Below are 112,142 nucleotides of genomic sequence, written 5' to 3' on the forward strand. Positions count from 1 at the left end.
GGAGCGGGGCACCCACGAGGAACTGCTCGACAACGACGGGCTGTACGCGCACCTCTGGGGCGTTCAGGCGGGCGAGATAGACGAACTGCCACAGGAGTTCATCGACCGGGCACAGGAGCGCACCGCGCGGATCGTCGAGGACGCCGAGACCGACGACGACTGATCGGGCGGCGCGGGACCGACGACGGCAGCGGAACCGGCGGCGCGGAGGCCCGACCGCGCCGTCACCGCGGAAGTCGGGTCCAGTCCCCCGGCGGCCCCTCCGGGGACGGGTCAGCGTAGCCGAGCGCGTCGAGGACCGCCTTCCGGACGTCCCGCGGCTCCCGGAACTGCGTCTCCTCGCAGTCTTCGAGCAGGCGGGCGAACCGCTCGGTCGCCGCCGTCGTCTCCAGTTCAGCGCCGCCGTACTGCTCTATCAGTTCCGCGGCCGTCACCGGATACCGATGCTCGCGGAGCGCCCGCTTCAGCGGACCGAACGACACGTTCGGATCCCGGTCCGGCCCCTCCGAACCGCGTTCCGTGTTGTCATTGGTCATACAGCCGCGATCGACGTGGACCGGGATAATACCGGGGGCCGAGCGCGTCGCGATACCCCCGGGAGCGGCCGGCGAACCCTGACCGTCGGCTATACGGCGGCGGGTGCCGACGTGTGAGTATGCGCCTCAGCGAGGTCACTTGGACCGACGCCCGCGACGCCGACGTCGACGTCGCGTTCCTCCCGGTCGGCAGCACGGAACAGCACGGCCCGCACGCGCCGCTCGGCACCGACACGCTGAACGCCGTCGCCGTCGCCGAGGCCGGGGCCGACGCGTACGAGCGGGGCGAGGAGGACACCGGGGCGGCCGCCGACCGCGGCGAGGTCGCGATCGCGCCGCCGATTCCCGTCGGCGTCGCCGAGGAACACCGCGCGTTCGACGGGACGATGTGGGTCTCGCCGGAGACGTTCCGCGCGTACGTCCGGGAGTCGGCCGAGTCGCTGGTCGCGCACGGGGTCGACCGCGTCGTGTTCGTCAACGGACACGGCGGGAACGTGGAGGCGCTCGCGGAGGTCGCCCGCCGGTTCTCGCGGGATCCCGACCACGACGGCTACGGCGTCGCGTTCACGTGGTTCGAGGCTGTCGGCGACCACGCGAGCGACATGGGCCACGCGGGACCGCTGGAGACGGCGCTGCTGCGCGCGACGAACCCGGACCTGGTCCGCGAGGAGCGCGTCGAGGAGGCGGGCACGGGCGCGGCCGACCGGTGGGGCGAGTGGGTCTCGGGCGTGAACCTCGCGCACGACTCCGACGAGTTCACCGACAACGGCGTCGTCGGCGACCCGCGGGACGGCGACGCCGAGCGCGGCGAGGTGCTGCTTGACCGGGCGAGCGACGCGCTCGCGGAGCTGGCGGCGGCGGTCGTCGAGCGAGACGCGGAGTGAAAAGGCCGGGAAGGGCTACTCGTCGTCCTCGCCGGCCGCGTCCTGAAGCGCGCCGCGGATCGCGGGGACCGTGCCCGTGAGCGAGGCCACCTCGTCGGCGGCGCTCTCGATGTCGCCGACGAGCGATTCGAGCTCCTCGATCTCGGCTTCGAGATCCTCGGCGTCGTCGAAGGCGTCGGCGCGCTCGCCGAGGACGTACGCCTTCTTCGCCGAGCGCACGCTGTCTATCGCGTCGCCCGCGTCGAGGGCGGACTTCAGGCCGTTGAGCGCGCCGAGCACGTTGTCCGCGTCCGTCTCCCACACCGCGTCCGGGTCCGGAAGCCCCTCGCGCGCCGCGGTCAGGTGTTCCTCGACCTCCGCGCGCGTCTCCGCGGCCGCCTCGCCGAACAGGTCGTCGTCGTCGAACGTGGACTGGGCCATGTCCGGAGTGTCGTGCCCGCACCTTTTAAAAACGCGCCCGGAAGCGGAAGTGAAACCGGCGGGGAGGGCGGGGTTCGTCGCCGGATCGGCAGGGGCGGGCGTTCAGTTTCGGTCCGCCGACCGACTCGGAGAGGCGGCCGGACCGGGCGGCGGGACTCAGATCCGGACGAGCAGCTCCGCCGCGATCAGCGTCAGGAGGAGACCGAGGAACCCGGCGAGGAGGGCGAGCGTCCGGAGCCGCTCGAACACGGTGTCGGGGTCCGGCGTCGCCGCGAGGAGGGCCGGGCGGTCGCGGGAGCCGGACTCCCCCTCACGGTCGGCGACGTCGGCCGCGGGGCGGGCGTCGCGGGTCCGGGCGGCGTCGGTGTCGAGGTTCGGGTCCGGCACGGTCGACCGTTCGACCGGGAGACACGTTAAACCGACTATGAGGGCACAATACCGGTATTGAGCGCTCCCGAGGTCAGGCCGCGTTCCACGGGGCCTCCTCGAAGTCGACGACGCGTTCGCCGCGGTCAAGCGCGTCGATCCGGGCGATCTGGTCGGCCGTCAGGTCGATCTCGCGGGCGGCCCAGTTGTCCTCCACGTGCCCGAAGTCGGCCGCCTTCGGGATCGGCGCGACGCGCTCTTTCGAGAGCAGCCACGCGAGGCTCACCTGCGCCGGGGTCGCGTCGTGGGCGTCGGCGATCTCCCGAAGAACCTCGACGTCGGCGACGCGGTTGCGCGCGATCGGCGAGTAGGCGACGAGCCAGTGCCCGTCGTCGACGGCGTACTCGCGGAGCCTCTCCTGCTGGAGGAGCGGGTGACACTCCACCTGATGGGCGAACACGTCGTGGTCGAGGCGGTCGATCGCCTCGTCGAGCTGGTCCGGCTCGAAGTTCGAGAGGCCGATCCGGTCTATCACGCCGTCGTCGACGAGGTCGTCGAGCGCGGGCAGCGTCTCCGCGGGGTCGTAGCTGTTGATCGGCCAGTGGACGTACAGCAGGTCGATCGAGTCGACGCCGAGCCGGTCGCGGCTGGCGCGCGCGGTCTCGACCGCGTCGTCGTACGAGAGGTTGTCCGTCGAGAGCTTCGTCGCGACGAACAGGTCCTCGCGGTCGACGCCGCTCCGGTCGATCCCGTCGCCGACCGAGGCCTCGTTGTCGTACCCCTGCGCGGTGTCGACGTGGCGGTAGCCGGTGTCGATCGCGTGAGCGACCCCGTCGGCGCACTCCTCGCCGGCGGCCAGCTTGTACGTCCCGTAACCGAGCCGGTCGAAGGCGTCTGTCATGCCCGACCGTTCCCCCGGCAGCCGGAAAATCCGGGCGTTCCGGCGGTCGACCGCTCGGAGATCCGACCGCGAGGGCGAGCGCACCGCGTCGCGGGCGGCCGGTATTTTTCATTTCCGTGAAGGATATCACGTGTGATTTTCGGCGGCGCGTTTTTATCACACTCCGCCGGTTCCGGAGCGGTACAACATGGACAAGGGACCGGTCGACAGAATTCGGTCCAGCTACGGCACACGGCTCGCGCTGTCGCTGGTCGCGGTCACGGGGGTTTCGGTGGCGTACGGGGCGGTCGTATATCTCAGGGCGACGGAGCTCGGCCCGGCCGGGGCGGAGGTCCGCTCGGGGCTCGTCGGCATGTCGCTTCTGACGGTGATCGGGCTGGCGCTCATCGGCGTCACCGTCGTCTCGAACACGGTGATCGCGCTCCGGCAGCTCACCGGGAAGGCCGAGCGGATGGCCGACGGCGACCTCGCGGTCGAGTTGGAGTCCGGCCGGGCCGACGAGATCGGCCGGCTGTTCGGCGCGTTCGACGAGATGCGCGGCTCGCTGCGCGCGGAGATCGGCGACGCGGAACGGGCGCGCGAGGAGGCCGAGGAAGCGCGGCGGGAGGCCGACGCGCGCGCCAAGACGGTGGAGCGGAAGGCGACCGAGTACGAGACCGCGATGCGCGCGGTCGCCGACGGCGACCTGACGCGGCGGGTCGACCCGGAGAGCGACAACGAGGCGATGGCTCGGGTCGGGACCGCGTTCAACGAGATGGCGGAGGAACTGGAGGGGACCGTCGCCTCGGTCGCGACCGTCGCGGAGGACACCGCCGACGTGGCCGGGCGGGTCGACGACCGCACCGACAGCCTGCGGGCGACGACCGGGACCGTGAGCGAGGCGGTCACGGAGATCGCCGAGGGCGCGCGCACCCAGCGCGACGACCTCCGGGCGGCGACGGACGAGGCCGAGAGCCTCGCCTCCTCCGCCGAGGAGGTGGCCTCGACGGTCACCGACGTCGCGGAGACCGCCGAACACGCGGCCGCGGTCGGCGACGAGGGCCGCGAGGCGGCCGAGGAGGCGCTCGACGAGATGGACGCGGTCGAGGAGACGACCGCGGAGACGACCGCGGAGGTCGAGGCGCTGGCCGAGGAGGTCGAGGAGATCGGCGAGGTGGTCGACACCATCTCGGAGATCGCCGAGCAGACGAACCTGCTGGCGCTGAACGCGTCGATCGAGGCGGCCCGCTCCGGTGCCGACGGGGCCGGCTTCGCGGTCGTCGCCGAGGAGGTGAAGTCGCTCGCGGAGGAGACCCAGAAGTCCGCGAGCGAGATCGAGGCCCGGATCCACGCGGTCCAGGAGCGCGCCGAGACCGGCGCGGCCGCGATGGCTCGCACCGAGGAACGGATCTCCGCCGGGGTCGACACCGTCGAGACGTCGATCGACGCGCTCGAACGGCTCGCGGAGGCCTCCGAGCGGACCGACAGGAGCATGGCCGAGATCACCGACGCGACCGAGACGCAGGCGGACTCCGTCGACGCGGTCGTCGGCCACGTCGAGGACGTCTCCGCGATCAGCGCCCAGACGGCGAGCGCGGCGGGCGACGTGACCGGCGCGGTCAACGAACAGGAGGAGACGCTCGGGGCCGTCGAGACCGCCGCCGGGTCGCTCTCGGAGCGGGCGCGGGCGCTCAGGAGCGCCGTCGACGGGTTCTCGTTCGACGCCGCCGAGGCCGGACTCTCGGGGCCGGGCGACGGCGACGCCGCGGCCGGGGCCGAGACCGTGGTCTCCGACGGCGGCGAGTTCGACTTCGGCGGCGGCGCGCCGAACGGCGACGACGCCGACGGGGGTGCGTCGAGATGATCGCCGACACCGCCCTCTGGGCGTGGATCGGGGCCGCGGCGATGGGCGCGGGAACCGTGCCCCCGCTGTGGCGCTGGCTCGCGGGGTCGGGAGACGGCGACTCCCACGCGCGCCACTACGCCACGCTCGCCGGGGTCACCGGCGTCGCGGCGCTGGCGTACCTAGCGATGGCGCTCGGGTTCGGCGTCGCGTCGACACCCAGCGGGGACATCGAGGCGGCGCGGTACCTCGACTGGCTGGTGACGACGCCGCTTCTCATCCTGTATCTCGGCCTCCTCGCGCGGCCGCCGCGCCGGGTGCTCGGCGGGCTGATCGCGGTCGACGTGGTGATCATCGCGGGCGGCGTCGTCGCAGCCGCGACGACCGGAACCGTCTCGTGGGTCGCGTTCGGCGTCGCCGGCGCGGCCTACGCCGCGCTGGTGTACGGCCTGCTCGTCACGCTCCCGCGGTCGGCGTCGGCGGAGTGCGACCGGGTCCGGGCCGTCTTCGGGACGCTCCGGAACATCACCGTGGTCCTGTGGACGCTGTACCCCGTGGTGTGGCTGCTCGCGCCGACCGGGTTCGGAATCCTGACGCCGGCGACGGAGATGCTCGTGTTCGTCTACCTCGACATCGTCTCCAAGGTCGGGTTCGTCGCGGTCGCCGTCGCGGGCGCGGACGCGCTCGACCGACTCGGGGTCGGCGGGGCGAGCGACCCGACGGCGGCGTTCGAGTCGCCGGACGCGGCCGCTGCGGAGCCGAGCGACGACTGAACGGGAACCGCGGCCCGGTTTTTGAGTTCCCCAACGTTGTTGGTATCCTCAACACCTGATGGTCTCGTAGCCTCTGTCGCTCAATATGCGTTCGACGGACAGGACACAGATACCACGAAATAACCGAACTATGCCGTAACATACGAGCCAGATATGTCAGACAGTACACTTCTATTCCACAAAACTGATTCCGAATCGATCTCTATGCCGTCCATGTCCCGCGAACAGGAGGAGATCATCGCACACCTCCGTTTCATCAGCATAGCCCTCGTCGCTGTGGCGATCTCCGTTCTCACGGCCGGTTTCATTATTAACGGAGACCGGATAGCGCCCGTGTTCTCTGTCGTTAGCGTAATCGCTTGTCTGTACGCGTTTGTGACGCCACTCGTCCGCGGGTGAGAGCCCCATCCCCAGTCGGGGATGGGTAAGAAACCCGGGAGTCAGATCGCACTCGCGATCTGCCGGCCGTTCCGGGCGGGGAAGTATCCGAAAATGGACTTCAAGGGAACCAGTTTCTCCTATTCGGCGTCGGCGACGAGGTCCTCGTACCGCGCGCCGGTCTGTTTCAGCGTCTCCGTCGAGTAGAGCCGCTCGTGCGAGAACGGGAGGTGGTCGGCCGCCAACTCGTCGATCTTCGCGTCGACCGCGTCCGCCTCGCGGCCGTGGATCATCGTGAACAGGTTGTACTCCCACTCCTGATCGGGACGGCGGGGACGGTGGTAACAGAGGGTGACGTACGGGAGGCTCCCGACCGCCTCGCCGCGCGCGTCGAGCTCGTCGTCCGGCACGTCCCAGACCACCATACAGTTGTTCGTGAACCCGGTGACGACGTGGTTGACGATACAGCCGATCCGCTTGATACAGCCGTCCGCGAGCAGTCGCTCGACCGCCGCGAGCACGTCGTCGACGTCGGCGTCGATCGCCGCCGCCACGTCGGCGTAGGGGGTCGCGGACAGCGGGAAGCCGTCCTGAATGGCGAGGAGGAGGTCGGCCTCCAGCGCGCTCAGGTCGCCGCGGGCGTTCTCGGAGATGCGGGTGGCGGAGACGTCCGTCTCCTCCAGCGACTCCCGCGCGAACCGGTCGCCGTTGACCACGGGGAACTCCAGGTCGATGTAGTAGTCCGTGAGCATCGGGAGCGCCAGCACCTCGCAGCCGGTGCGCTCCTCGATCTCCGCGAGGATCGCGTCGCGCGTCTCGCGGGAGCCGGCGGTGACGACGAACCACTGGTTCCACTCGTGGTCGCGGCGGTAGTTGTGGTTCACCTGCCGGTAGCCGTTGATCACTTCGGCGACCTCGTCGAAGCGGTCCTCTGGCGCGCGCACCGCCGCGAGCGTCGAGGAACCGATCACGGGCGGGTTCAGCACCGCGCCGAACCGCCGGAACACGCCGCGCTCCCGGAGGTCGCGGACGCGGTCGAGGACGGCGTCGGCGTCGAGGTCGACCCCCGTCTCGGCCGCGACCTCGCGGGCGACCCGCTCGAACGGGCGCGACTCGACGGGGAAGCCGCTCTGGTACTCGTCGATGAGGGCCGCGTCGACCGCGTCGACGTCGGCCCGCCAGTCGGCGTCCAAACTCATTACGTACCCTTCGGGTCGGGCGTACCTACTGTTTTCGGAGCGGACCGGAGAACGGGGGTCGAGAGGAGGGCCGAGGCGGGAGGTCAGTCGTCCGAAGCGGTCTCGCCCGGCGTCGGCGCGAACGCCCGGGCGCTCTCCTCCAACTGCGCCGCCGAGCAACCGCCGACGGTCGCGGCCTGTTCGAGGGTCAGTGTGCGGGAACGGTACAGCGTGAGCGCCGTCGACACGGATTTGGACGTCATCGGGTACGAGTGCGTACAGTATGGACGTACATATAACTCTGACGCCATTCGAGACCGATTACAGAATACGAAGGCGATAGAGTATCTACAAAACACAAGTATTCTCTCCATAACCACACGTACGTCTTTTTCTGTATTGCGAACGGTTACCACGGACGCGGCGAGAACGGCCCCGAAGCCCGGCGCAGTCGCTCGGGCGCGGTGTGCCGAGGGAGCGAGCGTTACGCGTCGCGCTCGTAGCTCGCGACGGTCACTCGGTCCTCGCCGCCGTGGAAACGATGCCGTAGGGAGAGATCCCGGACCGGGAACCCGAACGCGACCTCGCCCTCGTACTCGACGGCCGCAGGGCCTTTACAGCCGTTTCGGGTCTCCGTGGCCGCGATCTCCACGATGGCAATACCCTCCTCCGGCGACGACGTGAACACGGCCGCGTCGAGCGAGACGCAGTCGACCGGCGCGGCGAACCGCCCTTCGATCCGCGCGGTCTCGTCTCCCACCTCGACGCTCCCGTCGTGTTCGGCGTCGTCGACCCGCTCGGTCGAGCGTACGGAGACCGTCGCCGTCGGGGGATCGTCGCGGAACGCGCCGCCGAGACAGCCCGAGAGTCCGCCCGCGGCGAGCGCGGAGCCGGCGAGGACGGCGCGTCTCGTCGGTCGGTGCCGCCGCTCGGCCGGGAGGGGTCGACTCCCGGCGCTCGGAGTTCGGTCGCTCACGGTCCGTCCGGCGTCGGGAGCGGGTAAGTGTCTTCCGCGACACCCGCGTCCGCCCGCTCCTCCCCTTCCCAGCGTTCGGGAGCCGAGCGGGGGACTTTTCGTCGGCAAGACCGAACGGAGCGTATGGCTCAGGCGACTCAGGAGTTCGGCGACTGGCCCCTCAAACGGCTGATGACCGAGGTCTGCGGCTCCGGCCACAAGTCGGCCGACGACCTCACCCGCGCGCAGGCGACGGAGGCGTTCGAGCGCATCCTCGCGGGCGAGCCGGACCCGACGACGCTCGGGGCGTTCTGGCTCGCGAACCGCTGGAAGCGGAACACGCCGGAGGAGCTCGGCGCGTACGTCGACGTGATGTGCGACCGCGTCGAGTACGCGGAGCCCGACGCCGACCCCGTCGACTGCGGCGCGAACTACGACGGGAAGGGCCGGACCGCGATCCTAGGCGTCGCGGCCGGCGCGGTCGCGGCCGCCGCGGGCACCCCGGTCGTCGTCCACTCGGGCGACCGCGTCCCGACGCAGAAGCAGGACGCGTACAAGCACGTCCTCGACGAGCTCGGCGTCCACACCGAGCTGACGCCCTCGGACTCCGCCGAGATGGTCGACGAGACCGGCTTCGGCTTCTACTATCAGCCCGCGTTCAACCCCGCGATCGACGACCTGTTCGAGCGCCGCGACATGATGGGCGTCCGGTCGTTCGTCAACACGGTCGAGACGCTGGCGAACCCGGCCGGCGCGTCCACGCACCTCGGCTCCTTCTACCACCTCGCGTTCGCGAAGAAGGTGGTCGACACGTTCGTGGAAAGCGAGTTCCACGACCTCGACCGCGTCCTGATGTTCCAGGGGATGGAGGGGTACGACGACGTGCGCCCCGGCTACACGAAGGTCGCCGAGTGGAACGCGGCGGACGACGGTGACGGCGAGGACGCCGGGTCCGAGGGCGCGAGCTTCACCGACTTCGAGATCGAGACCGCGGAGTACGGGATGAACCTCGAAGAGGACGACCTCGCGGTCGACGACGTCGCCGCGGACTCGGCCGCGATCACCGAGGAGGTGCTGGCCGGCGAGCGCGACGGCGCGTTCGCGGACGCCGTCGCCGTCAACGCCGCGCTCCGGATCTACGCTGGCGAGGACGCCGACTCCATCGAGGAGGGACTGGAACTGGCCCGCGAGGCGATCGACGACGGCTCGGCGCGCGACGTGCTGGAAGCGATGCGCGAGTTCTGAGAGCCGTCGGGGACCGGAAATTCCGTTCGTATTCGAAAATCCCGCGCTGACACCTCCAAAGCCCCGGCCGCGCGGCTCGCGGCCTGTCGGCCGCTCGCAGGCACGCGCCACCGCATCAGTTCTTTATGTGTATCCGTCGAGGCGGGGTCGGTGTTTTATAAGTCGCGTTCGGGGGCCGGCGGCATCGCCCGCTTGTGGGCGCTGCGCTCGTGGAGGTCGACCACGCGGTCGACCGCCTCCTCCGGGACGTCTAGCTCGCGCACCGTCGCCGACCGCGAGAGCCCGCCGTCGACGTGGACCGCGAGGATGGCGTCGACGGTGTCGTAGTCGAGTCCCATCTCCTCGGCGTCGGTCTGGCCCTCCCACATGCCCGCGGTGGGCTCCTGCATCACCAGTTCGCGGGGGACCCCGACGTGCGCGGCCAGCTGGCGCACCTGCTGTTTGTAGAGGTTCCCGATCGGGTTACAGTCGACCGCCTGGTCGCCGTACTTCGTGTAGTAGCCCGTCATCGCCTCGGCGCGGTTCCCGGTCCCGAGGACGACCCGGTCCTCCGAGTTCGCGACGAAGTAGTTCAGCACGGCGCGGGTGCGGACGTACACGTTGCCCGCGGCGGTGCGGTCGTCGGCCGCCTCCGGGACGGCGTCGAAGAACGCCTCCGCCATCGGCTGGATCTCGACCACGTCGTACTCGATGCCGAGGTCGCGGGCGACGCGCTCGGCGTCGCTCATCACGTCCGCGTCGTTCACCGCCGAGGGCATCGTGAGCCCGTGGAGGCCGTCCTCGCCGAGCGCCTCGACCGCGAGGTGCGCGGTGAGCGTCGAGTCGATACCTCCCGAGAGGCCGAGGACCGCGCCCTTCGCGCCCGCGTCGTCGACCACGTCGCGGATGAACGAGACGATGCGCTCGCGGGTCGCCTCCAGTTCCGACTCCGAGAGGCGGAGGTCGAGCGGGGGGTCGTCCGACAGCAACACCGACTGCTCCGAGGTCTGACTCATGGGAGTATCAAGGGGCCGAGACGCCTAATTCCTCCCGGTCGACGCGGGGAACTGGACGTTCGTCGGGTTTCGCAGACCGACTGCGACCGACCTGCCTGCGGTGGCGCGTGCCGACGAGCGCCCTGATAAGGGCGCGAGTCGCACGCGCGAGGGAGTCGCGAGCGGTTGGGCGACCGGAGGGAGCCCAGAGCGAGCGACAGGGCGAGAGCGGAGCTCTCGCTTGAAACCGGACGTAGTCCGGTGACGAGGCTGGGGAGGCGTGAGGTGCGGTCGCGGTGCGGGGCGGGACTCGAAGGGACGACCGCGGGGCAGTTTCGTGACGGTCAGTAGCCCACAAACGTTGGCGAAGGCGCGACCGAATTCTCCTCACGGCGTTCGTTCCTCGGCCTCGAAATCGAATTGACCGTGCGACCCCGTGGACTGCCCGTCGCTAGCTCGGACGGTAGAACCGCATGAAACCGACGTTAGCTAAAAACCGACCACCGGGTTCGATAGACGACGACGTAAGCGGTTAGATACGCGGCGGCCCAGACCGCCGCTTGTGGAGCGGGATTACTGCCGGAAACGGACACTCCCGACGCGAGGAAGGGGACCATACCGACGAGCCCCCATCCGATTACGGACGCGATAAGGACGAACAGGTACTCCCCCAGCCGTCCGAGTGACCAATCACCCGCGACGACGGGGTACGAGCCGCCGAACGCCAGCACGCCGACGATCAGATTCACCGTCGAGGTCGAAACCGGAAACCCGAGAACCGCGTTGCCGAGCGAGACCATCGGGTACCAGACGATGGTGAACCCGAGAACGGAGAGGAGGAAATCGAGGGTCGCCGATAGCCACGAGTCGACTCCTCGTTCGACGGTCGACATGGCTGCTCTTTCCCCGTGATCGCACGAGAGATTTGTGGTCGGATTGAGCGATCTCGATCCGGGCGCGGGAACGCTTCTCTGAAATCCGCAAACGGAAACGGATAGCCGAACGGGGAGGAACTTGCCAATGCCCCACGCCGTCGTCCGCCTACAACAGTCCCTCGCGCTCGGCGAGCAGCAGTCCCTCCAGCGTCGCGTCGTTCGTCGGCGGCTCGCGGGCGATCTCCAGCGCCTCCTCGACCGGGACCGACCGCGGCGAGAGGAACTCGTTGCTGTCGTGGTCGACGTCGACCGGAGTCAGCCCCTCGGCGAACACGTAGCCGCGCGTGTGACGCAACACGCCCGTCGAACACCACACCTCCTGAAGCAGCGAGGTCGAGTCCGGCTCGAACCCGGTCTCCTCGGCGAGTTCGCGCGCGCCCGCTTCGGTGTACGACTCGCCCGATTCGACGATCCCCGCCGGGAGCTCCAGTTGCGTGTTCCGCACCGTCGGGCGGTACTGCTCGACGAACAGCACCCGGTCGTCGGCGACCGCGACGATCACCGTCGCGGGCGACAGCTCCGCCCAGTAGTACCGCTTCTCGGTCCCGTCGGGCTGCTCGACGCGGTCGTAGCCGCCGACGAACCAGCCCTCGTCGTACTCGACGACGACCTCCTTCACCGGCCACTCCGGCTCGCCCGGCAGCGAGTGGTTCCGCCCGTCCGAGAACGCGGGGAGGTCGCGGAGGTCCGTGGCGGCCGACGGGGTGGAGCGGTTGTTTCCGTCCGTCACGGGCGGACCACCTCCGCGTGGTACACCTGTCCGTCGCGACTCACCCGCACGCCGTTCTCGGTCGCGGCGGTGGGGTTCTGTTTTGTCACGGCGTCGATCTCGTCGAACGGCGTGTGGGTGAACCACTCCTTCATCCCGTAGGGACCGGTCTGGTAGCCCTCGGACCGCCCGTCGGCGCTCTCTATCGCGCCGACCAGGTACGGATACCGGCGGTCGGAGACGTTGTTCACGTCGGCCACGGTGCCGTTCGTCTCGATCGGCTCGACGGTGAGGTAGTAGGGGTCGCCGCTCCCGAGGTAGCTCGGCAGCGCGCCGAGCGCGAGCAGCGCGACGACGACCAGGGCGATGGCGATGAGGAGATTCCGGGTGACCCGGCGCATGGTCGTCGTAGGGGCCGGCGGGGAATACCGGTTTCGACCGGGGGCGACGCCGTCCGCCGGGGCGAGTCAGGGCGGGGGCCGACGGCGACCGCCGACGCGCTTTAGCCCGCCGCGTCCCTTGCCCTCGCATGGAGTACCGGTTCGAGCTGGCGCTGTGCGCCGCGCTCGAATCCCCCGACCGGGTCGTCGCCCGGCAGCTCGGTGCGGGCGTCGAGACGCCCGGGACCCGCATCGTCGACGTCTGTCTCCTCCGAGCCGGCCCGAACTTCGACGACCGCGCCGCGATCGCCGCCGAGCGGATCCCGGACCCCGCCATAGAGGCCGCGGTGGGGCCGGGCGAGGCGGTTCCCGTCGCGGAGGCGTTCGACCTCCCGCCGGACCGGGCCGCGGCGGTCGTCGACCGCGCGGTGGAGGTCGGCTACCTCGAACGCGAGCGCCGGGACGGGCGACCGGCGGTGCGCGCGACCGCGCGGTATCCGGACGACTGGGTCGACGAGATGGTCGCCGTCGAGAACAAGCCGGACCTCGGGCGGCCGGGCGATCTGGAGGCGCAACTGCGGTACGACGCCGCGCTCGGGCTCTTCGACCGCGTCGTCCTCGCGACCGCCTCCTACGTCACCCGCGCGCACCTCAACCGGATCCCGGAGGCGGTCGGGGTCTGGCGGTTCGACCCCGAGACGGGCGAGCGCGAGGTCGTCCGCGAGGCGAGGCCGCTCGACCCGGACGCGCCGGGGGTCGAGATACGCGACGAGCGCCCCTCGCGCACGGACGTCGCGCTCGTCGACCCGGCGGCGAAGGCCCGCAAGCGTCGCCGGATCGCCGAGCGCGCGTACGGGAAGGGGTGGCGACCCGACCCGCCGGCGTGCGCACACGGGGAGGCGACCGCGGACGGCCGGCCGCGCTGCGCGGAGTTCGGCCGCGTGGTCGACCCCGGCCGCGAGTGCGGGAGCGGCTGTCCCGCCTTCGAGCCGGCGGACCCGCCGGACGCGGCGCGGGAGCGCCTCCGGGACGAGCGGACCGCGTGGGTCGCCGCCCCCGACGGCGACGGCCCGCGCCGGCAGTCGGGGCTCTCACGGTTTCTGTGAGAACGCTTATACGGTGAGGACGGGTGGTTTCACGTATGGACGAGATCGAAGACGTCTTCGTGGCGCGACTGATGTCGACGGACCTCCACACGGTGACGCCGGACACCTTGGTCGAGGACGCGGCCGCCGTGCTGCTCGAGAACGATATCAGCTCCGTCCTCGTCGTCGACGAGGACGACGGGTCGCTCGCGGGGATCCTCACCTCGACGGACTTCGTCGACATCGTCGCGAAGAGCCAGCCGAAGGCCGAGACGACGGTCGATCGGTACATGACGGCGGACCCGATCACGGCGAGCGCGCAGGACGACGTGTCGGCGGTCGCCGCGACGATGCTCGAACACGGCTTCCACCACGTGCCGGTCGTCGACGGCGACGCGCCCATCGGCATCATCACCACCTCCGACTTCGCCGCGTACGTCTCCTCGCCCGAGTCGGCCTCGGCGTAGCGCGCTCGGTTTCGCTCCGTCGGCGACCGCCCGCTGACCGCCCGCGTCCGCGACCGCGCGCCGAGTCCCCCGCGACCCGCGACGACCCCTCCGCGCGGACCGTCCGCGACCGCGACAAGTGACGCCACTTTCTGTGGTCGTATTACCCCGGAACGCGTACGGGTGCCCGTGTCCGATCACCTACATCTCAACCTCTTCACCATGACCTCGGTCGAGCACGTCTCGCCCGGGTCGTGGCGGTATCCCGGCGACCGGTCGGCGGACTACGCCGACCGCGAGTACTGGACGGAGGTCGCGCGCACCGCCGAGCGGGGCGGCTTCGACGCCGTGTTCTTCGCGGACGTGCGCGGCATCTACGACGTGTACGGCGACGACCGCGGGACGGCCGTCGAGAAGGCGGTCCAGACGCCCGCGAACGACCCGCAGCTCGTCGTGCCCGCGATGGCGGAGGTCACCGACGACCTCGGCTTCGCGGTGACGCGCTCGACGACGTACAACCACCCCTACCAGCTCGCGCGGGAGTTCTCGACGCTCGATCACCTCACCGACGGGCGGATCGCGATCAACGTGGTCACCTCTTATCTGGAGTCGGCCGCCGAGAACCTCGGGCTCGACGAGCGGATGGACAAGGAGACCCGGTACGATCGCGCCGACGAGTTCCTCGACGTCTGCTACAAGCTGTGGGAGGACTCGTGGGAGGACGACGCGGTCGAGGTCGACCGGGAGACCGGGCGGTACACCGATCCGGAGAAGGTCCACGCGATCGACCACGAGGGCGACCACTTCTCCGTGCCCGGCCCGCACGGCTCCGAGCCGTCGCCCCAGCGCACCCCGGTCGTCTATCAGGCCGGCTCGTCGGACTACGGTCGCGACTTCGCCGCGCGCAACGCCGAGGCGGTCTTCGCCAGTCAGCCGACCGAGGAGGGCGTCGTCGAGTACATGGACGACGTGAAGTCGCGGGCGGCCGACGCCGGCCGCGACCCGGAGAGCCTGAAGTTCTTCATCGGCGTCGTGCCGGTCGTCGGCGAGACGGAGGCGCTCGCGGAGGCGAAGTACGAGGAGTACAAGCGCCACGTCGACGTCGAGGCGACGCTCGCGCTGCTCTCCGGGTTCCTCGACATGGACCTCTCGGAGCTCGACCCCGACCAGAAGGTCGAACACATCGAGACGGACGCGATCCAGGGGACGATGAACGCGTTCACGAAGGCCCAGCCCGACCGCGAGTGGACGGTCCGGGAGGTCGCGGAGTTCTGCGGGCTCGGCACGACCTCGCCGAAGGTCGTCGGCACGCCCGAACAGGTGGCCGACGAGCTCCAGCGCTGGCACGAGGCGGTCGGCGTCCACGGGTTCAACCTCAAGGAGGTCGTCCGCCCCGACTCGCTCGTCGACTTCGTCGACCTCGTCGTCCCGGAACTCCGCGAGCGCGGTCTCGTTCCCCCGGCGGACGCGGAGCCCGAGGGCGAGACGCTCCGCGAACGGCTCCTCGGCGAGGGGCAGTCGCGGCTCCGGGCGGACCACCCCGCTCGGCAGTAGCCGAGCGCGACGCGGACGCCCGCCGGAGGCGCGAGCGGGCCGGCGTTCGGCACCCTGTTAGCGAACTGTTGTGAACGGCTCGCCGTCAGGTAATACGACGGTGCTGCCGGCCCCGGCACGCTTAAGTGGTTACCGACGCTTGTTTCAGGTGACGCTTCGCTTGGAGGGCCGAAGCGTCAGCGGGGACCTACAGAACGGCACGCCCGTGCCACCTTTTCCCGGCACGGGCGTGCCGTTCGTTCCTTTACACCCCGAGCGACGCGCTCGCGCAGTTCCGATGCGAGACGTTCCGAGAGGAGTGACGTGAGACGCCCGGAGAGAGCGACGGCCGCGCGTCACGGGGGTCGACGGGGAGACGTCAGGCCCGACCGGACGTCGGGCGTGCCGCCGTTACAGTTCGCGACGACGCTGTCGCCCGGGGAGCGCGAGTCGTTCGTCGCGTTCGTCACCGACCGGTACGTCGAGGAGATGGAGACGTCCCGGGGGCACGTCGCCGTGACGCTCCCGGAACGCGAGCCGTCGGCGGCGACTGGACGGCCGGAGAGTGAGTCCGATAGGGGCGAGAGGCGACGTTCAGAGCCGTTCGCCCTGGTACGAACCGTCGTAGGTCTCCTCGTGGTCGGCCTCGGCGAGGACGAGTTGGGCGACCCGCGCGCCGCGCTCCAGTTCGACGTCGTGGTGGACTTCGAGCAGTCCCTCTCCCTTGCCGGTGTAGCCGGCGTCCCAGACGGCGGTGTCGAGCATACAGGAGTTCCGCATGAGCGACGACCGCGGGTAGATGAAGCCGACGTACCCCGGCGGGATAGAGATGGTTTCGGCGTACTGGAGGACGTAGCCGCCGGGGGAAAGGGAGACGTACTCGACGTCCTCGCCCGTGGTGTCGGCCCGGACCGGCCGACGGTCGCCGACGGTCTTGCCGTCGCGGCTGATGCGACCGGGCTCGCGCTGTTCGAGGACGGTCTCGACGGTGAGGTCGACGCCGTTCGGCTGGATCTGTTCGTCGGTGAGCGGGTCGACGTGGTCGGCAACGAACGCGCCGCTAGCGTACATGGCGTGGGTACTCGTCGTCGTCGCGTAACGGTCTGTCGATACGGGGCGTTGCGCGAATATCGTACTCCCTCCCAAATTAAACTCAAGTTTGGTTGAGACTAATTCCTACAGATACATTTAGAAAAATTTAATTCCAAGAGGGGTGTGTTTGCGGGTGGTATGCCAAATAATACCAATCTGACGCGTCGCGGCTTCATCGGAGCGACCGCAGCGAGCACGGTAGCGATGGTGGGGGCGGCCTCGGCCGCGCCCGGGAACGGCGGCGGCCCGGATCGGCGCGAGTACATCGTCGGGGTCTCCGCGACCGAGGACGACCCGAAGGGGTACGTCAAGCAGCACCTGAAGGGCAACGAGGAGGTCCTGTCTAGCAACGAGACGCTGAACACGACCGTGGTCGGGCTTCCGGAAAACGCCGCGGAGCCCGCCCACGAGAACTTTCGGGAGCGCCAGAAGCGCGCTGACGCGGTGAAGTACGTCGAGGAGAACGTCCGACTCACCGCACAGCTCGCGCCGAACGACCCCCAGTACGGCGACCAGTACGCGGACCAGCAGGTGAACGCGCCGGACGCCTGGGAGGAGACGTTCGGCGACGCGAACGTCACCATCGGCGTCGTCGACCAGGGCGTGAAATACGATCACCCGGACCTCGACGGCAACATGGACGACGCCGTCTCCAACTACGGTCGGGACTTCGTGGACGACGACGGCGACCCCTACCCCGACGCCCTCAGTGACGAATACCACGGCACGCACGTCTCGGGCATCGCCGCCGCCGAGACCGACAACGGCGAGGGCGTCACCGGCATCGGGAACTCCAGCGTGCTCTCCGGGCGCGCGCTCTCCGAGCGGGGCTCGGGATCCACGAGCGATATCGCCGACGCCGTGACGTGGGCGGCCGACCAGGGCGCTGACGTGATCAACCTCTCGCTGGGCGGCGGGGGGTACACCGACACGATGAAGAACGCCGTCTCGTACGCCACCGACAAGGGGGCGCTCGTCGTCGCCGCGGCGGGTAACGACGGCCGGAACTCCGTGTCGTACCCCGCGGCGTACAGCGAGTGTCTCGGAGTGAGCGCGCTCGACCCCGACGAGACGTTGGCGTCGTACTCGAACTACGGCAACGAGATCGAACTCGCGGCACCCGGGACGAACGTCCTCTCGACGTGGACCGACGACGGGTACGAGAAGATCTCGGGGACGTCGATGGCGACGCCCGTCGTCGCCGGGGTCGCGGGGCTGACGCTCGCCCAGTACGACCTCACGAACGCGGAACTCCGCGATCACCTGAAGGCCACGGCCGTCGACGTCGGCCTCTCCACCGAGAAGCAGGGGTCCGGCCGCGTCGACGCCGGCGTCGCCGTCACCACCGACCCGGAGTCCGGCGGCGGGGGCGGCGGAGGCGGCGGAGGCAGCGGCGGGTCCACGTCGACGTCGGTGACCGGCTCGCTGTCCGACTATTCGGACGGGGATTGCTTGAGGTACGCCTTCGAGTACGGCGACCCGAGCAAGGTCGTCCTCGACCTCGACGGCCCGTCGGACGCCGATTTCGACCTCTACGCGAACACGGGCGTCGACGCGTGTCCGACGACTTCGGACTACGACTACCGGTCGTGGACGACCGACTCCCAGGAGACCATCAGCATCGACGGCCCCGACGTCTCGACGGACCTACACGCGCTCGTGGACTCCTACAGCGGGAGCGGCGAGTACACGCTCACGATCACGGAATACGAGTGACAGCGCGCCGCGAGCGGCAGCGCTGACGCACCGACCGTCCGGATTCCCCGTTCTGCCGTCCCTCCCCGTCGCCGGCCGGGACGGCTCGACCCACCGAACGCCCGCCGTTGTGTGTTGTGATGGCACGCATCAAATAAGGTCTGAGGGCGCGTATTAGGCGAATCTACCGGTCCAGAAACACGCGGATTTATAATCGTAGAAAGTCCACCTGCGGATACTATGGAACAGACTATTACGGAGAAGATCCTCGATGACCATCTCGTCGAGGGCGAGTTGACGCCCGGCGAGGAGATCGGCATCGAGATCGACCAGGTGCTGACGCAGGACACGACGGGGACGATGGTGTGGCTCCAGTTCGAGGCGCTGGAGATGGACGAGGTCCAGACGGAGCTGGCCGCGCAGTACTGCGACCACCAGACGTACCAGTTCGACTTCAAGAACACCGACGACCACCGGTTCCTCCGCTCGGCGGCGGGCACGTACGGCGCGTACTTCTCCCGCCCCGGCAACGGGATCTGCCACCAGGTCCACAAGGAGAACTTCGCAGCGCCCGGCAAGACGCTGCTCGGCTCCGACTCGCACACGCCGACGCCCGGCGGGCTCGGCCAGCTCGCGATCGGCGCGGGCGGCCTCGACATCGCCGTCGCGATGGGCGGCGGCCCCTACTACGTCGAGATGCCTGAGGTCGTCAACGTCCACCTCGAAGGCGAGCTCCCCGAGTGGGCGACCGCCAAGGACATCGCGCTTCACCTCCTCGGCGAGCTGACCGTCAAGGGCGGCGTGGGCAAGATCTTCGAGTACACCGGACCGGGAGCCGAGAAGCTCTCGATCCCCGAGCGCACCACGATCACGAACCTCGGCACCGAGCTGGGCGCGACCTCCTCGATCTTCGCGACCGACGAGAAGACGAAAGACTGGCTCGCGCGCCAGGACCGCGAGGAGGAGTACGTCGACCTCCAGCCCGACGACGACGCGGAGTACGCCGAGACGGTCGAGGTCGACTTAAGCGAGCTCGAACCGCTCGTGGCCGCGCCCTCGATGCCCGACAACGTCGCCCCCGTCAGCGAGTACGAGGGAACTGACGTCGAGCAGGTCATCGTCGGCTCCTGTACCAACGGTGCCTACGAGGACATCCTCCCCAGCGCGAAGATGCTGGAGGACCGCGAGGTCGCCAAGCAGACCGAGATGATCGTCGCGCCCGGCTCGAAGCAGGCGTCCGAGATGCTGGCCCGCGAGGGCTGGACCGCGGAGATGATGGCGGCCGGCGTCAACTTCTCCGAGGCGACCTGCGGCGCGTGTATCGGCATCGGTCACGTGCCCGCCTCCGACTCCGTCTCGCTGCGCACCTTCAACCGCAACTTCGAGGGTCGCTCCGGCATCGAGGACGACTCCGTCTTCCTCTGCTCGCCCGAGGTCGCCACCGCGGCGGCCATCACCGGCGAGATCGTCGACCCCCGCGACCTCGCGGACGAGCTCGGCGACCTCGAGGCCCCCGGCCTGGAGATGGGGACGAAGTACGGGCCCGGCATGGGGCAGGACGACTCCGACATCATCTCGCCCGACGAGGCGATCGACGACGGGCTCGTCAAGGGCCCGAACATCGGGGACGTGCCGCTGAAAGACGGGATCGACGTGGACGGCGGTGAGGCCCTCCTCAAGATGGAGGACAACATCACCACCGACCACATCATCCCGGCGACGGCGGACATCCTGAAGTTCCGCTCGAACATCGAGAAGCTCTCCGAGTTCACGCTCTCGCGCGTCGACGACACGTTCGCCGAGCGCGCGCTCGCCGCCGACGGCGGCGTCCTCGTGGCCGGCGAGAACTACGGGCAGGGCTCCTCGCGGGAACACGCCGCCCTCTGTCCGATGTACCTCGGCATCGAGGCGGTGTTCGCGCAGAGCTTCGCCCGCATCCACAAGGCGAACCTGTTCAACTTCGGGATCGTCCCGCTGGCGATCGACGAGGAGACGTACGAGCGGATCGACCAGGGCGACGACCTCGCGATCGTCGACGACGTGCCCGCGGGCGTCCGCTCCGGGCAGGAGGAGTTCACCGTGAGCGTCAACGGCGAGTGGGAGTTCACCGCCGACCTCGACGCCTCCGAGCGCGAGCGCGACATCCTCGCGGCCGGCGGCAAGCTCTCGTGGGTCAAACAGCAGCACGCGGACGACGGCTCCGGCGCGGCACCGGCCGACGACTGAGCACGGCCGACGCCGACCGCCCGAGCCGAAAACAGATTTTCCCGTTTTTTCAGTCGTCGCCAGCGGTGACGCCGGGGTCGCCGCTCTCGCCGACCCACGCGCCCCGCGAGGCGACCGCGACGGACCCGTCGGTGGTCGGTGTAGCGAATCGGAAAGAAACGGCCCGTCGGTCGGTCCGACGTCAGCGGGCCGCGGCGGCGACGCGTTCGCGCTCCTCCTTCTGCGAGATGGAGTAGGAGCCCTCGACGTCGTAGTCGGCGGCGGCGATCAGCTCGTTCGCGAGCGCCTCGGCGGCCGAGGTCGTCGACTTGTACGTCGCGCTGGCAACGCCGTCGGAGATGAAAAGCAGCGCCTGATCGACGCGGCGCTGGGGCGCGACGTCGACCGCCTTCGGGACGGAGATGCCGCCGTACTTCAGGCGGACGGTCTCCTCGCGGGGCGCTGCGTTCTCGACGGCCGTCACGAGGATCTGGACCGGGTTCTCCTCGGTCCGATCGTGGACGATGTCGAAGGCGTCGCGGACGATCCGGGTCGCCTGCTGCTTCTTGCCCGTGTTCTCGTCGGTCTGCATCAGGCGGTTGATCAGCCGCTCGACCAGCGAGATTTCGGACTTCTTGAACTGCTTGGACGCGTGGCGGCCCATCGTGTGAGCGATGGGCGTCACCGTCATGTACCGCTTCGTGGACGGATCCTCGTAGGCGATCTCGGTGACGTCCCAGACGCCGAACAGCTTGGCGTTCTCGTTTGCGGCCTCGCTGGAGGCGGGCGCGTCCGGGTCCGGCTCGTCGGCGGCGACGTCCTCGTCGGACGCCGCCTCGGTCTCCTCACCGCTCATCTGACCGGTTTCTCCGCGTTGCCGCGAACCAGTTCGATCATCGACACGCCGTTGACCTTCTCGACCTTGTAGTTGACGCCGGAGAGGTCGCCCATCGCGCGACCCTTCGCGCCGCCGATCCCGGCGATCGTGACCTCGTCGTGTTCGTCGATGAACGAGATCGCGCCGTCACCGGGACAGAACGCGGTGACCTGCTTCCCGTTTTTGATGAGCTGAACCCGGACGCACTTTCGGATCGCCGAGTTCGGCTGCTTTGCCTCGATGCCGACCTTCTCTAGGACGATGCCGCGCGCCTGCGGGGCACCCTCCAGGGGGTCGGACTTCTTTTTGAGCCCGCGCTCGCGCCGAGCGTACTCGGAGTCGGACCAGCGGCGCTTCTGCCGGTCCTTTTTGAGCTTACGGGCCGCGTACTTGCCGTTCGCCATCGTACGTCTACTTCCGAACGGAGCTACTTAAGCGTCGTCTTTCTCCGCCGCGAAACGCCCTCAGATCGGCCGAGAGGTACCGCTTGCGGAATCTGAGGGCGTTTCGCGGATCGAACGACGGACGCAAAACCACGTTGAGGCGATAAACCGGCGCGAGATGTCGTCGTTCGTGCGGTTTACTCGTGAAAAGTCGATCCCCGAAAGGTCCGCCGCTGTCGCGGGCGGCGGAGGAACGGGACGCCGGTCGGGTCAGCCCAACGACGCGCGTCAGGTCAACTGGACGTCGTCGACGTCGTAGTGCCGCTCGGCGAGCCGACGGGCGGTCTCGATGTTCGCCCCGTCCGCGCCGATGGCGACGCCGCGGTCCGCCTCGGGGACCTCGACGTACGCCACGCGGTCGTTCTGCTCGGAGATGGTGACGGCGTTGACCGCCGCCGGGGCGAGCGTGCTCGCGACGAACGCCTCGGCCGTGTCCGCGTCCTCGACCAGTTCGATCGACTTCGCGAGTCGGCGTTCGGCCTCCGCGACGGTCTCGCCGCCCTGTCCGATCGCGGCCGCCATCTCGCCCGCGGGCACCACGAACACGAGGCGGTCGCCCTCCACGAGGCAGTCGGTCGGCGTGACGCCGGTCAGCTCGTCGAACCGACCGATGTACCGCCGCGCCTCGTCGGAGAGCTCGACGCGCATTAGTCGTCGCCCGCGACGCGCGACCCCATCCGGAGGTCGACGTCGCCGGTCCCCATCGAGATGGGTTTGCCGGCGATGACGTTCTCGATGCCGCCGTCGAGCTCGTCGTACTCGCCGTGGACGGCGGCGTCGAGCAGGTGGTTCACCGTCACCTCGAACGCCGCCCGCGCGAGCACCGAGTCCTTGTTGCCGGAGATGCCGTGCCGGCCGATCGACTCGATCTCGCCGTTGTTCGTCATGATGTCCGCGACGAGCATCAGGTGCCGGACGTTCACGTCGTCGAGCCCCTGCTCTTCGAGCGTGTTCTTCGTCTCGTCGATGATCGTCTCCCGGGCCGCCTCGACGCCGAGGTTCCGGTAGATCTCGTGGATGTTGTTACAGGTCGACCGGGAGGCGTCGACGCCCTCGATCGCGAGGGTGTCGCCGAACGCCGACCCCTCGGTGTAGAGGACGAACTCCTCGTCGCCGTCGATCTCCTCTTTACGGATGACGACGCGTTCGATCTCCTCGATGCCCTTGAACACGATCTCCCGGAGCCGCTCGACGAGCTGGAGCAGTTCGCGGTAGCTCGGCTCGTTGGGGCCGAACTCGATCACGGTGCCCGACTGCCGGGCGTCGACGCCGAGCGCGTCCTCGATCGTCTCGGCGATGATCTCCGCGATCTCGGAGGGGTTCGAGTGGGTGGGCCACCGCTCCAAGAGCGTGTCGTCGTTCAGGTCGATCCGGACCAGCATGTCCGCGACGTTCGTCGACACGTCGCCGAGCGCGAGGATGCGCGTCGCCTCGATCGACCAGACGACCTCGTGGGCCTTCTCGCGGTCGGTCGCGTACTCGTCTTCGAGGTACACCGTCATCATCGGCGTGTCCGGCGTCTTCCGGGCGTCCACGAGCTCGATGAGCCGCGGCAGCCCCTGCGTGACGTCGATCTCGGCGACGCCGGCGTAGTGGAACGTGTTCATCGTCATCTGCGTCCCGGGCTCGCCGATCGACTGCGCCGAGACCGTCCCGACCGGGTCGAGGGGGTCGACCCGGGTCTGCTCGTAGCGGTTCCGGACGCCCTCGACGATGTCGGTCGCCTGCTCGATGGTGACCTCGCCGGTCTCCTCGGCCTTGCGGTCGAGCGCCGCGTACACCTTCTCCTTGAGCCGTCGGGGGAGCTCGGTCGCCTCGACGACCGCCTCCATGTCGTCGGTGACGTGGTCGTACTCAGTCATCCGACTCCACCTCCAGTTCCGCGGCCTTGTTCAGGCCCGGCCCGGCGTGCTCCGAGAGGTTCGTCGGCGGCTCGCGCTCGCCGAGGAACCGCTCCTTCTCCTCGCTGGACTCGAACTCGGCGTCGACGACGCGGTCGACGATGCCGTCGACGTCGATGCCGTCCTCCTCGCCCGAGGAGACCTTCACCGGCGAAGTGCCGTCCTCGCCGAACTCGAACTGGACGATCCGGCCCGAGGTGTCCCGGACCGTGCCGTCGTACTGCGCCTCCAGTTCGGAGAGCGCGTTGATGAGCCGGCGCTGGAGGTAGCCGGACTTGGAGGTCCGGACCGCCGTGTCGACGAGCCCCTCGCGGCCGCCCATCGCGTGGAAGAAGAACTCCTCGGGGGTGAGCCCGCCGCGGTAGGAGTTCTCCACGAAGCCGTGCGCCTCCGAGGAGAGGTCGTTCGGCCGGTAGTGCGAGAGCGTCCGGTCCTCGTAGCCGCGGTTGATCCGCTCGCCGCGGACCGCCTGCTGGCCGACGGAGCCGGCCATCTGCGTCAGGTTCAGCATCGAGCCACGCGCGCCCGAGCGGGCCATCACGACCGCCGGGTTGTCGTCGCCGAAGTGCTGGTCCGCGATCTCACCCGCCGAGTCGCGGGCCTTCCCGAGCGTCTGCATGATCTTCATCTCCAGCGTCTCGTCGACGCCGCGGCCGGGGAGCGATTCCAGCTCGCCGGCCTCGTAGGTCGCGATCAGCTCCTGAACGCGGTCGTAAGCGCTCTCGATGGCGTCGTCGACCTGCTCTTCGGCCTCCGGCGGGATCGACTCGTCGTCGATCCCGATCGAGAACCCGAAGTTCATGATCGCGCGCATCGCCAGCGACGCGATCTCGTTGATGAACACGCGCGAGCGCGTCTCGCCGTACTCCTTCGTGAGCGTGTCGACGACCTCGCCGCCGAACGCGCCGACCGCGTCCTCGTCGATGGTCCCCTCGATCAGCTGGCCGTCCTCGATGACGACGCTGTCGCCCGCCGAGGAGGTGAACGAGAGGTCCAGGTCGTCGGGGAGCAGCTCCGAGAACAGCGTCCGACCGGTCCAGAACTCGCGGCCGTCGTCGTCGACGCCGTCCGCCTCGGGCAGCTCGTCGACGCGGGTCGCGCGCAGCAGGTCCAGCGCCTGCGTCTCCGAGAACTCGGGGTTCGAATTGGTGAGCAGGTACGTGCCGGAGATGTGGTCCTGGATCGCGCCGATGATGTTCCCGCCGAAGCGGGGGCTCAGAATCTGTTCCTGTACGCGCATGAGGACGCGCGCCTCGGCGCGGGCCTCCTCGTTCTGGAGCGCGTGCATGTTCATCTCGTCGCCGTCGAAGTCGGCGTTGTACGGCGGACAGACGACGGTGTTGAGCCGGAACGTCTTGTACGGCATCACCACGACCTCGTGGGCCATGATGGACATCCGGTGCAGCGAGGGCTGCCGGTTGAAGATCACGATGTCGCCGTCCACGAGGTGGCGATTCACCTCCCAGTCCGGCTCGACCTTCTCGGCGAGCTCCTCGCAGTTCTTCTCGGTCACCTTCAGCCGGCGACCGTCGGGGCGGCGCACGTAGTTGGCTCCGGGGTGGGCCTCAGGCCCGTTCCGGACGTACTGGCGCGCCTCGTCGACGTTGCGTTCGGTGACGTTGAGCGTCTGGGTCATCTCCTTGGCGACCCGGTCCGGAACGCCGACCTCGTTCAGCGACAGCGTCGGGTCCGGCGAGATGACGGTCCGGGCGGAGAAGTTGACGCGCTTGCCGGACAGCGACCCGCGGAAGCGACCCTCCTTGCCCTTCAGCCGCTGGCTGAGGGTCTTGAGGGGACGGCCGGAGCGGTGTCGCGCCGGCGGGGTCCCGCTGATCTCGTTGTCGACGAACGTGGTGACGTGGTACTGGAGCAGCTCCCAGAGGTCCTCGATGATCAGCTGCGGGGCACCCGCCTCGCGGTTCTCCATGAACCGCTGGTTGATCCGGATGATGTCGACCAGCTTGTGCGTGAGGTCGTCCTCGGAGCGCTGGCCGTTGTCGAGCGTGATGGAGGGTCGCGTGGTGACCGGCGGCACCGGAAGGACCGTCAGGATCATCCACTCCGGGCGGGAGTGCTCGGAGTCGATGCCGAGGACTTCCAGGTCCTCGTCCGGGATGTCCTCGAACCAGTCGCGGATGTCCGAGGGCATCAGCTTGTTCATGTCCTCCTCCGTGAGGTCCACGTCGAGCGCCTTCTCGATGGCGCGGCGGTCCTCCTTGCGCGGGCGGAACTCGCCGGCCATGATGTCGTTGACCCGGTCGAGGGCGATGTCGGTCTTCTCGGCCAGCTCCTGCGGCGAGGTGCCCGGGTCGTCCTCCTCCTCGTCGGGCTGCATCGCGGCCGCGATGCGCTCGGAGTAGTCGCCCGAGAGCACGTCCTGGACCTCGTAGTAGGTCGTCGGCTTCTCGTGTTTGATGTCCGCCTGCGGCTCGCCGCAGAACGGACAGGTCGACGCCTTCCGGGCCTGCCGGACCGCCGCCTTCAGCACGTCGTGTTCGTCGTCGCCGAGCTCCTTCGCCCGCTCGTAGCGGTCCCGGAACTCGTCGCGCTGCGCGTCGTCCAGAGCCAGTCGGCCGCACTCCCGACACGTCGAGCGGAGCAGCCGGCGGATGAGCTTCGTGAAGCCGACGTGGATGACCGGCGCGGCCAGCTCGATGTGGCCGAAGTGGCCGTTACAGGAGCCGGAGTGGGAGCCGCAGGTGCGGCACTCAAGTCCGGGGTCGATGACGCCCAGTCGCGGGTCCATCAGCCCCATGTCGATCGGATAGCCGTCGTCGTCGTACGTGTCGGCCGTGATCACCTTCGTCGCGGACATGTCCCGGTACGTCTCCGGGTCCATGAGTCCGAAGTCGATCCCGCCGAGCACTTTCGGTGTTTGCATTGACATCTAAATCGCGTCCTCCAGTTCGAGTTTCGGTCGGATTCCCAGGGCGATCATCTCGTCGAGCAGCAGCTTGAACGCGTAGCTGACCTCCAGCTCGTGGATGTCGTCCTCGTCGCCAGTCACCGGGTCGTACACGCGGCGCTGCTCGCGGTCCTCGACGGCGACGAGCCCCGTCTCCGCGGAGACGTGGACCGTCTCGGCGTCCGAGGACTCCAGCAGCCGCTCGTTGAGGACCATCGACGCGCCGTGGCCGATGATCGTGTCGCGCTCCATCTCCCCGACGCGCAGCCCGCCCTCGCGGGCGCGCCCCTCGGTCGGCTGGCGCGTGAGCACCTGGACCGGACCGCGCGAGCGGGCGTGGAGCTTGTTCGACACCATGTGGTACAGCTTGTGGTAGAAGATCGTCCCGACGAAGATCTCGGCATCGATCTTCTCGCCGGTGACGCCGGAGTACATGACCTCCTTGCCGGAGGACTTGAACCCGTGATCCTCCAGTCCGTCACGGAGCTCCTCCTCGTCTTCGCCCTGGAACGGGGTCCCGTCGACCCGCGAGCCGCGCAGGGAGCCGACCTTCCCGCCGAGCATCTCCAGCACGTGGCCGACCGTCATCCGCGACGGCAGCGCGTGCGGGTTCATCACGAGGTCGGGGACGACCCCCTCCTCGGTGAAGGGCATGTCCTCTTGGGGCGCGAGGTGGCCCACGACGCCCTTCTGTCCGTGCCGGGACGCGAACTTGTCGCCCAGTTCGGGGACGCGCTGGTCGCGCACCTTCACTTTCGAGAGCTTGGAGCCGTCCTCGCCCTCCATCAGCGTCACCGTGTCGACGACGCCCGATTCGCCCGAGCGCATCGTCACCGAGGTCTCCCGGCGCTTCTGCGGGGAGAGCCCGCCCATGTCGTCGGGCTCTTCGAGGAAGCGCGGCGGGCTGGTCTTGCCGAGCAGGACCGACGACTCGTCGACCTTCGTCTCGGGGTTGACGAGCCCGTCCTCGTCGAGGTGGGTGTACGCGTCCTCGCCGCGAGCGCCGCGCACGTCCTGGTCGGGGATCTCGAATCGGTCCTCCTGTCCGCCGGGGTACCGGCGCTCCTCGCCCTCGTAGGTCCGGAAGAAGTGCGAGCGGGTGAGCGCGCGGTCGACGGAGCCCTGGTTCATCACCAGCGCGTCCTCGATGTTGAAGCCCTCGTAGGACATCACGGCGACGACGAAGTTCTGCGCCGCCGGCCGCTTGTCGAAGCTGATCTGGTCGGAGGTCTGCGTCTTCACCATCGCCAACTGCGGGTAGTGGAGGAGGTGCTGACGCGTGTCCGGCCGGATCCGGTAGTTCGCCGAGGGGAGTCCGAGCGACTGCTTCATCATCCCCGCGCCCATCGTAATGCGGGGAGAGGCGTTGTGCTCGGGGTACGGGATCATCCCCGCGCCGATGCCGAACACGAGCTGCGGGTCGATCTCGAGGTGCGTGTGGTCCTCGGTCACGTCCTCCTCGTCGACGGCGACGAGGATGTCCTCCTCCTCCTCGGCGTCGATGAACTCGACGTAGCCGCGCTCGACGAGGTCCTCGAACTCGACGTCCCCGCGTTCGAGCGCCTCGATCTCCTCGTCGCCGAGGAGCGGTTCACCGTTCTCGACGACGATGAGCGGGCGTCGCGCCCGCCCCGCGTCGGCGTTGACGATGACCTCTCGGGTCCGGTCTTTCACCGAGACGTTCACCATCTCGCTCACGTCGCCGCGGCGGCGCGCCTCTCGGATCTGTTCGGCGAGCTCGTCCGGGTTCTCGTGGGTGCCCACGAGGCTCCCGTTGACGTACACCTTCGCTTCGCGTTCTGCTTGTGCCATGTTAGTCGTCCGCCGTCTGTCGTTCGACGCCCTCGATGCCGGGGATCCCCTCGACACCCATCGACGCCAGTTCTCGTTTGAGTCCCTGTTCGTCCTCGACGGTCTGGGAGAGCTCCATCGCCTGCGCGAAGTTCTTCACCAGCCCGCAGTTCGGTCCCTCCGGGGTCTCGGAGGGGCAGATGCGACCCCACTGGGTCGCGTGGAGGTCCCGCGCCTCGAAGTGCGGCTGCGACCGCGACAGCGGCGACCGGAGCCGCCGGAGGTGCGAGAGCACGCCCATGTAGTCCGTCCGGTCGACGAGCTGCGAGACGCCCGAGCGTCCGCCGACCCAGTTCCCCGTCGCGATCGGGTGTTCGAGCCGCTCGGTCAGCACGTCCGAGCGGACAACCGTGTTGACGGTGAGCTGCCGGTTCCGCATGTTCGCGCGTTCGAGCTGGTACTTCACGTCGCGCGCCAGCTTGTTGAGTGCGGTGCGGAACAGGTCGCGCATCAGGTCGCCCGAGACCTTCAGGCGCTTGTTCGCGTAGTGGTCCTTGTCGTCGGCCTCGCGGCGGTCCAAGGCGAGCTCGAAGCACGCCTCGGCCATGCGGCAGAGGTAGTACGCCTTGTTGATCCGCACGTCCTCCTCCTCGACGCCCTCCTCGTGGAGGTGCGGGAGGAGGTAGCGGTCGATGACGTAGTTCGCCCGCTTGAGCTGGTAGTTCTTCCCCTGTCCGGAGGCGACGCGCTCGCCGAGGGTCTCGATGGCCTCCTCGGTCGTCTGGACCGAGGCCTCCTCTAAGTTCTCCAGCATGAACTTCACGATCTCGGGGTCGTCCGAGACGCGGTGGACGATCTCCTCGTCCGACTCCAGTCCGAGCGCGCGGACGAGCGTCACGAAGTCGATCGAGCCCGAGACGGACGGGAACGACACTTCGAGCAGCCCCTCGCGGTTGCGCTCACAGAGCACCAGCGCGCGGTAGCCGCGGCGCTGAGAGAACGTCTTCGCGACCTGGATCTCGTCGCCGTACTTCGAGTCGTACTCGGCGAGGATCTTGTTCGGCGCGAGGTCCTCCGAGGTCATCAGCACGCGCTCGGAGCCGTTGACGATGAAGTAGCCGCCGGGGTCGACGGGGTCCTCGCCGATGTCGATGAGCTCCTCGTCGGAGAAGCCCGCCATGTTACACTTGTTCGAGCCGACCATGATCGGCATCCGACCGACCTTGGTCTCGGTCGTGTCGACGACCTGTTCCGGCTCGTCCTCGCCGCCGCGCACGATGGACATCTCCATGAACACGGGCGCGGAGTAGGTGATGTTCCGCAGGCGGGCCTCCTGCGGGTAGAGCAGCTCCTCGGAGCCGTCGGCCTCGCGGACGCGCGGCGTGACCATCCGGACGTCGCCGAGCTCGACGTACACCGGCTCCTGCCCCTCCTTGTCGCCGATGTCCGTCTCGATCGTCTCCTTCTCGTCGACGACCTCCTGCATGCCGCGGTCCAGGAAGTTGTTGAACGAGCGGAAGTGGTGTTCGGCGAGCCGTTCGTCTGAGAAGTATTCGCGTGAAACCACGCGTCGGTCTTGCCTATTCATGAGACGACCAGTCGGTACACGACCGCCTCGTCGGTCGTGCGGGAGTTTCGAACGATTTTCACCACGTCGCCGACCTCGGCCTCGTCGGGGAGCGCGGGATCCGTGCGTTTGATCTTCGGTAAGTCAGTCTTCTTCACGTCGTACTCCGCCAGGACCTCCTCGACGTCCTCGGGGTCGTCGAGAAGCACGTGGTCCGGGACGAGTTCGTGTTGGCTTACGTCTACCATGGGTGCTGGTGGTGGGGAGAAGCTATCACGAGATACTACAGATACATACTCACGCCAGCGGCATAAGACTTACCAAGCGCCGCTGCGCGCCGCTCACGGGTCCGGGGCGTTCGACACTCCCACGCACGTGAGGTTCCCACAAAAGGATATCGGACGAAACCCCTCGTTGTCGCCGTCCGCGATCCGAGAGTTCCTGTCACTGACCCCCACCCTCGTCGGGGATGACAAGCCTTATTTGCCAGACAGGGGTACGAACTGATGCGACAAGCCCGGATGGTGTAGTGGCCCATCATACGACCCTGTCACGGTCGTGACGCGGGTTCAAATCCCGCTCCGGGCGTCCCCCGTTTCGGGGCGCTGTCGCTGTTTGCCCGGATGGTGTAGTGGCCCATCATACGACCCTGTCACGGTCGTGACGCGGGTTCAAATCCCGCTCCGGGCGTTTCTTGTCGACGCCGACGACGAGCGAGGAGCGATAGCGACGAGCGAGTTCCGGCGTCGACGAACCCAGATGAGGGATTTGAACCAGAGAGTGAAGCGAGCGTAGCGAGCGAAACGATTGAGGTTCAAATCCCGCTCCGGGCGTTCGTTCTCGTTCCGACCGACCGGCGAGCGGTGAGCATCGCGAACCGCGAGTCCGGTCGAAACGGAACCACGCCGAAGGGATTTGAATCTGAGGACGAGCGAACGGTGCGAGGCGCGAGCGAAGCGAGCGCCTCGAAAAGCGAGCGGCGAAGCCGCAAGCCGTGAGCGAGCACGTCCGATTCAGGTTCAAATCCCGCTCCGGGCGTTTCTTGTCGACGCCGACGACGAGCGAAGAGCGACGGCGACGAGCGGCGATCTGCCGACTCCGAGCTACAGGTCCAGTTCCGACCGGAGGTCGTCGACGAGCGCCTCCGTCTTCTCGTCCGGTTCCTCGTCGGTGTCGACGGGGGTCCGTCCGTCGTACGTCTCGTGGACCATCGAGACGCCCTCGGCGAGCGTGTCGAGTCCGTATCCGCCTTCGAGGACGTACGCGTCGGCCGCGTCGGCGTCGCTCGCGAGCGTCCGGATCCGGTCGGTCAACAGGGCGTACCCCTCGGAGGAGACGCGCATCCGCGAGATGGGGTCGTGCCGGTGCGCGTCGAAGCCCGCGGAGACGAGCACCAGATCGGGGTCGAACCGGTCGACGGCCGGGGCGACGGCCTCGTCGACCGCGTACAGGTAGTCGGCGTCGCCCGCGCCGGCCGCCAGCGGGAGGTTCGCCGTCGTCCCCTCACCCTCGCCCTCGCCGGTCTCGTCGAGCGCGCCCGTGTCCGGGTAGAGGCCGTCCTCGTGGATCGAGGCGTAGAACACGTCGCCGCGGTCGTAGAAGATGTCCTGCGTGCCGTTCCCGTGGTGGACATCCCAGTCGAAGATCGCGACGCGGTCGGCGAGGTCCTCGTCGAGGACGGTCTGGGCCGCGACCGCGGCGTTGTTGAAGAAACAGAAGCCCATCGCGTCGCCGGTGACCGCGTGATGGCCCGGGGGGCGACCGATCGCGAACGGCGTCTGCCGTCCGCTCGCCCCGTCTATCGCCTCGCGGGCCGCCCACTGCGCGAGCCCGGCGGAGGTGAGCGCGGCGTCCCACGTGCCCTCGCTGGCGACGGTGTCGGGGTCCCAGCTCCCGCCGCCGTCGGCCACGAACGACTCCAGTTCGTCGACGTAGCCGGCGTCGTGAACGGCCGTGACCGCCGCCTTCTCGGCCGGGTCCGCCTCGACGTACTCGACGCCGTGTCGCTTCGTGAGCCCGCGGCGGATCGCGCGGAGTCGGTCCGGATTCTCCGGGTGCCGCTCGCCGGTGTCGTGTTCGAGACACCGCTCGCTGTAGCCGAACCGCATCTACTCGAACAGCGCGAAGTACGTCTCGATGTCCTCGGCCTGTACCGTCCGTCGGTCCGCGTGGCGGGCCAGCGTCGCCGCCGCGCTCGCGACGTTGTTCGCGTAGTCCTCTAGGATGTCGGCCAGCGCGATCCGCGCGTCGACGCCGACGCGATAGCGGTCGTCGATCCGGAGTCGAGCGATCCGATCGATGGGGGCGACCGGCAGCGTGAGGTCCTCGCGGCTGACGACCTGCTCGACGCCGAAGTCCGCCGCCATCAGCGTTTTCCGACCGTCCGCGGTCGCGCGCTCGGCCGCGTCGACGGCCAGTTCCGCGCCGTGCGTCTGGATCCGCCGGGCCAGCTCCTCGGCGGCGTCCGCGCTGACGCGGAGTTCCCCCGCGTTCCGCCGGATTATGCCGTCGACCGGCGCGAACGGCAACTCGACACTCATACACACAGACGCGTCCGTGTGTCGTATAACGCTTTCCGTTAGCCGCATCCCCGCCGGATCCCGGGCCGGCGGCGTCAGAAGACCTCGTCCGCGTCGATGGTGCCGTCGCGCTCGGGACCGCGGACCGTTATCTCCTCGCCGAGCCGGAGGCTCGCGTCGGTGTCGACGGTCTTCGTCTGGGTCCCGTCGTCGAGCACGACGGGGTCTCCCGTCTGGACCACCGTCCCGGTGAACTCGACGTCCGCGGCCGACCGGTCGGTCGTCGCGGCCGCAGCGCCGCCGCTCGCGCCGCTCCCGTCGTCGCCGGACTCGCCGGCGACTGCCTCGGCGGCCGCTTTCTGTCCGTCCTCGGCGAAGGCACCGAGCCCGGTCTCGTCCGCGCCGCGACCGTCACCGCCGGCACCGTCCCCGCCGGCACCGGCCCCCGCCGTCCCGCCTGCGGTGCCGGCGGCCGCCTCGCTCTCGCCGTCGAGGACGGAGACGGTCGAGCGCCAGTTCGCGGACGCCTCCAGGTCGTCCTGCCAGCCGTCCTGAATCTCGACGTCGGTGAAGACGACGCGATCGGCCAGATCGATGTCGCGGTCGGCCTTGTCGCCCCACAGCGCGACGCGGATCTCCCCCGTCTCGTCTTTGATCCGGACGTTGCGGACCTGCCCCTCGCTGCCGTCGTCGCGGTCGAACGTCCGCTTCGGGTCCGTCTCAATGACGCCGCCGGCGATGTCGACCGTCTGGTCGATCTCGAGGTCGGCGATGTCGGTCGTCTCCGGGACGTATTCGACGTCCTCGTCGACGCGCTCGACCGTGCCGCGGTCGCCGACGTGAAGCTCCAAGTCGCCGTCGCGCTCGCGGACGTATCCGTCGCCGACCTCGACGACCTCGCCCGCCTCGAACTCCTCGGCGAGGTCGGCCTTGCCGTCCCACAGCGTGACGCGGACGCGACCCGTCTCGTCGCCGACGGTGAGGTTGGCGACCCGGCCCTCGCTGCCGTCGTCGCGGTCGAACGTCCGGATCGAGTCGGTGTCGAGCACCTGTCCGACAAGGTCGACGTCGGACGCGCCGAGCGTGAGGTCCTCGACCTGGTACGTGTCGAGCACCTGTACGTCGACCTCGGCGTCTTCGTCGGGTTCGACCTTGTCGGCGCTCACCTCGAGGCCGCTGTATCCCTCTTTCGGGCGACCCATCACCCTGAGGACCTGTCCGACTTCCAGTTCCTCCTCCGCAGCCGCGGCCATGTCGTCCCACAGCGCGACCCGGACGGAGCCGGAGGCGTCCGCCACGTCGACGTTACAGACGCGGCCCTCCTCGGCCTCCTCGTCGTCGCGCTCGAACGTCCGGACCTCGCCGATGGCGGTCACCTTCCCGAGGAACTTCACCTCGTTCATCCCCGGTTCGATGTCGGCGATGGTGTCGGCCTCCTCGTCGCGCAGCTCGTGCGCGATGAGCATCGCGGCGGTCTCCTCGTCCGCCAGCCCGCCCATCTGCTCGACTTTGTCCTCGACCGCGGCCTCGAACTCCTCGAACTCGACGTCGGTGTCGAGGTCCTCGTACACCTCCTCTATGGCTCCCATACGCGTACCTCCGTGGTCGGCGAGTTCGCGCATAAGCGTTGCCGTTGGCCGGGGTTCGTGCCGGATCCCGGGCGGCCGGCGGGGCGACCGACGCGGGCGGCGGTCGCGGCTCGAAGGCGTCTCATGGGCGTTCATGGGGGCCCCTCGATACAAAAGGTGTTCATCCAGCGCCGGGGGATGCGTGCGGACCGGAGGCACGCGGCCGCCGGACCGTAACGGTCTTAAGTTCTACCGCGGTACGTAGAGATGAGTCCTGATAGGGTAGTGGACTATCCTCTTGGCTTGCGGAGCCAGGGACCGGAGTTCAAATCTCCGTCAGGACGTTCACTTTGCGGCTGTCTCACTCCGTTCGATAGCCGCTGCGTTCAGTCCTGACGTGCCCTGCGCTCGCTTCGCTCGCGCAGGACTCCGTCAGGACGTTTTCGGACACACCAGACGACGAGCGTAGCGAGGGCTTCCGTGTCGAAAGTGTGGGGAAACTCGGAGCCAGCGCTAGAGGTGTGAGAATCGGTGGCGCGTGCCTGCGAGCGGCCGGCAGGCCGCGAGTCAGCACGCGCGAGGGAGTCGGCGGCGACCATCGGGAGCCGCCGACGAGGCTGGGGAGGTATGAGGTGCGGTCGCCGTGCGGGGCGGGACTCGAAGGGGCAGTCGGGAGGCGGACGCGGGGGACGTAAGCACCGCAGCGAGGGAGCGGAAGCGACCGACCGAGGAGCGCAACGAGCGTGCGTCCGCCTCCCGACTGGGGCTTCGGCGGTCTCAGTCGCGAGGTACAGGGGCGTCGGAGCGTCTCCGGATGGGGTCACTCGGTTTCCGATCTAATCGTGCGGGTGGAACCGGTCCATGGCGCGGCGGACCGCGTCGGTGTCGCCGATAAACGTCACGTGGTCGCCGATTTCGAGGACGCTGTCGGCCGTGGGAACGTGGTTCTCGCCGTCACGGCTCACGACGGCGACGAACGTGCCGTCGGGGATCTGCGCGTTGAGGTCGCGAATGGTCTTGCCCGCGAGCTTCTGGGAGGTCACCTCGACCTCCTGGACGTCGTGGTTGTCGCCGAGTTCGTTCATCCAGTGGGTGAGCGCCGGCCGCTCGATCTCGTCGTCGATCGCCACCGCGGTCGCCGTCGAGGCGTCGATGCCCTTCACGCCCATGCTGTCGAAGGCGTCGACGTTGTCCGGATCGTTCACCCGGGAGTAGACGGATTCGACGTCGAACTTGGTAATAGCGAGCTGACACGTGAGGAGGTTGATGTCGTCGTCGCTCGTCGTGGTGATGAGCCGCTTCGCGTCCTCGACGTTCGCCTCGCGGAGCGTCTCCGTGTCGCTGCCGTCGCCCTCGTAGACGGTGAACCCGTCCGCACGCGCTCGTTCGACGACCTCCGGGTCCGACTCGACGACCACGACGTACTCGCCCCTGTTCTCCAGTCGCGTGGCGAGCGCCTGGCCGACCCGGCCCCCGCCGATGATTATCGTGCGCATTGGTGACACTCCGAGGTACTCGCCGATCTGCCGCGCGAGCCCCGCCTCGATCAGGACCGTCGCGAAGATGACCGCGAACACCGTGCCGACGAGCAGTTCGCCGGCCGCGACGCTGCCCGCCAGCTCCAGTTCGATGGCGAACAGCGTCGCCACGCTCGCCGGGATGATCCCCCGCGGTCCGACGCTCGCGATGAACAGCCGCTCGGGGCGGGTGAACCGCTCGACGCCGAGGGTCGCGACGAACGCGCCCAGCGGTCGCAGAACGAGCATGATGACGGCGACGATCGCGACCACGCCGACGCCGAGCCCGGCGATCGCCTCGACGTCGATCAGGGCGGCCAGCGAGATGAACACGAACGAGAGGACGATCGTGGTCGTGTTCTGCGCGAACGACTCGATCTCCTCTCTGTTGTCCAGCCCGAGGTTCCCAAGGAGGATTCCGCTCGTCGCCGCCGCCGCGATGCCCGCCTCCGCGGCGACGGCCTCTGCGGCCGCGAACGACCCGATCGCGGCCGCCAGCACGAGGAACTGCGACGCCTGAACGTCGCGTTCCGGCACGAGGTCGCTGTCCAGCAGCACGTAGATGACGACGGTGGCGAGCAGCCCGGCGGCGACCCCCACGCCGAACCGCTGGAGGAAGGACAGCACCGTCGCGGGGACGCCGAGGTCGTCGAGCAGCAGCGTCTCGAATATCACGACCGCGACGATCGCGGCGGTCACGTCGTTGACGATCCCCTCCGTCTCTAACGCGGTCGCGACGTGGTCCCGGACCCGGACCACGTTGAGGATCGGGGTGATGACCGTCGGCCCCGTCGCCACGAGCAGCGCGCCGATCAGCAGCGCGACCTCCCACGTGCCGTCGGTGAACGCCCGGACCGCGGCCGCGGTCCCGAGGAACATCACGATCGCGCTGACCGTCACGAGCCGGAGCGACACCGTCGACGCCCGGCGGATCCGGTCGATCCGGAGGGCGAACGCCCCCTCGAAGACGATGATCGCGACGCTGAGCCCGACGATGATCTCCAGCCCGTCGCCGAACGTCTCCAGCGTGACGAGCCCCAGCACCTCCGGCCCCAACACCACGCCGATCGCGAGGTAGAAGATGACGCTCGGCACCCGCAGCCGGTGAGCGAGGAGCTGTACCGCGAGCCCCGACACGAGTATCACCGCGATCACCGGCAGTAGGCTGCTGGACACGTCTGATACTGGTACAGGCTCGGGCTTCGTTAGTGTACTGGTGCGGTCGGCGGGCCGACGCGACGGCCCGCTTGCGAGGCGGATCGACGCGATGCACCGCCCACGACATTGATCCGCACACACGAGAAACCATTAATTCGGTTCCGGTTCTCGGTGAACCCACGCCCGGTCGGTCCCCCACCGCCGGGTCGAACCCATGACCGTCCGCGACCCCATTCCGACGTTCGCCCCCCGCCGGAGCGTCGGGAGACGGGTCCGCGGGACGGTCGCCGCTCGCCTCGGTGCCGTCGCCGCGTGACCCCCGCGCGGGGACGGCCGGCTCGCCCGCCGAGGCGAGCCCCGTCTTCTGCCTCCCCGACGTCGCTCCGCCGCCGTGAATCCCGAGAGACCGTTCTCGGCGGCCGAACCGACCCTCTGCGGCGCGACGATCTCGCGCTGCCGATCCACTACCGACGATGACGACAGACCACGACCCCTCCAGACGCACAGCCCGCTCCCCCGGACGCACGGTCCGCTCCCACCCGTACGCGGGCCCGCACCCGGCCACGCCGCTCCCCAGCCCGGGCGTTGCGGTCGCCTTCGCGGCGCTGCCGGTGTTGACGATCGGGGCGCTCTCGTTCCCGGTCGCGGCCGCGGTCGCGCTCGCGGCGCTGTTCGGCGGCATCGGCGGCGCGGCGCTCCACCGACGGTACCCGGACGCGGTCGGGCGGACGCTCAGACTGCCCGACGACGCGAGCGCCGGAGAGACCTGACAGTCCGCGCGCCCCACCGATCGCCCCGCTGACCCCTCCGCCGGCCCCCGCCGACGCCCGCACCATCCCGCTGACGCCACCTCCACCCCGCTGACGCTCCCTCAACTCCGCTGACGCCTTCGTTCGACTCCACTAACGCCTTCGTTCGACTCTACTAACGCCTTCGTTCGACTCCACTAACGCCTTCGTTCGCTCCGCCGACGCCTCTTTGCCCCTCGTTGACTCCCCCACCGGGCGAACTCGCCATTTATGCGTCGCCGCCACCGACCGAGACCCGTGACCGATCGCGACGCCGGCAGTCACGACGGGCGAGTTCGCGACGACACGAATCCGGCCTCTCGACCGACCGCCCCGCCCGCGCTCACCGCCGGGGCCGCGCTGTTCAACGAGGGGAACGTCTCCGCGGCGCGCGACGTCTGGGAGACGACGGCGGAGTCGGCCGACGAGGAGAGCGGCGAGGACGAGCGACTCCTCCGGGGACTGGCCGCGACCGCGGCGGCGACGCGGCTCGCGGTCGACGGCGACCCGGAAGCGGTCGAGAGCGCGGAGACCGCCGTCGCCGCGCTGGAGGGCGTCTCCGACCCGCACGGGGCGGCGCTGGATCCGGTCCGGAAATGGGCGGAGCGGCTCGCGGCGGACCCGGGAGACGCGGACGCGAGTCGGACGCCGCGGATCCGCGTCGGCGGCGACGCGCCGCGCTTCGACGGGCTGTCGCTCGCCGGCGCTCGGCTCGCGGCTCCGGCGCTGGCGGGGGCGGGCGAACCCGGCGACCCGGAGGCGCTCGCGGCCGGGGCCGACCTCGCGGAGGCGGAGCGGGGGACGGGGCGGACCCGCTTCGCGGAGCTCCTGCTCGCGTACCTCCGGACGCCCGACGCGCGGCCGCAGATCGCCGCGCGGCTGGCGGACCACGTCGAGCGCGAGGAGCGGAAGCGGCGCGACGTCGACGGCCTGTTCTGAGGGGCCGCGTCAGCGGCGGTGTCGCGGTGCGCTCAGGCGTCGTCCGGGTCGGCGGGGAAGTTCGGTTCGGCGGGCGCGTCGTCCGCCGCCACGTCGGGGTCGGCGGCGTACTCCCCGCCGCCGTCCGGGTCGCGGTCCGGCTTGGGCTCGCCCTCGAAGGTGTAGTCGGCGGAGTTGTCGGCCGGGTCGTAGCCGAGGGCCTCGCGGGCGCGTTCGATCGAGTAGTAGCGGCGGTCGTTGTCCGAGATGCCGTACACGACCTCGTAGCCGTAGTCGGCCCGGAGGCAGCGGTCGAACAGGTGCGCGCAGTCGCGGTGCGAGAGCCACATCGCCTGCCCGCGCTCGTACTCGCGCGGCGGGTGGTCCTTGGTGAGGTTCCCGATGCGGACGCAGACGACGCTCATGCCGTACTCGTCGTGGTAGAAGCGCCCGAGCGACTCGCCGGCCGCCTTCGAGACGCCGTAGAGGTTGCCGGGGCGGGGGAGTTCGGTGCCGTCAAGCCGGTAGTCGTCGTCCTCGCGGTAGAGGTCCGGAGTCCGCTCCTCGGTCTCGTAGCCGCCGACGGCGTGGTTCGAGGAGGCGAACGCGAACCGCTCGACGCCGGCCTCGGCGGCGGCGCGCATCACGACCTGCGCCCCGTCGATGTTGTTCCGGAGGACGGAGTCCCACGGGGCGGTCTTCCGGGGGTCGCCCGCGAGGTGGATCACCGCGCCGACGTCGGCGACCGCCTCGCGGACGGCGCGCTCGTCGGTGATGTCGGCGACGTACCGGTCGGCGTCGGTGATGTCGGCGGGCACCTTCGCGGCCGGGAGCGGTTCCCGGTCGAGGAGCCGCCACTCGTAGTCGTCGCCGATGCCCCGGAGGATGGCCTGTCCCACCCGTCCGCCGGCACCCGTCAACAGGACCGGCTCGTCCATTCGACTCTACGTGGGCGAGAGAACGGCATATATGACACGGTTCGGCCGGTGCGCCCGGATCCGACCGGAGAGACGGGGGAGGAGAGAGGAAACGAGACGAGGCGGTCGGACGGGAGAGGAAACGAGACCGTGAGACTGCGGGCTACAGCTTCTGTCGCGAGACCTTGACGCCGGCCGGGGTGACGATGATCTGGTCGTCGCCCTTCTGGACGATGTCGCCGTCGACCTCCTGTACCACCTGTCGGAGCTCGTCGTAGACGCGTTCTATCGTCCGGTCCGACGTGGAGTGGCGGGTGATGTCGGCGATGACGAAGTCCCCGTCGTAGACGGCGTCTTTGATCGGGATGACGTCGCTCTGGTCGGCGATTTCGGCGAAGTGTACCTGTGTGCCCGTCTCCGCGTGCGCGTCGGCGAAGTCGTCCGTGTCGAGCTCGACGTAGTCGTCGACGGAGCGGCTCCCACCCCCGCCGAGGATCTTGCTCATGATGCCCATACACACCACACGACGAGGTCAGACATTAGTTCTTACGTCAGACGCACTCCTCGACGCGCTCGCGCCCGGCAGCGGACTCACTCAAGCCGCTCCTGCCACTCCTGAACCCGCGAGAGCAGCTCCACCGGGGCCGTCTCCGCGACGTCGACGTCGCTCAGCTCCTCGATCACGGCGCGCGTCTCAGGGTCGAGCCGGTCGCGCTCGGCGGCCGCCGCGGCCTCCGCGACCGCGCCGGCACCGCCCGACGACGACTCGGGAGCGGTTCCGTCTCGGTTCGGTCGGGGATCGGACGAGCCGGCGTCCGTCGCCTCGGCGGCGTCGGACGACGGCTCCTCGCCCTCGGAGAACGATCCGGACGAGAGGTCGAAGACGACCTGTTGCGTGTCGCCGGGCGGGCCGTCGCTCGCGCTCGTTCCGTCGCCTCCCCGTGACCCGCCCCGGGCCTCGATCGCCTTCTCCTCGCGGAGCCGGTCGAGGACCTCGTCCGCCCGGGAGACGACGGGGTCGGGGACCCCCGCGAGGTCGGCGACGTGGACGCCGTACGACCGGTTCGTCGGGCCGTCGCGGACCGTCCGGAGGAACGTCACCTCGCCGTCGCGCTCGTCGACGGCGACGTGGACGTTCGCGACGCGCGGGAGGTGGTCGGCGAGCGTCGTCAGCTCGTGGTAGTGCGTGGCGAAGAGCGTCCGCGCGCGCACCTCGTTGTGGAGGTACTCGGTCGCCGCCCACGCGATGGAGATGCCGTCGTAGGTGGCGGTGCCGCGGCCGACCTCGTCTAAGATCACCAGCGAGTCCTCGGTCGCCGAGTGGAGGATGTTCGACAGCTCCTGCATCTCGACCATGAACGTCGACCGCCCCTGCGCGAGCTCGTCGAGCGCGCCGACGCGGGTGTAGATGCCGTCGACGAGCCCGACCTCGGCGGCGCGCGCGGGGACGAACGACCCGGCCTGCGCCAGCAGCTGGATCAGCGCCGCCTGCCGCATGTACGTCGACTTCCCGCTCATGTTCGGCCCGGTGACGATCAGGAACTCGCGGTCCGGGTCGAGCCGGAGGTCGTTCGGCACGAAGTCGGTCGTCCCCTCGACGACCGGGTGGCGACCGGCCTCGACGTCGAGCCGCCGCTCCTCGGTCAGCTCCGGGCGCGTCCAGTCGCGGCGGGCGGCGTGGGTCGCGAGCGAGGCGAGCGCGTCGAGTTCGGCGACCGCCCGCCCGGCGTCCTGAAGCAGTTCGGCGCGCTCGGCGACGCGCTCGCGGAGCGCCTCGAACAGCTCGTACTCCAGCTCGCCGCGGGCCTCCTCCAGCCGGAGGACCTCCCGCTCCTTCTCCGACAGCTCGTCGGTGACGAACCGCTTCGAGTTCTTCAGCGTCTTGATCTCGCGGTATCCCTCGGGCACCTGATCGGCCACCGACTTGCCGACCTGAATGTAGTAGCCGTCCGTCTTGTTGCGGTCGACGGTGACGTGGCTGAGCCCGTGCCGGCGCTTCTCGCGCTCCGCGAGGCCGTCGAGCCACGACTTCACCGACTCGTGGCGCTCGATCAGCTCGTCCAGCTCGTCGTCGTACCCGCGCTTCAACAGCCCGCCGCCGGTCTTCGCCTTCGGCGGGTCCTCGGCGAGCGCCTCGTCGAGTTCCGCGCGGAGGGCGGCCGCGCGCTCGCGGTCGACGCGGTCGAACACCGCCGCGGCGGGCGAGTCGGCGAGCGGGGACCCCTCGATCGCGTCCGCGAGCGCCGGGAGCAGCGCGAGCGTGTCGCGGACCGAGAGCAGTTCTCTCGCGCCGGCGCTCCCGCTCGTCGTCCGCGACGCGAGCCGTTCGAGGTCGTACGCGTCGTCAAGCACCTCGCGGACGCGGTCGCGCGCGAGCGCCGCGGACGACAGCGCCTCCACCGCGTCGAGCCGGTCAGCGAGCGTCCCGCGGTCGCGCCGCGGGCGCGTGAGCCACTCGCGGAGCAGTCGGCCGCCGGCGGCGGTGACGGTGTGGTCGACGGTGTCGAACAGCGTCCCGTCGGCGTCGCCCCGCATCGTCTCGGTGATCTCCAGGTTGCGCTGGGTGGTCGCGTCCACGTCGACCCGGTCGTCCGCGCCGTACGCCGTCAGGCGGGTCATCGAGGCTAACACGCCCGCGCCGGTCTCCTCGACGTACGAGAGGACCGCGCCCGCGGCCCGGACCGCGAGCTCGGAGTCGAGGCCGACGCTGTCGGTCGTCTCGCGGCCGAACTGCTCGCGGACCGCGTGCTCGGCGCGCCCCGGCGCGAACGCCTCCGGGTCGAAGGCGGTCACGCGCCCGGAGAGGTCCTCGCGGACCGCCCCGAGCAGGCCGTCGTCGTTGCGCACGGCGGGGCCGGGCAGCACCTCCGCCGGGTCGAACCGGTAGAGTTCGGCGCGCAGGTCGCCCCCGTCGTCGACGGTCGTGGCGAGGAAGCGCCCGGTGGTCACGTCGGCGAACGCGACTCCGTAGGGGCCGCCGGCGTCCGCGGCGTCGCCGGCACCGCCGGCCGCGCTCCTCGCGCCCTCCTCCCGCACCACCGCGGCGAGGTAGCGCGCGTCGTCGTCGCTCGTCTCCAGGACGGTCCCCGGCGTGACGACGCGGACGATCTCGCGGGCGTGGTCGCCGGAGTCGGTCTCGTACTGGTCGGCGACCGCGACGCGGTAGCCCCGCTCGACCAAGGCGTTCACGTACGGCGTCAGCTCCGAGAGCGGCACGCCCGCCATCGGGTACGACGAGCCGTGCGAGGACTTCTGCGAGATCGAGAGGTCCAGTTCGTCGGCGACCAGCTCGGCGTCGTCCGCGAAGAACTCGTAGAAGTCGCCGCACTGCATCGCGAGGACGTCCGCGTCCGTCTCCGCCTTGAGATCGAGGAACTCCCCGACGATCCCCGTTGGCATATGTCCGTACTCCCGCCGTGCGCGGCTAAAACCCTGCGGGTCCGGGACCGAGCGGCGGCGAGGACTCGATGACAGGAGCGAAAAGTGTGGGACGCCGGTCGTCGGGTCGCGTTACTGCTCGCGAAGCCACGCCCTCGCCTCTTCGACGCTCGGAAACACGCGGAACTCGTAGTCCGGATGCGCCGAACTCATCGACTCCTCGACCTCTTCCATGTCCATGCTGGCGATCGCGGAGTCAGCGAACACGCCCGCGCCGCGGCGAACACCGATGTCGACCAGGTCGGAGACCCACGTCTCGGCGAGCCACCGCTTGTCCTCGTCCTCGTGTGCGGTCACGGCCTCGGTGTTGACTAGGTACTTCTCGACGCCCCGCTGTTCCATCACCGATTCCCACTGCCGGGCGCTCTCGCGGAACTTCTCGCCCGCGGCGTACTCGTCCCACGAGAACACGGGGACGTCGAGCTCCTCGTCCCATTCAATGGTGTACACGTCCGCGTCCTCAAGCACAGTCGTTGCGTGCGCCATGTCCACAGGTGTGTCAGACTGGTGTATAAGCGCACGGCCCCACGTATCACGAGAGATAATCTCGTCTGACAGAACCGAACATGTTCTCAAGATAAGCGCCATTTCCCGCGTTCTTTTACTGTTAACTCGATTTTTTGATCCGACACCCACATCCTGATTATTAGAAGTGGTATTTTCGTCGCCAGTTTAATTTTTCAGTTGTGTGAGTTCTTCATATGGCAACTCGCTCGGAGGGGTCCGAAGGAGACGCGTCCGTCGGATCGGACATCGCGGCGGGGATCGACGACACCGTCGAACAGCTTCTGCGGATCTCGAAGATCGTCTCGAAGGGATCGAACGAGGTGACCGAGCTGACGGAGGAGCAGTCGGCGTCGATGCGGCGGATCTCCGAGGAGGTGTCGAACCTGTCGGCGACGGTCGAGGAGATCGCCGCGAGCGCCGAGGAGGTCGAGACGGTGAGCGAGCACGCGCAGGAGCTGACCGAGGAGGGCTGTGCGGTCGCCGAGAACGCGATCGACGCGATGGAGACGGTCGAGTCGGCCAACGGCGAGGTGTCAGAGACCGTCTCGCGGCTCGAAGACCGGATCGGCCGGATCGACGAGATCGTGGACGTGATCGACGACATCGCCGACCAGACGAACATGCTGGCGCTGAACGCCTCCATCGAGGCGGCCCGGGCGGGCGAGGCCGGCGACGGCTTCGCGGTCGTCGCCGAAGAGGTAAAGAACCTCGCGGAGGAGTCACAGCGGAACGCCGAGGACATCGAGGAACTGGTCGACGAGATCAAGGCGGACACCCACGAGACGAGCGACCGGATCGAGAAGGCGAGCGACGAGGTCCGCACGGGCCTCGACCGCGTCGACGAGACGGTCGACGTGCTCCACGACATCGACGACGCCGTCACCGAGGCCACCGAGGGCGTCGGGGAGGTGGCCGACGCGACCGACCAGCAGGCCGCCTCGACCGAGGAGGTGTCGTCGATGATCGACTCGGCGGCCGACACCGCCGACGACGTCGCGGCCGAGGCGGAGCGCATCATGGCGGCCAACCAGGAGCAGGCCGAGAAGATCGGCGAGCTGGGCGAGCTCGTCGAGTGAGCGGCGGACCGGAGGTCGGGCGGACGGCGGCCCGCGCCGCGTTCACCCCAGCCGATTCCGCTTCGTCGACGCCCGGTGAGCGAGCCCGGACGCGCCGAACGCGAGCGCGAAGAGCGTCGCGTACGCGTACCCGGACACCGCGGCGAACGGGACGGTCCCGGCCCACGCCGCCGCCGCCAGCAGCCCGCAGGTGATCGCGAGTCCGACGTAGTACTCGCTCCAGAGGATCTCGTTGTCCGAGACCACTTCGAGATACACCTCCAGCTTCCGGCTCTCCGCGGTGAGCGAGACGGTTCCCCGGTCGGACTCGTACTCGATGAACCCGCTCGCGGCCAGCTTCGGGAGGTGCGACTGGTGAAGGGCGGTGTAGACGCGCTTCCGCTGTTTGTACGTCACCTCGTTGATCCCGCGGTCGTTCTCCCACGCCGCCAACTGCTCGGCGATATCCCTGACGCGGGCGCCGTCACCGTTCCGTTTCAGGTACGTGATCACGTTCCGTCGTCGCCGATTACTCAACGCGGTGAATATCTCGTCGCGGGACGGCCCCTCCTCGTCGTTCGGTACCTGCGTCGGCGGCTTGAGTTGCGTCATAGGGGGGCTCATTTGCGGAATTGCTGCGTGGATTGTCACCGAGGGACATATCAGTTTCTATAATATTTAAAGAGACGCGTCCGGCGGGAGGGGTCGGAATTCGGGCTCATCGCGAGATGCGAGCCTCCACCGAGCGGTGTCCGCGTCGTTTGCCGGACGGTAGGGGCCGCATACATACGATCGTTCGGCGCGGACGTCCGACGATGACTACGTCAGACGACACGAGGAGATCGGACCGACCGTCGGAGCGATCCGGGCGTCGGCCGCTTGACCGTCTCCGCCGGCCAGAGTACACCGGCGCGAACCGCTGTCTCCCCTGTACGGCGGCCAACGTCGGCGTCTCCGCCGGGGCGTCGCTCGTCGCCGGCGTGCTGCTCGGTCCCGGCGTCGGCGGGGGAGTCTTCCTCGCCTCGCTCGCGGCGGTCTGGCTCCGCGGCTACCTCGTCCCCGGAACGCCCGAGCTCACGAAGCGCTACCTCCCGGAGCGCGTCCTCGCGCTGTTCGGCAAGGCCCCCGACGGAGCGGGGCGAGGCGCGCGTCCGGTGGGCGACGTCGAACCGGAGGCGTACCTCCTCGACGCCGGGGTCCTCGCCGAGACGCCCGGGGGCGACGACTTCGGGTTCGCGCCCGGCTTCGCCGCGGCGTGGCGGGCGGCGGTGGAGGCCGACGAGCCGAGCCGCGGCGCGGACCGGACCGACGCCGACGACCTCGCGGCGCTCGCGGCGCTCACCGGGCTCGACCGCGACGCCCTGTCGATCGACTGGCGCGGCGGCGCGGCGTCCGCGTCCGCCGACGGCGAGCGGATCGGGTACTGGGAGTCGCGCCCGGCGCTCCGGGCGGACGTCGCGGCCGACCGCGTGCTGACGGCGACCCGGGACGACTGGCCGTCGCTGCCGCTCGCGGACCGGAGCGGGATCCTCGGTGCCCTCCGGCTGTTCGTCGAGGAGTGTCCCGCCTGTGACGGCAGCGTGGCGCTCGAAGAGCGGGTCGTCGAGTCCTGCTGTTCCAGCTACGACGTGGTCGCCGGGCGCTGTGCGGGCTGCGACGCGCGGCTGTTCGAACTGCGGCTGCCGGCGTCGCTCGCGTCCGCGAGCGAGTAGCGACGGAGGACGGACGGAGGGCAGAGCGAACGGGAGCGCGGCGAGGGCTGTTTTTCGAGCCGGGTCACCGGAGTCGCAGCTGGCGCAACACCGAGAGGCGGTTGACCCACAACTGGGCGCTGCTGGCTGCGGCGAAGACGCCGAGCGCGAGGCTGGTCCAGAGGACGGGGTCGACGGCCGAGACGATCGGGACATCGAGGAGCGCGGCGAGGACGACCAGCAGCGACGCGAGGCCGAGCGCGCGGTACAGCTCCGACCACGTCGCGCCGCCGGGCGCGAGTATCTCCGTGTACAGCCCCACGTCGCGCGCCCCTTTCGAGAGCTCGATGGTCTGTGATTCGCGGTCGTACGCGATCACCCCCGCGTCCGCCAGCTTCGGCAGGTGCGTCTGGACCAGGGACGTGTACACGCTCTCGCGGCAGCGCGTCGGCGGGGGACTCTCTCCGGTCTCGCGGCCGGCGACGAGCGTCGAGAGCTCGTTGACCGTGACCGTCCCGCCGGTCGACCGGAGCCCGTCGAGCGCGTGGCGACGGCGTTCGTTCGCGAGGATCGCGTACACCTGTTCGGCCGGAAGGACGTTTGTACGGAATTTCATAGACGGATCTGCTGGGCCGCGGCGCTCCGCGATACCCGAGTGCTGCTCCACAGTGCGCCGGTCGAAGGTATATGTATGAGTCCGCTACCCGCCGGATCGGCCGATCCGATCCCGACGGTACGCGGTTCGTGTCGGATTTTCGAGTGGAAGTACGGGGTTCATTCCGGATCCGCGGTTGTCGGTACGGGGGCCGTGCGGTCCGGACCCGTCTCGGTAGGGACGCCGGACCACGCGTCAAACCGGACGTTCAATCAGTTGTTTGAGACGTTCTACGCGATAGAATCGGACGTTCGACGGTGACGTGGCTCCGCGTAACTACGTGGGTATCCCGCAGAGGGGGGAGTAACCGATTCGGCCGACCGACGACGGCGGAGCGAATCGGAGACAGAACCATGAACCCCGACACCAACGACAAGATCGGACTCTCGCGGCGCAAGATGCTGGCCGGCCTCGGCGCGATCGGCGTGGCCTCCGCGGGCGCTGGACTCGGTACCACAGCGTACTTCAACGACACGGAGACGTTTGCGGGCAACAGCCTACAGGCGGGCACGCTCGACATGACCGTCTCCGCTGACATCGTCGCGGCGGACGAGTACTGGACGAGCCAGGGCGCGGTCATGATGTCCCAGACGGCGGACAGCTCGGGAGTCGTCGCGGGAATCGACGTCGACGACGTGAAGCCCGGCGACTGGGCGATCATCTGTTTCGACGTCGAGGTCGGCGACAACCCCGGCTACGTGCAGGTGCGCACGGAGAACTTCGACGAGACCGGCGGCGCGAACCCGGAGCCCGAACAGGAGGTCGAAGGCGACGACGACAACGACGCCGACCTCGGCGAGTTCCTCCTGACGACGGTGTGGCAGGAGTACGACGAGAGCGGCGACAAGGCCGGACTCTCCACGCTCGATCCCGTGTTCAACAACGCGTCGGACGACCTCGACATCGATTACGCGCCCTCGAACGTCGACGGCGTCGTCGACGCCGACACGCACTACACGAACGCCCGCGAGGCGGACGGGATCCTCAGCGGCGGCTACCTCATCCGGGACGACAACGGCGACCTGCTCCCGATCAACGACGCGGTGAACGAGGGAGTCTACTCGTTCTGTCTCCTGCTCGAGATCCCGTTCGAGGTGGGCAACGTCATCCAGGGCGACGGTATCTCGTTCGACCTCGTCTTCGAGACCGAACAGGTCCGTCACAACGACGACCCGTTCAACAACTCGGCCCCGGTCAACTCCACGGGGAACTGATCCCGGCCGGGGCGGCGCGAACAGTCCGCACCGTCCCGCGGTAGTCAAGTGACCTCCGCGGCAGGTGACGAACTTCACACGACATACCCACTCATGACAGACAGATCCGACACATTCGACCTCTCGCGGCGCAAGCTGCTGGCCGGCCTCGGCGCGGTCGGCGTGGCCTCCGCGGGAGCCGGACTCGGCACCACGGCGTACTTCAACGACACGGAGACGTTCGCGGGCAACACCCTCACCGCCGGGGAACTCGACCTATTGGTCGATTGGCAACAGACGTACGACTTCGGCGACGGGAAGGCGTTCGTCAACGCGCACCCGGACCACGACGGCGACGGCGAACAGTCGATCGCGGCGGACAACCCCGACGGCCAGCTCCGGTACAGCGACTTCCCCGACGAGGAGGACGAGGACAGCAACGGCGCGAACATACCGGTGCTGGACTGCGAGAACATCCCGCCGCTCTCCGAGGCGGATTTCAGGGAGGACCCCGTCACGGGGGAGCCGATGGACACGCTCGTCCAGTTCTCCGACGTGAAGCCCGGCGACACTGGCGAGATAACCTTCTCGTTACACCTGTGTGACAACCCCGGCTACGTCTGGATACAGGCCGGCAACGTCAGCGAGTCGGGCGGCAGCCTCACCGACCCCGAAGCCGTCGTCGACCCCGGAAACGAGGGGAATCTCGCGGAGTTCATCGACGCGAAGCTCTGGTACGACGAGGACTGCGACAACGTGTACGACGGCGCGGAGCCGGTGGACATCATGCTCACGCTCGACTTCTCGGGTTCGATGCTGTACGAGCAGTACGGCGGCGTCGTCAGCAACGACGGGGTCACGATCGAGACCGGCACCTCGTACTCCGAGACGACGAAGATCGACCTCGTCGAGCTCGGCACGCGGCAGTTCGTCGACTACCTCCAGACGCAGGGCTCCGACGTCCAGGTCGGCGTGGCGTACTTCGACGGCGAGGGCAGCGACGACAACCAACCCCGGACGGGGATCCTCCAAGGGCTGACGACCGACCTCAACGTCGTCGACGCGGCGCTGACGGATCTCCGACAGAAGCTCGCGGACGTCGTGACCGGTACCAGCCCCTCGACGCCGGGCGACGGCGACGGCGACCCAGACCCGTTCGCGAACGCGAACGGCATCGCGACGGGGACCTACATCGGCGAGGGAGTCGACGACGCACAGAGCGAGATCGACTCGAACGGCCGCATCGGCGTCGAGTACCGGAACATCGTCCTCTCGGACGGTGAGTCGTTCAACGGGGGCGGCGGCACCTCGTTCTCCTCGCCGCAGGACGCCGCAGCCAGCGCCCGCGCTGCCCCCGGCGGTGTGGTCGCTCCCTCGCCGCCGTCGCCCGAGACCAGCGTCTACACCATCTCCGTCGGGAGCGCGAACGACGGCGTGCTTCAGGCGATGGCCGGGCCGGCCGGCGGTTCCGGCGGCGACCCGGCGTTGTTCAACGACGTCGACGACCCGCTCGCAATTCCCTCGGTGTTCGGTAACCTCGCGGCCCAGACGGCACAGGAGAAGGTCATCATGGAGGACAGCCTCGGCAATGTCCTCGACGCGCTCGCAGACGGGAACGGCGTGCCGCTCGACGGTAACCGCGCGACGCCGTACGACGAGCTCGACGACCCCGCGGACGACCTCGAGCGGGAACCGTTCGCGGGCGACGGGGTGATGCACTGCGTCGCGCTCGAGTGGGAGCTCCCGTTCGAGGTGGGGAACGTGGTTCAGGGCGACACGCTCGCCTTCGACCTCGGCTTCTACACCGAGCAGGCGCGCCACAACGACGGATCCGGGCCGTCTCAGGCGGCCTGAGTGGCGCTTCGAATCCGCTCCGGTGCCGACGGGCGACCCTCACCGGGCAGCCGGACGATCGGGCGACTGCGGTCGGGTACGACCGCCGTACCGTTGGGTACGGTCACCGGACCGACCGGGTAGGTCCCACATACATACCACCGCGGTGAGAGTAGAGGAGGCGAGAGGGGAGCGGAGATCGACGACACGGCCGTCCGGAGCCGCAATGACAAACAATGACACAGAAGGAACCGAAACTCACGCGGCGGGAAGCACTCGCGGGCGTCGGAGCCGTGGGCTTCGTGACCCTCGGGGCCGCGGCCGGGCGGCCGACGGCCAGCTGGGACGACTATCCGGAGTACACGTACGCGCAGTCCGACAGGCCGTGGAACCTGCTCGTCGGCTGGCGGCGTACGGAGAACGGCGCGGCCGTCGGGTCGAGCCCGACCGACGCCGAGACCGACGTCGAGGCGGCGGGGGTACGGCTCGTCGACACGGACAACGCGCTGCCGGGCGACGAGGGGGCCGCGAGCGTCGGGCTCCGACTCGACGATCCGGCTGACACCGCGGCGAACGGCGTGCGGGTGTGGCTCCGGGTCGCCCCCGAGTTCGACGACGACGCCGCGAGCCGCGCGCTCGCCGAGCGCGTCCGACTGGGGGTCCGGTACGACACCGGCCTCCTCGGGATCGGAGCGTGCGCGGGGGCCGAGGGCGACTTCGCCGGCTACGGCGAGCTGATCGCCGCCGGGACGCTCGCGGAGCTGAGCGGCGGCCCGCTGGCGACGGGGGTCGAACTCGACCCGAGCCTGCTCGGTAACGCCTGTCTCACGACCGACGAGCGCCGCTGCCTGACTTTCGCGTGGGAGTTCGACGCCGAGGGCGGCAACGCCGGACAGGGCGGTTCCGTCGGCTTCGACGTCGAGTTCGCCGCCGACGACTGTACCGCAGAGGGGAACCCGTTCGACATGAGCGCGGCGAGCGACGCCGCCGGAGGGAGCGCGTGACCCCTGGGGACGACGCGGGAGGACGCCCGAGCGGACTGAGTCGCCGCCGCCTCCTCGCCGGGATCGGCGGCGTCGGCGTCGTCGGGGCGGCGAGCGGCCTCGGCACGGGCGCGTACCTCTCGAACCGGGAGACGTTCCCGAGCAACGCCTTCGGCGCTGGCGAGGTCGGGCTGACGGTGGACGGCGAGCCCACGAGCGGGAGCGTCCCCGTCGGGCCGTTCCCGGTCGACCGCACGACGTTCGACGAGCGACCCCGGCCCGAGACGTTCGAGGTGGGCGCGTCCGCGAACCCCGTGCGGGTGTGGCTCGCGACTCGCTGTCCCAGCGGGGACCCGCTCGGGGACGCCCTCGAGGTCGAGGTCGTCGTCGACGGCGAGTCGGTGACGGGCGGCTACCGTCCCCTCGCCGCGGTCGAGCGCGACCTCGCGACCGGGATCCGGATCGACGACGGCTGCCTCGACCCCGACGGGGGTCCGATCGTCGTCGAAGTGGCCCCGTACCTGCCGGCTGGCTCGCCCGACGTGGGCGGGGAGGCGACAGACCTGACGTTCCGGCTGTACGCCGAGCAGTGTCGCCACGTCTCGGAAGAGCAGGCGAACGCGCCGGGGTCGAACCCCTTTGCGGAAGTCGTTTGCGAGGAGTTCGGCGAAGAGTGCCCGGAGTGCCTCGAACTCGGCAAGGCGGACGACATCGAGGCGGCGCTCGCGGTGGGCGACGCGCTCCGGCTTGCGGGCGCGGGATCGTACGAAATCGAGATCACCGAGGTCGAGACGAAGGACGACGGCGAGGCCGTCGGCGTCGCATTCGTCCTCCGCGGCCCCGACGCGACCGCCGGACCGGCCATGTGTGCGGTCGAGATCAAGGGCGGGCAGGGGACAGAACGCCACGAGCTCGACCCGCCAGTCACGGAGACTGGCGAGGTCCTGTTCGCACCGCAGAACCCGGACAAGGGCCAGCGATACGGGATCAGCTATATCGTCTTTTTCGTCTGTGCCGGCGAAGACCGGCTGAGTGACGAGCGTTCCGGGGACGCCAGCGATCATGAAAGCGTCGACGGGGACAGGGCTGAGGAAAACGGCGGCGAAAAGCCCGAAAACGGCGGCGAAAAGCCCGAAAACGGCGGCGAAAAGCCCGAAAACGGCAGTACGGAGGGGAACTGATGACAAACCCACTCACAGCACCACGGACGAAACGCGCGGCGAACGTACTCGGGATCGTCCTGCTGATCGCGCTCATCGCGCCGTTCGCGGTGTTCGCGGCCCCCGAGATCGTCGGTGCCGACGAGAGCTTCGTCGTGCTTACGGCGAGCATGACGCCCGCCATCGCGCCGGGCGACGTCGTGATCGTCGCCGATCGCGATCCGACGGCGATCGCGGAGGGCGACGTGATCACGTTCGTGCGGGGCACCAGCGACGTGCCGGTGACCCACCGCGTGATCGACGTGGTCGACGAAGGGGGCGTCCTCACGTTCGAGACGATGGGCGACGCCAACGAAGGGCCGGACCCGGGGCTCGTCCCGGCCGGGAACCTCGTCGGCGTCGTGGCGCTGACGATCCCGTACATCGGGTACGTGATCCAGTTCGCTGGCACGGACGCGGGGTTCGTCGCGGTCGTCCTGCTCCCCTTCGGACTGCTCGCGGCCACCGAGGTCTGGTCGATCGTCCGCGGTCGCGACGAGCCCGAGGAACGCCCCACGACGACGGCCGGCTCGGCCGGCGGCGAGGCCGGCACAGCAGCGGGAGTCGCAGCGGTCGATGCGGATCCGGTTCCCGTCGGCACCGCCGCGAGCGGCTCCGGTGGCGTCCCGGTCGACGCGGTCGGCGGGGCGGCGGCGGTGCTCGCCGTGGTCGCGCCGTACACGGCGTACGTCGCGTTCGAGCTGCGGAGCGCCGTCGCGATCGCGGCCGCGACCGCGGCCGCGACGCTCTTGTTCGGCGCGCTCGCGACGTGGGTGCCGGCGAGCGGCGTGCTCGACCGGGGCGACCCGACGGCGGCTCCGGCGGACGAATCAGCGGACTCGCCCGCCGCCCACGGCGGGGGCGCGGCGGGCGGCGCAGAGGCCAAGCAGACAGACACCGAGGCGGACGACGCCGGCGCGGAGGCCGAGGAGACCAATGAGGCAGACGGGGAGGCCGTCGCCGCGGACGCGGAGCGCGCGGCCCCGAAGGACTCGGCATCGGCGTCGACGCCGCCCGTGCGTCCCGATGCCGCCGGGGAGGTGGACTGATGGCCGCGAACCGCGGGTTCGTCGCGCTCGTCGCGCTTGCCGTGTTGGTGTGGAGCGTCGCGTTCGCCGGCGGAGCCACGGTCGCGCTCCTCACGGCGAGCGCCAACGTGACGACGACGTTCGAGACGCCGGGGGAACTACGCGAAATCAACGAGTCGAGCGGGAGCGGGTTCGCCGTGGCGACCGTCCCCGTCGAGAACGGGACGGCCACCGAGGGAGAAAACGTGACGCCGCCAGCGGCGAACGGCACGGAGACGGACGGGAACGCCCCGGTTCCACCAGATCCGGCAGATGAGAACTCCTCGGTGCCACCGACGGACGGGAACGCTTCAGTCCCGACCGAGCCGACGGACGAGAACACCTCGGTGCCGACCGAGCCAGCAGACGAGAACACCTCGGTGCCGACCGGGCCGACGGACGAGAACACCTCGGTGCCGACCGGGCCGATGGACGGGAACGCTTCGGTGCCGACTGAGCCAGCAGACGAGAACACCTCGGTGCCGACTGAGCCAGCAGACGAGAACACCTCGGTACCGACTGAGCCAGCAGACGAGAACACCTCGGTACCGACTGAGCCGACGGAGAGTAACTCTTCGACTGCGGCGGAGCCGACGGACGAGAACGCCTCGGTGCCGACCGAGCCGACGAGATATCAGTCGAGATCACCGGGTGACGAGACGGAGACAGACGAGTCGGCTCTGGCGGGGAACGCGACCGACGACAGCTCGGCTCCGCCCGACGCGAACGACGTCGACGCGGTCGCGGTTCGTCACCCACCGGATCCGTCGGAGTCCGGCCGCGAAGCGTGAACATGACCTCGCCGAGCCGGGCGCGGGAGCGTCTCGAGAGGGGCGGCGTACGGTCCGACGCGCACTGCGACGCGCCCGGAGCGAAGCTCACAGCGTTGTTGCTGCTCGTCGCGTTGCTCCTTCTCGCGCTCCTCGCCAGTCTCGTTCGGACGCTCGGGTGAGCTCGCCGACCGGGGGGCCAAACCGCGGTTCTCAGCCCGTGGCCGCGCTCGCCGGAGTTATCACCGACACCGCCGAACCCCCACGCGACCGATGGTCGCGCTCGACGCCTACCTCTTCGTCTTCGTCGCCGGCCTGATCACGGCGCTGGCGACCGGTATCGGCGCGCTGCCGTTCTTCTTCTTCGAGACGATCAGCGACCGCGGGAACGTGGCGCTGTGGGGCTTCGCCTCGGGGATCATGATCTCCGCGTCGCTGTTCGGGCTGGTTCAGGAGGGGCTCGCGGAGGGGACGCCGGTCGAGATCGCGGTCGGGATGCTCGCGGGCGTCGTCCTCGTCGTCCTCGCGCACGACGTGTTGACCGACGCCGAGATCGACCCGCGGGAGTACGCGGAGGCGGACTTCAAGAAGCTGATCCTGATCCTCGGCGTGCTGACGGTCCACAGCTTTCCGGAAGGGATCGCGGTCGGCGTCTCCTTCGCGGACCTCGGGCTGGAGGGCGGGACGGTGCTGTTCGGCTTCACCGTCCCGCTCTTGGCGGTGTTCATGACGCTCGCCATCTCGATCCACAACGTGCCCGAGGGGACCGCCATCTCGATCCCGCTGCGCGCGATGGGCGTCTCGAAGTGGAAGATGGTGTGGTGGGCCGTCTTCTCCAGCCTGCCGCAGCCGATCGGCGCGGTCGTCGCGTTCGCGTTCGTGCGGTACGCCCGGGCGTTCCTCCCGTACGGCTTCGGCTTCGCGGCCGGAGCGATGATCTACCTCGTCCTCTCGGAGTTCGTCCCCGAGGCGCTCGAAACCGGGGCCGACCTCCCGCGCGGCGGCAAGCCCGTCCTCGTCGGCGGGATCGCGCTCGGCGTCGCGCTCATGATCCCGCTCGCGTACATCTGACCGAATCGTGTGGTGGCGCGTGCCTGCGAGCGGCCGACGGGCCGCGAGCCGCGAGGGACCGAAGGTCCCTCTGGAAGCCGGCGCGAAGCGCCGGCGACAGCACGCGCGAGGGAGTCAGTCGCCGGAGCGAAGCGACGGCGACCGACGAGGCTGGGGAGGCGTGAGGTGCGGTCGCGGTGCGGTGGGCGGGACTCGAAGGGACGGTCGCGAGGCGGTGTGCGTGTCGGTCAACGACTCGTAAACGGCTGCGTATCGACGAGCGCTCACTCCCCGCCCAGCATCGTCGGGTTCACCGCGCCCGGCCCCCCGCCGACATCGTAGCCGCGCCGGACCGCCTCGCTCATCTCCCCGACCGCCTTCTCGACCGCGCCCCGGAGCGGTTCCCCCCGGGCCAGCCGCGCCGCGACCGCGCTCGACAGCGCACAGCCGGAGCCGTGGGTCGCGTCGGTGTCGATCCGCGGCGATTCGAAGCGATCGACCTCGATGGCTCCCTCCTTGCCGCCCGCACGGACGAGCGTGTCGACGACGGTCTCGCCCGTCGCGCCGTCGTCGTCCGCGAGGTGGCCGCCCTTCACCAGCGCCGCGTCCGCACCGAGCGCGACCAGCTCCCGGCCGGCGCGCTCCGCGTCGGCCGGCGTCTCGACCGGCTCGTCGGTCAGGACTTCGGCCTCGTCGGCGTTCGGCGTCACGAGCGTCGCGGCCGCGATCAGGTCCTCGTAGGCCTCCTCGGCGGCGGGGGAGAGCAGTCGGTCGCCGGTCGCCGCGACCATCACGGGGTCGACGACGAGCGGGACGCGGGCGTCCGCGACCGCACCGGTCACCGTCTCGACGATCTCGGCGGTCGCCAACATTCCGGTCTTGATCGCGGCGACGTCGAAGTCGTCGGCGACCGCCGCGTACTGGCTCGCGACGTGGTCGGCGGGGACCGGGTGGACGTCCTCGACGCCGCGCGTGTTCTGTGCGGTCGTCGCGGTCACCACCGCGGTGCCGAAGACGCCGTGCGCGGTCATCGCGGACAGGTCCGCCTGAATTCCCGCGCCGCCGCCGCTGTCGCTGCCGGCGACCGTCAGCGCGACCGGCGGGCGGACCGGGTCGTACTCGGGCATGGGCGAGTGAACAATGCGGTTGTATTAATTGGTGATGATTCGGCGAGGGACCGACCGGGGCGGGTCTCGCCGGCCGCCCGGCCGCGCGCGCCCGGGGCCTGCCGTCGCCGAACGACCTTTTCGGCTCCGCGGCGTACAACGGGCATGGCGACCGACTCCGACGCGGCATCCGGCACCGACGAGCCCGACGCGATCACCATCTACTCCGACTACGTCTGTCCCTTCTGTTACCTCGGGCGACAGTCGCTCGCTCGGTATCAGGAGACGCGAGAGGAGCCGCTGGAGATCGACTGGCACCCGTTCGACCTCCGGGCGGGCAAGCGCGGCCCGGACGGGGAGATCGACCACGACGCCGACGACGGCAAAGACGAGGCGTACTACGAGCAGGCGCGAGAGAACGTCCGCCGCCTACAAGAGGAGTACGACGCCGAGATGACCGAGGAGCTCCGCACCGACGTCGACTCGCTGCCCGCGCAGATCGTCTCGGTCCGCGTGCGCGAGACCGCGCCCGACGCGTGGCTCGCGTTCGACGAGGCCGTCTTCGACGCGCTCTGGATCGACGGGCGCGACATCGGCGACCGCGACGTGCTCGCCGACATCGCGGGCGACGTCGACGGGCTCGACGCCGGCGTCGTCGACGAGGCGCTCGGGGACGACGACCTCCGCGAGCGCGTGACGGACCTGTTCGACGCCGCTCGGCGGCAGGGGGTCACCGGCGTCCCGACGTTCGCGTACGACGGCCACGCCGCCCGCGGCGCGGTCCCGCCGGAGCAGCTCGAACGCCTCGTCGAAGGGGTCTGAGGCCGAAGCGGACGGGGGCGACGGCGACGGCCGCCGGGCGTCCGGTCAGTCGTCTGCGCCGGTTCCGGAGCCGGGACGTTCGCCCGCGTCGTCGCCGGGGGAGAGGCCCTCGCCGCGGGGCTCCACGAACCGGTGCGCGAGGTAGACGGAGCCGAACGCGAGCGCGAAGCCGGCGATCACGTCGGTGAGCCAGTGGATCCCGAGGTACATCGTCGCGACGACGACCGACAGCGAGAGCGTGACCCCAACGGGCGTCCACCGCGGGTACTCCTCGCGGGTCAGGACCGCGAACGTCCCCACGGTGACCGCCAGCGAGGTGTGAAGCGACGGGAACACGTTCGAGTTCACGTTCACCTCGCTCGTCAGCGCCATCACGTCGGGCTGGTTGGCGAACAAAAGCGGCGTCACCATCTCCGGCATCACGTTCCGCGGGCCGTGGGCGAATATCAGCGTGTACAGCGCCAGCCCGATCCCGTAGTTGAGCGCGTACGCGACGAGGACCCGCCTGAACGTCACCGTCCGCGGGAGCGCGAGGTACGCCACCACCGGGAACGCGAGCAGGAACGCGTAGCCGTACACGTACACCCACGAGAAGTACGCGGTCAGCGCGGGGCCGGCGAAGGTCGCCTGAACCCACGCGACGAACCCGCCCTCCAGCGCGTAGATGAGCGCCGTCGCCTGAAGGCCGAACAGCCTGGAGACGTCCAGCAGCCACGACCGCCCGAGCGCGCTGGCGAGCAACACGGCACAGAGGACCGCGACCGCGCGGCGCGCGTCCCACAGTCGGGCGCGGACCCCGGTCCGCGCCGCGCGGAGCCGAGCGGGGCCGACGACCGCGAGGCTCGCGACCGTCAGCATCGCCGCGACCCACGCGACGACCGACGTGAGAACCGACAGGAACGGCGTCATTGCCCCCGCGAGAGCAGTCGTCCCTCGTCGTCGAAGCGGTATCCGATGTCGCGGAGCGCCGCCTTGGCGGCCTCGACGTCCAGCGACCCCTCGTCGTCGAAGAACGGGTGGACCGGGTCGGTGTCGCCGTCCCACGCCACCGAGTCCGGGACCGCGTTCGGCGACGCCGCGAGCGGGGACGCCGCCGCCCGCGCGTACCCGTCGAAGGCGTCGTCGACGAGCGCGGACTTGTCTATCAGGCGCGCGACGACCGACCGGAACCGGGGGTTCGACAGCGGGCTCCGCCGCACGTTGTAGCCGACGTGGTAGAACGCCGCCGACCGACCGCTCACGAGGCGGGCGTCTGCCGAGCGGCCGATCAGGGGGACCGACGCGGGTCCGAGGTTGGAGACGGTCGCGTCCGCGAGCCCGTCGGAGACCGACTCCACGGCCGAGATGTCCGACGGCAGCACCTCGATGCGGAGCCGGTCGAAGGCGGGTTTGCCGCGGTAGCGGGACGGGACTCCCGCCCGCGGGTCCGTCGTCTCCTCCGAGTCCGCCGGGCGGACGAGGAAGTGATCGGGGTTGCGTTCGAAGACGACCGACTCCCCGGACTCCGCCTCGACGAAGCGCAGCGGCCCGCTGCCGACTGGGTCGGGGTTGTTCGAGACGACCGCCTCCGTCGTCTCGAAGTCGAGTTCGAAGCCGGCTATCGTCGCCGCGCCGGTCCGCTCCGACCAGACGTGCTTCGGGAGGATCGGCACCTGAAGCGCCCGGGCCGCGACCGTCTCGTTGACGTCGGGCACGGTGAGCCGGACCGTCGACTCGTCGAGGACGCGCTCGTCGTCGACGAGCGAGCTCCGCCCGCGGAACCGCGGGGTCGGGACGGACGTCTCGACGCTCCCCAGCGACGTGTCGCGGAGGAACCGATAGGTGAACGCGACGTCGGTCGCCGTCACCGGCTCGCCGTCGTGCCACCGCGCGTCGCGGAGCGACACCTCGAGGACGTCGTCGTCGACGCGCTCCCAGTCGGCCGCCAGCCACGGGACGACGGCGTCGCCGTCCGCGCGGACGAGCGGGTCGTACAACAGCCCGGTGAACGTGCCGTACTTCCGGTACTCCGCCGCGATCGGGTTCCAGTTCTCGGTGATTCGGTCGTCGGTCGTCACGAGCCGGAGGGTGCCGTCGTCCCCACCGGCCGCGTCCTCGGTCGACGCGTTGCCGTCCGTCGAGCCGCCAGTGCCGGAGTCGTTGGTCTCGGAGCCGTCGCTCCCGGAGCCGCCGTCGTCTGAACCGTCGGCGACGGCGTCGAGTTCGAGGAGGCCGGTGACCGAGAGCGGCCGACTGTCCTCCGTCCACCCCTCGAACCGGTGCTCCCGGACGGCGGTGAGCGCGTCGGGGAACGCGACGACGGAGAAGGGCTGGAGCTCGCACAGCGTCTCCTGTAGCGACCCGACGACGTCGGTCCGGTCGTCTCCGGAGACGCGGCGCTGTCGCTCCAAGGCGTCGTCGACCGCGATCTCCGTGAGCCCGTACGGGTTCTGCCAGCCGGACTCCGCGACGAACTTCGAGTGGGTCAGCCCGTACAGCGCGTCCGCGTCGAACGGCTCCGTCTCGACGAACTGCCCGACGTAGAGGTCGAAGTTCTGGTTGATGAGCACCTTCCGCCAGAGGTCCGTCTGGCCGACGGTGTTGAGTCTGACGTCGACGCCGACCGCGGTCAGGTGCTCTTCGAGCTGTCTCGCGATTCGGATCCCGTTGGGGTCGGCGTCGGCCGGCGTGGTGTTGATCTCGAGGGTCAACTGCGAGGGGGGATCGCGTCCCGCGATGTTCTCCGTGCGACCGAGACAGCCGGCGCTGGCGGCCGCGAGGCCGAGTCCGGCGAGCGCCGCGCGTCGACTGATCGGTCGGGTCATCCGTTCGTTTCCGCTTATTTTCAGGCGTCCGGTATATCTCTTCTGTGCTGGCTCCGCGATCCGAGCGGGCGTCGACGCGGGCGAGCGGGTCAGATGACGTCCGCCAGCGGGAGCGCCAGCCCGACGGCCCACGCCGCCACCCCCGCGACGGCGACGGGTCGGTCTGCGGCCGCCCGGCCGATGGCGACGACGCCGAGCGCGACGAGGAGCGCCACGCGGTGGACGATGAGGTCGGGCGGGACGGCCACCCCGAGCGCGGCGAAGTCGGCGAGGAAGCCGCCGCCGAGACCGACGACGACTGCCAGCGCGGCGGCCTCCGGGTCGGTGCCCGGGGCGCGCCAGACGACCAGCGCGGGCAGCCCGACCGCGAGGACGAGGTACAGCGGCGCGGCGATGGCCTTCGGCGACGCGCCCGGCAGCGCCGCCTCCAGCGTCACGCCAGCGACGCGGACGCCGACGAGGACCGCGCCGAGCGCCAGCCCCAGCGTCGCCGCCGTCGCGTGCCGGCCGACGTCGGTCCGGAGCCGCCGACCGAGGTCGACGGCCGTCTCGCGGGTCCGCCGTCCGAGCAGCGCCCCGGCGAGCGCCGCCGCGGCCGCCAGTTCGATCACGGAGAGCCAGCCGTCGCTGCGCCCGCCGTCGATGCCGCGGTACTCGCGGCGGACGTCGGTCGCGCGGTCCGACTCGACGAACTCGGACTCGAGCCGGAGCGCGGGCGCGTCGATGTCGGGGACGGTGTGGCGGAGCCGGAACCAGTCGTAGTACTCCTCGTGGGCCTGTATCGCGGTGTAGCTGCCGTCGGGGGACTCGTAGGCGCGGAGGTGGTCGCGGACGCCGAGGTACGCCCCGTCGTGGAGTTCGAACGTCTCGGTGAGCCACGCGCCGCCGTCCGGTCCCTCGACGTACGAGTAGCGGAGCGAGCTGCGGGCGTCCCGCCAGTCGCGGGCGACGAACTCCTCGACGTCTTCCGATTCCGTCCGCGTCGCCGCCTCGCCGGGCTCCGTCTCCTCCCAGTCCGCGTCCGAGCGCCCCTCGATGGCCGCCCGGGTCGTCGCCGCGTCCGCGTGGAACACCACGTTGATCGCGAGCGTTCTCCCCTCGACGCTCCGGCTCCGGCTCGTGTACGGCCAGAGGAGGTACTCGCCGTCGACGGCGATGAGCCGGTCGTCCGCGACGTCGTCGACGGTCGGTTCCTCGCTCGCCCCGGCGAAGGCCCCGAAGACCCCGGAGAGGGCGAGAGCGACCGCGACGACGGCGAGGAGGCCGACGACGACGTGGACCCGTTTCATGCGGGCCACGAGAGCCGCGGGACACAAACCAGTTCGGGTGGCCTCGGCGCGCTACGACGGGGGCGTCCGGGACGGTCGACACCGGGACGGGCGGCTCCGGGACGGGTCGGGAGTCACCACGTCTCGACGACGCCGTCGCGGACGTCCTCGGCGCAGCCCTCGCAGTCGGGGTGCCCGGACTCGAAACAGGCGGGCCGCCCCTCGGCGTCGACCGGGACGGTCCGGCGCTCCGCGTGGCGGCGGCAGACGATGCGGGCGCGCCCGGACTCGTCGGTCGGGAGGTCGAAGCGCGCCGCGCCGGCCGCGTCGCCCTCGGGGTCGTCGCGCCCCTCGGCGTAGGCGCGTTTGGCCTCCTCGAACTGCTTGCCCGCCTTCCGGAGCTGCTGGCGGATGACGCGTTCGAGCCGGTCGTCCATGCCCCGCCGTTTCGGCGCGGCGGATATAGGTCCGTTGGCGGGAGCCCCCGGCGAGGGACAAAACGCGCGGCGTGCGAGGGCTCACTCGGTCTCGCGCTCCCGCGACGCGGCCCCCGGAGCCGACGCGTCGTCGCGGCGGGAGTCCGTTTCCGCCTCGTTACGGTCGACGTGAGCCCGCGCCTCGTCGACGGACTCCGTTTCGAGGAGGCGTTCGAGCCGCCGTTCGAACTCGGGTTCGGAGAGGTCGCCGCGGGCGTAGCGGTCCCGGAGCGTCTCGAGCGCCTCGGCGGTCTCACCGTCCGGACCGTCCGGATCCGGCGTGGCCGAGCGGGACCGACCGGTCCCCTGCTCGGCCGATCGAGACCGGACCGTTCGGCCGTAGTCGACGGGGGAGTCGACCCGGCCGATCAGCGACAGGTACACCGGCCAGAGCAGCAGCAGAGCCAGCGTGGCCGCGCCGACCCCGACCGCCGCCCCCAGCGGGACGACGAGCAGTGACAGGGGAACCGGATTGAGAAAGAGGACCGTCGACAGGAACGCCGAGACGCCGGCGACCGACCCGGCCGCGAGCGCGAGCGCGATCCGTCCGACCGTTCCGTCCGGGGTGTACGTCTCGACGAGCCGACGGAGCCGACGGGCGAGACCGTCGTCGGTGGAGGGCATGTCGTCACCGAACGGACGGTCGTAACAAAATACTTTCACAATGCGCACCGCGTCGCTCCGCGCCCTCGCGTCCCATCGTTCTGCGGCGTCGCGTCCGGTCGGATCGCCCCGCCGGGAAAGCTTGATGCGAGTCCCCGCCGATCCCCCGCGTATGTCCGACGACTGCATCTTCTGTTCGATCGTCGCCGGCGACATCCCGGCGCGGACCGTGTACGAGACCGACGCCGTGCTGGCGTTCTTAGACGCCAACCCCCTCGCTCGCGGGCACACGCTGGTGATACCGAAGTCGCACGCGCGACACGTCGGCGACCTCGACGCCGCCCTCGCGAGCGACCTGTTCGACGCGGTCGCGTCGCTCACGCCGAAGATTCAAGACGCGGTCGACGCCGACGGCGCGAACGTCGGCGTCAACGACGGCGAGGCGGCGGGACAGGAGGTCCCGCACGTCCACGTACACGTTGTCCCGCGGTTCGAGGGCGACGGGGGCGCGCCGATCCACGCGGTGGCGGGCGAGCGGCCCGACCTCTCTGACGACGAACTCGACGCGGTCGCCGAGGACGTCGCGGCCGCGGTCGACGGGTAGCGCGGGGGATCGGCGGTCGGTATCCGGCGAGGTCGTCGCCCCGCTTCGCGATTTTTAAGGACCGGCTCCGGCGACGCCGGAACATGCAGGCGACGACGCTCGCGTTGGTCGGGGCGACCGGCGGCGCGGGGACGACGCGGACCGCGGTCGAGCTGGCAGCGATGGGCGCTCGCGACGGCGACGACGTCGCGGTCGTCGACGCCGCGTTCACGACCCAGGGCCTCTCCGAGTACGTGGCCGGCCGGATCGATCCGGACCTCACAGCACTCCTCACCGACGACCCGGACGCGCCGCTGTCGGCGGCCGCGTACCCGGTCGCCGGGACGGGCGACGGCTCTCGGCGGGACGGTCGCGAAGAGGGCAACGCGCCGACCCTCCCGGGACGCGTCGACGCGGTGCCGGCGCGGGCACCGTTCGAGCGCGTCGCGCGGGCGAAGACCGCCGAGGCCGCACGGAAGCTGGAACAGCGGATCGACGAGGCGGCGACGACGTACGACGCGGTGGTCGTCGACGCCGCGCCCGCGGGGTCGAACGAGGCGGTCGCGGCCGCGACGAGCGCCGACCGCGCGGCGGCGGTCAGGCCGGCGACGGCGCACGGCGGCGACGCGACGCAGCGGCTCCGCGGTCGGATCGCCGACGTCGGCGGGAGCCTCGACGCGACGCTCGCGGTCGAGCGGCCCGGCGCGGGCGGGGCCGACGGCGACGGAGGCACCGGCGACGAAGAGCGGACCGGTTCGGGCGTCGTCCGCGTGCCGGCGACCGACCCCGAGGTGAGGGCTGCGCCGACCGCGGCGGCAGGAGACGACGCGTACGCGCGTGCGATCGCGACCGCTTACGAGACCGCGTTCGACGCGTCGCTCGACGTTGAGTTCCCGGAGAAGGGACTGATAGACCGGATCAGGTCCTGAGAACTGGAGTGAGACGGAAAGGAGGTGTCAGCGGAGCCCGTCGGTGGAGCCGAGCGCGTCGCCGAGGGGCCCGCCGTCGCCGAGTCCGTCCCCGAGCGGTGCCGAGCCGGCGACCTGCGCGTCGACCGCCTCCGCGACGGCGTCGACGGGGTCGTGCGTCTCGACGTACGTCGCCAGCGCGAAGTCCGCCTCGTCGCCGCCGGTGAGTTCGACGGCCTCGCTGCGCGCGGTCCGGCCCGCGAGCCAGTCGCGGACGACGTCGCGCCCGGTCGGGGAGAGGGGGCAGACGCCCGCGACGCCGCACCGGTGGAGGGCCTTCGCGGCCGTCATCGGGGAGACCCCCGCCTCGCGGGCCGCGTCGCCGACGCTCCGGCCGGCGGTGTAGGCGTCGACGAGCGTGGCGGTCGCCTCGGGCGTACACGGGAGCGACTCGGCGTGGTCCGACAGGCGGTCGGCGAGCGGCGTCTCCGTGTCGTCGGCGACGGCGACCCCGCGGTCGCGCTGGCGCGAGGTCACTTCGACCCCGTCCGCGATCTCCGACAGCGTCATGCGATTCGATGGCCGACACGGACGGTTAAAACCACCGTACTGCGGCGGGGTGCGTCGCCGAACCACCGACCGATAACCGGTCGGTTCGAGCGCCGCGATCGGGGCGATCCACCGCCGATCCGCCCGGGTTTAAGTAAGGGATCGGGCCGGAGTTCGACGTGTGATGAGTGAGGCACGCTCGACCCGAACCCGGACGCCCCGCGCCGAAGCCGACGACGCCGCGACCGCGGACCGCGCCGCGACGACGGACCGCACCGCGACCGGCGAGGAGACCGCCCGCGGCGTCGCCAGCGAGCGCGACGAGACCGCGTCGACCGACGAGACCGGCGACCGCGAGGCGTGTCCGGAGTGCGGCGGCCGCACGCGCGTCGAGGGAGCGGAGCGGGTCTGCGGCGACTGCGGACTCGTCGTCGAGGCCGACCGCATCGACCACGGGCCGGAGTGGCGGTCGTTCGACGACGACGACACGAACCCGAAACGGACCGGCGCACCCCTGACCCGCTCGCGGCACGACCGCGGGCTCTCGACGGAGATCGGTCGGTCGACGAAGGTGAAGGGTCGCAAGCGGCGGCGGCTCGCCCGGATGCGGACCCAGCACAACCGCGCGCAGATCTCGACGAAGCGCGACCGCAACAAGGTGTACGCCTACACCGAGATCCGCCGGCTCACCGGCGTCTTGGAGCTGCCGGACAGCGTCCGCGACACGGCCTGTTCGCTGTTCGACTCCGCACAGGAGGAGAGCCTGCTCCGGGGGCGCTCGCTGGAGGGGTTCGCGGCCGCCTGCGTCTACGTCGCCTGCCGGACCGCCGACGTGGCCCGGACCGTCGGCGAGGTCTGCGACGAGGCGAAAGCGACCGAGGACGAGCATCAGGCCGCCTTCGACGCGATGAACCGCGAACTCGGCCTGCCGATCGCGCCGGCCGGTCCGAGCGAGTACCTCCCCCGGTTCGCCAGCGACCTCGGCTGCGACCCCGCCGTCGAGCGCCGCGCCGGCGAACTGGCCGACCGCGCCGTCGAGGAGGGGATCGCGAACGGGCGCAACCCGGTCGGCGTCGCGGCCGCCTGCCTCTACACCGCCGCGCGCGAACTGGACGCGGAGTACACCCAGCAGGAGGCCGCCGACGTCGCCGGCGTGACGCCCGTCACCGTTCGCCGGACGTACGTCGACCTCACCGAGGAGTGAGTCGGCGCGGAAGGTGAACCGAGCGACACGGCGCGGGGGGTGCGTTACGAGCTTTTGACCGGACCCGACCACAGCTCCCTGACCGCGAGGTGAACCTGCGAGACGACGCCCAACAGCGGGAGTTCGAGCAGTGGACCGATCACGAGCGCGAGCGGGATCAGCGGCTCGTTCGGGAACGCGACGACCGCGATGGCGAGGGCGGTGGGCGAGTTCCGCGAGAGGATCGTGTTGTTGAAACAGACCAGCTCGCCGTACGAGAAGTCGAGCAGGCGACCCGCGAGGAACCCGACCGCGAGGTTGATCGCGTAGAACAGCACGACCGGGATCGCCATCAGCGCCAGCAGGCGCGGGTTCTCGACGATCACGCCCCCCTGCGACGCGAACATCGCCCCAATTGCGAGCGCGAGGAAGCCGATCTGGATCGGACTCATCCGCGGCAGGAACCGCTCTCTGAGCCACGTCGCACTCTTTCTCCGAGTGATCCAGCGGCGGGCGGCGGCCCCGAGGAGGAGCGGGACGACCAACACGAGGAGGACGCTCTCGGCCAGCAACGCGAGCGGCAGGTCCACCAGCGTCCCCGCGAACGCGTAGAGGTACACCGGCAGCAACACCAGTTGGAGGACGAGGTTGTACGGCAGTACGGATGTCGCCAGCGGCACGTCCCCGCCGGCGACGTCGGTGAACACGAGGTACCAGTCGGTACACGGCGTCACGAGGAGCATGATCAGGCCGACCCAGAGCGCGGGCTGGTCGCGGAGGAAGACGGCACCGAGCCCCACGGCGAGGAGCGGACTCCAGACGAAGTTGACCAGCAGGCTCGACCCGACGACCCGGCGGTTGCTGAACGCCTCGCGCAGTCGGGAGAGGGGGACGCCGACGAACGCGGCGAACAGCATCCCCATCAGGAACGGGACGATGAGGCGGTCCGCGACGGGAGCGACGCCGTCGACCTGCCCGAAGGCGAGCCCAACGGTGATAGCGGTCAAGACGAGCGCCGACTGGTACCTCTCGACGACGTCCATCGTCACGTGGGTTCGGCCGCGGGATGCTAAGCGTGTGGATCGCTGGAAGAAACGTGAAAAACGACGGGGGGAGCCGTCGATTCGTGACGGACCGGCGGGCGGGCGTGGCGGCGTCAGCGGGGACCGCGACGGCGGGCGGGAGGGGGAATGGAGGGCAGGGAGGGTGCCCCGCCCGCCCGGCGGGCGTCACGCATTTAGATCCACGTGCGGGGGATAATTCTACGTTAGCCGTCGATAGTACGGACGGACCGAACAATCGTGTCGGGTCGGACGGGTCGCGGCGTGCGTGTCGACCGGGCACAGTTCGTCGGCTTCGGTTCGTCCGGCGGTCCGGGTTCCGTCCGCCGCTCCCGATCCAGACCGCCGGCCGCGCTACCGCTCGTCGAGCTTGTGCTTGAACGCGAAGAAGACGCGGCGGCCGGTCTCGGTGAGCCGGACGGTGTCGGAGCGGCCGACGTCCTCCAGTTCGACGTAGCCGCGCTCGCGGAGCGGCGAGAGCACGTGCGTCTCCAGCGCGCGGTACTTCGCCGTCCGGCTCTCGCCCGCCTCGCGGAGGAATGACAGCCCGCGCTCGCGCGCCCACTCGATCAGGTTCCACTTGTCCGTGCTCAGGCTCCCCTCGGCGCGGTCGTGGAGCCGGCCGAGGACGGCGACCTGATCGGTCGTGGGCGCGTCCATCGGGTAGATGGGGAGGTCGACGGTGCGCTCGACGCCCTCGGTGAGCGGCTCCTCGCGGGGGTCGTGGCTGTGGCGCTCGGGCTCGACGCTGTACGGGCGCGCGCCGACGATCATACAGGCCAGGGCGACGCCGACCGCGGCGATCCGCGGGCCGGTCGAGACGTTGCCGAAGAGGCGGTCGCCGTCCGCCGCGCCGGCGTCGTGGCGGGCGGCGACCGTCGTCGTCACGCCGAGCACGTCGTACACGTCCGCGAGCGCGACCGGGACCGGTCGCACCTCGGCGAACTCGGCGACCGCCGTCCACGCGTCGCGCTGGTAGCCGGTGAGTCCGTCCGGGTCGACGCGGGCGTCCGCCGGGTCGGCGGCGGTCGCCGCGTCGAAGTCGACGTCACCGCGGGCCCCGTCGCGGTCGGGCGCGTCGACGAACAGGTACGCGACGTCGGCACCGTGGCGGCGGAGGGGTTCGACGATCCGGTCGCGCTCGTAGCCGAGCGGGACGACGTGGACGCGGCGTTCGGCGACGCTGGGGACCGAGGTGTCCATACCGACGTTCGCCGCGGCGGTCGGTTAAATAACCCGCCGAACCGGGCGGCCGCGAGCGCGGGCCGGTGCGACTGCGGCGGCTCCGGCGCGGCTCCGGAGCGCTCGGTAGCGATCACGAGGCGTGGGGTCACGTACCACGAAAACCGTTAAGCCCGGCTGTCGCCTACGTGCGCACATGAGCGCTGACCGGTCCGCCCTTCGGCGGGCCATCGAGCGCGGCGAGCGGGACGGTGGGGCCATCGAGTTCAAGGAGCGGCTGACGCGCGAGGTCCACCTGGCCGACGGGCGCATGGAGTCGCTCGTGGCACAGCTCCGCCACCGCGTGCTCTCCGGCGACGGCGAGGCGACCTACGTCCTCGGCGTCACCGACGACGGTGGGCTGGCGGGGGTCTCCCCCGACGCCTTCTCGGAGACGATGGACGTGCTCTCGCTTCTGGCCGACGAGGCGGACGCCCACATCGCCGACGTCGAGACGTGGAGCGCCGGCGAGGGTGGCGACGCCGACGAGGCGGGGCTGGTCGGGCTCGCCACCCTCCGCGACGGCGGCGTGTTCGAGGCGGACGAGGACCACCTCGTGGTCGGCACGGCGGGCCACGTCGACCACGGGAAGTCGACGCTCGTGGGGACGCTCGTCACCGGACGCGCCGACGACGGGCAGGGCGGCACGCGCGGCTTCCTCGACGTCCAGCCCCACGAGGTCGAGCGCGGCCTCTCGGCCGACCTCTCGTACGCGGTGTACGGGTTCGACGACGAGACCGACGAGCCGGTCCGGATGGACAACCCCCACCGGAAGGCGGACCGCGCGGGGATCGTCGAGGCCGCGGACCGGCTCGTCTCGTTCGTCGACACGGTCGGGCACGAGCCGTGGCTGCGGACGACGATCCGCGGGCTGGTCGGCCAGAAGCTCGACTACGGGCTCCTCGTCGTGGCCGCCGACGACGGCCCGACGAAGACGACCCGGGAGCACCTCGGGATCCTGCTCGCGACCGAGCTGCCGACCATCGTCGCGGTCACGAAGGCGGACGCCGTGAGCGACGACCGGCTGGCCGAGGTCGAACGGGAGGTCGAGTCGATGCTCCGCGACGCCGGACAGACGCCCCTGCTCGTCGACCGCCACGGGGTCGACACCGCGGTCGCGGAGGTCGGCGACGGGGTCGTCCCCCTGCTGCGGACCAGCGCGGTGACGAAGGACGGGATCGAGACGCTCGACCGCCTGTTCGAGCGGCTGCCGAAGCGCGCGACGCCCGACCGCGAGGCGTTCCGGATGTACGTCGACCGCAGCTACAAGGTGACGGGCGTCGGTGCGGTCGCGTCCGGCACGGTGAACTCCGGCACCGTCGAGACCGGCGACGAGCTCCTGCTCGGCCCCATGCCCGACGGCTCGTTCCGCGAGGTGGAGGTGCGGTCGATCGAGATGCACTACCACCGGGTCGACAGGGCGACCGCGGGCCGGATCGTCGGCATCGCGCTGAAGGGCGTCGACGAGGAGGAGATCGAGCGCGGCATGGCGCTCGTCCCGCGGGAGAGCGAGCCGGAACCGGTCCGAGAGTTCGACGCCGAGGTGATGGTGTTGAACCATCCGACCCGGATCCGGGAGGGGTACGAGCCGGTCGTTCACCTCGAAACGCTGTCGGAGGCGGCCGCGTTCTTCCCGGAGGAGGGGCGACTGCTTCCCGGCGACACGGGCCGGACGCGCGTCCGGTTCAAGTTCCGCCCGTACCTGATCGAGGAGGGGCAGCGGTTCGTCTTCCGAGAGGGGTCGAGCAAGGGGGTCGGGACCGTGACGGGCATCGGGGGAAGCGGAGAGGAACCGGCAGACGGTCGCTGACTCCGAACTGGACGCGAACTCCCGTCTCGGACCGAACGCGGCATCCCGTTTCGTCCGCAAGCGGCGGTCGACCGACGATCCTGTCAGGCTTTCTGCCGATTCGAACGGTATTCGAGGGCGTCGGGACGTACAAAAAGACACCACTGCGGGGAGAGATGACCGTTCGGACAGGGCGTCCCAAAATACTTATTAGATAGAAACAAGAGTTCGGCTGTATGCGTCGAGAACACACACAACGCATTTCGCGACGGAAGGTCCTCGCCGGCGGGGCAGCCGGTGCCTCCCTCCTGCTCGCCGGGTGTACCGGCGGCGGCGACGGCGGTGACGGCGGCGACGGCGGCGACGGCGGCGGCGGTCCGACCCTGTACTTCTCGCAGGTGAAGGGTCCGCTCGACATGGACCCGGTCGTCATCAACGACGTGCCCTCCGCGCAGATCGCGGGGCAGATCTTCGACGGCCTCTACGAGTACGGCGACGGCGTCGGTCTCGAACCGAAGATCGCCGCGGAGATGCCCACCGTCGAGCGCGACGGGACGCGGTACATCGTGCCGATCCGCGAGGACGCGGAGTTCCAGAACGGCGACCCGGTCACCGCCGAGGACGTGATCCACACGATCCGGGCTCCGGTCGAGGAGCAGACCGAGAACGCCTCGGAGGTCGACATGGTCGACAGCGCGGAGGCGATCGACGAGCACACCGCGCAGTTCGACCTCTCGTACCCCTACGGCGCGTTCACGATCGCCATGGTGCGCAACGTCGTCAACGCCTCCGTCCGGCAGGAGGACACCGAGGCGTACAACCAGGAGCCGGTCGGCTCCGGTCCGTACCAGCTCGTCGAGTGGGAGCCCGAGGACTACGCGACCGTCGAGCGGTGGGACGACTACTGGGACGGCGACAACCTCCCGGAGATCGCCAGCATCGAGTTCGACCCGATCGAGGAGCAGACGACCCGCGTCACCGAGCTTGAGACGGGCAACGTCGACATCATCGAGACGATCCCGCCGCAGCTGTACGAGACGGTCGAGGGCAACGAGAACGCGAGCGTCACGGAGTCGCCGGGCGTCGGCTACTTCTACCTCGCGTTCAACTGCGCCAACGGCCCGACGAGCGACCCCCTCGTCCGCGAGGCGGTCGACTACTGCTTCTCGATGGACCAGGCGATCGAGAACTTCGTCGAACCGTCGGGCGTGCGGCAGTACGCCCCGTACCCGTCGTCGATCTCCGAGGAGTGGGACTTCCCGATCGACGAGTGGTCCGACATCGAACACGATCAGGACATCGAGGAGGCGCAGGCGCTGTTCGACGAGGCCGGCGTCTCGATGGACTACGACTGGCGGATCATCGTCCCGCCGGACGACATGCGCGAGCAGATCGGCGTCAGCATCGGCGACGGCCTTCAGAACGCCGGCTTCGAGAACGTCCAGGTCCAGCGGCTCGACTGGGGGACGTTCACCGAGGCGTACCAGAGCGACGACGGCCCGAACAGCGCCGACGAGTACAACATGTACACGCTCGGCTGGTCCGGTGCCCCCGATCCGGACACGTTCGCGTACAACCTGCTGAGCCAGGAGGTCGACGGCGTGACCAACGGGACGTTCCACGGCTACGACGAGGCCTCGGCGAAGCTGACGCAGGCCCGCGAGTCCGCCGACCGCGAGGAGCGCCGCCGGCTCTACATCGAGGCGACGACGACGCTGCTCGAAGGCCGCGTCCACATCCCGGCGTACAACCTGAACAACTCCTACGGCGTCCGTAACGCCGTGGAGGGCTTCAGTTCGCACCCGATCTCCTCGGAGATCCAGCTGGACGGTGCGACCGTGACCCGGTAAGCGGGTCGAGCGAACGAACCGCGTCGGAAACGCGACGAGACCGCGCCGCGATCCGCCGGGGATCGCGGCGCGAGCGCGGCCGGCCGCGGCCGGACGCGAGCTCTCCGAGAGGTCGTCGACGCGTCCGGCGGCCGTCAGCGGTCGAGGTTTGATGCGTCGGCGGGAGCGAAACGGATAAGCGACAGCAAAGACCGAATCGAAGCAACGAGAGATCCACGACAGTGAGTTTACTTCGGTACACACTCCGGCGGTTCGCACAGGCGATACCCGTACTGATAGGTATCGTGACGATAACCTTCTTCCTGGCAAACCAGATCCCCGGCGACCCGGTGGAGATCATGCTGGGACCGACGCCGGCACAGGAGCAGGTCGACGCGATCCGCGCCCGGTACGGTCTCGACCGGCCGATACACGTCCGGTACTTCACGTACCTCTCCGGCGTCGCGACCGGGAACCTGGGTTTCAGCATCTACTACGACCGGCCGGTCTTGGAGATGATCATGCTCCGCCTGCCGGTGACGCTGCTGCTCATGCTGTCCGCGTTCGCGTTCGCGGTCGCCACGGCGATCCCGCTGGGCGTCATCTCGGCCAAGCGGCGGAACGAGCCGGCCGATCACGTCTCCCGGGTCGTCTCGCTGATCGGCGTCTCGACGCCGTCGTTCTGGATCGGACTGGTGTTGATCATCGTCTTCGCGTTCTACCTCGGGTGGTTCCCCGCGCGCGGACTCGTCCTCCCGTGGGCCAACCCGGCCGACGTGCGGGGGGCGGCGACGCAGTTCGAGGTGCTCCGCCAGTCGGCGCATCACCTCTTCTTACCGATGATCGCGCTCGGGACGCTCCAGATGGCGCAGATCACCCGGATCGAGCGCTCGTCGATGGTCGACTCGCTTCAGGGCGAGTACGTCAAGCTCGCCCGGGCGTACGGGGTCCCCGAGTCGACGATCGTGCGCAAACACGCGTTCCAGGTCGCGCAGCTCCCGGTTATCACCATCATCGGTCTCGGGCTGTCGACCGCGCTCGGCGGGGCCGTCCTCACGGAGACCGTCTTCGAGATACAGGGGATGGGACGGCTGATCATCACGGCGATAAACAACCAAGACTACGAGCTGATCATGGGGACGACGCTGGTGTTCGGTATCGTGTACGTGGTCGGCGTGATCGTCACGGACATCACGTACAGCTACCTCGACCCACGGGTCACCTACGGTGAAGACTAATGTCGATAAACAGCGCAACTTCGGACGACGACACGCCGGACGGGGGCGACGAGAGCGGCGGACCGGACGAGGTGGAGGCCCGCGTCGGGCTCCGGTACACCCTGAAACAGGTCAGACAGGACACGACGGCGCGGATCGGCACCTACATCGTCGGGTTCATGACCTTCGTCGCGATCTTCGCCGCGTTCGACTACTACGTCCTCGACTACGCGATCGCGGAGGCGGTGCTGTACAACCCCGAGACCGACCCCGAGAACGTCAGGCGGCTGCTCCCGCCGGTCGGCATGGAGAACCAGTTCGGGCAGGGCGTGCTCGAACACCCGCTCGGCACCGACCACCGCGGCCGCGACCTACTCTCCCGGACCATCTACGGGACCCGGATCGCGATGACGGTCGGCTTCCTCGCGACCGCCATCGGCCTCGGCGGCGGCACCGTCATCGGCGCGGTCTCCGGCTACTACGGCGGCTGGATCGACGACGTGCTCCAGCGCGTCACCGAGACCATCTACGCGATCCCGTTCCTCGTCTTGGTCATCGCGTTCATGACCGCGTTCGGGCGGGACCTCACGTTCGCGATGATCGGCGTCGGGATCACGGCGATCCCCGTGTTCAACCGCCTCATCCGGTCTCGCGTCGTCTCCATCCGCGAGGAGGACTACGTCGAGGCCGCCCGGGCCGCCGGGGTGAAGGACCGCAACATCATCTTCCGGCACATCATCCCGAACAGCTTCGCGCCGGTGTTGGTCCAGGCGACGCTTCAGGTCGGGGTGAGCATCCTCATCGTGGCCGGCCTCTCGTTCCTCGGCTTCGGCGCGCAGCCGCCGACGCCGTCGTGGGGACAGATGCTGTCGGCCTCGCGGGGGTACATGCTCCCCGCGCCGACGTTCAGCATCTTCCCCGGCATCGCCATTCTGATCACCGTCATCGGCTTCAACATTCTCGGCGACGGCCTACAGGACGCCCTCGATCCGCGGATAAACAACTGATATGAGCGAACCACTACTCAGCGTACGCGATCTCAAGACACAGTTCTTCACCGAGGACGGAACGGTCCGCGCCGTCGACGGCATCTCCTTCGACGTTCACGAGGGGGAGATCGTCGGACTCGTCGGCGAGTCGGGTGCCGGGAAGTCCGTCGCGACCTCCAGTATTCTCCGGCTCGTCGACAGCCCCGGCGAGATCGTCGGCGGCGAGATCGAGTTCAAAGGCGAGACGATCTTCGGGCTCGAAGAGGACGACGACGGCGAGTTGCGGCCGCGCGACGAGATGCTCACCGAAAACGAGATGCGGAAGCAGATTCGCGGCCGCGAGATCGCGATCATCTTCCAGGACCCGATGGAGTCGCTCAACCCCGTGTTCACCGTCGGGGGACAGCTCCGGGAGTTCATCGAGATCAACCGCGACCTCGACCCCGACGAGGCGAGGGAAGAGGCGATCGACATGCTCCGGGAGGTCGGGATCCCGGCACCCGAGTCGCGGTACGACGAGTACCCGCACCAGTTCTCCGGCGGGATGCGACAGCGCGTGCTGATCGCGATGGCGCTCGCCTGCCAGCCGGACCTCATCATCGCCGACGAGCCGACGACCGCGCTCGACGTCACGGTCGAGGGCGAGATCCTGGAGATGGTGACGGAGCTCCAGGAGAAGTACGGCACCTCCTTCATCTGGGTCACCCACGACATGAGCGTCGTCGCGGAGATCTGCGACCGAGTCAACGTGATGTACCTCGGCGAAATCATCGAGCAGGCGGAGGTGGACGACCTGTTCTACGACACGAAACACCCGTACACGTCGGCGCTGCTCGACTCGATGCCCCGCCCCGACCGGACGGTCGACGAACTCAGGCCGATCGAGGGGGTGATGCCGGAGGCGATCGATCCGCCCGCCGGCTGCCGGTTCCACTCCCGGTGTCCCGAGGCCCGGGAGGTGTGCCGCGAGGTCCACCCCGAGCCGCGGGACCTGAGCGAGGAGGGCGAGCCGCGCCACGCGGCCGCCTGCGTGAAACACGACGCGTTCGACGTAGGCTACGACGAGAGCCCGCCGATCGACACGCGGGCCGGGGGCGGCTTCTCCGCCGGCCTCACCGAGACCGGGGGTGAGGCGGAATGAGCGAGGTCGGGCCGCCCGAGTCGGACCCCGAGGCCCTCCTTCAGGTCCGCGACCTGTGCAAGCACTTCGACAACGAGAGCGGACTCCTCGCCGGCGTCGAGCTCGACGACGAGTTCCCGTTCGTCAGCCGGTCCACCTCGGACGTCCGGGCGGTCGACGGCGTGAGCTTCGACATCAAGGAGGGGGAGACGCTCGGGCTCGTCGGCGAGTCCGGCTGCGGGAAGTCGACGCTGGCGCGCACCGTCCTCCGCCTGCTCGAACCGACGAGCGGGAGCGTCTACTTCCAGGGGCAGGATCTCGCGTCGATGTCCGGCGAGCCGCTGCGGCGGATGCGGAAGGACATGCAGATGATCTTCCAGGACCCGCAGTCCTCGCTCGACCCCCGGATGAAGGTCGGACCGATCGTCGAGGAGCCGATGAAGGCGCACGGCATGCTCGACGAGGAGGGCCGCGAGGCGCGCGCGAAGGAACTGCTGGAGAAGGTGGGGCTCGACCCGCAACACTACAACCGGTACCCCCACGCGTTCTCCGGCGGGCAGCGCCAGCGCGTGAACCTCGCCCGCGCGCTGTCGGTGAACCCCGACTTCATCGTCTGCGACGAGCCGGTGAGCGCCCTCGACGTCTCCATCCAGGCGCAGGTGCTCAACACGATGGAGGAGCTCCAAGACGAGTTCGACCTGACGTACCTGTTCATCGCGCACGACCTGAGCGTCATCCGGCACATCTCGGACCGCGTCGCGGTGATGTACCTCGGCGAAATCGTCGAGCTGGCGGACAAAGAGGAGCTGTTCGAGAACCCGAAACACCCGTACACGCGGGCGCTACTCGACGCGATCCCGGTTCCCGACCCGCGGAGCGGCGGGCGGAAGGCGCTCTTGTCCGGGGACGTTCCCTCGCCGATCGACCCGCCCTCCGGCTGTCGGTTCCGGACGCGGTGTCCGAGCGTGATCCAGCCGGACGAGTACGACATGGCCGACGAGGCGTGGCGGAACGTCGTGGAGTTCCAGCGGGCGGTCGAGCGCCGGGCGTTCGAGGAGACCGACCCGGACGCGCTCCGCGACCGGTACTTCGACGACGCGACCCCGGGCGGCGACGCGGGCACGCTGCTCGACGAGGCGCTCGGGCACATCGAGCGCGACGAGTTCGAGGACGCCGAACAGCTCCTCGTCGAGCGGTTCGCCGACCAGAGCGTCTGCGCGACCGCGAACCCCGCCTACGAGGTGGGGTCGGAGCTCGGCGACGACCGCCACTACGCGGCGTGTCACCTGCGGCGCGACGAGGCGGTCGCCGCGGCCGTAGACGAGGGCGCGTTCGACGACGCGGCGCGGGCCGGCAGACCGGAAGCGGACGACTGACGGCGGTCGGTTTTCTCTAATACGTCGAGGAGGCGGCGGCGGATCGGATTTTCAGCTACCGGATCCGAATTTCCGTGGTGGCCTCGTGACGCTCGTCGGCGTCGGGGACCGGGACGAACGCGGTTATCGTGTGGGTGCCGCGCTCGGCGCGGACCGAGCGGTCGAGGCCGTCGCCGTCGGTGCGGCGGAAGCGACCGTTCCACGTGGCCGTCGCGCGCTTCGTCTCGCCGGCCCGGAGCGACAGCGCGGACTCCTCCTCGCGCACGTACAGCCGCTCGTCGGTGGCCTCCGTGACGCCGTCGACCGCCCAGCCCCACGAGCGGCGGGTGGCCGTGGGGACCTCGACCGGGACCGGGAGGCGGTTCCGGATGGCGACGGTGATCGCGACCGGCTCGTCGGGCGCGTACTCGGGGGCGTCGGTGCTGACGGTCACCTCGACCGCCCGGCGGGCCACGGCGCGCGGCACGACGCGGCCGAGGGCGTTCGAGAGGTAGTTCTTCGTCTCGTCGAAACCGGTGCGGTCCGTCGAACCGTCGTGGCGTCTGTCGACCATGTGCGTCTCTGAAACCGTGAAATCGGCGGTTCTGCTCGCCGTAGGCGGGTCGCGGTACTAAGCGTTCGGGTCGCCGTCGCCGGACTGCGCCGGGTCGGCGGACCGCGACTCGCCGTCGTCGATCACCTCGACCAGTTTCATCAGCGGGTAGCCGTTCTCCATCTCCATCCGGGTGCGGACGGTGACCCCCTCGTACTCGATCCGCATCTCGACGTCCATCAGGGAGCCGGTGAGTTCGGTGTAGCCGTTCTCGTGGTCGATGGCGTCGGCCACGCGGTCGTCGCGGATCGTCACGTCGACCGACTCGCAGTGCGGCTGGTTCTCGATCGACTCGGCCATCGCGGCCTCCAGGCTCCGCGCGCTCGACGGGCTGACGGGCGTGCCGGCGAACTGGTGGTACAGCGAGCCGAACTTGATCCCGGCCTCGAAACACGCCTGCTGGGCGTCGCTTGCCATGTCTGAACGCGGCCGCGGGCGGGCAAGAAGGTTCGGACGGCGGCGGCCTCGCGGGACTGGTCGCGGCGCGGCGGCGGCGAGCGGCCGGCGGCGGGAACCGAAGGCGTTTGGTTCGGGGGGCGGAACGGGCGGACATGGACTACCTCCGCGTCGCCGGCGGACGGGTGCTTCGACCCGACGGACGCGTCGAGCGGGCTGACGTCGCGGTCGACCGCGACGAGGGAACGATCCGGGCCGTCGGGCCGCCGGACGAGGTCGACGACGCCGTCGGCGCGACCGCCGACGAGACGCTCGACGCCTCCGACTCGCTCGTGATCCCCGGGCTCGTCAACGCGCACACGCACGTCGCGATGACGCTTTTACGCGGGTACGCCGACGACAAGCCGCTCGACCCGTGGCTCCGCGAGGACATCTGGCCGGCCGAGGCCGAGCTGACCCCCGACGACGTGGAGGCGGGCGCGGCGCTCGGCGCGGTCGAGATGATCCGCTCGGGGACGACCGCGTTCGCGGACATGTACTTCGAGACGGACCGGGTCGCGGACGTCGTCGACCGCGCGGGGCTGCGCGCGCGCCTCGGCCACGGCGTCGTCACCGTAGGGAAAGACGACGCGGACGCCCGGGCGGACGTCGAGGAGGGCCTCGCGGTCGCCCGCGACCTCGACGGGGCCGCGGACGGCCGGATCCGGACGGCGTTCATGCCGCACTCGCTGACGACGGTCGGCGAGGAGTACCTCCGCGAGGGCGTCGCGGAGGCGCGCGAGGCGGACGTTCCGGTCCACCTCCACGCGAACGAGACGACCGACGAGGTCGACCCCATCGTCGACGAGCGCGGCGAGCGACCGATCGCGTACGCGGAGTCGCTCGACGCGCTCGGCCCGGACGACTTCTTCGCGCACGGCGTTCACGTCGACGAGGGCGAGGTCGACCGGCTCGCCGAGGCGGGGACCGCGGTGGTCCACTGCCCGGCCTCGAACATGAAGCTCGCCAGCGGGATGGCCCCGGTCCAGCGGCTCCGCGAGGCGGGCGTGACGGTCGCGCTCGGCACCGACGGCGCGGCCTCGAACAACGACCTCGACGTGTTCGACGAGATGCGCGACGCCGCCATGATCGGGAAACTGGCCGCGGACGACGCGAGCGCGGTCCCGGCCGAGGCGGTCGTGGAAATGGCGACGGCGGGCGGCGCGGACGCCCTGAACCTCCCCGGCGGCCGGATCGAGGCGGGCGCGGCCGCGGACCTCGCGGTCGTCGGCCTCGACGCGCCGCACCTGACGCCGGTCCACGACCCCGTCTCGCACCTCGCGTACGCGGCCCGCGGGGGCGACGTGCGCCACACGGTGTGCGACGGCGAAATCCTCATGCGCGACCGCGAGGTGCTGACGCTCGACGCCGAGGCGGTCCAGGAGCGCGCCGCGGAGGCCGCCGCCGATCTCGTCGATCGCGTGGACGCGGCGGAGTGAGGAGAGGCGAAAGGCGGCCGTCGGAGCCGTAGCCCGACGGGGTTTAAATACGGAGAGCCCTCGCGGTGGCGCGTGCCGACGAGCGCCCGCAGGGCGCGAGTCGCACGCGCGAGGGAGTCGCGGCCGCTTTTAAGCGGCCGCGACGAGGCTGGGGAGGCGTGAGGCTGCGGTTGCTGTGCGGGGCGGGATTCGAAGGGGCAGTCGCGAGGCGGGCACAGGCGAAGCAAGCACCGCAGGAGCGAGTAACGCGAGCGACGAGGAGCACAGCGAGCGTGCGCCCGCCTCGCGACTGGGGCTTCGGCGGTGTCCGTCAGGAGTCGACGGCCAGCGTCCGATCGTCAGTCAGCGTCCGTTTGTGAACGAGCGGACGCGGCGCGGCGCGCGCGACCGGCAGCGGGGGGCTGAACCGCCCCCGAATCCGGGGCGATCGGGGGCGAAACCGCCGCCGAACCCCCGATAGACCAAGACGGACGCCTCAGCGCCGTTAAACCGAATGCAAACCGAATTAAACCGCGTTAACGGACTTCTCTTTTTATACGGTAACAGGGATTGGACCCGAGTGGACATGAACGAACGCATCACCAGTGTGCTGCTGATCGCGGTCGTCGCCCTCGGCGCGATGACGGGCGTCGCGGCCGCCGACGGCCACCTCGAAGTGGGCGTCGAGACGGACGCGGACGGGACATCGACGGTCACGGTGACCGATAACGGCACCGCCGTCGAGAACGCCACGGTCAACGTGAGCGTGGTCGACGCGGAGAACGAGTCGTACGCGGGAGCGGGCGAGTACGAGACGGACGCGAACGGTACCGTCGACCTCGAAGCGCCCGAGGAGGACGTAACGGTCGACATCGCGGTCACCTCGGGGAACGACAGCGTCTCGACGACGGCCGACCTCGAAGCCCCTGACGGCCTCGAACTGGCGGTCGACGACACCGACGGCGAACCGGTCGTCACGGTGACCGACAACGACACCGCGGCCGAGAACGCCTCGGTGACCGTCACGACCGCGGACGAGAACGCCTCCTACGAGGGCACGGGCGACTACCAGACCGACGAGAACGGAACCGTCGGCCTCCCCGCCGCCGAGGAGGACGTGACGGTGACCGTCACCGCCGAGTACGGCGACGACTCGGTCTCGGAGACAGTCGAGTTGGAGGCCCCCGACGGGCTCGAACTCGACGTGGCCGACACCGACGGCGAGCCGGTCGTCACCGTGACCGACGACGACGACCCCGTCGAGGGCGCGACGGTCGTCGTCGCCCTCGCGGACGACGCCGACGAGAACGCCTCGTACGCGGGGACGGGAGAGTACGAGACCGACGCGAACGGGACGGTCGAGCTCCCGGCCGGCGAGGAGGACGTGAGCGTCGACGTGAGCGCGAGCTACGAGAACGAGACCGTCTCGACGACCGTCGAGCTGACAGCCGGCGAGGACGACGCCCTCGAAGGGACGCCGTTCGGCCAGCTGATGCGCGACTTCATCGAGAACATCAGCGACCGCGACGGCGGCATCGGCGGGGCCGTCTCAGACTTCGCGACGGAGAACAACCCGGGTAACGCCCCGGACCACGCCGGCAACGGCAGCGACGACGGCAACGCCAGCGACGCGCCCGGCAACGCGCCCGAGGGCGTCGGCAACGGCAGCGACGACAGCGAGCGCGGCCCGCCGGACCACGCCGGCCCGAACGGTGACGACGCCGAGGACGACGAGACCGAAGCGGACGACACCGAACAGGAGGACGCGGAGGAAGACGACGCGGACGAGGAGGATGACGACGACGATGACGACGACGAGGACGACGACGAAGACGACGAGGACGGCGAGAGCGGCCCGCCGGACCACGCCGGAGGTCCGGGCGGTAACTGACGACGCGACGCGACCGCCCGCGCAATCGCGCGGGTGACGACGACTGACGGCAGTCTTTTTTCGGGGCGTGGTCCGGTGTCGGCAGGGTTTAGTGCGCCGTGAGCGAACCACGGGGTATGAGCGAGACCGCGTATCCGCCGGTGTCACAGCACCTCTCGGACGTCGAAGCGGCCCGAGAGGAGGGACGCCGGAAGATGGACTGGGCGCTCCAACACATGCCGATTCTGAACGCGCTCCGCGAGGAGTTCGCCGACGAGCAGCCGCTCGCGGGCGAGACGATCGCGATGGCGATGCACGTCGAGGCGAAGACCGCGAACCTCGTCGAACTGCTCGCCGAGGGCGGGGCCGAGGTCGCGATCACCGGCTGTAACCCCCTCTCGACGCACGACGACGTGTCGGCGGCGCTCGACGCCCACAAGTCGATCACCTCCTACGCGGTCCGCGGCGTCGACGACGACGAGTACTACGACGCGATGCACGCCTGTATCGCCCACGAGCCGACCATCACCGTCGACGACGGGATGGACATGGTGAAGCTGGTCCACGAGGAGTACCCGGACCTGATCGACTCCATCGTCGGCGGGGCCGAGGAGACGACCACCGGCGTCGACCGCCTGCGCGCGATGGACGCCGACGGCGAGCTCCACTACCCCGTCTTCGCCGTGAACGACACGCCGATGAAACAGCTGTTCGACAACGTCCACGGCACGGGCGAGTCGTCGCTCGCGACCATCGCGATGACGACGAACCTCTCGTGGGCCGGGAAGAACGTCGTCGTCGGCGGCTACGGCCAGTGCGGGAAGGGCGTCGCGAAGAAGGCGTCGGGGCAGAACGCGAACGTCATCGTCTGCGAGGTCGACCCGCGGAAGGCGCTCGAAGCCCACATGGAGGGGTACGAGGTGCTCCCGATGAAGGAGGCCGCGGCGAAGGGCGACGTGTTCATCACGACGACCGGCAACCGCGACGTGATCACCCGCGAGCACTTCGAGGCGATGAACGACGGCGTCCTCCTCGCGAACGCCGGCCACTTCGACGTGGAGGTGAACCTCGATCACCTCGACGAGCTCGCGGTCGACCGCTACGAGGTCCGCGAGGGCGTCGAGGGGTTCGAGATGGAAGACGGCCGCGTCCTGAACGTCATCGCGGAGGGGCGGCTCGTCAACCTCGCCGCGCCCATCGCCTTGGGCCACCCGGTCGAGGTGATGGACCAGAGCTTCGGCGTTCAGGCCGTCGTCGTCCGCGAACTGGCCGCCAACGGCGAGGCGTACGACGCCGGCGTCCACGACGTGCCCGACGAGCTCGACCGCGAGGTCGCTGACATCAAGCTCGCCGCCGAGGGCGTCGAGTACGACGACCTCACCGACGAGCAGCGCGAGTACATGGGCAGCTGGGAGCACGGGACGTAACACCGACCCACCGGGAGCCGGCTCGGCGGGACGGACCCCGCCCGCCGCCCGCCCGGACCGGTTCGACCGGCTTTTGTGCGGCGCGGCCGTACCAATCGTATGAACCTCACGGCAGTGCTTCACGCCGGATTCGGCGTCTCGGTTCTGGCCGGATTCCTCGTCTCGGACACGACGCTCCGCATCGCCGCGTTCGCGCTCGGCGCGGTCCTCTTCGTCGCCGGCGTCGCGGTGTCGCGACGGGGCGACTGAGACGCCGTCCGGCTCAGACTCGACCCGCGTCCGCCCGCGCGCCCCTCGCCGGCGCGCGCCCTTTTTCAGCCGCGGCCGCTTACGGCCCCCAGTGACAGTCACGAGCGTCCACGACCCGAGCCACCGCGAGACCCTCTGGGAGCTCGAGGACGCCTTCGAGCGCGGCGACCTGGTAAGCGTGTTCGGTCGCTGTACGGTCTCGTACGAGGGCCGCGCCGCCTCGGACTTGGGCCCCGGCGACCGCCTGCTCGTGTTGAAGCCGGACGGCGCTGCCCTCGTTCACACCGACGAGGGTCGCCAGCCGGTGAACTGGCAGCCGCCGGGGTCGGAACACCGCGCCGCGGTCCGCGACGGCCGGCTGCGCGTGGTCTCGACGCGGTCGAACCCCGACGAGACGCTGACGGTCCGCTTCGCCGACGTCCACCAGCTCTCCGCGATGGGCGTGACGGGGGGCCGCGACCTCGACCTCCACGGCAGCGAGGAGGACCTCCGGACCCGGATCCTGGAGCGCCCCGCACTCGTCGAGGAGGGGTTCGAACCGCGGGAGACGGAACGGCCCTCCAGCGCCGGGCCGATGGACATTTTCGGGGTCGACGCCGAGGAGACGCCGGTCGTCGTCGAGCTGAAGCGCCGCCGGGTCGGCCCGGACGCCGTGGGACAGCTCGCGCGGTACGTGCGGGCGCTGGAGGAGGAACTGGGAGCCGACGCCGCGACCGATACCGGCGGCTCCCCCGCGGTCCGCGGAATTCTCGTCGCGCCGTCGGTCACCGCCCGGGCCGCGGAGCGCCTCGCGGACCGCGGCTTCGACCACGTCGCGCTCGAACCGACGCCGGCCGAGTGAGCCGACCGGCGTGTCAACACGGGTCGTGACCGGGGCGAGCAGCCTCGTCGCGGTCGAACGGGCCGACGGGAACGCCTCGCTATCGAAGGCTTTATCGCCGCAGCGGCGGCTACATCGGACAAGTAGCCATGTCTGACAAACCCGCCTCTATGTATCGGACGATCGACAAGCCGTCGTACACCCGCCGCGAGTACATCACGGGCATCCCCGGCTCGAAGATCGCGCAGCACAACATGGGCGACCTCTCCGCGGAGCCGGACGACTACCCCGTCCAGATCAGCCTCCGCGTCGAAGAGGAGCTTCAGGTGCGACACGGCTCGCTTGAGAGCGCGCGCCTCTCGGCGAACCGCCACCTGATCAAGGAGCTCGGCGAGGGCAACTACAAGATGACCCTCCGGAAGTTCCCCCACCAGGTCATCCGGGAGAACAAGCAGGCGACTGGTGCCGGCGCGGACCGCGTCTCGGACGGGATGCGGCAGGCGTTCGGGAAGCCGGTCGGCACCGCGGCCCGGCTCAGCAAGGACGACGTGGTGTTCACGGCGTACTGCGACGTCGATCAGGCCCCCGTCGTGAAGGAGGCGTTCCGCCGCGCGTACAACAAGCTCTCCCCGCCGTGCCGGATCACGGTCGAGCGCGGCGAGAAACTGCTCGTCTCATAACGACGCGACCCCCGTCCGTGAGGCGGGTTCTTCTCCGTGCGACCGTTCCGCGTAGCCGCCGCCGTCGCGGGCGCGCCCCGATCGTGACCCCCGAGCCGAACTCCTGAAATACCTCGCTCGCGTACCGAACGGCAGTGTCACAGCAGTTGGCCGAGGTCGAGACGCTGTTCCTCCACGAGTCGCGGAGCGACTACACCGTCGTCGCGAACCGCGACGGCAACCGCGTGCTCCGCGGGCGGCTCGAACTCAAGGAGACCTCCGCGGGCCCGCGTCCGGGGAAGTTCCGCGTGATCCGCGACGGCGAGGACCACCCCCGCCAGCCGGACGAGTTCGTCGACCTCGCCCGGGCGGCCGACCGCATCCGGATCTCCGAGCAGACCTCCCCCGAGAACCGGGCGCGGCTGAAGGAGATGCTCGACGGCTACCAGCTTGAGGCGACGGCGGTCCGGACCTGCCGGCGCTGCGCGAGCGACGGGCGGTACGGACCGATCACGAGCGAGGACGCGATCGAACACAACGGCGAGCTGATCTGCCGCGACTGCGCCCGCCGGGAGCTGGAGCGGGAGCTGTCGTACAAAGGCGAGTTCACGGGCGCGGCCGAGGAGCGCCTCGAAGAGCTGCTGTACGAGTCCGGCGATCTGGACCGGATCGTGAGCCTGCTTCAGGGCGGGCTCGACCCCGACCTCACGAAGTACGACGAGGTGTCGGCGAACGTCGACGACGTGAGTCCCGTGCGGACCGAGGACTTGGACCTCCATCCGGACCTGTCCGCGAAGCTCCAGGGGCGGTTCGAGGAGCTTCTCCCCGTCCAGAGCCTCTCCGTGCGGAACGGCCTGCTCGACGGCGACGACCAGCTGGTCGTGTCGGCGACCGCGACGGGGAAGACGCTCGTCGGCGAGCTGACCGGGATCGACCGGGCGCTGAAGGGGGACGGGAAGCTCCTCTTTTTGGTCCCGCTCGTCGCGCTCGCCAACCAGAAGCACGAGGACTTCGAGGACCGGTACGGCGACCTGCTCGACGTGTCGATCCGGGTCGGCTCCTCGCGGGTGAACGACGACGGCAACCGGTTCGACCCGCACGCCGACGTGATCGTCGGGACTTACGAGGGGATCGACCACGCGCTCCGGACCGGGAAGGACCTCGGCGACGTGGGGACGGTCGTCATCGACGAGGTCCACACGCTGAAGGAGGGCGAGCGCGGCCACCGGCTCGACGGGCTCATCTCCCGGCTGAAGTACTACAGCGAGAACCGGATGGAGACGCACTCGGGGTACGACGGCACCCAGTTCGTCTACCTCTCGGCGACCGTCGGGAACCCGGAGTGGCTCGCGAAGAAGCTCCGGGCGACGCTCATCGAGTACGAGGAGCGCCCCGTCCCCATCGAGCGCCACGTCACGTTCGCGGACAGCCGCGAGAAGGCACAGATCGCCGACAAGCTCGTCAAACGGGAGTTCGACACGAAGTCGTCGAAGGGGTACCGCGGGCAGACGATCATCTTCACGAACTCGCGGCGGCGCTGTCACGAGATCAGCCGCAAGCTCCGGTACGACTCCGCGCCGTACCACGCCGGGCTGGACTACGGCCGCCGGAAGAAGGTGGAGCGGCAGTTCGGGAACCAAGACCTCTCGGCGGTCGTCACCACCGCGGCGCTGGCCGCCGGGGTCGACTTCCCCGCCTCGCAGGTGATCTTCGACTCGCTGGCGATGGGGATCGAGTGGCTCTCCGTCCAGGAGTTCTCCCAGATGCTCGGGCGCGCCGGGCGGCCGGACTACCACGACCGCGGCCGCGTCTACCTCCTCGTCGAGCCGGACGGGGTCTACCACGGCTCGATGGACCGCACCGAAGACGAGGTCGCGTTCACCCTCCTGAAAGGCGAGATGGAGGACGTGGCGACCCACTACGACGAGACCGCGGGCGCCGAGGAGACGCTCGCGAACGTGGTCGTGGCGGGCAAGAAGGCCAAGCGGCTCAACGACCGCATGATCGGCGAGGTCCCCACGAAACACGCGCTCGGGAAGCTGTTGGAGTGGAACTTCATCGACGGCTTCGAGCCGACGCCGCTGGGTCGGGGGGTCACCAGACACTTCCTCGCGCCCGACGAGGCGTTCTTCATCCTCGACTCGGTGCGGAAGGGGACCGACCCCTACGACATCGTCGCCGACCTCGAACGGCGCGACGACGAGGAGTGAGAGAGGCGCAACGAAACCCTTTAGCGGCTCTTCGGGGTAAAGACGGGTGCGGGACCGTGGGTTAGTGGTATACTCCGGGCCTTGGGTGCCCGTGACCCCGGTTCGAATCCGGGCGGTCCCATCGCTGTCGCGAACACCTCGTGAGCGGCAGCGTTGGAGCGGATTCGAACTTTACCGGTCGCGCGCAGCGAACGAAGTGAGCGAGCACGTCCGGTTCCGGTTCGAATCCGGGCGGTCCCATCCTGCTGCTGCGAGCGATACCGCGAGCAGCAGCAGTAGAGCGGATTCGAACCCTACCGGTCGCGCACAGCGAACGAAGTGAGCGAGCACGTCCGGTTCCGGTTCGAATCCGGGCGGTCCCGCTCTGCGGCGCGAACAACATCGTGAGCGCCGCGGCCGCGAACGGCTTCGAACAGAAACGGCGGAACGCCGGCGAGCGGAACGCCCGGTTCCGCTCAGAAGGTGACGATCTCGTAGCCGTCGACGACCAGGTCGCGGATGCTCGGGTGGCCGTCGAACTCGTCGACGCGCTCGACGCCCGCCTCGTCGGCCGCGTCGGTAACCTCGTAGGCGTTCGCGCAGTACTCGCAGACCTCCGCGTGCTGGTCGACTTGGTCGTACAGGTCGTGGTAGTCGTGGTCCTCGTCGCTCAGCTCCGGGATCCAGCGCGTCCCGGCACCGTCGAAGATGAGCTTCACCTCGTCGCCCGCCTCGTCGAACTCCCGGACGGCTTCCATGGCGTTGACCACGCGGCCGAGGTCCTCGTTCTCCTGCGTATCGGCGTACACGATGAGTGCTGCTTTCGTCATCTACCCGCGATTCGCGGGCGGGCGGAATAAGCCACCGGCGGCTGTGCGTCCCCTCCGGGCTCTCGAAGGTCGGCGAACGTTGCCGCTGTCTCCGAGTTCGCGGGCGGTGGAGAGGAGCCGGGCCGCTCGGTCGCGGGGTCGACCGAGGGGGGATCGGGTGGCGAGCGGTGAGGGGGATCAGGCCAAGTCGGTGAGCGACTGCTGCTCGTACACGTCGGGGTCGGCGGGCGACGCGTCCCGGACCTCGGGGAAGTACTCCCGGATCTGGTGGGCCAGTTCCTCGCCCAGTCGGACCGGGACCGCGTTGCCGATCTGTTTCATAACGTCGGTTTTCGTCCCCTCGAAGGCGAACTCGTCGGGGAACGTCTGGAGCCGCGCCATCTCCCGCGGGGTGAGGTAGCGGTCCTCGCTCGGGTGGATGAAGACGTTGGTGCTCACGGTCAGCGACGGCTCCTCGGGATCGAGCCGGCGGAGATACGTGCCGTACCGCTTGACGATTTCCGGCTCGTGGGGGCAGGTGTCGGTGTCCTCGCAGTCGCAGCGGTACTTCTTCGTCTTCAGCCGGTCGGGCAGGTCCCGGTAGTAGCCGCCCGGCGGGACGTGGCGGATGCGTTCGAGCGTCTTCTCCTGCGTGTTCGCGTACGTCATGTTCGGGAGGTCGTCGGTCGCGTCCGCGAGCGCCTCGCCGGCGGTGCGCCAGCTCCCCTCCGGCGTCGTCGGTTCCGGAAAGCGGATCGGCACGTCGCGGTCGGTTCCCATGAAGAAGATCCGGCGACGCTTCTGGGGGACGCCGTACTGCTCGGCCTCCAGCACCCGGTACTCGCACTTGTAGCCGTGAGCCGCGAACTCGTCGACGATCAGGTCCTTCACGTACCGGTCGTCGCTGGTCTGGCGGTTGATCAGGTCGCGGACGTTCTCCATCAGGACCAGCTGCGGTTCGAGGACGGAGACGACGCGTAGGAACTCCTCGAACAGCGTGTTCCGGCGGTCCTTCTCCATCTCGTCGAGTTCGATCTGCTCGTTGTTGAGCCGGCTGAACCCCTGACACGGCGGGCCGCCGATCACCACGTCGATCCCGCCGGGGTCGTAGCCGGCGCGCTCGACGGACTCGCGGATCGCCGGGGCGTCGAGTTCGCGGACGTCCTCCTCGACGAACTCCACGTCGGGGAAGTTCCGGCGGTAGGTCTCGGCGGCCGGCTCCCACTGGTCGCTCCCGAGCGCGACGTCGAAGCCGGCCCGTTCGAAACCCAGATCGAGTCCGCCGCAACCGGAGAAGAACCCGGCGACGACGGGCGCGGCTCCGTCGTCGGTCGTCCGTGGCGCGCCGTCCGACCCGGCGGCCGAATCGCCGTCAGCGCCCACCGGCATCACCTCCCTCGAACGCGGGCGCGCGTGTTCGGTCCATCTGTGACGGGGTTCGCCGCGGGCGCATAAAAACGTCACACCTCGGGCGGTGCGGCGGGGGGGTCGCCTCGTCGAGCGCTCAGGCCCGTCGCTCGCTGATCTCCTCGGCGATCCGCTCGTCGGGGCGGCGGAGTTCGCCGGACTCGACCTCGTAGACGTAGCCGGAGACGGTGGTGTCGTCCGGGATGAACGACGACTCGCGGAGGTACTCGACCTGCGCGGCGCAGGCCGCGTCGATGTCGTCGGTCATCTTCACCCAGTCGAGGAGGTCGGCGTCGCCGATGATGAGTTCGGGCAGGGAGGGGTCCAGATCAGCCTCGTCGAGGTCGCCGGCCTGCGCCGCGAGGCCGTCGCGGATCGCCTCGTCGGGGGCGCTCATCATGCCGCAGTCGGTGTGGTTGATGACGACGATCTCGTCGGTGTCGAAGAAGTTCGTCGTGAGCGCGGCCGAGCGGATCACGTCGTCGGTCACCTTGCCACCGGCGTTGCGGAACACCTGCGCGTCGCCGAGGTCGATGTCGAGCGCGTCCTCGATCGGGATGCGCTCGTCCATACAGGCGACGACGAGGAGGTTCTTGTCCGTGGGGATACCCTTCCGGCGGCGGCGCGCCCAGTCGTCGCGGTCGTCGACCGAGGCTTCGAGGTGGTCGTGGTGGGTGTCGTGATCGTCGTGATCGTGATCGTCGTGGTCGTGCGATGACATCGACGGATCGGAGGGGCGCGAGAGACGGGGTCATTGCGGAAGCCGCGATCCGCGCCGTCGCCCCGGATCGGCGGCGATATCGTCCGATACCGTCGAGTGAACCGACCGATTCGGACCGGATTCGAGCGACGCGAGGGGGGCGAGGGGGATCCGTCCGCGGCCTTTCGAAATCCTTTTGTCTCGAATCGGCGTTGATGCGAGTGCGAGCCGCCTTAGCTCAGACTGGGAGAGCACTCGACTGAAGATCGAGCTGTCCCCCGTTCAAATCGGGGAGGCGGCATGGCTTTTTCGCACGGTTTAGATTCGAGAGTTCCGACCGAAGATCGAGCTGTCCCCCGTCCCCGCGAGCGCAGCGAGCGGGGGCTCGGAAGACGAGCGAAGCGACGTCTTCCGGTGTTCAAATCGGGGAGGCGGCATGGCTTTTTCGCACGGTTCAGATTCGAGAGTTCCGACCGAAGATCGAGCTGTCCCCCGTCCCCGTGAGCGCAGCGAGCGGGGGCTCGGAAGACGAGCGAAGCGAGCACGCCGGACCGGCTCGGTGAGTTCAAATCGAGGAGGCGGCATACTCTGAACCCGTGAGCGACGGCGAGATCGGTCGCCCCGGTTCCGTCACCCGCCGGGACCCAAGGGCGCGGCGCACTCGTGGCAGTACGTGAACTCCGACTCGTTTTCAGCGCCGCACTGCGGGCAGGTCGAAGGCGTCCCGCCGTCCGCGTCCGGATCCGGCGGGTCGCGGTCGTAGACGGGGTCCTCGGTGTACCGGTCGATCTCCCCCTCGCGGCGCTTTCGGCTGCGCTCGCGGCCGTCCCGGAAGATCCCGACGAGGACCCGGAGGCCGACGCCGAGCGCGAGGAGCAGCGCCGCGCCGGTCGCGACCAGATAGACCGTGCCGAAATCGACCATACGACAGTTAGGGGCCGGAGCCGTAGATATTGTTGGGTGGTAACATGGGTTTCGATCGGGTGTCGGAGCCGCGCGGACGGACGCGGTTCACTCGTCGCCGACGAAGACGGTCGCGAGCCGGTCGCCGCAGTGCGGGCAGCTCAGCGTCTGCCAGGTTCCGGGGTCGAGGTCGCCGAACGGCTCGGAGCGGCGGGCGTCCGCGACGGCGACGGTCGCGCCGCAGGTCTCGCAGTCGTGGGTGTCCTCGGGGTCGGGCATCGTCGGGGGTACGGCGCGTCGCCGAAACGGACTTCGCCGCGCAGGGCGTTCGATCCGGTATGAGCCGGTTCTCAGCGGTCGCGTTCGACCTCGACGACACGCTGTGCCGCCACGACCACGACGTGGACGACCTGTACGGGCGGGCGTTCGAGGCGGCCGGCGTCGAGCCGTTCGGGGAGCCGGACGAACTGTGGCCGCTCCTCGACGGAGCGCCGGACCCGGACGACCGCGTCGGCTACCTCGGCGCGGGGTTCGCGCGGCTGGCGGCCCGGCACGGGCGCGACGTCGACCCGATCGCGCTCGCCGAGGCGTTCGAGTCGGTCGCGGACGACTCGCGCGTCGCGTACCTCCCGGGCGCGGTCGACGCGCTGTCGGCCGCGGCGTCGGCGGGGCCCGTGGGAATCCTCACGAACGGGCCCGAGCGGCGGCAGCGGGCGAAGATCGAGGCGCTCGGGCTCGCCGACCGGGTCGACGCGATCGTGTACGCGGGCGACCTGCCGCGCCGGAAGCCCCACGTCGAGCCGTTCGACCGCCTGACCGCCGCCCTGTCGGTCGACCCCGGGGAGACGCTGTACGTCGGCAACTCGCTCTCGTACGACGTCGCCGGCGCGCACAACGCCGGCCTCCGGTCGGCGTGGCTGCGGGCGGAGCCCGACGACGCGGCGACCCCGTACCGACCGGACTACGTCCTCGACTCGCTGGACGAGCTGGCGGCGCTGCTGACGTGCGACTCCGGGACCGAGGCGGGGGCCGACGCGTGAGCGACGCGGTCCGCGAGCGCGCCCTCGCCGAGACCCGACCGGGAGCGACGCCGACGAGCGTCGAACCGCTGGGGCGGGGGAACCGGAAGCGGACGGAGGTGGTCCGGTTCGACGCGGCCGACCCGGTCGTCGTTCAGCGCTCCGCGACGCCGGGGGCGGTCCGGACCGAGGCGGCGCTGCTGGCGGCGGTCGGCGAGCGGACGGGCGTTCCCGTCCCTCGGCCCCTCGGCGACGGCGTCGTCGACGGGACGGGATGGATGGTCACGCCGCTCGTCGAGGGGCGGGACCTCCACGAGGCGTTCGTCGACCTCGGTCCGGCGGACCAACGGGAGACAGCCCGGGCGTTCGGCCGGTACCTCGCCGAGGTCCACGAGGCGTTCCGGTTCGACGGCTGCGGCCGGCTCGCGGTCGGTGAGCGCGCCGAGTCGGGGGCAGGAACCGAGTCAGAGGCGGAGGCGGCGCGCGGACGCGATTCTGTGCTGTCCGTCCGGGATCCGGTCGACGCCGCGGAGTGGCTCCGGCGGTTCGGCGAGCGACACGCGGCGCGGCTCCCGGCCGAGTTCGACGACCTCCGCGGCGCGCTCGACGACGCCCTCCGGGAGCCGACGGGGACCGACGCCGCGCCGCGACTGTTCCCGTGGGACTTCCGGCCCGGAAACGCGCTCGTCGCGGACGGCGCGGTGACGGCCGTCCTCGACTGGGAGGCACCGCTCGCCGCGCCGCCGGGCGTCTCCGTCGCCAAGGCGGAACACCTCGTGGTCGACTGGTACGTGCCCGCGGCCGAGACCGACCCGCTGCGGCGGGCGTTCCGGGACGGCTACGAGTCGGTCGCCCCCATGCCGCCGGTCGGGCGCGCGCACCGGGCGGCGGCCGTCGCGAGCGCCGCGGTCGACGGCGGTGGCGTGGTGACGAACCCGCGGTATCCGCCCGTCGACCGCGACGAGGCGGTCGCGTTCCACCGGCGCGCGCTCCGGCGGGCGCTGGACGGAACGGGAGAGTGAGGGGCCGGTCCGGAAGGGCCGGTACCGAACGCCCGGTACGGAACGCCCGGTATATTCTTGTCAGTACAGCGCGGTCGCCGCGAGGATCCCCGCGGTCTGACCGACGCCGACGAGCGCGACCCCGGCGACGGTGCCGGTCGCGGAGCCGGCGAGCGCGGCGACGCCGGCCCCGGCGACGGAACACGCGGCCGCGGCGTGGTGGATCGTCGAGCGGGAGGTCGACGAGTCGCGGAGGCCCGTGTAGACGAACGCGGGGGCGGGCAGCAGCATCCACCCGTAGAAGGCGACGGCGAGCGCCGCGTCCGCCGGGAGGGCGGCCGCGAGCGCCGGGACGGTCCCGTCGAGCGCGAGGAAGCCGGCGACGCCCGCGAGCGTGACCGGCGTCCCGGCGAGGATCACCAGCTTCCACGCGCGGAGGACGCCGGTCGCCATGTCGCGCCAGGAGGCGGCGACGAAACCGACGAGCAGGACGCTCATGACGACGTGCGCGACGAACAGGGCGCGCCCGGAGACGACGCCGAGGACCGCCCCCGCGGCGACGCCCCACGCCGCGGGGACCAGCAGAGCGGGACCGTTCTCGCGGAGCGCGAGCGCGGGACCGTCGGCGCTGCGTGCGTGTGACACGCAAGACGCTTTCGCGGCCGGACTCATAAACCTCGGCGTTAAAGGGCTTCGGCGTCGAAGAGTTTCCTCGGAGACGGTGAAACATCGGGCGTGAATGACTCCAGTATCCGTCATACGGTCAGTTGTGTCCCGATATGTGCGCTTTTCACCAATACGATCGTTCACAGAGCCACGTGGTAACTGTACACTCGCAATCCTTATCCCCGAAGGGGGCCTCCCTCTATTCGCAATGGCGACCGGAAAGGTTGATTTCTTCAACGACACTGGCGGCTACGGATTTATTGAGACTGACGACGCGGACGACGACGTGTTCTTCCACATGGAAGACGTCGGCGGCCCGGACCTCGAAGAGGGCCAGGAGCTCGAGTTCGACATCGAGTCCTCCGAGAAGGGCCCCCGCGCGACCAACGTCGTTCGGCAGTAAGCCGATCCGAGAAGGTGGGTCGGTCCGGCTGACGCCGAACGCGACTCTGACACACGGTACCAAGCGTTTTCGTCCGCGTCGCGGGCTCGCGTCCGCCGCGGCCGTATTTTATTCCCGACCAGCGCGCCGCTCGTCGCGGGTGCGTCGTTCGTGACAAGTGAGAGTCCTCGCTGACGGATCGGGAGCCCGTCGAGCGCCGCTCCGCGCGTTCAGATGTGCTGGCCGAAGAGGCCGCGCCCCTTCGTCACCTCGACGTCGCCCTCGACCGTGGTCTGGCAGGCGAGGCGAACGTCGTGGTTCGGGTGGTGCGGCGGGAGCCAGAGGCGGGCGCGCTCCTTCTTGCTCGGCTCGCTGACCTCGCCCTCGACCTGGACAGCACAGGAGCCGCACGACCCCGCACCGCGGCAGTTGAGCTGCTCCATCTTCCCGTTGTACACCGAGAGCCCGGCCTTCTTGAGCACGTCGCGTAGGTTCGCGCCCTTCTCGCATTCGATCTCCTCGCCCTGATAGGATACAGTAGGCATGTGGGTCACGGTACAGCGGCGATCCACAAAAGAGCCTGTGTCCCGGGGACGCGAACCGTGTCCCGGGGTGCGGCGATCGAACCGTCGGGGTCCGGCCGCGTCGCCTCGGAACGGTCCGCGACCTCCCGAAACGGTCGTGTGCCGAGCGTCGGACGCCGACGGGGCGTTTTTTACCCTCGGCACCGCAGGGTGGCACAATGGGACTCAGGTGTCTGCTCGGACACGACTTCGGCGAACCCGAACTCCGGCGGGAACGCGAGGAGGACGGCGACGAGGTCGTCACGACCGTCAAGGAGGTGAAGACCTGCGCTCGCTGCGGCGAGACGCAGATCGTCAGCGAGAATACCGAGGTGACGACGATGGAGCAGTTGGCCGACGAGGCAGCCGCGAACGCGGCCGGCGGTACCGACCGGGCGAGCGGGGCCGGCTCGTCGGGCGGAACCGACCCCGGTACCGCGGGCGGACCGTCGGCGACGCCGGGCGGGAGCGACGCCCCGGAGGCCGACGCGGACGGCGTCGGCGCGGGCGGCGCGAGCGGCGGCGACGGGATCACGCTCGACGAGGAGCCGGGGGCCGGGAGCGACGACGCGGTGATCCTCAACGAGGGACCGTCCGACGGCGGGGAGACCGGGTCGGCCGAGACCGGAGCGGAACCGGGAACCGTCGGCGCGGGCGCGCCCGGCCGGTCGGACGCCGCCGACGATCCGGGGCCGTCGCGGGGACCGGACCCGGCGGACGAGGAGGCGGAGCTTCTGGACGCGGGCGATAGCCCGGAAGTCGGCGACTCGACCGGGGCCGACGCCGGTCCAGAGTCCGGGTCGACCGGCGATCCGGACGCGGAGGCCGACGACGGCGTGATCCTCGACGAGGAGGAGGGGTCGCCCGACGACCGGGAACGTGGCGCGTGGCCGTCGGTCGACGAGGGGGACGCCGAGGGCGACGACCGGACCGCCTGGCCGGACCACGGGGGCGAAGACGAGGGGTTCAGCGCGGAGGTCGGCGAGGGCGGCGAGGCCGACGTGGAGTTCGGCGGCGGACTCACGCCGGAGGCGGCGGAGGGGGACGCGAAGTCGGCGAAGTCCGCGGAGACGGAGTACGTCGAGGCCCCCGACGACGCGGAGGCGGTCTCGTTCGACGCCGGCGGCGAGGGCGGAACCGGGATCACTCGCGGCGAGAGCCCGGAGTTGGAAACCGCCGGCGGGGACGAGCCGACGGAGTACTACTGTCCGGAGTGCGGCATGGTCCGGGCCGCGGACGGGAGTTCCATGCGCGCGGGCGACATCTGCCCCGAGTGTAAGCGCGGGTACGTCGACGAGCGCCCGCGGTAGCGGGGTGGCGGTCGAGCGGCGACACTCCGACGGCCACGGTCGGAATAAAAGAGGCGCGTCGGCGGCCGAGCCCGGCGAGCGGCCGTGACGAAACTGGTTTACGCCGGCCTGTCGAACGGTCGCGGCATGAAGCAGTACAAGATGCGCCGCGGCGAGCATCTGGACGACCGAATGCCGGACCTGAAGGGGTCCATCGAGGAGTACTTCGGCGAGGTCACCGGCACCGAGGAGTACGACGGCCACGAACTGTACATCGTCGAGGACCCCGACAACCCGGTGTTCGAGCGGATCGTCGCCGGAGCCGCCGAGTACGGGAGCAAGAAGGACAAGCTGGCGGTCCACTTCGAGGAGCGGCCCGCGGAAGAGGTCATCGCCGAGGGGAACGCCGACGCCGCCGCGGACGCCGTCGACGCGAAAAACGAGTTCCTGCTGGAGGCGACCGGTCGCGACGCGAAGTCCCGCCGCGACTCGCTGAAGCGCGAGGTCGAGGACGACGCCCCCGACTACTGAACGGCTCGCGCAGGTCCGTCACCGCACGCTTTCTCACGCCTCGCTACCGCCCGGTTTCCGACGCCCCCGACTACCGATCGGTTTCGGGGGTCGCGCCCGCGGCCGACCGCCGAGGCGGAACGTCGCTCCGACAGCGGCGCGTCCGCCCGACCGGAGCCGGTCGGAGACGAGGGGGTCGGCGACGCCCGGACTGTCAGGATCGATTGACTAAATGTTTATTCAGATTTGAGTCAAAACTTCGCCACGGTTAAGTTACGCGGGAGCGAAGTGCGTGTATGAGCATCGAGACGGTCGTACTGGCGGTCGGTACCGAGGACGAGGAGCGCGCGAAACGGCTCGCGAACGAGATAATAGCGGTCGCGGAGCCGGCGGACGCCGAGGTCGTGTTGACCCACGTGTTCGACGGGTCTGAGTTCGACGGGATCCGGGAGAAGCTCGGCGTCGAACGGGGGACCGAGGGCTCGACGCCCGACGCCGTCGCGGAGCGACACTCGACCACCCGCGCGCTCTCGAAGGCGCTCTCGGAGGCGGGCGTCCGGCACTCGGTCCGGGGCGCGGTCGGGGACCTCGCGGACGAGGTCGTCGAGACCGCCGACAGCCTCGACGCCGACCGCGTCGTCGTCGGCGGGCGGCGGCGCTCCCCGACCGGGAAGGCCGTCTTCGGCAGCGTCGCGCAGGAGGTCATGCTGTCGGCCCCGTGCCCGGTGACGTTCGTCCACGAGACCGCGTCGTAAGGCGATTCCGCGGTGACGAGTCGGTTTTTTCACCCCCGCTCGACCGCCCGAAGCGCCCCGCTTAAGTGAGACGGGTCCGCGCTTACACCCGATGTACTACGTGGGCGTCGATCTCGGGGCGACGAACGTCCGGGCGGTCGTCGGCGACGGGACCGCGGCGATCCTCGGTTCCGCGTCGCGGGGCACCCCGCGGGGGCCGAACGGCATCGCCGTCACGGAGGCCGTCCTGGAGGTGATCCGAGGGGCCTGTACGGAGGCGGGGATCGCGCCGAGCGAGGCGGTCGCGGCCGGCGTCGGCTCGATCGGCCCGCTCGACCTGGCGGAGGGGGTCGTCCAGAGACCGGCGAACCTCCCGGACACCGTCGAGCGCATCCCGCTCGTCGGCCCGGTCGGCCGACTGCTCGACACCGACGAGGTGTACCTCCACAACGACACCATCGCGGGCGTCATCGGCGAGCGGTTCCACTCAGAGCGCAACCCCGACGACATGGTGTATCTCACCATCTCCTCGGGGATCGGCGCGGGGGTCGCCGTCGACGGCAACGTGCTCTCGGGGTGGGACGGCAACGCCGGCGAAGTCGGCCACATGACCGTCGACCCGCACGGGTTCATGACCTGCGGGTGCGGGCTCGACGGCCACTGGGAGGGGTACTGCTCGGGCAACAACATCCCGGAGTACGCCCGCGAACTGTACGAGGAGGACCCGATCGAGACGAGCCTCCCGGTCGAGGATCCCGACTTCTCCGCGGTCGACGTGTTCGAGGCGGCGGGCGAGGACACCTTCGCCGACCACGTGATCGATCAGGTCGCCCACTGGAACGCCATGGGCATCGCCAACGTCATCCACGCGTACGCGCCGCTCGTCGTGAGCGTCGGCGGCGCGGTGGCGCTCAACAACCCCGACCGCGTCCTCGATCCGATCCGCGAGAAGCTCCCGGAGATGGTGTTCATCAACGTGCCGGAGGTGCGGCTCACCGACCTCGGCGACGAGGTGGTCGTGAAGGGGGCCCTCGCGAGCGCGCTGACGGGCGGGACCGGCGACCGGTCGCGGGTCGAGAGTCCGCCGTAACGGCGGAAGGCCGGAAGGACGGGCGGCTACGCGGAGTTCCGGGCTACTGTTCGAACTCGTCCAGCTCCGGCTCGACCCCGGGGTCGACCGCGTCGCGCGTCTCGAGGAAGGTGTCGCGGTACCGGCGGATCTTCCGGAGGAGGACGTAGCCGAACGCGCCCTGGAAGACGAGGACGAACCCGAACAGCGCGAGCACCTGCGGGACGCCGAACAGCCCCGAGGCGACGGCCGTCACCGGTCCGACGAGAGTGTTGTACAGGCCGTGGATCGCCGCCGCGAGCACGAGCCCCTTGACGACGATGGGGCCGCGGTTCCCAGGGTTGAACTTCGCCAGCCCGAGGTAGTAGCCCGCGAACCCCGAGTAGATGACGTGACCCGGTCCCGCGAGCGCGCGGAGCGCCGCGATGCCGTCGCCGGCTCCGAGCGCCGCGACGCCGACCGTCAGCTCCGAGAGCTCGACGTTCTGGGCGATGTACACGAGGTTCTCGATGACGACGAAGCCGAGACCGGCGATGGCACCGTAGACGGCCCCGTCGATGACGGCGTCGAACCGGGCGTCGGTGTACGCGTACAGCCGCACGGCGAGCAGCTTCACCGACTCCTCGACCGGCCCGACGACGACGAAGAAGAAGAGCACGAGTCCGAGGAAGCCGAACGGTCGGAAGTACGGCTGGAGGACGTCGTTCAGCACCGCCGCGAACGTCGCGGTGAGGATCGACAGCAGGAACGTCGCCACGAGGAGCGACAGCGGCTCGGCGGTCGTGACGTCGGAGACGTACACGTACGCCGCCAGGCCGAGCGCGGGGATCACGGAGAGGCCGAGGAGGACCGCGATGGCGGGGTCGAAGAGCAGCCCCAGCCCGAACGAGCCGAGGATCGCGAGGAGGATCAGGAGCGCGACGAGGAGGAGCCCGGCCTTGGCCGAGCGGGTGAGCAGCCAGTACAGCGCGACCGACAGCCCGTCGAGGGAGGTCCGCTCCTCCCACGTCGCGACGTCGTAGAGGTCGCGGTCGTCGTCGGCCCGGGACGCGATCGGGTCCTCGTCTGCTGGCATGGGCGTCGGTTCGGCCCCCGGTGACTTAACCGGTGGGCGCGGGGCGACGGTCGCATCGGGGGCGGGGAGGGGACGGTCGCGCCGCCCGGGGGCGGCGCGGTCGACAGCGTTGAAACCGCGGCGCACGAAGGCGGGGTATGCACTTCGACCAGCGGACCCAGCGCGCGCTCCGCGAGGCCGGGCTGGAGACCGACGAGATCGCGGCGGCCTCGGACCGCGTCGCGGAGTTGGTCGCGGCCGACGCCGAGGCGCTGACGGACTTCTTCGCGCCCGACGGCCCCTACTACTCCGACATGGAGATGGCTCACAGCGCGGCGACGATCCAGGAGCACCCGACCGCCGGGGTCGACCTGTTCACCCACGGGAGCGACCTCCGCGGCTACCTCTCGCTCGACGGCTGGGGCGTCCCGGTCGAGGGAGGTCGGATTCTCCGGGAGTCCGAGGCGGGAGACGGGTCTACCGACGCCGAGCCCGCGGTCGTCGAACTCTCGCTCGGCGACACGGTGAACGACCGAGTCCGGTTCGCGCGAGAGCGCGAGGCGCTGTGACGATGCCGCGGGTCCGGGTCCGCGGCATCTACGCCACGGCGCTCACGGCGCGCCTGCTCGACGCCGGCCACGAGGTGGTCGACGCCTCGCCGCCGATCCGGCGGCGGTTCGACGCCGCGTTCGGGACCGAGCCGCCGGACGTCCGGATCGAGACGAGCGCGGACCGGCAGGGCGTCGCCGCGAGCGGCGATCCGGACGCGGTCGAGGCGGTCCGGGACCTGCTGACGGACGCCGGCCGCGACGCGCTCGCGTGGCCGGACCCGACCCCGCCCGGGACCGTCCTCGACGGCGAGGTGACGGAGACGCTCGGCGGCGGCGCGGTGGTCCGGCTCCGCGTCGGCGACGGGGCCGAGGGGGCGGGCGCGCCCACGGGGGCTCCCGAGGGGTACCTGCCGTACGGCGACGTCGACGCCCGCGTGGAGACGGGCGACCCCGTCCGGGTTCAGGTTCGCGAGTCGGCCGCGCCGTGGACCGACCGCCGCCCCGAGCTGTCGGGGGAGCTGCGGGTCGGCGGCGACCTCGTCGCGCTCGAACCGGGGTCGGGGACGCGGGTCGACGCGCGGAGCGACGAGGCCGCCCGTGAGCTGTCGGGGATGCTCGACCTGCTCGGCCTCGAACCGCCGGAGGGGTGGCGGGCGGTGTGGCGGCCGCCGGCCGTCGACGCCGACACGGAGGCGCTGACTGCCGGACTCGACGACGCGGTCGAGGCCGCGGAGGCGCTGCGCGCGGCGACCGGCGGCGGCGAGGGGAGCGGAGTGATCGAGGACGGCGACGGAGACGGTCCCGCGGGCGGGTCCGCCCTCGGCGTCCTCGACGACCGGAGCCGGCTCCGCGACGCGCCGACCGCCGCGCCGAACGCCGGCGTCTGGGCCTGGTTCGGCCGGGAGAGCCGGTTCGGGCTCGACGACGCGCGCCGGACCGCGACCGCGACGATGCCGGGCCACCACCGCGTGAAGGCGGGGTCGTCCGACGCCTCGGCCGGGGTCGACCTCGCGGAGTCCCTCTGCGACCCCGACCCCGACGCCGCGTTCCCGTTCGCGGTCGTGAGCGACGCGTTCGGCCCGCGCGAGGGGGACGCGCTCCGGATCGACCACGGGAAGCCCGACGGCCGGCTGATCACCCTCGGCGAGGGGACGGTCACCGGCGTGGACGCCGACGGCACCGTGACCGTCGAGCGCGAGATGACCGGCGGCGGGACCTACGACGGCCTCGGCGTCGACCGCGAGGCGGGCGACGTGGCGGAGACGAGCCTGAAGGAGGGGCGCTGGTGGTACCCGACGACCTATCGCGGCCGGGACGGGACCGTCAGCGGGACCTACGTCAACGTCTGTACGCCCGTGGAGGTGTTCCCGGACGCCGCTCGCTACGTGGACCTCCACGTCGACGTGGTGAAACGCCCCGACGGGACCGTCGAGCGCGTCGACGACGACGAACTCGACGAGGCGGTCGCGGCCGGGACGGTCCCCGAGCCGCTGGCCGAGAAGGCGCGGAGCGTCGCGTCGGCGCTGGAGAACGCGCTGTAAGGCGGGCGTGGCGACCGATCGACTCGGTCGTTTCGTAATTCAATCACTTCGTTCCGTTACAATAGCATTATTGTTCATCGTATACACGGTGCGGACGGAATGGGTGAGAAACGATCACAGCAAACGTTCGACGGGGCGACGCGGCGGGGGTTCCTGGGGAGCGTGGGGGCGCTGGTGGCCGCGGCCGGGTACTCCGGGACCGTGGCGGCCGACGACGCCGCGCGGGTAGCTAACGACGCGGACGACCCGGTTCAGACGGTCGCGTCGCCGGACGGGTCGATCGCGGTGACGGTCGACGTCGGCGACGGGGTCCCGACCTACGAGGTCGCGCGCGACGGGACGACCTACGTGGAGCCGTCGACGCTCGGGTTCGACTTCGGGAATCAGGCGGCGTTCGGGGCGAGCGCCGCCGGCGAGGCCGGTCCCGTGGCGGTGACGGGGACGGAGCGCGAGTCCGCGACCGAGGCGTGGGAGCCGGTGTGGGGGGCGTACGACGAGGTATCGGCCGAGTACAACGCGCTCAGCGTCGGTCTCACGGACGCGGCGGACGACGGCGGGGACGGCGGGGGCGACAGCCGTCAGGCGACGCTTCAGGTGCGCGTCTTCGACGACGGGGTCGGGCTCCGGGTCGTCCTCGGCGAGGGATTCGCGAGCAACCAGCGGCGGGCGGTGGTCGTCTCGGAGAACACCGGCGTCGACTTCGCGGACGACTACACCGCGTGGTGGATCGAGAACCGGGTGACGAACCCGCGGTTCGAACAGGAGTACGCGGAGACGCCGCTCTCCGAGATTCCCGGCGGGAGCGAGGAGCGACGGCCGACGGGCACGCCGATGCGGCGCGGCGCGCACACGCCGCTCACGGTCGACGCCGGCGACGCGTACCTCAGCGTTCACGAGGCGAACCTCGACGACTACGCGGCCGCGACGCTCGCGCCGCGGGACGACGGCGGCGGGACCGCGTTCGCGACCGAACTCACGCCGCTGCCGGAGGGGAGCAAGGCCTCGCTGGAGCTGCCGGCGGCGACGCCGTGGCGGACGATCCAGGTCGCCGACCGCCCGGGCGGCCTGATCGAGTCGCAGCTGGTCCCGCTGCTCTCCGACCCGCTCGACGAGGAGGCGCTGCCGACGGCGGGCGGCGAGCCCGACACCGACTGGATCGAGCCGCGCAAGTACGTCGGCATCTGGTGGACGATGATCGCGGGGCAGGCGAACTGGGAGTACCGGTCCGACGACGCCGTCGCGGGCGGGGGCGGGAACCCCGCGGCCTACGTCCACGGCGCGCGCACCGAGCGGATGAAGCGGTACATGCGCTTCGCGAGCGAGAACGGGATCGACGGCGTCCTCGTCGAGGGGTGGAACGAGGGGTGGGACACCTACCCCGGCGACGGGAGCGGCTTCGGCTTCGGCGTCGACGACTCCTACCCGGACTTCGACGTGCGCGAGGTGACCGACTTCGGTGCCGGCCTCCCGGACCCGGTGGAGATGACGATCCACAACGAGACCGCCGGGAACCTCCCGGGGTACGAGTCCGCGATCCTCGACGGGGACGTCTTCGCGGGCTACGAGGAGACGGGGATCAACTCGATCAAGAACGGCTACGTCTCTGACCCCGGCCTCGGCATCGACGGCGACGGCTCCGAGCCGACCCACAACCAGCACAACCAGCTCGCGGTGAACCACCACCGGCTGGTGATCCGCGAGGCCGCCGCGAACCGCCAGCTGCTGGAGATCCACGAGGGGATCAAGCCGACCGGGGAGATCCGCACCTACCCGAACGTGGCGAACCGCGAGGTCGTCAAGGCGCAGGAGTACGACGGGTTCGGCCAGCTCGGGTCGAACGTCGGCCGCGATCACCACGTCACGCTCCCGTTCACGCGGAACCTCGCCGGTCCCGTGAGCTTCCAGCCGGGCATCTTCGACCTCACCTTCGGCGACGACCGCGGCGACCGGATCCAGACGACGCGGGCGAAACAGCTCGCGATGTACCCGACGTACCTCAGCGGCCTCCAGATGGCGGCCGACCGGATCGAGGGGTACGTCGACGAGACGTTCGGGGTGGGCGAGGGGCTCCACGCCGCCGCCGGCGACCGCGACGGGCTGGTCACCGACGACTCGTGGCGTGACGCCTTCGGCACCAACTTCGTCGCCGTCGACCCCAACCGCGCGCCGAGCGGGTCGTCGGTCTCCTTTACGGTCGAGGACGTGCCGAGCTCCGGGACGTACGACCTCCACCTCCGGTACGCGAGCGACGGCGAGGAGAACGCCGGCCGCGTGATCGACGCCGGCGGGCCGCGGGCCACGCTGCGCGTCAACGGCGAGGCGCGGACGATCGAGCCGCCGTTCACCGACTACTGGGACGACTGGCGGGTGTTCACGACCGAGGTCGAACTGGCGGCGGGCGACAACGAGGTCGCGATCGAACTGGAGTACGACGACGGCGACGGCGGGTTCGTCGGCGACGTGGGCGGGTTCAACCTCAACGCGGTCGCGGTCACCGAGGCCGGGGAACCGTCGCCGATTCCGGCCGAGTACGAGGGGTACGAGCCCGAAAACGAGAACTTCGACGCCGAAGCGGAGTTCGGATTCATCGAGGCGGTCTCGGCCGCGGGCTGGGACGAGACCCGCGTCGTCGGCTCCGCGATCGGCGAGTACCTCGCGATCGCCCGCCGCCACGGCGACGAGTGGTTCCTCGGCGTCATGACCGACGGAAACGGCCGCGCGGTCGACGTGCCGCTCGACTTCCTCGCGCCGGGGAACTCCGGCGACGCCCCCGGCGACTCCGGCGGGGCACCGGGGCGGGGAGACGGAAACGGACGCGGGAACGGAAATGGGCGTGAAAACGGAAGCGAACGCGGCAACGGCAACGGCCGTGGAGACGGACGCGGCAGCGGCAACGACCGAAACGGTCCCAAGTACGTCGCCGAGATATACTCGGACGCGGTCGGGGCCGGCGTCGACGCCGACCCGACCGGGGTCCGCATCGACGAGGCGGTCGTCACGCCGGAGTCGACGCTGTTGGCGTCGCTGGCCCCGAGCGGGGGAACGGCGGTCAGGCTGCGCCCGGCACGGGGCCGCGAGATCGGCCGGCTCCCCGGGTACGAACGCCCGGAGCAGTCGGTCTCGGTGTCGATCGCCGACGAGGCCGACCTCGGCGAGTCGTTCGTCACGGGGACCGGCTCTAACGACGCCGCCTTCGTCGGCGGGACCACCGTCGAGATTCTCGTCGACGGCGAGGTCGCCGCGCTCGACAACGTCCGACTCCCGCCGAACGCCGACGGGGCAACGGTCGACCTCGGCTTCAGCATCTCGCGGATCGGGACGTTCGACGTCGTCGTCCGCGAGGCCGACGGCGGGGGCGAACTGGCGTCCGGGAGCGTGACGGTCGCGCCCGGCGACATCGTCGCCGAGTTCACCGACCCGCGAGGCGACGACGACGGCCCCGGCGAGTACGTCTACCCGACGAACGGCGCGTTTCGGGAGGGTGCGTTCGACCTGCGCTCGTTCCGCGTGCTGGAGACGAGCGAGGAGTACCGGTTCGCGTTCGAGGTCGAGAACCTGTACGACACGTTCGGCGGCGGCTTCTCGCCGCACTACTTCCTCGCGTACCTGCGCGATCCAGAGGCTGACGGCGGGCGGACGGTGCCGCTCGACGACCTCGGACTGGCAGCCGAGTTCGACGACCCGTGGCAGTACCGGGTCGACGCGAGCGGCTTCGGGAGGGGGATCACCGACGCCGACGGAGCGAATCTCGGCACGCCGGAGGTGTTCGCCAGTTTCGACGCGGACACGGCGGTCGTCTCGATACCGAAGTCGGCGGTCGGGGGCGACCTCTCCGGGTGGGAAGTGCTACCGGTCGTCGGTTCGGAGGACCGCGGCGGTCTGCGGGCGGTGGCGGTCGACGCCGGCGACTTCGTCTTCGGCGGTGCCCGAGAGGGCGCGGCGGACAACGCGCCGCGCGTCGTCGACCTGATCACGCCCGACGGCGTCTCGCAGGCGGACGCGCTCGACTACGGCCCCGACTCGCTGGCGTCGCTGCCGTTCACGCCGCTGTAGGGGATAAAGAGGAGGTGCGGGAGCGGACGAGTGGGTGCGGGGTCGGCCCCCGGCGCTCAGAAGTGGTTCGCGGACTCGGTCTCGTGTTTGAGTTCGCCGCCGCGGCCGCCCTCGACGGTGGACGCGCCGTTGTCGCCGGAGGAGGCGGTCCGCACCGTCACGTCGTCGACCTCGTCGAAGTCCATGATCAGGTCGCGGCGGATGTTGTCGGCGGTGATGTTCGAGATGCCGCAGCCGGAGCAGGTGCCGCCGAGTTCGACGACGACCTCGCCGGTGTCGGGGTCCGCCTCCCGCACGACGCTCGTGCCGCCGTGCATCTGGATGATCGGCATCTGTCCGACCATCCACCGCTCGACCCGGTCCGCGAGGCTCTCGTCGCTCTCGTCGCTCATTGTCGCTTCTTCGCCCCCGACGGTATGGAAAGTTGCGGTTTAGGAGCCGCGAGCGGGAAAGAAAGGAACTGTGTCATCGTCGATGAGACGGGAACGCGCCCGGACGGGCCGCGAGCGGTCGCGGCGGAGGCGGCGTTCGAGGCGGCCACGGGGGTCGCAACGGGGAGAGGCCCCTATCGGTCGCGCTCGTCGCTCGCGTCGGGCGACTCCTCCGACTGGCTCGGGAGCCGGGTCGGGTCGGCGGCGTCGCCGCCGCGCATCGAGTCGTCGCGTTCGAGCAGGTACAGGAGCGGGCCGAACGCGGTCAACACGAGGACGCCGGGCAGGGGCGCGTCGGGGACGAGGATCGCCGTGACGACGCTCGCGCCGCCGGTGAGGACGACGAGCGCGGCCCACAGCGCCGGCGTCCCGAGGTCGACGCCGACGCGGACGGCGTCGCGATAGACGGCCGCGGCGATCAGGGCGACGGCGAGGCCGCCGCCGCCGGCGACGAGCGCCGTAGTGAGGGTCATGCGATCGGTTGGTGCGAGACGCGAAAAAGGGTGTCGCGAGCGGGCGCGGGCCGGGAAACGAGTACGGGAGTGCGGAGCGCTGAGGAGCTACGGCGCTTCGCCGGTCTCGATGCTGAAGGAGTCGCGGGGGTACGCGACGCAGGTGAGCGTGTAGCCGTCGTCGATCTCGGCCTCCTCGAGCATCTGCTGGTTGTCGTGTTCGACGAAGTCCTCGGAGGGACCGTCCGCGATCTGCCCGGCACAGGAGACGCACTGTCCCTGCCGGCAGGCGTACGGGAGGTCCCACCCCTCGTCTTCGCCCTGTTCGAGGATGGGCTGGTCGTTCGAGAGTTCGACCGTCTCGCCCTGCTTGACGAACTCGACCTCGAAGTACTCGACCTCGTCTTCGGGGATGTCGCCGGGGCCGGAGCTGACGGTGCCGCCCTCTTCGAGTTCGCCCTCCTCGCCGTCGCCGCCGGCGGGGATCGCGCCCGCGCCGCCACCGCCGCCGCCGACCGCGCGGTTGCCGGGCTCCGGGAACTCCGTCTCCGGGACCGCGGACGCGCGGTGTTCGAGCACTTCCTCGGAGATGTCGGTCGTGGGTTCCCACCCCGTCCCCTTCACCGAGGTGATGAGGACGATGAGCAGCGTCGCGACCACCGCGAGCGCGATCGCGGGCAGGCTCACGATCCTCGTGATCGCCACGATCGCCAGTGGGCCAAACATACGAGCCGATAAGGAGAGGTGGTTTAAGGCCGTTTTGATCGGTCCAACGGCGCGAGACCGGTTTCGAGGGGCGAAGCGGCCGGTCGACCTGGCGGGGGACCGCGGAGCGGTCCATTTATCGGCCGAGCGGCCGACGGAGCGCGCATGGAAGTGAAATCCCGGCACCACCTCCGGAGCGACGAGATCACGGCGATCCGCGAGGCGGTCGCCGACCACCTCGGGGTCGACATCGACGGCGACACGTTCGAGTTCGTCGAGTTCGTCGACGCCGGCTACGAACTCGTCTTGGTCGACGGGGACCCGGCGGTCTTCTACGTCGACGACGACGAGCCGTTCCTCACCGTCCGCGGCGCGAACGACTTCGACCCGGAGACGGGCGTCGTCACCGTCGACGCGGGCGCGATCTCGTTCGTCTCCGACGGCGCGGACGTGATGCGGCCGGGCATCGTCGAGGCCGATCCGGAGATCCGCGAGAGCGACCTCGTCGTCGTCGCCGAGGAGACCCACGGGAAGGTGTTGGCCGTCGGCCGCGCGCTGGTCGACGGCGACGAGATGGTCGGCGACAGCGGGGAAGTCGTCGAGTCGATCCACCACGTCGGCGACGACCTCTACGAGTTCTCCGTCTGAGCCGGCGGTCTTCGTTCTCGAATGTCGCGAGCGACGACGACAACAAACAGAGAACGTCTTGCGGTGGCGCGTGCCTGCGAGCGGTCGCCCCCGGCGGCCGCGAGCCAGCACGCGCGAGGTCGTCGGGCTTCGCCCGACTGCCCGTGGCGCGTCGCGCCACGCTGTCGCCGGCGCGTAGCGCCGGCTGTCACCGGGCGAAGCCCGGTTGCCCGAGGGACCACGTCCCTCGCTGCCAGAGAATCTTCGATTCTCGCTGGAGTCAGTCGCCGGAGCGAAGCGACGGCGACTGACGAGGCTGGGGAGGCGTGAGGTGCTGTGCGGTCGCAGGGGGTGGGACTCGAAGGGGCAGTCGCGAGGCAGTCAGAGGCGACGTAAGCACCGAACGAGGGAGCGACAGCGAGCGAGTGAGGGGCGCAGCGAGCGTCTGACTGCCTCGCGACTGGGGCTTCGGCGGTCTCAGTCGTGACGAGATCAGCAGCGTATGGCCGAGCGACTGGGGCTTCGGTGATCATCTCGTCGACGGCGGTCTCGGCGCGTCGAGCGCTCCGCGTCTTTTAATCGCCTCGCCCGCGACGCCCGACGTAATGACCGCGATTCGGGTGCTGAGCTACAACGTCCGCTACGCCAACCGCGGCGACCACCACGACGCCTGGCACGACCGCCGCGACGCGGTCGGGCGGGTCGTCCGCTTCCACCGGCCCGACGTCGCCGCCTTCCAAGAGCCGCTCCCGGACCAGCGCCGGGACCTCCGCGAGCGGCTCCCTGCGTACGAGTTCGTCGGACGCGGCCGGGAGGCGGACGGGGAGGGGGAGGGCTGTCCCGTCGCGGTCCGGAGCGACCGCTGGGAGGTCACCGAGAGCGACACGTTCTGGCTCTCCGAGACGCCCGGAGAGCCCTCGACCGGCTGGGACGCGTCTCACCCGCGGATCGCGACGTGGGCGCGGGTCGAGCGCGCGGCGGCGGGTCCCGACGGCGGCGACGCGCTCCTCGTCGTCAACACGCACTTCGACCACGTGAGCGCCCGCGCGCGCCGCGGGTCCGCGCGGCTGCTCCGCGACCGGCTCCCGGAGGTGGCGACCGCGAGCGGAGCGGAGTCCGAGGGCTCGGTGCCGACCGTCCTCGTCGGCGACCTCAACTGTACCCCCGGCTCCGAGCCGCATCGGATCCTCCTCGACGACGCCGGGAACGACGAAAACAACGCGGAGCCGGCCGACGGGGACGGTCTCGCGCTCCGCGACGCGGCGGCCGCCGCCGACCTCCGCCACGGCCCGGAGACGAGCCTCACGGACTTCGCCCGACTGATCGACGGCCGCCGGATCGACCACGCGCTCGTCTCGCCGGAGCTCTCGGTCGAGGCGTTCGCCACGCTCACGGACCGGGACGACCGGGGGCGGTACCCCTCCGACCACCTGCCGATCCTCGCGCGGCTGTCGCTGTAGGCCGCTCCGCGCCGCCGATCGCTCGCCTGTCGCCGGCCGCCGACTGCTCGTCGTCCGCCCGCCGCCGACCAGCCGCCAACCCCGGCTACTCGTCGTCGGCCTCCTCGGCGTACTTCTCCAGGATGGTCTCGTAGCCGCGCTTGGCGGTCTCGTACGTCTCGCGGAGGTCGGCCACGGGCGTCTCGCTCGCGTCGACGCGGAGGTCGTTGTAGTACGGGTCGTCGGCCTCCGCCTCGGTGTTCTCGACGATCAGCGCCGCGGACTGGACCTCGAGGTCCTCGCGCTTGTCGCCGCCCGCGGCGTGGCCCGCGGCGAGGGCGTCGATCAGCCGCTCGGCGAGCGGCGCGTCGCCGTGCGCGTCGGACTCGTAGGCAGCGGCGGTGTCCTCGATCACGTCCTCGCCGGTCAGGAGGTTGCCCGCCACGGTGTAGTTTTCCCCCTCCGTGTGACCGTACCAGTCGTTACACTCGTCGCCGGAGAAGGCGAACGTCCCGTCGGCGTCGACGCCGTGGAGCTGGCGCTCGGCGCTCCCCTCGTCGGCGTTCAGGAGTGCTTGGAGGGCGTCGTCGACCGCGAGCCCGTCGCCGAGGTACTCGATCCCCTTCCGGCCCAGTTCGACGTTGACGAGCGACTGGGTCGCCACCGCCCCGTCGGCGGAGGCGAACGGGCAGAGCGTGCCCACGCCCGGCAGCCGGGTGGTCACCGCCACGCCGAACCGGGTCTGGTCGTCGCCGTCCTCGTCGGTGTACCGCTCGCGAACGCAGATGCTGAACGTCACACCCGTACTGCGGCGGCGACCCGCAAAAGGGTGGGTTCCGGGGCCGATGGATCCGGTTCCACGAAGACGGTTCCGGCTCCGCGAACCACGAAGCCGGATCCGGCCCCGCGAACGACGATGCGCGCGCGAGCCGTTCCGGCGGGGCGGCCGACCACCCCTGCCGTCGATCTCACGAACGTCAGATAAACCCGGCCGACGGACCGTCAGCGATCGGGGCGGATCCGGCGACGGCGGCGGCGGCGATCGGGTCGTGTCGGATGTCAACTGCCGACATACTTATCCGTGCCAATCCCCCCCACATATATAGCCTCGGATACGGGCGAACCGACCACCGGACCGACGCACACGCCGACGACGCGCTGCTCGCGGCTCGACGAGTTGTTGACACGCGCACGGAGAGCGACCGCTCCGTCGGCCGCGTCGGCCGGAGACGCCGCCCGGACCTCCGAGCGAACGTGATACGATGGCAGACACCACCGCGGAACGACACACGCTCGAACGGCTCAGCGAGGAGTACCGGACGGAGGTCCCCGACGACCTCAGAGCGGCGCGATCGTTCGACTGGTACCTCGACGCGCTGTACGACGACCCGCGGGTCGCGCGGAACGCCCACCAGCGCGTCGCGGACATGTTCGACCACTACGGGACCCACTACGACGAGGAGCGCGGCGTCGTCGAGTACGCGCTCGCCGCCGAGGACCCGCTCCACGACGGCGAGAACGTCTTCTACGGCCGCGAGGTCCACGAGGCGATCCACGAGTTCGTCAACAAGGTGAAGTCCGGCGCTCGGGGGCTCGGTCCCGAAAAGCGGATCAAGCTCCTGCTCGGCCCGGTCGGCTCCGGGAAGTCGCACTTCGATTACCTCGTGCGCCGCTACTTCGAGGCGTACACCCGCGAGGACGCGGGCCGGATGTACACCTTCCGCTGGGTCGACCTCTGTTCGGTGATCGACGACCAAGACCCCGACGACGACGTGGTCCGGTCGCCGATGAACCAGGACCCCCTCGTGCTGCTCCCGAAGGCGCAGCGGCAGGCGGTGATCGACGATCTCAACGAGCGGCTCGACGCCCCCTACACGCTGCGGAACGACCAGCACCCGGACCCGGCCTCGGAGTTCTACCTGAACGAACTGCTCGCGCACTACGACGACGACCTCGAACGCGTCCTCGACGAGCACGTCGAGGTCGTCCGGCTCGTCGCCGACGAGAACCGCCGCGAGTGCATCGAGACGTTCGAGCCGAAGGACAAGAAGAACCAGGACGAGACGGAGCTGACCGGCGACGTCAACTACGCGAAGCTCGCCGTCTACGGCGAGTCCGACCCGCGCGCGTTCGACTACGCCGGCGCGTTCTGCAACGCCAACCGCGGGCTGTTCTCCGGCGAGGAGCTGTTGAAACTCCAGCGGGAGTTCCTCTACGACTTCCTCCACGCCTCTCAGGAGTCGACGATCAAGCCGAAGAACAACCCCCGGATCGACATCGATCAGGTGATCGTCGGCCGGACGAACATGCCGGAGTACCGCGAGAAGACCGGCGACGAGAAGATGGAGGCGTTCAACGACCGCACCAAGCGGATCGACTACCCGTACGTGCTGGAGTACGAGTCAGAGGCGCGGATCTACGAGAAGATGCTCGCCAACGCCGACGTGCCCAACGTCCACGTCGAGCCGCACGCGCTGGAGATGGCCGGCCTCTTCGGCGTGCTCACTCGCCTCGAAGAGCCGACCGACGAGACGGTGACGCTCGTCGAGAAGGCGAAGGCGTACAACGGCGAGTTGGAGGACGAGGAGATCGACCGCCGGAAGCTCCGCGAGGACGCCGCCGAGTCCGCCGACATCGGCGAGGGGATGGACGGGATCTCCGCGCGGTTCGTCGGCGACGAGATCGCCGAGGCGATCATGGACGCGACGCACCGCGACCGCAGCCACCTCTCGCCGCTGTCCGTCTTCGACCACTTCGAGGCGAACCTCGGCGGGCACGGCTCGGTCGCGGCCGACGACCTCGACCGCTACGAGCGGCTGCTCGACCGGGTCCGCGAGGAGTACCGCGAGCGCGCCATCGAGGACGTGCGCCACGCGTTAGCGTACGACGTCGACGAGCTCCGGCGACAGGGCGAGAAGTACATGGACCACGTGATGGCGTACATCGACGACGACACCGTCGACGACGAGCTGACCGGGAGGGAGAGCGAGCCGGACGAGACGTTCCTGCGCGCGGTCGAGGAGCAGCTCGATGTTCCCTCCGACCGCAAGGACGACTTCAGACAGGAGGTGTCGAACTGGGTCTCCCGACGCGCCCGCGAGGGCCGCGGGTTCGACCCGCAGGAGAACGACCGGCTCCGGCGCGCCCTCGAACGGAAGCTCTGGGAGGACAAGAAGCACAACATCAACTTCTCCGCGCTGGTGTCCGCGACCGACCTCGACGACGAGGACCGGAGCGCGTGGGTCGACGCCTTGGTCGACCGCGGGTACTCCGAGGACGGCGCGGCGGAGGTGCTGGAGTACGCGGGCGCGGCGGTCGCGCGCTCGGAGATCGAGGACGGCGGGGACTGAGATGAGCGACCGCACCCGATCCGACGGCGAGTCGTTCGTCGCCGCGGCCGACGAGACCCTGCGGGGGGCGTACGACCCGCCGATGAGCCTCGAATCGTACGTCGACCGCGTGTTGGAACACCCGACCGCGGCCGCCTCCGGGGCGGGGTACCTCCTCGCGGCCGTCGAGGCGTACGGCACCCGGGAGGTCCGCGAGCGCGGCGAGACGCTCGACCGCTACCGCTTCTTCGACGACCCGGCGAACGACGGCGAACACGCCGTGTTGGGGAACACCCGCGCGCTCAACGCGTTCGTCGACGACCTCCGCGCGGCCGCCGCCGGGCGGGGGAACGACGAGACGATAGTCTGGATCGACGGCCCCACGGCGACCGGGAAGTCGGAGTTCAAGCGGTGCCTGGTAAACGGGCTCCGCGCGTTCTCGAAGACAGACGCCGGGCGGCGGTACACCGTCGAGTGGAACGTCGCGGGCGCGGGGAGCGGGGCCGGGGGCGGGACCGGATCGGCGTCGCTGTCGTACGGCGACGGCGGCGACGCGGGCGAGTGGTACCGCAGTCCGGTCCAGACGCATCCCCTGTCGGTGTTCCCCGAGTCCGTCCGGGAGTCGATCGCCGACGCGGTCGACGGCGACGCCTACCCGATCGCCGCCGACGTGGACCTTGACCCGTTCAGCCGCGAGGCGTACGACCACCTCGAATCCGCCTACCGGGAGCGGGAGCGCCGCGACCTCTTCTCGGCGATCACCGACCGCGACCACCTGCGCGTGACGAGCTACGTCGTCGACGTGGGACGCGGGATCGGCGTCCTCCACGCCGAGGACGACGGGACGGCGAAAGAGCGGCTCGTCGGCTCGTGGATGGGCGGGATGCTGCGCGAACTCGACTCGCGCGGCCGGAAGAACCCGCAGGCGTTCAGCTACGACGGCGTGCTCTCGCAGGGCAACGGCGTCGCCACCGTCGTCGAGGACGCGAGCCAGCACGCGGACCTGCTCCGGCGGCTGCTCAACGTCCCGGACGAGCGCCGGGTGAAACTGGACAAGGGGATCGGGATGGACTTGGACACCCAGCTGATCGTCATCTCGAACCCCGACCTCGACGCGGAGCTGGACCGGCACGCCGAGCGCGGCGACGCCGACCCGCTGAAGGCGCTGAAGCGCCGGCTCTCGAAACACGAGTTCCGATACCTCACGAACCGCCGGCTGGAGGCGCGGCTGCTCCGACGCGAGATCGCCGGCGCGACGGCGGTCGCCGGAGGGATCGGCGAGGGGGTCGACGACCGTGGCGGTGCGGACGAGCCGGAGGCCGACGCCGACGACCCCGGCGTGGCCCCGCTGACGGTCGAGGTCCGGGAGTCCGACGGGAGCGTCGTCGAGCGCGAGATCGCCCCCCACGCGGTCGGGGCGGCGGCGCTGTACGCGGTCGTCACGCGGCTCGACGCCGACGACCTGCCCGGCGACCTCGACCTGATCGAGACGGCCGAGCTGTACGAGACCGGCGAGGTCCGGC

General features: G+C 70.2%; 106 protein-coding genes and 5 tRNA genes (2 of these 111 only partly in view). 58 read left to right on the forward strand and 53 right to left on the reverse strand.

All coding sequences use genetic code 11. The features are described 5' to 3' along the window. Positions 1-163, forward strand: partial view of an ABC transporter ATP-binding protein gene (locus NAF06_RS04910; protein ID WP_008582736.1) — the 3' portion only. Its footprint begins 1,808 nt before the window's first position; the window shows 163 of its 1,971 coding nt (coding positions 1,809-1,971); the start codon falls outside the window, past its left edge; the stop codon is at positions 161-163. Positions 164-224: 61 nt separating this feature from the next. Here the strand turns inward: NAF06_RS04910 and NAF06_RS04915 are convergent, their stop codons facing one another. After that, positions 225-536 carry a DUF5789 family protein gene (locus tag NAF06_RS04915; protein WP_251106190.1) on the reverse strand — a complete coding sequence of 104 codons (312 nt, stop codon included), beginning with the start codon at positions 534-536 and terminating at the stop codon, positions 225-227. Between the two features lie 119 nt (positions 537-655). Here NAF06_RS04915 and NAF06_RS04920 point away from each other — a divergent pair, with 119 nt between their 5' ends. Beyond that, positions 656-1,420: a creatininase family protein gene (locus NAF06_RS04920; protein ID WP_251106191.1), complete on the forward strand. Its 765-nt coding sequence runs from the start codon at positions 656-658 to the stop codon at positions 1,418-1,420. A 15-nt stretch (positions 1,421-1,435) separates the two neighbouring features. Here NAF06_RS04920 and NAF06_RS04925 read toward each other — a convergent pair whose 3' ends face one another. From NAF06_RS04925 to NAF06_RS04935, 3 genes are all read right to left on the reverse strand, one after another. After that, positions 1,436-1,840 (reverse strand): DUF5790 family protein, encoded by a 405-nt coding sequence (locus NAF06_RS04925; protein WP_251106192.1) that lies wholly within the window; start codon positions 1,838-1,840, stop codon positions 1,436-1,438. Between the two features lie 156 nt (positions 1,841-1,996). Then, the gene (locus tag NAF06_RS04930; protein WP_008582747.1) at positions 1,997-2,227 is read right to left on the reverse strand and encodes a hypothetical protein; all 231 of its coding nucleotides are present in this window, start codon (positions 2,225-2,227) and stop codon (positions 1,997-1,999) included. A gap of 73 nt (positions 2,228-2,300) precedes the next feature. Then, a complete protein-coding gene (locus tag NAF06_RS04935; RefSeq protein WP_008582749.1) occupies positions 2,301-3,107 on the reverse strand; it encodes an aldo/keto reductase in 807 nt (268 codons plus the stop codon). Between the two features lie 187 nt (positions 3,108-3,294). Between NAF06_RS04935 and NAF06_RS04940 the strand changes: the two genes are divergently transcribed. The 3 genes from NAF06_RS04940 (at position 3,295) to NAF06_RS04950 (ending at position 6,101) form a co-directional block, all read left to right on the forward strand. After that, the gene (locus NAF06_RS04940) at positions 3,295-4,950 is read left to right on the forward strand and encodes a methyl-accepting chemotaxis protein (protein WP_008582752.1); all 1,656 of its coding nucleotides are present in this window, start codon (positions 3,295-3,297) and stop codon (positions 4,948-4,950) included. Beyond that, a complete protein-coding gene (locus NAF06_RS04945; RefSeq protein ID WP_008582753.1) occupies positions 4,947-5,702 on the forward strand; it encodes a bacteriorhodopsin in 756 nt (251 codons plus the stop codon). The genes NAF06_RS04940 and NAF06_RS04945 overlap by 4 nt, the downstream gene beginning before the upstream one ends. Before the next feature lie 213 nt (positions 5,703-5,915). Further along, positions 5,916-6,101: a hypothetical protein gene (locus NAF06_RS04950; protein WP_100243506.1), complete on the forward strand. Its 186-nt coding sequence runs from the start codon at positions 5,916-5,918 to the stop codon at positions 6,099-6,101. Positions 6,102-6,220: 119 nt separating this feature from the next. On the opposite strand, the gene ahbB is transcribed toward NAF06_RS04950, so the two are convergent. The 3 genes from ahbB to NAF06_RS04965 form a co-directional block, all read right to left on the reverse strand. After that, positions 6,221-7,279 (reverse strand): siroheme decarboxylase subunit beta, encoded by a 1,059-nt coding sequence (ahbB, locus tag NAF06_RS04955; RefSeq protein WP_049908658.1) that lies wholly within the window; start codon positions 7,277-7,279, stop codon positions 6,221-6,223. A gap of 83 nt (positions 7,280-7,362) precedes the next feature. Further along, positions 7,363-7,521 carry a DUF7317 family protein gene (locus NAF06_RS04960; protein WP_008582760.1) on the reverse strand — a complete coding sequence of 53 codons (159 nt, stop codon included), beginning with the start codon at positions 7,519-7,521 and terminating at the stop codon, positions 7,363-7,365. A 221-nt stretch (positions 7,522-7,742) separates the two neighbouring features. Next, on the reverse strand, positions 7,743-8,234 hold the full coding sequence (locus NAF06_RS04965) for a hypothetical protein (RefSeq protein WP_008582761.1): 492 nt from the start codon (positions 8,232-8,234) through the stop codon (positions 7,743-7,745). 123 nt (positions 8,235-8,357) lie between these two features. Here NAF06_RS04965 and NAF06_RS04970 point away from each other — a divergent pair, with 123 nt between their 5' ends. Beyond that, a complete protein-coding gene (locus tag NAF06_RS04970; RefSeq protein WP_008582762.1) occupies positions 8,358-9,458 on the forward strand; it encodes an anthranilate phosphoribosyltransferase in 1,101 nt (366 codons plus the stop codon). Between the two features lie 155 nt (positions 9,459-9,613). Here the strand turns inward: NAF06_RS04970 and NAF06_RS04975 are convergent, their stop codons facing one another. The 4 genes from NAF06_RS04975 to NAF06_RS04990 form a co-directional block, all read right to left on the reverse strand. Beyond that, a complete protein-coding gene (locus NAF06_RS04975) occupies positions 9,614-10,453 on the reverse strand; it encodes an NAD+ synthase (RefSeq protein WP_008582764.1) in 840 nt (279 codons plus the stop codon). 464 nt (positions 10,454-10,917) lie between these two features. Further along, positions 10,918-11,325, reverse strand: a complete 408-nt coding sequence (locus tag NAF06_RS04980) for a hypothetical protein (RefSeq protein ID WP_008582766.1) — start codon at positions 11,323-11,325, stop codon at positions 10,918-10,920. 148 nt (positions 11,326-11,473) lie between these two features. Next, positions 11,474-12,097: an NUDIX hydrolase gene (locus tag NAF06_RS04985; RefSeq protein WP_008582768.1), complete on the reverse strand. Its 624-nt coding sequence runs from the start codon at positions 12,095-12,097 to the stop codon at positions 11,474-11,476. Next, positions 12,094-12,477 (reverse strand): hypothetical protein, encoded by a 384-nt coding sequence (locus NAF06_RS04990; RefSeq protein WP_008582769.1) that lies wholly within the window; start codon positions 12,475-12,477, stop codon positions 12,094-12,096. The genes NAF06_RS04985 and NAF06_RS04990 overlap by 4 nt, the downstream gene beginning before the upstream one ends. 128 nt (positions 12,478-12,605) lie before the next feature. Here NAF06_RS04990 and NAF06_RS04995 point away from each other — a divergent pair, with 128 nt between their 5' ends. From NAF06_RS04995 to NAF06_RS05005, 3 genes are all read left to right on the forward strand, one after another. After that, complete coding sequence (locus tag NAF06_RS04995; protein WP_008582772.1) at positions 12,606-13,562, forward strand: DUF5787 family protein; 957 nt, start codon at positions 12,606-12,608, stop codon at positions 13,560-13,562. Between the two features lie 35 nt (positions 13,563-13,597). Next, positions 13,598-14,008, forward strand: a complete 411-nt coding sequence (locus tag NAF06_RS05000; RefSeq protein WP_008582774.1) for a CBS domain-containing protein — start codon at positions 13,598-13,600, stop codon at positions 14,006-14,008. A 168-nt stretch (positions 14,009-14,176) separates the two neighbouring features. Next, positions 14,177-15,541, forward strand: coding sequence for an LLM class flavin-dependent oxidoreductase (locus NAF06_RS05005; protein ID WP_049908659.1), 1,365 nt, complete (start codon positions 14,177-14,179; stop codon positions 15,539-15,541). Between the two features lie 573 nt (positions 15,542-16,114). On the opposite strand, the gene NAF06_RS05010 is transcribed toward NAF06_RS05005, so the two are convergent. Beyond that, positions 16,115-16,591, reverse strand: coding sequence for a deoxyuridine 5'-triphosphate nucleotidohydrolase (locus tag NAF06_RS05010; RefSeq protein WP_008582778.1), 477 nt, complete (start codon positions 16,589-16,591; stop codon positions 16,115-16,117). 159 nt (positions 16,592-16,750) lie between these two features. Here NAF06_RS05010 and NAF06_RS05015 point away from each other — a divergent pair, with 159 nt between their 5' ends. Both NAF06_RS05015 and NAF06_RS05020 read left to right on the forward strand, forming a co-directional pair. Next, on the forward strand, positions 16,751-18,328 hold the full coding sequence (locus NAF06_RS05015) for a S8 family serine peptidase (RefSeq protein ID WP_049908660.1): 1,578 nt from the start codon (positions 16,751-16,753) through the stop codon (positions 18,326-18,328). A gap of 219 nt (positions 18,329-18,547) precedes the next feature. Beyond that, positions 18,548-20,533 carry an aconitate hydratase gene (locus NAF06_RS05020; protein ID WP_008582782.1) on the forward strand — a complete coding sequence of 662 codons (1,986 nt, stop codon included), beginning with the start codon at positions 18,548-18,550 and terminating at the stop codon, positions 20,531-20,533. A gap of 181 nt (positions 20,534-20,714) precedes the next feature. Here NAF06_RS05020 and NAF06_RS05025 read toward each other — a convergent pair whose 3' ends face one another. The 8 genes from NAF06_RS05025 to NAF06_RS05060 form a co-directional block, all read right to left on the reverse strand. Further along, complete coding sequence (locus tag NAF06_RS05025) at positions 20,715-21,368, reverse strand: 30S ribosomal protein S7 (protein WP_008582785.1); 654 nt, start codon at positions 21,366-21,368, stop codon at positions 20,715-20,717. Next, complete coding sequence (locus NAF06_RS05030; RefSeq protein WP_004599087.1) at positions 21,365-21,793, reverse strand: 30S ribosomal protein S12; 429 nt, start codon at positions 21,791-21,793, stop codon at positions 21,365-21,367. Before NAF06_RS05030 ends, NAF06_RS05025 begins: the two co-directional genes overlap by 4 nt. A gap of 267 nt (positions 21,794-22,060) precedes the next feature. Then, positions 22,061-22,480 (reverse strand): NusA-like transcription termination signal-binding factor, encoded by a 420-nt coding sequence (locus NAF06_RS05035; RefSeq protein WP_008582787.1) that lies wholly within the window; start codon positions 22,478-22,480, stop codon positions 22,061-22,063. Continuing rightward, positions 22,480-23,694: a DNA-directed RNA polymerase subunit A'' gene (gene rpoA2 / locus NAF06_RS05040; protein WP_008582789.1), complete on the reverse strand. Its 1,215-nt coding sequence runs from the start codon at positions 23,692-23,694 to the stop codon at positions 22,480-22,482. Before rpoA2 ends, NAF06_RS05035 begins: the two co-directional genes overlap by 1 nt. After that, positions 23,687-26,614, reverse strand: a complete 2,928-nt coding sequence (locus NAF06_RS05045) for a DNA-directed RNA polymerase subunit A' (RefSeq protein ID WP_049908662.1) — start codon at positions 26,612-26,614, stop codon at positions 23,687-23,689. Before NAF06_RS05045 ends, rpoA2 begins: the two co-directional genes overlap by 8 nt. Positions 26,615-26,620: 6 nt before the next feature. Further along, complete coding sequence (rpoB, locus tag NAF06_RS05050) at positions 26,621-28,450, reverse strand: DNA-directed RNA polymerase subunit B (protein ID WP_008582792.1); 1,830 nt, start codon at positions 28,448-28,450, stop codon at positions 26,621-26,623. A 1-nt stretch (position 28,451) separates the two neighbouring features. Next, positions 28,452-30,017 (reverse strand): DNA-directed RNA polymerase subunit B'', encoded by a 1,566-nt coding sequence (locus NAF06_RS05055; protein ID WP_008582793.1) that lies wholly within the window; start codon positions 30,015-30,017, stop codon positions 28,452-28,454. Then, entirely contained in the window at positions 30,014-30,244 is a 231-nt protein-coding gene (locus tag NAF06_RS05060) for a DNA-directed RNA polymerase subunit H (RefSeq protein ID WP_006629282.1), read from the reverse strand. The genes NAF06_RS05055 and NAF06_RS05060 overlap by 4 nt, the downstream gene beginning before the upstream one ends. Positions 30,245-30,511: 267 nt before the next feature. Here NAF06_RS05060 and NAF06_RS05065 point away from each other — a divergent pair. Continuing rightward, positions 30,512-30,584: transfer RNA gene (locus tag NAF06_RS05065), tRNA-Asp, on the forward strand. Between the two features lie 29 nt (positions 30,585-30,613). After that, positions 30,614-30,686, forward strand: a tRNA-Asp gene (locus NAF06_RS05070). A 413-nt stretch (positions 30,687-31,099) separates the two neighbouring features. On the opposite strand, the gene NAF06_RS05075 is transcribed toward NAF06_RS05070, so the two are convergent. The 3 genes from NAF06_RS05075 to NAF06_RS05085 all read right to left on the reverse strand — a co-directional run bounded on the left by NAF06_RS05075 (position 31,100) and on the right by NAF06_RS05085 (position 34,104). Continuing rightward, entirely contained in the window at positions 31,100-32,104 is a 1,005-nt protein-coding gene (locus tag NAF06_RS05075) for a histone deacetylase family protein (protein WP_008582798.1), read from the reverse strand. Beyond that, on the reverse strand, positions 32,105-32,536 hold the full coding sequence (locus tag NAF06_RS05080) for a histone (RefSeq protein ID WP_008582799.1): 432 nt from the start codon (positions 32,534-32,536) through the stop codon (positions 32,105-32,107). Between the two features lie 74 nt (positions 32,537-32,610). Continuing rightward, positions 32,611-34,104, reverse strand: coding sequence for a single-stranded DNA binding protein (locus tag NAF06_RS05085; RefSeq protein WP_008582800.1), 1,494 nt, complete (start codon positions 34,102-34,104; stop codon positions 32,611-32,613). Between the two features lie 250 nt (positions 34,105-34,354). Here NAF06_RS05085 and NAF06_RS05090 point away from each other — a divergent pair. Continuing rightward, positions 34,355-34,427, forward strand: a tRNA-Arg gene (locus NAF06_RS05090). A 492-nt stretch (positions 34,428-34,919) separates the two neighbouring features. Here the strand turns inward: NAF06_RS05090 and NAF06_RS05095 are convergent. Continuing rightward, positions 34,920-36,755 (reverse strand): cation:proton antiporter domain-containing protein, encoded by a 1,836-nt coding sequence (locus NAF06_RS05095; protein ID WP_008582801.1) that lies wholly within the window; start codon positions 36,753-36,755, stop codon positions 34,920-34,922. 476 nt (positions 36,756-37,231) lie between these two features. Between NAF06_RS05095 and NAF06_RS05100 the strand changes: the two genes are divergently transcribed. Both NAF06_RS05100 and NAF06_RS05105 read left to right on the forward strand, forming a co-directional pair. Then, a complete protein-coding gene (locus tag NAF06_RS05100) occupies positions 37,232-37,528 on the forward strand; it encodes a hypothetical protein (RefSeq protein ID WP_152418731.1) in 297 nt (98 codons plus the stop codon). Between the two features lie 276 nt (positions 37,529-37,804). After that, positions 37,805-38,485, forward strand: coding sequence for a hypothetical protein (locus tag NAF06_RS05105; RefSeq protein ID WP_008582802.1), 681 nt, complete (start codon positions 37,805-37,807; stop codon positions 38,483-38,485). A 32-nt stretch (positions 38,486-38,517) separates the two neighbouring features. Here the strand turns inward: NAF06_RS05105 and azf are convergent, their stop codons facing one another. The 4 genes from azf to NAF06_RS05125 all read right to left on the reverse strand — a co-directional run bounded on the left by azf (position 38,518) and on the right by NAF06_RS05125 (position 43,305). Continuing rightward, positions 38,518-39,402: an NAD-dependent glucose-6-phosphate dehydrogenase Azf gene (azf, locus tag NAF06_RS05110; RefSeq protein WP_008582803.1), complete on the reverse strand. Its 885-nt coding sequence runs from the start codon at positions 39,400-39,402 to the stop codon at positions 38,518-38,520. Between the two features lie 142 nt (positions 39,403-39,544). Continuing rightward, complete coding sequence (locus NAF06_RS05115; protein WP_006629274.1) at positions 39,545-39,895, reverse strand: cell division protein SepF; 351 nt, start codon at positions 39,893-39,895, stop codon at positions 39,545-39,547. Positions 39,896-39,972: 77 nt separating this feature from the next. Next, positions 39,973-42,780, reverse strand: coding sequence for a DNA mismatch repair protein MutS (mutS, locus tag NAF06_RS05120; protein WP_008582805.1), 2,808 nt, complete (start codon positions 42,778-42,780; stop codon positions 39,973-39,975). Between the two features lie 111 nt (positions 42,781-42,891). After that, a complete protein-coding gene (locus NAF06_RS05125) occupies positions 42,892-43,305 on the reverse strand; it encodes a hypothetical protein (RefSeq protein ID WP_239638704.1) in 414 nt (137 codons plus the stop codon). Between the two features lie 215 nt (positions 43,306-43,520). Between NAF06_RS05125 and NAF06_RS05130 the strand changes: the two genes are divergently transcribed. Then, positions 43,521-44,402, forward strand: coding sequence for a methyl-accepting chemotaxis protein (locus tag NAF06_RS05130; RefSeq protein WP_008582806.1), 882 nt, complete (start codon positions 43,521-43,523; stop codon positions 44,400-44,402). Between the two features lie 42 nt (positions 44,403-44,444). Here NAF06_RS05130 and NAF06_RS05135 read toward each other — a convergent pair whose 3' ends face one another. Continuing rightward, on the reverse strand, positions 44,445-44,993 hold the full coding sequence (locus NAF06_RS05135; protein WP_006629270.1) for a DUF7344 domain-containing protein: 549 nt from the start codon (positions 44,991-44,993) through the stop codon (positions 44,445-44,447). A gap of 203 nt (positions 44,994-45,196) precedes the next feature. Here NAF06_RS05135 and NAF06_RS05140 point away from each other — a divergent pair, with 203 nt between their 5' ends. Next, a complete protein-coding gene (locus tag NAF06_RS05140) occupies positions 45,197-46,093 on the forward strand; it encodes a DUF8054 domain-containing protein (RefSeq protein WP_008582807.1) in 897 nt (298 codons plus the stop codon). Positions 46,094-46,157: 64 nt separating this feature from the next. Here the strand turns inward: NAF06_RS05140 and NAF06_RS05145 are convergent, their stop codons facing one another. Next, on the reverse strand, positions 46,158-46,688 hold the full coding sequence (locus NAF06_RS05145; RefSeq protein ID WP_008582808.1) for a DUF7344 domain-containing protein: 531 nt from the start codon (positions 46,686-46,688) through the stop codon (positions 46,158-46,160). A 392-nt stretch (positions 46,689-47,080) separates the two neighbouring features. On the opposite strand from NAF06_RS05145, the gene NAF06_RS05150 reads away from it, so the two are divergent. From NAF06_RS05150 to NAF06_RS05180, 7 genes are all read left to right on the forward strand, one after another. Beyond that, positions 47,081-47,941, forward strand: coding sequence for a SipW-dependent-type signal peptide-containing protein (locus NAF06_RS05150; protein ID WP_008582809.1), 861 nt, complete (start codon positions 47,081-47,083; stop codon positions 47,939-47,941). A 93-nt stretch (positions 47,942-48,034) separates the two neighbouring features. Further along, positions 48,035-49,774: a SipW-dependent-type signal peptide-containing protein gene (locus NAF06_RS05155; RefSeq protein ID WP_008582810.1), complete on the forward strand. Its 1,740-nt coding sequence runs from the start codon at positions 48,035-48,037 to the stop codon at positions 49,772-49,774. Between the two features lie 215 nt (positions 49,775-49,989). Beyond that, positions 49,990-50,757 (forward strand): hypothetical protein, encoded by a 768-nt coding sequence (locus tag NAF06_RS05160; protein ID WP_008582812.1) that lies wholly within the window; start codon positions 49,990-49,992, stop codon positions 50,755-50,757. Further along, a complete protein-coding gene (locus tag NAF06_RS05165) occupies positions 50,754-51,917 on the forward strand; it encodes a hypothetical protein (RefSeq protein ID WP_008582814.1) in 1,164 nt (387 codons plus the stop codon). The genes NAF06_RS05160 and NAF06_RS05165 overlap by 4 nt, the downstream gene beginning before the upstream one ends. Continuing rightward, positions 51,917-52,984 carry a signal peptidase I gene (locus NAF06_RS05170; RefSeq protein WP_008582817.1) on the forward strand — a complete coding sequence of 356 codons (1,068 nt, stop codon included), beginning with the start codon at positions 51,917-51,919 and terminating at the stop codon, positions 52,982-52,984. The genes NAF06_RS05165 and NAF06_RS05170 overlap by 1 nt, the downstream gene beginning before the upstream one ends. Then, positions 52,984-53,793: a prolipoprotein diacylglyceryl transferase gene (locus tag NAF06_RS05175; RefSeq protein ID WP_008582818.1), complete on the forward strand. Its 810-nt coding sequence runs from the start codon at positions 52,984-52,986 to the stop codon at positions 53,791-53,793. Before NAF06_RS05170 ends, NAF06_RS05175 begins: the two co-directional genes overlap by 1 nt. Positions 53,794-54,045: 252 nt before the next feature. Further along, complete coding sequence (locus NAF06_RS05180) at positions 54,046-54,843, forward strand: ZIP family metal transporter (protein ID WP_008582821.1); 798 nt, start codon at positions 54,046-54,048, stop codon at positions 54,841-54,843. A gap of 263 nt (positions 54,844-55,106) precedes the next feature. On the opposite strand, the gene thiD is transcribed toward NAF06_RS05180, so the two are convergent. After that, a complete protein-coding gene (gene thiD / locus NAF06_RS05185; RefSeq protein ID WP_008582823.1) occupies positions 55,107-55,949 on the reverse strand; it encodes a bifunctional hydroxymethylpyrimidine kinase/phosphomethylpyrimidine kinase in 843 nt (280 codons plus the stop codon). Positions 55,950-56,093: 144 nt separating this feature from the next. Between thiD and NAF06_RS05190 the strand changes: the two genes are divergently transcribed. Further along, entirely contained in the window at positions 56,094-56,750 is a 657-nt protein-coding gene (locus NAF06_RS05190) for a DsbA family oxidoreductase (protein WP_008582824.1), read from the forward strand. A 45-nt stretch (positions 56,751-56,795) separates the two neighbouring features. Here NAF06_RS05190 and NAF06_RS05195 read toward each other — a convergent pair whose 3' ends face one another. The 5 genes from NAF06_RS05195 to NAF06_RS05215 all read right to left on the reverse strand — a co-directional run bounded on the left by NAF06_RS05195 (position 56,796) and on the right by NAF06_RS05215 (position 61,922). Further along, positions 56,796-57,659, reverse strand: coding sequence for a phosphatase PAP2 family protein (locus NAF06_RS05195; RefSeq protein ID WP_008582826.1), 864 nt, complete (start codon positions 57,657-57,659; stop codon positions 56,796-56,798). Next, positions 57,656-59,554 (reverse strand): ABC transporter substrate-binding protein, encoded by a 1,899-nt coding sequence (locus tag NAF06_RS05200; protein WP_008582828.1) that lies wholly within the window; start codon positions 59,552-59,554, stop codon positions 57,656-57,658. Before NAF06_RS05200 ends, NAF06_RS05195 begins: the two co-directional genes overlap by 4 nt. An 89-nt stretch (positions 59,555-59,643) precedes the next feature. Continuing rightward, positions 59,644-60,843, reverse strand: coding sequence for a hypothetical protein (locus NAF06_RS05205; RefSeq protein ID WP_008582830.1), 1,200 nt, complete (start codon positions 60,841-60,843; stop codon positions 59,644-59,646). A 113-nt stretch (positions 60,844-60,956) separates the two neighbouring features. Further along, positions 60,957-61,259, reverse strand: coding sequence for a DUF7091 family protein (locus NAF06_RS05210; RefSeq protein ID WP_008582832.1), 303 nt, complete (start codon positions 61,257-61,259; stop codon positions 60,957-60,959). An 81-nt stretch (positions 61,260-61,340) separates the two neighbouring features. Continuing rightward, a complete protein-coding gene (locus NAF06_RS05215; protein WP_008582835.1) occupies positions 61,341-61,922 on the reverse strand; it encodes an SHOCT domain-containing protein in 582 nt (193 codons plus the stop codon). Positions 61,923-62,073: 151 nt separating this feature from the next. Between NAF06_RS05215 and NAF06_RS05220 the strand changes: the two genes are divergently transcribed. Together NAF06_RS05220 and NAF06_RS05225 are read left to right on the forward strand one after the other, a co-directional pair. Next, entirely contained in the window at positions 62,074-62,505 is a 432-nt protein-coding gene (locus tag NAF06_RS05220; protein ID WP_008582837.1) for an HIT domain-containing protein, read from the forward strand. Positions 62,506-62,588: 83 nt separating this feature from the next. Further along, a complete protein-coding gene (locus NAF06_RS05225) occupies positions 62,589-63,413 on the forward strand; it encodes a P-loop NTPase family protein (RefSeq protein WP_008582839.1) in 825 nt (274 codons plus the stop codon). Positions 63,414-63,440: 27 nt separating this feature from the next. Here the strand turns inward: NAF06_RS05225 and NAF06_RS05230 are convergent, their stop codons facing one another. Beyond that, positions 63,441-63,962, reverse strand: a complete 522-nt coding sequence (locus NAF06_RS05230) for a DUF7858 family protein (protein WP_008582842.1) — start codon at positions 63,960-63,962, stop codon at positions 63,441-63,443. A 163-nt stretch (positions 63,963-64,125) separates the two neighbouring features. Between NAF06_RS05230 and NAF06_RS05235 the strand changes: the two genes are divergently transcribed. Further along, positions 64,126-65,145: a transcription initiation factor IIB gene (locus tag NAF06_RS05235; protein ID WP_008582844.1), complete on the forward strand. Its 1,020-nt coding sequence runs from the start codon at positions 64,126-64,128 to the stop codon at positions 65,143-65,145. Positions 65,146-65,189: 44 nt separating this feature from the next. Here NAF06_RS05235 and NAF06_RS05240 read toward each other — a convergent pair whose 3' ends face one another. Beyond that, entirely contained in the window at positions 65,190-66,167 is a 978-nt protein-coding gene (locus NAF06_RS05240) for an arsenic resistance protein (RefSeq protein ID WP_008582845.1), read from the reverse strand. Between the two features lie 372 nt (positions 66,168-66,539). Continuing rightward, positions 66,540-67,388: an HFX_2341 family transcriptional regulator domain-containing protein gene (locus NAF06_RS05245; RefSeq protein ID WP_008582847.1), complete on the reverse strand. Its 849-nt coding sequence runs from the start codon at positions 67,386-67,388 to the stop codon at positions 66,540-66,542. A 175-nt stretch (positions 67,389-67,563) separates the two neighbouring features. Between NAF06_RS05245 and NAF06_RS05250 the strand changes: the two genes are divergently transcribed. The 6 genes from NAF06_RS05250 to NAF06_RS05275 all read left to right on the forward strand — a co-directional run bounded on the left by NAF06_RS05250 (position 67,564) and on the right by NAF06_RS05275 (position 75,726). Then, positions 67,564-69,216: a GTPBP1 family GTP-binding protein gene (locus tag NAF06_RS05250; protein WP_008582859.1), complete on the forward strand. Its 1,653-nt coding sequence runs from the start codon at positions 67,564-67,566 to the stop codon at positions 69,214-69,216. Positions 69,217-69,431: 215 nt separating this feature from the next. Beyond that, positions 69,432-71,045, forward strand: a complete 1,614-nt coding sequence (locus tag NAF06_RS05255; RefSeq protein WP_008582861.1) for an ABC transporter substrate-binding protein — start codon at positions 69,432-69,434, stop codon at positions 71,043-71,045. 284 nt (positions 71,046-71,329) lie between these two features. Continuing rightward, the gene (locus NAF06_RS05260) at positions 71,330-72,262 is read left to right on the forward strand and encodes an ABC transporter permease (RefSeq protein ID WP_008582863.1); all 933 of its coding nucleotides are present in this window, start codon (positions 71,330-71,332) and stop codon (positions 72,260-72,262) included. Further along, complete coding sequence (locus NAF06_RS05265) at positions 72,262-73,248, forward strand: ABC transporter permease (protein ID WP_008582865.1); 987 nt, start codon at positions 72,262-72,264, stop codon at positions 73,246-73,248. Before NAF06_RS05260 ends, NAF06_RS05265 begins: the two co-directional genes overlap by 1 nt. Before the next feature lies 1 nt (position 73,249). Then, positions 73,250-74,371, forward strand: a complete 1,122-nt coding sequence (locus NAF06_RS05270; RefSeq protein WP_008582867.1) for an ABC transporter ATP-binding protein — start codon at positions 73,250-73,252, stop codon at positions 74,369-74,371. Next, positions 74,368-75,726: an ABC transporter ATP-binding protein gene (locus tag NAF06_RS05275; RefSeq protein WP_008582869.1), complete on the forward strand. Its 1,359-nt coding sequence runs from the start codon at positions 74,368-74,370 to the stop codon at positions 75,724-75,726. The genes NAF06_RS05270 and NAF06_RS05275 overlap by 4 nt, the downstream gene beginning before the upstream one ends. A 55-nt stretch (positions 75,727-75,781) precedes the next feature. Here NAF06_RS05275 and NAF06_RS05280 read toward each other — a convergent pair whose 3' ends face one another. Then, positions 75,782-76,279, reverse strand: a complete 498-nt coding sequence (locus NAF06_RS05280) for a DUF7974 family protein (RefSeq protein WP_008582871.1) — start codon at positions 76,277-76,279, stop codon at positions 75,782-75,784. Positions 76,280-76,336: 57 nt separating this feature from the next. After that, on the reverse strand, positions 76,337-76,735 hold the full coding sequence (locus tag NAF06_RS05285) for a dihydroneopterin aldolase family protein (RefSeq protein ID WP_008582873.1): 399 nt from the start codon (positions 76,733-76,735) through the stop codon (positions 76,337-76,339). 134 nt (positions 76,736-76,869) lie between these two features. Here NAF06_RS05285 and NAF06_RS05290 point away from each other — a divergent pair, with 134 nt between their 5' ends. The 8 genes from NAF06_RS05290 (at position 76,870) to NAF06_RS05325 (ending at position 85,527) form a co-directional block, all read left to right on the forward strand. Then, the gene (locus NAF06_RS05290) at positions 76,870-78,192 is read left to right on the forward strand and encodes an amidohydrolase (RefSeq protein ID WP_008582875.1); all 1,323 of its coding nucleotides are present in this window, start codon (positions 76,870-76,872) and stop codon (positions 78,190-78,192) included. A 565-nt stretch (positions 78,193-78,757) separates the two neighbouring features. Further along, positions 78,758-80,062 (forward strand): hypothetical protein, encoded by a 1,305-nt coding sequence (locus NAF06_RS05295; RefSeq protein ID WP_049908673.1) that lies wholly within the window; start codon positions 78,758-78,760, stop codon positions 80,060-80,062. Positions 80,063-80,178: 116 nt separating this feature from the next. Further along, positions 80,179-81,468, forward strand: coding sequence for an adenosylhomocysteinase (locus tag NAF06_RS05300; RefSeq protein ID WP_008582878.1), 1,290 nt, complete (start codon positions 80,179-80,181; stop codon positions 81,466-81,468). A gap of 99 nt (positions 81,469-81,567) precedes the next feature. Beyond that, entirely contained in the window at positions 81,568-81,717 is a 150-nt protein-coding gene (locus NAF06_RS05305; RefSeq protein ID WP_008582880.1) for a hypothetical protein, read from the forward strand. Positions 81,718-81,808: 91 nt separating this feature from the next. After that, the gene (nucS, locus tag NAF06_RS05310; protein ID WP_008582882.1) at positions 81,809-82,558 is read left to right on the forward strand and encodes an endonuclease NucS; all 750 of its coding nucleotides are present in this window, start codon (positions 81,809-81,811) and stop codon (positions 82,556-82,558) included. A 128-nt stretch (positions 82,559-82,686) separates the two neighbouring features. Beyond that, a complete protein-coding gene (locus NAF06_RS05315; protein WP_008582884.1) occupies positions 82,687-83,217 on the forward strand; it encodes a 50S ribosomal protein L16 in 531 nt (176 codons plus the stop codon). Between the two features lie 134 nt (positions 83,218-83,351). Then, the gene (locus NAF06_RS05320) at positions 83,352-85,406 is read left to right on the forward strand and encodes a DEAD/DEAH box helicase (protein ID WP_008582886.1); all 2,055 of its coding nucleotides are present in this window, start codon (positions 83,352-83,354) and stop codon (positions 85,404-85,406) included. Between the two features lie 50 nt (positions 85,407-85,456). Further along, positions 85,457-85,527 (forward strand) — tRNA-Pro (locus NAF06_RS05325). Between the two features lie 334 nt (positions 85,528-85,861). Here NAF06_RS05325 and NAF06_RS05330 read toward each other — a convergent pair. From NAF06_RS05330 to NAF06_RS05340, 3 genes are all read right to left on the reverse strand, one after another. After that, a complete protein-coding gene (locus tag NAF06_RS05330) occupies positions 85,862-86,215 on the reverse strand; it encodes a DsrE family protein (RefSeq protein ID WP_008582888.1) in 354 nt (117 codons plus the stop codon). A gap of 177 nt (positions 86,216-86,392) precedes the next feature. Then, positions 86,393-87,583 carry a DNA cytosine methyltransferase gene (locus NAF06_RS05335; RefSeq protein WP_008582890.1) on the reverse strand — a complete coding sequence of 397 codons (1,191 nt, stop codon included), beginning with the start codon at positions 87,581-87,583 and terminating at the stop codon, positions 86,393-86,395. Between the two features lie 115 nt (positions 87,584-87,698). Beyond that, positions 87,699-88,322, reverse strand: coding sequence for a beta-class carbonic anhydrase (locus NAF06_RS05340; protein ID WP_008582892.1), 624 nt, complete (start codon positions 88,320-88,322; stop codon positions 87,699-87,701). A gap of 206 nt (positions 88,323-88,528) precedes the next feature. Here NAF06_RS05340 and NAF06_RS05345 point away from each other — a divergent pair. Then, positions 88,529-88,602 (forward strand) — tRNA-Phe (locus NAF06_RS05345). Positions 88,603-88,931: 329 nt separating this feature from the next. Here NAF06_RS05345 and NAF06_RS05350 read toward each other — a convergent pair. Beyond that, positions 88,932-89,225 carry a DUF7577 domain-containing protein gene (locus NAF06_RS05350; RefSeq protein WP_008582895.1) on the reverse strand — a complete coding sequence of 98 codons (294 nt, stop codon included), beginning with the start codon at positions 89,223-89,225 and terminating at the stop codon, positions 88,932-88,934. 87 nt (positions 89,226-89,312) lie between these two features. Further along, positions 89,313-89,483 (reverse strand): hypothetical protein, encoded by a 171-nt coding sequence (locus NAF06_RS05355; RefSeq protein ID WP_008582897.1) that lies wholly within the window; start codon positions 89,481-89,483, stop codon positions 89,313-89,315. Positions 89,484-89,542: 59 nt separating this feature from the next. Here NAF06_RS05355 and NAF06_RS05360 point away from each other — a divergent pair, with 59 nt between their 5' ends. Further along, entirely contained in the window at positions 89,543-90,244 is a 702-nt protein-coding gene (locus tag NAF06_RS05360) for an HAD family hydrolase (RefSeq protein WP_008582900.1), read from the forward strand. Further along, positions 90,241-91,245, forward strand: a complete 1,005-nt coding sequence (locus NAF06_RS05365) for a phosphotransferase family protein (RefSeq protein ID WP_049908667.1) — start codon at positions 90,241-90,243, stop codon at positions 91,243-91,245. The genes NAF06_RS05360 and NAF06_RS05365 overlap by 4 nt, the downstream gene beginning before the upstream one ends. A gap of 60 nt (positions 91,246-91,305) precedes the next feature. On the opposite strand, the gene NAF06_RS05370 is transcribed toward NAF06_RS05365, so the two are convergent. Further along, positions 91,306-91,896, reverse strand: a complete 591-nt coding sequence (locus NAF06_RS05370) for a hypothetical protein (protein ID WP_049908668.1) — start codon at positions 91,894-91,896, stop codon at positions 91,306-91,308. A gap of 202 nt (positions 91,897-92,098) precedes the next feature. Between NAF06_RS05370 and NAF06_RS05375 the strand changes: the two genes are divergently transcribed. Then, positions 92,099-92,293 (forward strand): cold-shock protein, encoded by a 195-nt coding sequence (locus tag NAF06_RS05375; RefSeq protein ID WP_004599158.1) that lies wholly within the window; start codon positions 92,099-92,101, stop codon positions 92,291-92,293. 209 nt (positions 92,294-92,502) lie between these two features. On the opposite strand, the gene NAF06_RS05380 is transcribed toward NAF06_RS05375, so the two are convergent. Beyond that, the gene (locus NAF06_RS05380; protein ID WP_008582907.1) at positions 92,503-92,817 is read right to left on the reverse strand and encodes a 2Fe-2S iron-sulfur cluster-binding protein; all 315 of its coding nucleotides are present in this window, start codon (positions 92,815-92,817) and stop codon (positions 92,503-92,505) included. Between the two features lie 197 nt (positions 92,818-93,014). On the opposite strand from NAF06_RS05380, the gene NAF06_RS05385 reads away from it, so the two are divergent. The 4 genes from NAF06_RS05385 to NAF06_RS05400 all read left to right on the forward strand — a co-directional run bounded on the left by NAF06_RS05385 (position 93,015) and on the right by NAF06_RS05400 (position 96,458). Next, complete coding sequence (locus NAF06_RS05385) at positions 93,015-94,145, forward strand: DUF7093 family protein (protein WP_008582909.1); 1,131 nt, start codon at positions 93,015-93,017, stop codon at positions 94,143-94,145. A gap of 126 nt (positions 94,146-94,271) precedes the next feature. Further along, complete coding sequence (locus NAF06_RS05390) at positions 94,272-94,655, forward strand: DUF5611 family protein (RefSeq protein ID WP_008582912.1); 384 nt, start codon at positions 94,272-94,274, stop codon at positions 94,653-94,655. A gap of 275 nt (positions 94,656-94,930) precedes the next feature. Beyond that, positions 94,931-95,389 carry a universal stress protein gene (locus NAF06_RS05395; protein ID WP_006629223.1) on the forward strand — a complete coding sequence of 153 codons (459 nt, stop codon included), beginning with the start codon at positions 94,931-94,933 and terminating at the stop codon, positions 95,387-95,389. A 91-nt stretch (positions 95,390-95,480) separates the two neighbouring features. Beyond that, the gene (locus NAF06_RS05400; protein WP_008582915.1) at positions 95,481-96,458 is read left to right on the forward strand and encodes an ROK family protein; all 978 of its coding nucleotides are present in this window, start codon (positions 95,481-95,483) and stop codon (positions 96,456-96,458) included. Between the two features lie 43 nt (positions 96,459-96,501). Here the strand turns inward: NAF06_RS05400 and NAF06_RS05405 are convergent, their stop codons facing one another. After that, positions 96,502-97,512, reverse strand: a complete 1,011-nt coding sequence (locus tag NAF06_RS05405; protein WP_008582918.1) for a PrsW family intramembrane metalloprotease — start codon at positions 97,510-97,512, stop codon at positions 96,502-96,504. A gap of 137 nt (positions 97,513-97,649) precedes the next feature. On the opposite strand from NAF06_RS05405, the gene NAF06_RS05410 reads away from it, so the two are divergent. The 3 genes from NAF06_RS05410 to NAF06_RS05420 all read left to right on the forward strand — a co-directional run bounded on the left by NAF06_RS05410 (position 97,650) and on the right by NAF06_RS05420 (position 103,636). Further along, complete coding sequence (locus NAF06_RS05410; protein WP_008582920.1) at positions 97,650-98,060, forward strand: DUF7532 family protein; 411 nt, start codon at positions 97,650-97,652, stop codon at positions 98,058-98,060. Positions 98,061-98,062: 2 nt separating this feature from the next. Beyond that, positions 98,063-99,583: a ribonuclease FAU-1 family protein gene (locus NAF06_RS05415; RefSeq protein WP_049908669.1), complete on the forward strand. Its 1,521-nt coding sequence runs from the start codon at positions 98,063-98,065 to the stop codon at positions 99,581-99,583. A gap of 99 nt (positions 99,584-99,682) precedes the next feature. Beyond that, positions 99,683-103,636, forward strand: a complete 3,954-nt coding sequence (locus NAF06_RS05420) for a glycoside hydrolase family 97 N-terminal domain-containing protein (RefSeq protein ID WP_008582923.1) — start codon at positions 99,683-99,685, stop codon at positions 103,634-103,636. 56 nt (positions 103,637-103,692) lie between these two features. Here NAF06_RS05420 and NAF06_RS05425 read toward each other — a convergent pair whose 3' ends face one another. From NAF06_RS05425 to NAF06_RS05435, 3 genes are all read right to left on the reverse strand, one after another. Beyond that, positions 103,693-104,028, reverse strand: a complete 336-nt coding sequence (locus NAF06_RS05425) for a NifU family protein (protein ID WP_006629217.1) — start codon at positions 104,026-104,028, stop codon at positions 103,693-103,695. Positions 104,029-104,201: 173 nt separating this feature from the next. Next, positions 104,202-104,540: a hypothetical protein gene (locus NAF06_RS05430; RefSeq protein WP_008582926.1), complete on the reverse strand. Its 339-nt coding sequence runs from the start codon at positions 104,538-104,540 to the stop codon at positions 104,202-104,204. Between the two features lie 87 nt (positions 104,541-104,627). After that, the gene (locus NAF06_RS05435) at positions 104,628-105,245 is read right to left on the reverse strand and encodes a 2Fe-2S iron-sulfur cluster-binding protein (protein WP_049908670.1); all 618 of its coding nucleotides are present in this window, start codon (positions 105,243-105,245) and stop codon (positions 104,628-104,630) included. Between the two features lie 144 nt (positions 105,246-105,389). Between NAF06_RS05435 and NAF06_RS05440 the strand changes: the two genes are divergently transcribed. Together NAF06_RS05440 and NAF06_RS05445 are read left to right on the forward strand one after the other, a co-directional pair. Further along, complete coding sequence (locus NAF06_RS05440; RefSeq protein WP_008582929.1) at positions 105,390-105,872, forward strand: RNA-binding protein; 483 nt, start codon at positions 105,390-105,392, stop codon at positions 105,870-105,872. 584 nt (positions 105,873-106,456) lie between these two features. Next, the gene (locus tag NAF06_RS05445; protein ID WP_008582948.1) at positions 106,457-107,311 is read left to right on the forward strand and encodes an endonuclease/exonuclease/phosphatase family protein; all 855 of its coding nucleotides are present in this window, start codon (positions 106,457-106,459) and stop codon (positions 107,309-107,311) included. Positions 107,312-107,396: 85 nt separating this feature from the next. Here the strand turns inward: NAF06_RS05445 and NAF06_RS05450 are convergent, their stop codons facing one another. Beyond that, entirely contained in the window at positions 107,397-108,089 is a 693-nt protein-coding gene (locus tag NAF06_RS05450) for a DUF1028 domain-containing protein (protein WP_008582950.1), read from the reverse strand. 463 nt (positions 108,090-108,552) lie between these two features. Here NAF06_RS05450 and NAF06_RS05455 point away from each other — a divergent pair, with 463 nt between their 5' ends. Both NAF06_RS05455 and NAF06_RS05460 read left to right on the forward strand, forming a co-directional pair. Beyond that, on the forward strand, positions 108,553-110,640 hold the full coding sequence (locus NAF06_RS05455; protein WP_008582952.1) for a PrkA family serine protein kinase: 2,088 nt from the start codon (positions 108,553-108,555) through the stop codon (positions 110,638-110,640). A gap of 1 nt (position 110,641) precedes the next feature. Then, positions 110,642-112,142: the 5' portion of a serine protein kinase PrkA gene (locus tag NAF06_RS05460; RefSeq protein WP_008582955.1), read on the forward strand. 902 nt of this gene lie beyond the right edge of the window; 1,501 of the gene's 2,403 nt are visible here — the first part of the coding sequence; the start codon lies at positions 110,642-110,644; its stop codon lies beyond the right edge, outside the window.

This window comes from Halorubrum hochsteinianum (assembly GCF_023702125.1).
Lineage (GTDB): Archaea > Halobacteriota > Halobacteria > Halobacteriales > Haloferacaceae > Halorubrum > Halorubrum hochsteinianum.

Excerpts from the sequence above, each read along its gene's own strand:
- NAF06_RS05195 (WP_008582826.1), bottom strand. The coding sequence starts at position 57,659 with ATGACGCCGTTCCTGTCGGTTCTCACGTCGGTCGTCGCGTGGGTCGCG.
- NAF06_RS05280 (WP_008582871.1), bottom strand. The coding sequence starts at position 76,279 with ATGGTCGACAGACGCCACGACGGTTCGACGGACCGCACCGGTTTCGAC.
- NAF06_RS04920 (WP_251106191.1), top strand. The coding sequence starts at position 656 with ATGCGCCTCAGCGAGGTCACTTGGACCGACGCCCGCGACGCCGACGTC.
- NAF06_RS04990 (WP_008582769.1), bottom strand. The coding sequence starts at position 12,477 with ATGCGCCGGGTCACCCGGAATCTCCTCATCGCCATCGCCCTGGTCGTC.
- NAF06_RS05155 (WP_008582810.1), top strand. The coding sequence starts at position 48,035 with ATGACAGACAGATCCGACACATTCGACCTCTCGCGGCGCAAGCTGCTG.
- NAF06_RS05205 (WP_008582830.1), bottom strand. The coding sequence starts at position 60,843 with ATGAAACGGGTCCACGTCGTCGTCGGCCTCCTCGCCGTCGTCGCGGTC.
- NAF06_RS05055 (WP_008582793.1), bottom strand. The coding sequence starts at position 30,017 with ATGAATAGGCAAGACCGACGCGTGGTTTCACGCGAATACTTCTCAGAC.
- NAF06_RS05000 (WP_008582774.1), top strand. The coding sequence starts at position 13,598 with ATGGACGAGATCGAAGACGTCTTCGTGGCGCGACTGATGTCGACGGAC.
- NAF06_RS05010 (WP_008582778.1), bottom strand. The coding sequence starts at position 16,591 with ATGTACGCTAGCGGCGCGTTCGTTGCCGACCACGTCGACCCGCTCACC.
- NAF06_RS05305 (WP_008582880.1), top strand. The coding sequence starts at position 81,568 with ATGAACCTCACGGCAGTGCTTCACGCCGGATTCGGCGTCTCGGTTCTG.
- NAF06_RS05085 (WP_008582800.1), bottom strand. The coding sequence starts at position 34,104 with ATGGGAGCCATAGAGGAGGTGTACGAGGACCTCGACACCGACGTCGAG.
- ahbB (WP_049908658.1), bottom strand. The coding sequence starts at position 7,279 with ATGAGTTTGGACGCCGACTGGCGGGCCGACGTCGACGCGGTCGACGCG.
- NAF06_RS04935 (WP_008582749.1), bottom strand. The coding sequence starts at position 3,107 with ATGACAGACGCCTTCGACCGGCTCGGTTACGGGACGTACAAGCTGGCC.
- NAF06_RS05420 (WP_008582923.1), top strand. The coding sequence starts at position 99,683 with ATGGGTGAGAAACGATCACAGCAAACGTTCGACGGGGCGACGCGGCGG.
- NAF06_RS05395 (WP_006629223.1), top strand. The coding sequence starts at position 94,931 with ATGAGCATCGAGACGGTCGTACTGGCGGTCGGTACCGAGGACGAGGAG.
- NAF06_RS05295 (WP_049908673.1), top strand. The coding sequence starts at position 78,758 with ATGAACGAACGCATCACCAGTGTGCTGCTGATCGCGGTCGTCGCCCTC.
- NAF06_RS04980 (WP_008582766.1), bottom strand. The coding sequence starts at position 11,325 with ATGTCGACCGTCGAACGAGGAGTCGACTCGTGGCTATCGGCGACCCTC.
- NAF06_RS05315 (WP_008582884.1), top strand. The coding sequence starts at position 82,687 with ATGTCTGACAAACCCGCCTCTATGTATCGGACGATCGACAAGCCGTCG.
- NAF06_RS05350 (WP_008582895.1), bottom strand. The coding sequence starts at position 89,225 with ATGGTCGATTTCGGCACGGTCTATCTGGTCGCGACCGGCGCGGCGCTG.
- NAF06_RS04995 (WP_008582772.1), top strand. The coding sequence starts at position 12,606 with ATGGAGTACCGGTTCGAGCTGGCGCTGTGCGCCGCGCTCGAATCCCCC.
- NAF06_RS05335 (WP_008582890.1), bottom strand. The coding sequence starts at position 87,583 with ATGCCGGTGGGCGCTGACGGCGATTCGGCCGCCGGGTCGGACGGCGCG.
- NAF06_RS04945 (WP_008582753.1), top strand. The coding sequence starts at position 4,947 with ATGATCGCCGACACCGCCCTCTGGGCGTGGATCGGGGCCGCGGCGATG.
- thiD (WP_008582823.1), bottom strand. The coding sequence starts at position 55,949 with ATGCCCGAGTACGACCCGGTCCGCCCGCCGGTCGCGCTGACGGTCGCC.
- NAF06_RS05375 (WP_004599158.1), top strand. The coding sequence starts at position 92,099 with ATGGCGACCGGAAAGGTTGATTTCTTCAACGACACTGGCGGCTACGGA.
- NAF06_RS05220 (WP_008582837.1), top strand. The coding sequence starts at position 62,074 with ATGTCCGACGACTGCATCTTCTGTTCGATCGTCGCCGGCGACATCCCG.
- NAF06_RS05415 (WP_049908669.1), top strand. The coding sequence starts at position 98,063 with ATGCCGCGGGTCCGGGTCCGCGGCATCTACGCCACGGCGCTCACGGCG.
- NAF06_RS04925 (WP_251106192.1), bottom strand. The coding sequence starts at position 1,840 with ATGGCCCAGTCCACGTTCGACGACGACGACCTGTTCGGCGAGGCGGCC.
- NAF06_RS05025 (WP_008582785.1), bottom strand. The coding sequence starts at position 21,368 with ATGAGCGGTGAGGAGACCGAGGCGGCGTCCGACGAGGACGTCGCCGCC.
- NAF06_RS05445 (WP_008582948.1), top strand. The coding sequence starts at position 106,457 with ATGACCGCGATTCGGGTGCTGAGCTACAACGTCCGCTACGCCAACCGC.
- rpoA2 (WP_008582789.1), bottom strand. The coding sequence starts at position 23,694 with ATGACTGAGTACGACCACGTCACCGACGACATGGAGGCGGTCGTCGAG.
- NAF06_RS05255 (WP_008582861.1), top strand. The coding sequence starts at position 69,432 with ATGCGTCGAGAACACACACAACGCATTTCGCGACGGAAGGTCCTCGCC.
- NAF06_RS05175 (WP_008582818.1), top strand. The coding sequence starts at position 52,984 with ATGGCCGCGAACCGCGGGTTCGTCGCGCTCGTCGCGCTTGCCGTGTTG.
- NAF06_RS05045 (WP_049908662.1), bottom strand. The coding sequence starts at position 26,614 with ATGCAAACACCGAAAGTGCTCGGCGGGATCGACTTCGGACTCATGGAC.
- NAF06_RS05275 (WP_008582869.1), top strand. The coding sequence starts at position 74,368 with ATGAGCGAGGTCGGGCCGCCCGAGTCGGACCCCGAGGCCCTCCTTCAG.
- mutS (WP_008582805.1), bottom strand. The coding sequence starts at position 42,780 with ATGCCAACGGGGATCGTCGGGGAGTTCCTCGATCTCAAGGCGGAGACG.
- NAF06_RS05160 (WP_008582812.1), top strand. The coding sequence starts at position 49,990 with ATGACACAGAAGGAACCGAAACTCACGCGGCGGGAAGCACTCGCGGGC.
- NAF06_RS04950 (WP_100243506.1), top strand. The coding sequence starts at position 5,916 with ATGTCCCGCGAACAGGAGGAGATCATCGCACACCTCCGTTTCATCAGC.
- NAF06_RS04940 (WP_008582752.1), top strand. The coding sequence starts at position 3,295 with ATGGACAAGGGACCGGTCGACAGAATTCGGTCCAGCTACGGCACACGG.
- NAF06_RS05080 (WP_008582799.1), bottom strand. The coding sequence starts at position 32,536 with ATGAGTGTCGAGTTGCCGTTCGCGCCGGTCGACGGCATAATCCGGCGG.
- NAF06_RS05285 (WP_008582873.1), bottom strand. The coding sequence starts at position 76,735 with ATGGCAAGCGACGCCCAGCAGGCGTGTTTCGAGGCCGGGATCAAGTTC.
- NAF06_RS05190 (WP_008582824.1), top strand. The coding sequence starts at position 56,094 with ATGGCGACCGACTCCGACGCGGCATCCGGCACCGACGAGCCCGACGCG.
- NAF06_RS05435 (WP_049908670.1), bottom strand. The coding sequence starts at position 105,245 with ATGTTTGGCCCACTGGCGATCGTGGCGATCACGAGGATCGTGAGCCTG.
- NAF06_RS05230 (WP_008582842.1), bottom strand. The coding sequence starts at position 63,962 with ATGACGCTGTCGGAGATCGCGGACGGGGTCGAAGTGACCTCGCGCCAG.
- NAF06_RS05140 (WP_008582807.1), top strand. The coding sequence starts at position 45,197 with ATGACTACGTCAGACGACACGAGGAGATCGGACCGACCGTCGGAGCGA.
- NAF06_RS05340 (WP_008582892.1), bottom strand. The coding sequence starts at position 88,322 with ATGTCATCGCACGACCACGACGATCACGATCACGACGATCACGACACC.
- NAF06_RS05075 (WP_008582798.1), bottom strand. The coding sequence starts at position 32,104 with ATGCGGTTCGGCTACAGCGAGCGGTGTCTCGAACACGACACCGGCGAG.
- NAF06_RS05135 (WP_006629270.1), bottom strand. The coding sequence starts at position 44,993 with ATGACGCAACTCAAGCCGCCGACGCAGGTACCGAACGACGAGGAGGGG.
- NAF06_RS05100 (WP_152418731.1), top strand. The coding sequence starts at position 37,232 with ATGACGACAGACCACGACCCCTCCAGACGCACAGCCCGCTCCCCCGGA.
- rpoB (WP_008582792.1), bottom strand. The coding sequence starts at position 28,450 with ATGGCACAAGCAGAACGCGAAGCGAAGGTGTACGTCAACGGGAGCCTC.
- NAF06_RS05225 (WP_008582839.1), top strand. The coding sequence starts at position 62,589 with ATGCAGGCGACGACGCTCGCGTTGGTCGGGGCGACCGGCGGCGCGGGG.
- NAF06_RS05125 (WP_239638704.1), bottom strand. The coding sequence starts at position 43,305 with ATGGCGCACGCAACGACTGTGCTTGAGGACGCGGACGTGTACACCATT.
- NAF06_RS04970 (WP_008582762.1), top strand. The coding sequence starts at position 8,358 with ATGGCTCAGGCGACTCAGGAGTTCGGCGACTGGCCCCTCAAACGGCTG.
- NAF06_RS05440 (WP_008582929.1), top strand. The coding sequence starts at position 105,390 with ATGGAAGTGAAATCCCGGCACCACCTCCGGAGCGACGAGATCACGGCG.
- NAF06_RS05210 (WP_008582832.1), bottom strand. The coding sequence starts at position 61,259 with ATGGACGACCGGCTCGAACGCGTCATCCGCCAGCAGCTCCGGAAGGCG.
- NAF06_RS05150 (WP_008582809.1), top strand. The coding sequence starts at position 47,081 with ATGAACCCCGACACCAACGACAAGATCGGACTCTCGCGGCGCAAGATG.
- NAF06_RS05360 (WP_008582900.1), top strand. The coding sequence starts at position 89,543 with ATGAGCCGGTTCTCAGCGGTCGCGTTCGACCTCGACGACACGCTGTGC.
- NAF06_RS05060 (WP_006629282.1), bottom strand. The coding sequence starts at position 30,244 with ATGGTAGACGTAAGCCAACACGAACTCGTCCCGGACCACGTGCTTCTC.
- NAF06_RS05430 (WP_008582926.1), bottom strand. The coding sequence starts at position 104,540 with ATGACCCTCACTACGGCGCTCGTCGCCGGCGGCGGCGGCCTCGCCGTC.
- NAF06_RS05355 (WP_008582897.1), bottom strand. The coding sequence starts at position 89,483 with ATGCCCGACCCCGAGGACACCCACGACTGCGAGACCTGCGGCGCGACC.
- NAF06_RS05170 (WP_008582817.1), top strand. The coding sequence starts at position 51,917 with ATGACAAACCCACTCACAGCACCACGGACGAAACGCGCGGCGAACGTA.
- NAF06_RS05145 (WP_008582808.1), bottom strand. The coding sequence starts at position 46,688 with ATGAAATTCCGTACAAACGTCCTTCCGGCCGAACAGGTGTACGCGATC.
- NAF06_RS05030 (WP_004599087.1), bottom strand. The coding sequence starts at position 21,793 with ATGGCGAACGGCAAGTACGCGGCCCGTAAGCTCAAAAAGGACCGGCAG.
- NAF06_RS05290 (WP_008582875.1), top strand. The coding sequence starts at position 76,870 with ATGGACTACCTCCGCGTCGCCGGCGGACGGGTGCTTCGACCCGACGGA.
- NAF06_RS04960 (WP_008582760.1), bottom strand. The coding sequence starts at position 7,521 with ATGACGTCCAAATCCGTGTCGACGGCGCTCACGCTGTACCGTTCCCGC.
- NAF06_RS05020 (WP_008582782.1), top strand. The coding sequence starts at position 18,548 with ATGGAACAGACTATTACGGAGAAGATCCTCGATGACCATCTCGTCGAG.
- NAF06_RS05455 (WP_008582952.1), top strand. The coding sequence starts at position 108,553 with ATGGCAGACACCACCGCGGAACGACACACGCTCGAACGGCTCAGCGAG.
- NAF06_RS05405 (WP_008582918.1), bottom strand. The coding sequence starts at position 97,512 with ATGCCAGCAGACGAGGACCCGATCGCGTCCCGGGCCGACGACGACCGC.
- NAF06_RS05245 (WP_008582847.1), bottom strand. The coding sequence starts at position 67,388 with ATGGACACCTCGGTCCCCAGCGTCGCCGAACGCCGCGTCCACGTCGTC.
- NAF06_RS05130 (WP_008582806.1), top strand. The coding sequence starts at position 43,521 with ATGGCAACTCGCTCGGAGGGGTCCGAAGGAGACGCGTCCGTCGGATCG.
- NAF06_RS05390 (WP_008582912.1), top strand. The coding sequence starts at position 94,272 with ATGAAGCAGTACAAGATGCGCCGCGGCGAGCATCTGGACGACCGAATG.
- NAF06_RS05265 (WP_008582865.1), top strand. The coding sequence starts at position 72,262 with ATGTCGATAAACAGCGCAACTTCGGACGACGACACGCCGGACGGGGGC.
- NAF06_RS05380 (WP_008582907.1), bottom strand. The coding sequence starts at position 92,817 with ATGCCTACTGTATCCTATCAGGGCGAGGAGATCGAATGCGAGAAGGGC.
- NAF06_RS05400 (WP_008582915.1), top strand. The coding sequence starts at position 95,481 with ATGTACTACGTGGGCGTCGATCTCGGGGCGACGAACGTCCGGGCGGTC.
- NAF06_RS05370 (WP_049908668.1), bottom strand. The coding sequence starts at position 91,896 with ATGAGTCCGGCCGCGAAAGCGTCTTGCGTGTCACACGCACGCAGCGCC.
- NAF06_RS05015 (WP_049908660.1), top strand. The coding sequence starts at position 16,751 with ATGCCAAATAATACCAATCTGACGCGTCGCGGCTTCATCGGAGCGACC.
- NAF06_RS05270 (WP_008582867.1), top strand. The coding sequence starts at position 73,250 with ATGAGCGAACCACTACTCAGCGTACGCGATCTCAAGACACAGTTCTTC.
- NAF06_RS05410 (WP_008582920.1), top strand. The coding sequence starts at position 97,650 with ATGCACTTCGACCAGCGGACCCAGCGCGCGCTCCGCGAGGCCGGGCTG.
- NAF06_RS05425 (WP_006629217.1), bottom strand. The coding sequence starts at position 104,028 with ATGAGCGACGAGAGCGACGAGAGCCTCGCGGACCGGGTCGAGCGGTGG.
- NAF06_RS05240 (WP_008582845.1), bottom strand. The coding sequence starts at position 66,167 with ATGGACGTCGTCGAGAGGTACCAGTCGGCGCTCGTCTTGACCGCTATC.
- NAF06_RS05250 (WP_008582859.1), top strand. The coding sequence starts at position 67,564 with ATGAGCGCTGACCGGTCCGCCCTTCGGCGGGCCATCGAGCGCGGCGAG.
- NAF06_RS05180 (WP_008582821.1), top strand. The coding sequence starts at position 54,046 with ATGGTCGCGCTCGACGCCTACCTCTTCGTCTTCGTCGCCGGCCTGATC.
- azf (WP_008582803.1), bottom strand. The coding sequence starts at position 39,402 with ATGGACGAGCCGGTCCTGTTGACGGGTGCCGGCGGACGGGTGGGACAG.
- NAF06_RS05215 (WP_008582835.1), bottom strand. The coding sequence starts at position 61,922 with ATGCCCTCCACCGACGACGGTCTCGCCCGTCGGCTCCGTCGGCTCGTC.
- NAF06_RS04975 (WP_008582764.1), bottom strand. The coding sequence starts at position 10,453 with ATGAGTCAGACCTCGGAGCAGTCGGTGTTGCTGTCGGACGACCCCCCG.
- NAF06_RS04915 (WP_251106190.1), bottom strand. The coding sequence starts at position 536 with ATGACCAATGACAACACGGAACGCGGTTCGGAGGGGCCGGACCGGGAT.
- NAF06_RS05300 (WP_008582878.1), top strand. The coding sequence starts at position 80,179 with ATGAGCGAGACCGCGTATCCGCCGGTGTCACAGCACCTCTCGGACGTC.
- NAF06_RS05385 (WP_008582909.1), top strand. The coding sequence starts at position 93,015 with ATGGGACTCAGGTGTCTGCTCGGACACGACTTCGGCGAACCCGAACTC.
- NAF06_RS05200 (WP_008582828.1), bottom strand. The coding sequence starts at position 59,554 with ATGACCCGACCGATCAGTCGACGCGCGGCGCTCGCCGGACTCGGCCTC.
- NAF06_RS05235 (WP_008582844.1), top strand. The coding sequence starts at position 64,126 with ATGAGTGAGGCACGCTCGACCCGAACCCGGACGCCCCGCGCCGAAGCC.
- NAF06_RS05330 (WP_008582888.1), bottom strand. The coding sequence starts at position 86,215 with ATGACGAAAGCAGCACTCATCGTGTACGCCGATACGCAGGAGAACGAG.
- NAF06_RS05035 (WP_008582787.1), bottom strand. The coding sequence starts at position 22,480 with ATGCGCGTCGAGCTCTCCGACGAGGCGCGGCGGTACATCGGTCGGTTC.
- NAF06_RS05115 (WP_006629274.1), bottom strand. The coding sequence starts at position 39,895 with ATGGGCATCATGAGCAAGATCCTCGGCGGGGGTGGGAGCCGCTCCGTC.